Raw genomic sequence first — 113,834 nt, 5'->3', positions numbered from 1 at the left:
GCTGGTGCAGGCGGTGACGGAGTTTGGCGGCGGCTATTGGGTGCTGACGCCGATGCGAACCGACCGTGGCTTCGTCGTGCTGGTCAATCGTGGTTTCGTTCCCCAGGAGCGCAAGGCACAATTCGAACAGGAGAGCGGTGGCTTCGCTTCGTCGACCGTCATTGACGGGCTGTTGCGCATAAGCGAGCCCGGCGGCGGCTTCCTGCGCAACAACGATGCCGCGGGCAATCGCTGGTATTCGCGCGACGTCGCCGCCATCGCAATTGCGCGCGGCCTGACGGACGTCGCTCCCTATTTCGTCGATGCGGAGGCATCCGGCGGCTGGCCGCGTGGCGGCCTGACTGTCGTGACCTTCCGCAACAGCCACCTCGTCTATGCTTTGACCTGGTTCACGCTCGCTGCGATGCTCGCCGCAGCCTTGGCCGCGCCGATGATCGGTCGCCGCCGGCGGCGAGGACCGGCAAGATGAGCGTCCCGACACAAACGCTTCGCAACGACAAATCCTTCGCGGTATCCCTTGCGGGCAACGGCGGCACGGTTTGGGATACCGACGCGGCGAACAGGAAAAACCTGCTCCTGCTCATCCAGCTGCGTTGGCTGGCGGTGGCCGGTCAGGTACTCACCATTTTGGCAACGGAATACTGGTTCGACATCCCGCTGCCGCTGCCGGAGATGGCCGGCGTCGTGCTTTTCCTGGTCGGGTTGAACATCTTCAGTCTGCTTGCTTCGCGCGGCCGGCGCCCGATCAGCAATGCGCAGCTCTTCGTCGCGTTGATTTTCGACATGGCGGCGCTGACGATCCAACTTTACCTGAGCGGCGGTGCCTCGAACCCGTTCGTGTCCCTTTACCTGCTGCAGATCACGCTTGGCGCCGCACTGCTGACACCCTGGTCAACCTGGAGCCTGGTGGCCGCTGCTTCCGCCTGCTTCGTCTTCCTCACCTTCCAGTTCCAGCCGATCGCAATCCCGCATCACGGCGGCAGCGACCTGTTGGCCCTGCATATCAGGGGCATGTTCATCTGCTTCGTGCTGGCGGCCGGACTGATCGTCATCTTCATGACGCGCATCAACCGCAATCTGCGCGAACGCGACGCTTATCTCGCCGATCTGCGCCAGCACTCGGCCGAGGAGGATCACATCGTGCGCATGGGCCTGCTCGCCTCCGGCGCCGCGCATGAACTGGGCACGCCGCTATCGACCATCTCCGTCATCCTCTCCGACTGGCGCCAGATGCGCAGCGTCACCCGCAATCGCGAACTGGCCGGGGACGTCGCCGAAATGCAGGCGCAGATCGAGCGCTGCAAAAGCATCGTGTCGGGCATCCTCATGTCTTCGGGGCAGGCGCGGGGCGAAGGCACGATCCGCACCAGCATCCGCCATTTCATCGACGATCTTGTCCAGGAATGGCGCGGCAGCCGGCAGCCGCTCAATCTGGAGTATAGCAACGATTTCGAACCCGACGAGCAGATCGTCTCCGACACGGCGCTGAAGCAGGTCATCTTCAACGTGTTCGACAACGCCCAGGAAGCATCGCCCGATTGGGTCGGCGTCACTGCCGAGCGGCAGGACGAGAAACTGGTGATTGCCGTGCGCGACCGCGGGCCGGGTTTTGACGAAGGTATTCTGGCCGCGCTCGGCCAGCCCTATATGTCGAGCAAGGGACGGCCGGGTGGCGGCCTTGGCCTCTTCCTCGTCGTGAATGTGGTTCGAAAGCTGGGAGGCGACTTTTCGGCGCGTGACATGGAGCAGGGGGCCTGTGTTACGCTCTCGCTGCCGCTGGCGGCACTGACCGATGGAGATGATCATGAGGCCTGATCGATCCCTGTTTATCGTCGAGGACGACGCCACCTTCGCGAAGACGCTGAAACGCTCCTTCGAAAAGCGCGACTACGACGTCGTGGTCTGCCACGGCAGGGAAGAACTGCTCGGCGCCCTCGAAACAGCGGTTCCGGCATACGCCGTCGTCGATCTCAAGCTTGGCGCCGGCGGCTCCGGGCTGGAATGCGTCAAGCTGCTCAGCGCCCGCGATGCGTCGATGAGGATCGTCGTGCTGACCGGCTTTGCCAGCATCGCCACGGCGGTCGAGGCGATCAAGCTTGGCGCGTGCCATTACCTGGCCAAGCCCGCCAACACCGATGATATCGAAGCCGCCTTCGGCCGCGCCGAGGGCGATGTCTCGGTCTCGTTGAGCAGCCGTCCCACCTCGATCAAGAATCTCGAATGGGAGCGCATCCACGAAACGCTCGTCGAGACCGGCTTCAATATCTCCGAAACCGCGCGCCGCCTTGGCCTGCACCGGCGCACCCTGGCCCGCAAGCTCGAGAAGCGTGTGGTGAGATAGCCGGACCAGCCGTCGCCAAGTCGAGCGGGAACATTCAAAGCTTTCCTGAACGGCCTGGGATGCCTATCTGTGTGGGCAGACACCGGAACAGGCAACAGACTTGGCGCAACGATCGGGCAGTGCGGATCTTCCACTTCACGGCGGGCGCGTGCCGAAATGGCTGGGCGACCGCATGACGCGTCTTGGCGCGGTCATGTGCGAGGCGATCATCCATCATTATGGCCGCAAAGAATTGCTGCGGCGGCTGGCGCATCCGTTCTGGTTCCAGTCCTTCGGCGCCGTCATGGGCATGGACTGGCACTCGTCCGGCATCACGACCAGCGTCGTCGGCGCCTTGAAACGCGGTCTGACGCCGCTGTCGGGTGAACTCGGCATTCACGTCTGCGGCGGCCGTGGCGCGCACTCACGCAAAACCCCGCACGAGCTGGCCGCCATCGGCGAGCGCATCGGCTTCGACGGAGCGCGCCTGGCAACCGTCAGCCGGCTTGTCGCCAAGGTCGACAGCGCCGCCGTTCAGGATGGCTTCGACCTCTATCTGCACGGCTTCATCGTCACCGATGACGGCGACTGGGTGGTGGTGCAGCAAGGCATGAACGGCGACAGCAAGGTGGCGCGTCGATACCATTGGCTGTCCGAAGGTCTGAAGAGTTTCGTCGATCAGCCGCACGCCGCCATCGAGGGCACCAACCAGGGCGAGATCGTCAACCTGACCGACCACCGTGCCGAGGCCTCGCGCCAGGGACAGTTGGACCTGCTCCAAGACCTTGGGCCGGACCGTATCCTGCGGGAATTCGCTGCTTTGCATCCCAATACCGCTTCGGCTCCGGAGCAGCCGCTGCTGCCGCATCTGGTCATGCCGGCGCACCATGACGTCCGCGAAAGCGATGTCGTCATGCGTCGCCTGCACGGAAACATGGCGGCGGCCGCGGAGCGTGGCCCGGAGGATTTCTCCGAGCTTCTGCTGGTTCCCGGCGTGGGCGCGCGCACGGTGCGTGCACTGGCCCTCGTCGCCGAAGTGGTGCATGGCGCGCCGTGCCGTTTTTCCGATCCGGGCCGTTTCTCGCTCGCCCATGGCGGCAAGGACAGGCACCCGTTTCCGGTTCCGCTCAAGGTCTATGACGAGACGATCGGCGTGCTGAAGTCGGCCGTGCAAAAGGCCAGGCTTGGCCGTGAAGAGGAAATCGGTGCGTTGAAGCGGCTCGACGATCAGTCGCGGCAAGTCGAGCGATACGTCACCGGCCCCAGCCTGAAGGAAATCGTCGCCGGCGAATTCGACCAGTCGCATCTGCTTGGCGGTCGCAGTGTCTTTGGCTGGGAACCGGCGCCGGACCAAGCGCCCGCGGAGCTGAACAAGAAGGCGTGACGGGCCGACCGTGCTCCCGCATCATCATGCCACGCGACGGTACCTGTAATGGTCGCGGATGAATTCATTGAAGAAGCGGCCTTTCGAGGCAGCCTTCTTGAAAGCCGCATAGGTTGCCGGGGCAACGTCCGCATAGTCGTAGCGATGCCCGCTCGGCACGAACCAGACGGAGAGGGTTCTGGTGGCGGGATCGTATTGGGTGTTTCGGATCACGGTCGATGGCATGTTGGCACCTGACGGCTCAGCCAGATAAATCCGCCAGACATGGTCCGGTTCCTGCCGGTGCCACCACTGTCACGCACGGAAGAGCGGCTCGATATTGCCCTGCGGTCCAGCCTTCACCATCTACGTGGGATGTCGTCGCTCAAATTGAAAGCCACCGGCCACGCTCCGGCATTCCAGCATGATCTCTTTGGGGCTGCTGAGAATCTGCCCGAAGGTTTTGCCTACCAGCCCGGGTTGATCACGCCTCAGGAAGCGACGGAACTTGCGCGGCATCTTGAGGGACTGCCGTTCCAGGCGTTCGACTTCCATGGCCATCTTGCAAACCGGCGTGTCGTCGGGTTTGGCCTGCGCTACGATTACGACCGGCGCGAAGTCGTCGAGGCGGCGCCGATCCCTGACTTCCTGCTGCCTGTGCGCGAGAAGGTCGCTGCCTTTGCGCGCCGGCCCGCCGAGGCCTTCGCTCAGGTGCTGATCAATGAATACCGGCCTGGTGCCGGTATCGGCTGGCATCGCGACAAGCCGTATTTCGAGGACGTCGCCGGCGTTTCGCTGCTGGCTGCCTGCAGCTTTAGGCTGCGGCGAAAGAGCGGTGATAAATGGGAGCGCCGGACCGTCGGCGTCGAGCCAAGGTCGGCTTATCTCATGACCGGCCCTTCACGCAGCGAATGGGAGCACAGCATCCCACCGCTTGCCGAGCACCGTTATTCGATTACCTTGCGGACATTGCGGCCTCAAAAGCCCTGAGCGTCCTGCTGGCGATGAAGGCCACGCCGATCTGGTCACTTCACGCCGATGCCGGCGGTCAGGCCGCCATCGATCTTGTAGTCGGCGCCGGTGCAGAAGCCGGCCTTGGACGAGCACAGGAAAGCGATGAGTTCCGCCACTTCCTCCGGCTCGCCGATGCGGCCAAGCGGATGGGCTGCGCCGAAGCGTCGGTAGGCCTCTTCGACATCGGCATCGCTGCCATTGTCGCCGCGTGCGGCCTTCTCCAGGATCGGCGTGCGGATCGAGCCCGGGCTGACCGAATTCACCCTTATGCCTGATGCCGCGTAGTCGAGCGCCAGCGAGCGGGTCAGCGTATGGATGGCGCCCTTGGTCGTGGCATAGGCGGCAACGTTCTGCTGACAGGCGAAGCCTTGCACCGAAGCGACGTTGACGATGGCGCCGCCACCGCGCTTGATCATTTCCGGAATGCCGAAATGCGCGGTCAGGTAGATCGAGCCGACATTGACCGTCATCGCCCGATTCCAGGTTTCCCAGTCCGTCGTTGTCGCGGTTCCGTAGGGATGGACCGCGGCGGAATTGACGATGACGTCGATGCCGCCGAATTTCGCGACGCCGGCCGCGACCGCGTCGCGAACCTGATCGGAAACGGAGACGTCGACCGTTTGCACCAGCGCGTCCGCTCCGGCTTTGGCAAGGCTTTCCTGCATGGCGGTGTTGGCGGCCTGGTCGATGCCGCAAGCGATGATCGCAGCACCCCCCTGCGCAAGCCGTCTTGCGGTGGCGAGCGCGATGCCGGTCGTCCCCGTCACCAATGCCACCTTGCCGTCGAAATCCTTCATCGCGGGAGCTCCTTCATGCGCTATCGAAAGACCGGGTTCTGAGTTTGACACTCATCGTAGTCAAACAATAGGTTGCCGGTCTCTCGCAACAAGGAAAGCGGCGATGGAACAGTGCTGGCGCTGGTATGGTCCGGATGATCCGGTGACACTCGATCATGTCAGACAGGCTGGCGCCACCGGCGTGGTTTCAGCACTTCACCACATCTACGATGGCAGGGCCTGGCCAGAAGCCGATGTGCTCGAGCGCAAGCGGATCATCGAGGCCGCCGGCCTGACATGGTCGGTCGTCGAAAGCATCCCGGTCCATAATTCCTTCAAGATCGGCACGCCGGAACGCGAGCGCTATGCCGGCTACTATCGCGACAGCATCCGTACGCTCGCCAGGGCCGGCATCAAGACGATCTGCTACAATTTCATGCCGGTGGTGGACTGGACGCGCACCGACCTCATGTATCGCCTGCCGACAACCGGCTACGCCTTGCGCTTCGATGCCATCGATTTTGCCGCCTATGATCTTTTCGTGCTGCAACGCAAGAACGGCGCCGCCAGCTATACGCCGGCACGCATCGCCGAGGCCGAGAAGCGATTGACGGCGCTGACATCGAAGCAGGTCGACCAGATCGAGCGCAACCTCATCGCCGGCCTGCCGGCAACCGAGCGCAAGTATGACCGTGACAGTTTCCGCGAGGCTTTGGCGGAATACGATGGGATCGGGCCAAAGGAATTGCGCGACAATCTCGCCTGGTTCCTGCGCGAGATTATTCCGGTGGCGGAAGAGGAGGGGGTGCGCATGTGCATCCATCCCGACGATCCGCCCTTTTCGCTCTATGGCTTGCCGCGCGTCGTTTCGACCGCGCAGGATGCGCGTTTCATCCTTGAAGCCGTCGACAGCGCGGCCAATGGCCTGACCTTCTGCACCGGCTCCTACGGCACGCGCGCCGACAACGACATTGTCGCCATGGTCAAGGAATTCGCCGGCCGCATCCATTTCGTCCATCTGCGCAACATCACCATCGAGGAGGACGGCTCGTTTTACGAAGCCGAGCATCTCGAGGGCGGCACCGACATGGCGCATGTCATCCTGGCTCTGATGCAGGAGGAGGCACGCCGCCGCGAGGAAGGCCGCGCCGACTGGCGCATCCCGATGCGGCCGGACCACGGCCACCTGCTCGCCGACGACATCGGCAAGAAGAAGATCAATCCCGGCTACTCGCTGATTGGCCGGCTGAAAGGCCTCGCCGAACTGCGTGGCATCATGCGCGCCGTGGAGCAGTTCGGGCTGGCCTGACGCTTAGTGCAGGTGCCTGAGCTTGTGGGGATTGCGCACCACACAGATGGCCGCGATCTTCCCGTCCTCGATGTCGAGTGCGGTGGTCTGTAGTCCGCTGAGGGCGGCCCACCAGGGGTGAGGGCGGTTGGGCGCGCCCAGCGCCGGTCTGATCGCGATCATCATCAGCTTGCCCATGCGACGGAAAAATTGTTCGTCACGGCCGCAACGAAGGGCTGATCGTTTCTTTCCCGGCAATCTGAAGTCGATGAGACTTGCGCGCGTCGGCTTCGGTCGCGAAAAAGTGCCCGCATGTTCAATCGGCTGGGTTTTCCGGGCGGAGATTTCAAGCAACGCCCTGAACGCACCAGGAAGGAGCCTGATATGCCCAGAATAGTGCCTGTGCTCGATCTGAGCCGTCTTGAGCAAGGCGCGTCGGAACGCTGGACATTTCTGGCGGACTTGCGCTCCGCTTCGCGCGACATCGGCTTTTTCTATCTGGCTGGACATGGCATCTCCTGGGCGGAGATCAGCGAGGTGCTCACCGCGTCGCACCAGTTCTTTGCCTTGCCGGAGGCCGACAAGCTTGCAATCGAGATGGTCAAGTCCTCGCAGTTCCGCGGCTACACCCGCGCCGGTGGCGAACTGACCAAGGGCAAGGAGGACTGGCGCGAACAGCTCGACATCGGCGTCGAGCGCCAGCCCATCGCACAAGGGCCGGGAGTTCCCGCCTGGACGCGGCTGCAGGGCCCGAATCAGTGGCCCGCGGCGCTGCCGGATCTCAAGCCGGCGCTGCTTGCCTGGCAGCGCAAGGTGACGAGCGTGGCGATCCGGCTGCTGAAGGCCTTCGCGCTGTCGCTCGATCAGCCCGAGGATGCGTTCGACCCGATCTACAGCGCAGAGCCCAACCATCGCATGAAGATCGTGCGCTACCCCGGTCGCGACGCGACCGGCGGCGACCAGGGTGTCGGCGCGCACAAGGATGGCGGTTTCCTCACCCTGCTGCTCCAGGATGACAACAAGGGGCTGCAAGTCGACTATGACGGTACCTGGGTGGATGTGGACCCCATTCCCGGCACGCTCGTCGTCAACATCGGCGAATTGCTCGAACTCGCCTCGAATGGCTTTTTGCGCGCAACCGTACATCGTGTGGTGACGCCGGCCGCCGGCGTCGAGCGCATTTCGGTGCCGTTCTTCTTCAGCGCAAGGCTCGATGCGACGATACCGCTGCTTGGCCTTTCCGAGGAATTGGCGGCGCAGGCGCGCGGACCCGCCAGCGATCCCGACAATCCGCTGTTTCGCGATGTCGGAACCAATGTGCTGAAAAGCCGGCTGCGCTCGCATCCCGACGTCGCGCGGCGCCATTATGCCGATCTGCTCGAAAGGGAAAGCCGGGTTGGCTGAGCCTTGGGTTGGAAAAGACAGGATTTTTGCCATCCTAGCTGATTTTTAGAAAATCATTCGTCGTATCTGGTCGAGAATCGGTTCAAAAGAGAAAAATCCGTTCGGTGTTTTCCTCCCATTTCGCCGAGCGGTGTTCCCCTCTGAAGGTTTTGACCTTCTTTTTGGCCGGGCCGTTTTCGCGCCCGGCCTTTTTCTTGGCTTGCGCGTTGCCGTCGCCGTGCCGATCCGGCAAGTTTCAAAACAGCTCATTCGCCAGCCATCGACCGCAGTCCCGTGGAAAGAAGGAGAAGTCTCATGACATCCAATGTCGCCGTTATCGCCGGTGCGGGCTCCGGCCTGAGCGCCTCGCTGGCGCGCCTTCTCGCGAAGGAAGGGTTCAGCGTCGTTCTGGCCGCCCGCAACATCGAGAAACTCGGTGCCTTGCAGGCTGAGACCGGTGCCCAGGCCGTGGCAACGGATGTCTCCGATGCCACGTCGGTCGAGCGTCTGTTCGACGTCGCCGACAAGGCCGGCACGCTTTCGCTGGTGGTTTTCAACGCCAGCGGCCGCGCTCGTGGGCCGATAGCCGAGCTCGAGCCCGAGGCGGTCCGGCAGGCTTTGCTGGTTGGCGCCTATGGCGGGTTCCTGGTCGGCCAGCAGGCGGCCCGACGGCTGGTGGCTCTGGGCTCGGGTTCGATCCTCTTCACCGGAGCGACGGCAAGCGTCAAGGGGTTCGCCGGCTCGGCCGGTTTTGCGATGCCGAAATTCGGCTTGCGCGGGCTGGCGCAGTCCATGGCTCGTGAACTGGCGCCGAAGAACGTCCACGTCGCGCATTTCATCATCGACGGCGGCATCGCTTCGGCCGCGTCCGTACAGGAGTCTGGGCCGCCGGATCGCCGTTTGTCACCGGATGCGATCGCCGAAGCCTATCTTTCCATCCACCGCCAGCATCGCAGCGCCTGGACCTGGGAAATGGAGCTCAGGCCCTGGGTCGAAACCTTCTGATGGGTGCGCAGGGGTGCGACTTTGGTGCAAGCTGTGGGCACCGTTGGGAGGAGTCGACATTGGATGAGGATATCACTATATACCGGCGGCTTCGCTGGCTCGCGCCTAGAAGCGAAACGTCAAAGGCGGCTGTAGAGACAGCCATTGAGATTACTAAACGGACTGAAAGCCGTAAAAGGTAGAAGCAATTGTTCGGAGCGGGCCAGATCCCGCCAACGGTACAGTCCTTCAGAATCAGAAAATGTTTTTCACCCCTCTATTTCCTTCAGCTCTGTGGACCCTGGGCGGCATTGACTTGCCGGGTGGCCGCGACTCGGCTGGAATGGGAGAATGCATCCTTTGCGGGATGCCGACGTTTATGATTACCAACCGGCTTTGCCGCCAGGGAACAGCAGTATGAGTGAACACGCGATCGAGTTCTTGCGGGGATGGATCGGCGAAAAGGTCCATTGCCAGTCCCAGGCCAGGATCGACAAGCAGGCCGAGACATTGGCCAAGGAATGCGCTGCCAAGGCGGCAGAGGTCGGCATCCCGCTGGAGGACATCCAGGAAGAAGTCGGCGATATCCAGGAACTCATCGCGTCCCGGCTCGAGGAAGCCGCCGAAGCCGACGAGCACCAGCAGGCCTCGAGCAAGGCTGCGGAATAGATTTTAACAGCCACTCGGTCTGAATGCGCGGGCCCTTCGGCCCGCGTTTCTGTCTCAGCCGAACTTTTCTTTCAACCACGCCTTCGGCAGCGCCGGCACGAAATTGCCGTCGCGACCGGTCATGTCGTCATTGGCGATCAGGGCGTTGAGGATCGATTCCTCTATTGCCTGGATCACGGCATCGAAAAACGGATCGATGTCTGTGTCGGGAATGAAATCGGCATTGGCGATCCGGCCTGACGGCGCCAGTGCGGCGGCAGGATTGGCTGTCGAGAAGGCGAGAAAGATGTCGCCCGAACTGTGGTAGCCGAAGCCGCCGGTCATGGCGACGCCGAGCGGCACGCGGCGCGCCAGCCGCTTCATCTGGTGCGGCAGGAATGGCGCATCGGTGGCGACAACGGCGATGATCGAACCCTTTTCGGCGCGCGGCGTGCCTTCGCGGATCGCCGGCTCCGCGAGTTCGAGCCCGGCGCGCAGGCCACGAAGGGCAAAATTGCGCCGCTTGCCGAAATTCGACTGCACGAACGCGCCGACCGTGTAGGAATTTCCCTGCCACCCAACGATGCGCGACGCCGTGCCCGAGCCGGCCTTGAAGCCGAAGGTGATCATGCCGGTGCCGCCGCCGACGCTGCCTTCCTCGATTGGGCCGCTGGCGGCACCGTCAAGTGCCTGGGCCACGTGCTCGAAGGTCAAATGGTGGCCGTTGATGTCGTTGAGAAACCCGTCATAGGTCTCCGCTGCCACCGGCAGGCCCCAGCCGCTGTCGAGCGCGGCCGGCAACACGCGTTGCATCCAGCGCAGCGTGCCGTCGCGCGAAACACCGCAGGAATGCGTGTTGGTAATCGTGATCGGGAAGTTGAAAGCGCCGGTTTCCTCGACGATGTGCGAGCCGGTCAGTTCGCCATTGCCGTTCTGGCTGAAAATACCGGCGAAGACCGGCGTGGCCAGCTCAGCAAGTGGCCTAGGCAGGATCGCGGTGACACCGGTGCGCACCGGTCCCTTGCCGACGACCAGCGCGCCGTCGCCTGATATCAGCGTCGCATAGCCGACCGTGACGCCGGGTACATCGGTGATAGCGTTAAACGAGCCCGGCGTTCCGTCAAAACCGATGCCGAAGCTTCGGGTGCGCGGTTTGCCCGACGGCGTTTTCAGGTGATGCGAACTATCGGTCATGGGGCGTCTCAGAATAGGGAGCCTTGGTTGCCGGGTTCCTTGGTCTTGGTCGCAGGCCTCGCAACCGGCTTCGGCCGCGCCGCACCACTGGTTGCGACCGCATCCGCCGTGCCGTCGGCGAACTCCAGTGAAAGCGCCATCCCCGATGCCACGTCAGCCGCCTGCTTGATGACGGCGCCGTCGGCATCCTTTACCAGCGCGAAGCCGCGCGCCAGGACGGCCTTGTGCGAAAGCGTGGTCAGCAGGCGCTCGGCCTGGCTCAACTGTCCGCGCAAGCGTTCGAGCCGCAGCGATATGACCCGATCCTGCCGCCTGGCGAGTGCCGCCAGTGTGTCGGCCTGCAGTTTCTGGCGGCGCGCGATCGGCGCCGGCGACAGCCGCGTCGCGGTGCGCGCAAAGCGTGCGCGGCGTTCGCGCACAATGGCAAAGAACGCCGCCCGTGCGCGAGCGAGATCGCGGCCGGTCAGCGTGCGCGCCTCGTTTATGCGCCGCGACAGCGTGGCCGGCGTCAGCCTTTGGCCGTGGAGACGAGCCCGCTTGCGATCGACGCTGACGGACAAGCCGCGGCCGAGCCTCGATGTCGCCTCGTCGAGCCGTCGGCGCGGCAGCGCCAGCAATTGATCGGGTGAGGGCAGTGCGCGCGCCGCAGCGCGGGCGGCCTGCCGCTTGCGTTCGAAATTGCGCAGCACCGCTGCCTTGAGCCGCGCGCCGAGGCTGGCAAGCGTCGCCTCGAGGTCGGCCTTCACCGGCACGGCGATTTCGGCCGCGCCCGTCGGTGTCGGCGCCCGCACATCGGCGACGAGGTCGATCAGCGTCCAGTCGGTTTCGTGGCCGACCGCCGAGATCACCGGAATGCCGGAGGCCGCAACGGCGCGGGCGAGCGCCTCGTCGTTGAAGCCCCACAAATCTTCGAGGCTGCCGCCGCCGCGCGCAACGATCAGCAGATCCGGGCGCTGGATAGCGCCGTCCCAGGCCAGTGCGTTAAAGCCGGTGACGGCGTTGGTCACTTCCACGCCCGACGTCTCGCCCTGCACGCGCACCGGCCAGACCAGCACATGCAGTGGAAAGCGGTCCTTGATGCGGTGGATGATATCGCGGATGACGGATCCGGTCGGCGAGGTGACGACACCGATGACGCGCGGCATGAAGGGCAGCCGGCGTTTGCGGCCGGCCTCGAAAAGCCCTTCCGCCTGCAACCGGCGCTTGCGCTCTTCAAGCAGCGCCATCAGCGCCCCGGCGCCGGCCGGCTCCAGATTGTCGATGACGATCTGGTAGTTGGACTTGCCGGGATAGGTGGTGAGCTTGCCGGTGGCGATCACCTCCATCCCTTCCTCGGGGCGGAATTTCAGCCGGCTCATCGTGCCTTTCCACACCACGGCGTCGAGCCGGGCGCGGTCGTCCTTCAGCGCAAAATAGGCATGGCCGGAGGAATGCGGCCCGCGATAGCCGGAGATTTCGCCGCGCACCCGCACATTGCCGAAGACGTCCTCGACCGTGCGCTTCAGCGCGCCGGAAATCTCGCTCACCGTGTATTCGGGGGCGTTGGTGCGTGATTCGGATGCTGTGTCGCTCATCGACCGATTGGGGGACGGTTGGGCTCCCGCGTCAAGGCGCCAGTGCCTGCGCAAGTGTTATAACGCGATCTTAAGGCTGGTTTGGTTGACTGGCGCCCAACGAAGCTGGCCAAGGACGCATGAGCGCACGCGCACATCGCAGCCCATTGACGTATCAGGTCACGCTGACCGTGCTGGCGCTTGCCGCTTTTGCACTGGTCATGGTCGTGGGCTTCGGCTTCTATGCCGCCGTGCAGGCGGACCGCGTTTCGTTGGAGCGACAAAAGATCTTCTTCGCCAACGGCTTGCAGGACCAGATCGCCGCCGTCGAGCGCGAGCAGGAAAGTGTCTCGGTCTGGGACGATTCCGTCACCAACGCCAAATCGGGCAATCAGGCGTGGATGGCCGAAAACCTCAGCGTCTGGATGTATTCCTACTACGGTCACAACCGGGTCTATGTGCTGGATGATGTCAACCGGCCGATCCATGCCATGCAGGAAGGCAAGGTGGTGCCGGCTTCCGTTTATGGTGCGGATGAGCCCGCGCTGCTGCCGACCATCGAGAAGCTGCGCCAACTGATCGCGCAACCACCGAAAGAGAACGCATCCGGCGGCCCGGCCAAAATGGTCGCCGAGGACCTGGTGTCGCTTGACGGGAAACCGGCCATACTCAGTGTCATGCCGCTTGTGCCGAGCTCGGACCGTGTCACCCAGGCACCCGGAAGCGAATATCTGCATGTCTCGGTGGAGTTCATCAACGCCGCCGTCATCGGCAAGATCGCCGAAAAATATCTGCTCGATGGCGCCCACCTGCTGCCTCTGTCGCAATCGGTCGGCTCGGCTGCCATTCCGCTGATGGATTCGCGCGGTGTCATTCTCGGCTATATCGGCTGGGATCAGGAGCGCCCCGGTCTGACACTGATACGCAAGGCCGGCCCGGCATTGATCGCCGGCATGCTGCTTGCCGCCGGTGCGCTGGTCTTTCTTTTGCGCCGCCTGCGACGGACATCGTTGGCGCTGCAGACAAGTCAGGCGGACGCCCAGTATCTCGCTTTTCACGATACGCTGACGGGGCTCCCCAACCGGGCACTTTTCGAGGATAGGCTGCGACGGGCCTTGCTCACGACCGGGCGCGATACCGCAAGGACGGCGCTGCTCTATCTCGACATCGATCGCTTCAAACACGTCAACGATACGCTCGGTCATCCCGCCGGTGACGAACTCGTGCGCCAGACAGCGGCCAGGCTGCAGAGGACGATCCGCGAAATCGATACGGTGGCGCGGCTCGGCGGCGACGAGTTCGCGATCATCCTGGTCGATATTCGCGACACCAGGGTAGCCGAGGATATTTCGGAACGGCTGCTGCGGAAATTGCAGGAGCCTTTCCGGCTGATGGACGACCAGGTCTTCGTCAGCGCCAGCATCGGCATAGCCTTGGCGTCGGGACCAAAAGTCGATGCCGACGATCTGCTGCGCAAGGCCGATATTGCGCTCTACGAGGCCAAGAAGAATGGCCGCGGCCGCTATCAGGTCTTTGCCGGTGACATGGACGACCTGTTGCTGCGCAAGCGCAAGGTCGAGAACGCGCTCCGCCGCGCCCTCCGTGGCGGGACCGAGATCAAGCTGGCCTATCAGCCGATCTTCGCCGCCGATGGCCGGGCGATCGTCGGGGTAGAGGCGCTGATCCGCTGGGCGCATGAGATCCATGGCGCCCTGCCGCCGCAACAGTTCATCGCCATTGCCGAGGAACGCGGCATGATCGGCGAGCTTGGCCAATGGGTGCTGCTCGAAGCCTGCCGTTTCGCAGCCGGCGCGCAATTGCCGTGGGTGGCCGTGAACGTCTCACCGCTGCAATTGGCGCGACGCCGGTTTTGCCGAGCAGGTCGCGTCGATCCTCGCCGAGACCGGCCTGCCGCCGACGCGATTGCAGCTCGAGATCACCGAAAGCGTGCTTCTGGAAAATAACGACACGACCAGGAGGGCTCTGGAGGCCTTGCGCCGATCGGGCGTTGGCGTGGTGCTCGATGATTTCGGCACCGGCTATTCATCATTGAATTATCTGCGCCGTCACCTCGTCGACAAGCTCAAGATCGACCGTTCCTTCGTGCGCCTTCTCGACCAAGACTCCAGCTCCGCCGCGATCGTCAAGGCGTTGATCGATCTGGCGATAGCGCTTGATGTCGAAGTCACCGCGGAAGGCGTCGAGACCGAGGATCAAAAGGCGCTGCTCGTCGGCATGGGCTGTCATCAGATGCAGGGTTACCTGCTGGCGCCGCCGCTCGAACCTGCCCAGTTGATGCTGTTGCCGGGCCTGTCGCCCATTCTGAGCGGACCAGCGTCGATCCGCGCGTAATTCTTCCTACCAGCTCGGCTACCAGCCCGGCAGGATCTGGTTCGGCCTGGTCCGCTTCATCTTGGCGAAGGCGAGGGCCGCGAAGTCGAATGATCCCGTCTCCTCGCCAAGCGGCACCGAGATGTTGTCCAGGCTTTCCGAGATGTGGCGGGCGAGCGCATCGACGATCTCCGGCCGCGAGGTCTGGCCGCGCATGATGCCGATGCGGCAGTCGGGCAGGGCGCCGAAGCCGTCGGCCTCGCCCAGCACCCGCATGCCGGGCCTGAGCGCGCATTCCGGCAGCACCGAGATCGCCAGGCCCGAAAGCACGGCCGCGGTGATGACGGTTGCCGAGAAACTGGTGAACAGAATGCGATAGTCGCGGTTCTGCTGGTCCAGCACATCGACGGCGGCGCGCCGCCAGATGCAGTTCGGCCGGCCAAAGGCCATCGGCAGCGTCACCTGTTCATGCGTCGCATGGTTGGCCGAGCTGACCCACAGCAACGGCTCGCGCCGTACCACTTCCGACTGGCCGCGCACATCATTGTGCGTCACCAGCGCCAGGTCGAGATTGCCACGCTTGATGTGCTCGACCAGCCCCGGCGTCGGCTCGCAGATGACGGTCAGTTCGACGCGCGGATTGGAGCGCGTGAAGCGTGCCATGATCTCCGGCAGGAAACGGTCGGCATAGTCGTCCGGCGTGCCGATGCGGATCGTGCCTTCCAGCCGTTGGTCGTCGAAGGCGGCGAGCGTCTCGCGGTTGAGGTAGAGCAGCCGCCTTGCATAGGAGAGCAGCTTGTCGCCTTCCTCGGTCAGTTTGTTGGTGCGCCCCTCCTTCTCGAACAGCGGCTTGCCGATCCGCTCCTCCAGCCGGCGCATCTGCATCGACACCGCCGACTGGGTGCGGTGCACCTCTTCGGCTGCCCGCGTGAAGCTGCCGGTATCGGCGATCGAGATGAAGGTTTGCAACTGATCGAGATCGAGCGGCGCTTTCATCGGTCCAATCCATCATTGATGTTGATGCTAAAGATTAGAAACATTCGTTGGATTAATCAATCGGGTGATGGCAAATTGGCATTGTCCACATGAAGGCATGTGAATTGGGACCGGAACGGCCGCTGTTGCCAGCGTCTGTTGCCTGGTTTCGTCCGTTCGAGTCTGAAGGAGACCGACAATGACCACGTTTGATTTCGCCACTGAGACCTCGCGCATTACCTCGCGTCCGGCCGTTGCGACGCGCGTGGCCAACACCGTCTCCAACGTCTACCGCGCCTGGAAAAATCGCCGCGCCTTCTATCGCCTTGGCGAGATGTCGGATGCCGAGCTCGCCGATATCGGCCTGACGCGCGCCGACCTGCATGTCGCCATCGACGTGCCGTTCGGCCGCGACCCGACGGTGATCTTGCGTCAGATTGCCAGCGATCGCGTCGAAACGATCGAGGATCTCGCTCGCCAGGTGGCCTGATTCAGTTTCGGTCCTGTTGAACCTTTTCAGGGTTCACCGCGACCAACGATTATGCAGGCTCCCCACTCCCTGCCGGTTCCCCGCCGGCCTGCCTGCACGCTGCCCGGTCCTCCCAAGGACCGGGCTTTTCTTTTGGAGCCGTGCGGCCCTGCCTACCGCCGGTCCATGTCCCGCTTGAACTGGTCGAAGATCGTTTCCACGCCCTTCTGGTAGTCGTCACGCTGCTGGGCGCCGGTCTCGAACATCTTGCCGAAAATATCGTCGAACGGATTCCTCGGCCTGCCGCTCGGATTGGCCTGCGGCTGTGGGGCCTGTGGCTGCTGGGGTGCCTGAGGTTGTTGCGGAGCGGACTGCCCACCCGGGATGCCGAAGCCTCCGCCCCCGCGCAGCATCTCTTCGAAGATTTTCCCAAGCGGATTGTCGCCGTATGGGCTCTGCGTCTGCGTCTGCGTCTGCTGCGGCTGCGGCTGCGGCTGCGTCCGGCCTTGCGGCTGTGGCGTACCGCCGCCGAACATGTCCTGCAGCACCTTGCCCAACGGGTTGTCGCCATAGGGATTGGGGCCCGGCTGCGGCGGGCTTTGCGGTTGCGGAGCGCCGCCGCCGAACATGTCCTGCAAGACCTTGCCAAGCGGGTTGTCCATTGGGGTCTGCGGCGCCTGGCGCTGTTGTGGCGCCGGCGCCTGCATGCCGCCTTGCCGCATCATCTGCTCGATGATCTCGCCCAGCGGATTGTTGCCGCCGCCGAAACCGCCGGCGGCCTGCATCTGACCTGTCGTCTGCTTGAACAGTCCGCCCATCACCATCGATGCGATCGCCGGCAGCATTTGCTGCAGGATCTGCTGGCTGACGCCGCTCGCTTGCGCTGCCTGGCTGGCCACGGCGCGCGACAGGTCCTTAGAGCCGAACAGATGTCCGAGAATGCCGTTGCCTTCGTCAACGCCTTGCGGCGAGAAGGCCCTGGTCGCGTCCTCGAAATATTTGGCGTGCTGGCCGCTTGCCATCGCCGTCATGAAGGCGCCGAGCCCGTAAGGATCGGCGGTGTTACGCTGCAAGCCTTGCGAAAAGGCTGGCAGCAGCGCGGCGACCGCAGCCTGTGTCTGCTGCATCGAAAGCCCGTACTGTTGGGCAAGCGTCTGCATGCCGTTGCCGTTCTGGGCCTGCGTCAGCATGTCGAACAAGGTAGGCATCGGCTTTCTCCTCCTGAATTCCTCGGTGGAGAGCCTAGTTCGTTTCAACATTCGATTGAAGCGGCTTTTGCCGCTCCCTAACGCGCGGGACTAATAGGCATATTCCATGAACACGGGCTCGATCGAACCGCCCCAGCGCGTGTGGTAAGCCGAAAGCATCTCCTCGGCGCTGGTCGTGCCGCGCGCAACCACTTCGTCCAAAGTGTTGAGGAACGAGGTTTCGTCATAGCCGTCGCGGTTCTTCTTGCCGCGGTTCTTCAGCCCCGTGCGCGAGATGGCCATGACGTCGCGTGCAATCTCGCGCAGCGTGGTGTTGCGGAACGGCGCGGCAATGCCGAGCTCCGGCACGGCGTTGCGCATGGCCAGCACTTCCTTGTAGGTCCAGCTCGAGGTCAACGCCTCGGCCGCATCGAGGGCTGCCTCGTCGTAGAGCAGCCCGACCCAGAAAGCCGGCAACGCGCAGATGCGCCGCCACGGGCCACCATCGGCGCCGCGCATTTCCAGGAACCGCTTCAGCCGCACATCGGGGAACAGCGTCGACAGATGGTTCGCCCAGTCGCCCATGGTCGGCAGCCCATCCGGCACTTCATTACGCGCCGCACCGGCCATGAACTGGCGGAAGGTGATGTGCGTCATGTCGTGATAGTGGCCGTCGCGAATGACGAAATACATCGGCACGTCGAGCGCCCATTCGACATAGTCGGCGAAACCGAAATCTGGTGAGAAGCAGAATTCGAGAAGGCCGGAGCGCTGGTTATCGGTGTCGCGCCAGATGTCGCCGCGCCAGCTTTGCAGTCCGTTCGGGTGGCTCTCGGTGAAAGGCGAATTGGCGAACAATGCCGTCGACAGCGGCTGCAGCTTCAGCGACACCTGCATCTTGCGGCGCATGTCGGCTTCGCTCTCGAAGTCGAGATTCACCTGGATCGTGCAGGTGCGGTACATCATGTCGAGGCCCTTGGTGCCGACCTTGGGCATGTAGCGGGTCATGATCTCATAGCGCGACTTCGGCATCTTCGGCGTTTCGGCCAGCGACCATTTCGGGCTGCCGCCGAGGCCAAGGAAGCGGATGCCCATCGGCTCGGCGATCTCGCGTACCTGCGCCAGATGCGCATTGCCCTCGCGGCAGGTCTGATGGATCGTCTCCAGCGGTGCGCCGGACAGCTCGAACTGACCGCCGGGCTCGAGCGAGATCGCGCCCTGGCCCGTCGGCTCGACCAGGCCGATGATGCGGCCGTCATCCATGATCGGATCCCAGCCGAGTTTGTGCTGCATGCCTTCGAGGATGGCGCGGATGCCGCGCTCGCCGCCATAGGGCACGGGCGCGTTGCCATCGACATAGAAGGGGAATTTCTCGTGCTCGGTGCCGATGCGCCATTTGTCGCGCGGTTTGTTGCCTTCGGCTAGGTGCTCAACGAGTTCGTCAAAGTCTTCAATTGGCCGGAAATCGGTCGTGTCGCGCGCCATGGTTCAGCCCTCAGAGGCGGTCGGGCGACCGCCGGCGGTAAATGGACGAAATGTCAGCAGCCGATCAAGCGAAAAATCCTGAGCCACAGGTCAAGAGGAATTGAATGCTACGATCGGGACCGCCTCTTGCAAGAAATGACCTCCTACCAGTCTCCGACAGTTGCCTGGATCACCGCAAGTGCCGCGACAGCCGCCGTATCGGCGCGCAGGATGCGTGGGCCGAGCGGAATGGCGGTCACGAAGGGCAGGGCGCGTAGCATCTTGCGTTCGTCGTCGGAAAAGCCGCCTTCCGGCCCAACCAACAGGCCCAGCTTCCTTTCCTTTAACGCCAGCAAGGCAGGCAACGGATTGTTGGTCGAGGCGTCCTCGTCGCAGAAGATCAGCCGACGGTCCTTGTCCCAACCGGTCAGCAGGCGTTCGAACTTTTCCGCCTCGCGCACGTCCGGCACCGCCAGTATGCCGCATTGTTCGGCGGCCTCGACGACATTGGCACGCAGCCGATCGATGGACGGCTTGGCCACCTGCGTGTGCTGGGTGATGACGGGCTGCAGGATGCCGGCGCCCATCTCGACCGCCTTCTGCATGAGATAGTCGAGCCGGCCCTGCTTCAGCGGCGCGAAACAATAGATGAGGTCGGGCAGCGGCGGCTGCGGCCGTTGCAGCATCAGCACTTTCAGCCGCACCGCTCTTTTCGTCTTCGCCGCCATGACCGCCGACCATTCGCCGTCGCGGCCATTGAACACCAGGATTTCGGCCCCTTCGCCAAGCCGCAGCACATGCAGCAGATAATGGCTCTGCTGCTGGCCGGCGTCGAACTCGATCTCCGGGCCGAGATCGTCAGGCACGAACAGGCGTTGCATCTTGTAATTGGCGCGCATGGCCGAGGAATGGGCGAGCCGGCCGCCGGCGTCAAGTCTCGGCGGATGGATGCCACACCGGACGAAAGCCATGATGCAGGACGTTGAGCGTCGTCTCGGGGGTCAGCAGTACAAGCGCCTTGTCTTCCAGTTGGCCAAGGTCGGCGGGTGGGCGATATCCGGCAAAGGACCATTGCAACGCCTTGCCGTGGCGCAAGGCATAGGCGTTGCCGCCAGTAGCGATCACCGCGCCGTCTGGCAGGTCGGCCAGATCGTCCATCGCCACAGCCGGACGTTTGCCACCGGAAGCCAGTCGCTCCTTGTGCAGCCTTTTGTCCACCATCGGCGCGCGCGGCTCGACGATGCCGAAGGCTTCGCCGAAGAGGCCGACAAAATCCTTGGCCCGTTCGCGCTGGCAGAAGAAGCAGGGGCGATGCCCTGCTGCCAGCGCCGTCACCTCGTCGAGGAAGAACAGCTCGGTCCAACCAGCCATGCCGCCGGCACGGTTTCGGCCCATCGGTTCGCGCCGCACATTGCGGAATTGGCACACGCAGATGATCCAGGCTTGCAGCGCCCAGCGTTTCCTGAGCAGCGTCTTGGTCGCGGGATCGTGGATAATGCCGCGATTGCCGGTGAACAGGCCACGCTCGGGCACGGCATGGATGGCGCCGAACGGATCGACCCGGTTCTGCAGTGGCATAGTTCTCTCCTAGGATACGCATCTTGGCTGCAATGCGGGCGGCATGATATCGCTCGTGGCGTCATTTTCATGTCAGCAGGGTTTGCGATGCGGGTGCTGGTGGTCCAGAACTACGACAATACCGGCCTCGGCCAGGTTGGTGCCGCGCTTGCCGAAGCCGGTGCCGATCTCGATCTGCGCCTCCCCTACAAGGGCGATCCGCTGCCCGACGATGCCACGGACCACGATGCCATGGTGGTGCTCGGTGGTGGTCAGAATGCGCTGGCCGACGATGAATATCCGTATTTCCCCGCGCTGCTCGAACTGACCCGCGACTTCGCCGGCAAGGATCGCGCCGTGCTCGGCATCTGCCTTGGCAGCCAGCTTGTCGCGCGCGCCTTCGGTGGCGAGAACCGCATTGGCGGCGCCAATGAGTTCGGCTGGCAAGGCGTGTCGCTGACGCCGGACGCCAAGGCCGATCCGGTGCTGGGCGCGCTGCCGGGAAGGTTCCCAATCTTCCAGTGGCACGACGACACCTTCGTGCTGCCGGAAAACGCCGTGAGGCTCGCCGGCAATGATGTCGCCGAAAACCAGGCGTTTCGTGTCGGCCGCGCCGTCTATGGCTTCCAGTTCCATTTCGAGGCCGACCGGCCGATGGTGAAGGACTGGAGCACCTCCTTTGCGCCGCTCATTGCCGCCCGCCATCCCGACTGGGCCGGCAAGCTCGATGGCGAAATGGCCCGCAACGGCCCTGACGCCGATGCCGCGGGCCTCGCCATTGCCCGTGCCTGGGTAGCCACAATCTAGGCGTTCGCGCCTCCGGACTCTGCCGCGTGACATAATTGGCACGCAGCCGTGAAACCGGTTGGGGAAAACCCTTTCATCCTTGGCTTGCGTCCGCCCGCCATCCTAGAAGGCGCGCGCTCTGCATTGGCTGTGCAACCGGGGTGAACCTTTTGTGTGACCCGTGCGACACACCGCCGATACAGAACGCGCTTAGAAGCGCGAAATCGTCGAAACTTTGAAGCGAATTCTCCGTTTCAACGCATTGGTAACCGCCTGGTGCACAGATGCAGCAAGCTCAACAAGCTCAACAAGAGATGACGTCCGTGAAAGCAGCGCTTCTGTCCTTTGCCATGTTGTCCGCCATCGTGCTGTGCGGTCTCGGTATCTATTCCGCCGATGCCGCCAACAACCACAACGCCGTCGACGGCTACGGCGTCACCGCCTCGCTTCGCTAAAAGCCGGCCCGCTCGCGAGGCATCCCTGCGACGCGGCTGGGCTCAAGCTTCCTTTATCGCCATTTCCAGGATGCGTTTGTCCGCCCCCTCGACGACGAGGGCGGTCAGCATGCCTGATTGCCAGGCAAGCGTGTCGACATTGACGCGGTTGGGCATCACTTCCGCCTTGGGGACGGGTGTGTGGCCATGCACCACGATCTTCGGCAACAGGCCGGTGTGATCGTGGAAAACGTCGCGGATCCAGATCAGGTCCTGCGGGTTCTGCTTGTCCAGCGGAATGCCTGGCCTGATGCCGGCATGGCAGAAGAAGAAATCGCCGAACGTTAACGAGAACGGCAGCGATCGCAGGAAGTCGACATGGCCTGGTGGCACTGCCTCGAGCAATGCCTGGTGGCCCCGTCTCATCGTCTCCATCTTGCCGAACCAACTGGCGTCGGCGGTCAGCGATACGCCATAGGACAGCGCCGTCTGGACGCCGCCATAGCGCATGAAAAGCCCTTCCGGGTCGGGGGTTCTCAGAAAATCGAGAAAGCCTATGTCATGGTTGCCGGCGAGCATCAGATGGCGCGGATCGCGTTCTCGGGCCTTGATCAGGAAATCGATGACACCTTTGGAGTCCGGCCCGCGGTCGACATAGTCGCCGAGGTGGATCACCCGCCAGTCGCGAGCCGGTTTCCATTCCAGCTCGCTCTCGATCCGCTGGTGCATGGCGGCCAGCAGGTCGAGCCGGCCATGCACGTCGCCTATCGCGTAAAGACGCACACCCTCCGGCCCATGCGCGTCGAGAAAATGGATGCCGGGTTCCGCCAACGCCTCGTGGTCTCCGTGGTCAGGCTGTCACCGGACCCTAACGCCGGAGCTGGTCCTTGCCCATGTCGGTGACCAGACGCTTTCCGCACAGCGCCAGCGTGATGTCCATCTCCTTTCGGATGATTTCCAACGCTTTGGTAACCCCTTCCTTGCCGAGCGCACCGAGGCCGTAGAGAAATGGCCGGCCGATATAAGTGCCCTTGGCGCCGAGGCAGAGCGCCTTCAGCACGTCCTGGCCGGAGCGGATGCCGCCGTCCATATGGACTTCGATCTTGTCGCCGACCGCGTCCGCGATCTCTTCCAGCGCCATGATGGAGGATGACGCGCCATCGAGCTGGCGCCCGCCATGGTTGGAAACCACGATCGCGTCGGCGCCGGTCTTGGCCGCCATCAGCGCATCTTCCTTGTCGAGGATGCCTTTCAGGATCAGCTTGCCGCCCCAGCGCTCCTTGATCCAGGCGACATCCTTCCACGACAGCTGCGGGTCGAACTGCTCCGTCGTCCAGGACGACAGCGAAGAGACGTCGCCGACACCCTTGGCGTGGCCGACGATGTTGCGGAAGGTGCGGCGCTTGGTGGCGGCTATACCCAGGCACCAGCGCGGCTTGCTGGCCAGGTCGATGATGTTGGCGAGCGTCATCTTGGGCGGCGCCGAAAGCCCGTTGCGCACGTCCTTGTGGCGCTGGCCGAGGATCTGCAGGTCGAGCGTCAGCACCAGCGCCGAGCATTTCGCCGCCTTCGCCCGATCGATCAGATCGAGCACGAAATCCTTGTCGCGCAGCACATAGAGCTGGAACCAGAACGGCTTCTTCGTCACCGAGGCGACATCCTCGATCGAGCAGATGCTCATCGTCGACAGGGTGAAAGGCACGCCGAACTCTTCCGCCGCCTGCGCCGCCAGCATCTCGCCATCGGCATGCTGCATGCCGGTCAGGCCGGTCGGCGCCAGCGCCACCGGCATCGACACTTTCTGACCGATCATGGTCGATTCCAGCGAGCGGTTGCTCATGTCGACCAGCACACGCTGGCGGAACTTGATCTTCTGGAAGTCTTCCTCGTTGGCCCGGTAGGTGCTCTCGGTCCAGGCGCCGGAATCGGCATAGTCGAAGAACATCTTGGGCACGCGCCGGCGGGCGAGGTCCTTGAGGTCTGCGATGGTGAGAATGTCGCTCATGATGGTCCCCGCTTGGATCGAATTGACTAAAGCATGATGCCGAAAAGTGTGAAGCGGTTTTCGGATGACATCATGTTCTATGAACGTCTGCGTGCCGGTTCGGTGTCGCAGGCTTCAGAGCGTTGCCGCAGCCTCAGCCGCGACACGCGTTGCCAGTCGCCGCTGCGCTCGGCCTCCGCCATCGACCGCTCGACATAGGTCATGTGGTCCATCGCCGCCTGGCGGGCGCCGGCCGGATCGCCGGCCTTGACCCCGGCATGGATTGCCTTGTGCTGCGCCAGCAGCGCCTCGCGCGCGCCGGGCACGGTGAAGACCAGCAGCCGGTTCTGGAACACGCCTTCCGACAAAAGCCGGTAGCAGGAGCGCAGCGTGTGCAAGAGCAGGATGTTGTGCGCGCATTCGCAGATCGCGTGATGGAATTCGACGTCGATTTCGGCCTCGTCGTCGAAATCGCCGGTGCGATGCGCCTCGTCCATGCGCGCCATGATGCGGTCGAGCAGCGCAAGGTCCTCTGGGGTGGCGCGCCGCGCCGCATATTCGGCGGCTATGCCTTCGATCTCGCGGCGGTATTCCAGATAATCGGTCACCGCCTTGCGATGCATCGAGATCAGGTCCGCCACCGGTTTGGTGAACAGCTGGCCGATAATGTCGGCGACATGGGTGCCGCCGCCGGCCTTGGTCGTCAGCAGCCCGCGCCCTTCCAGCGCCTTCAGCGCATCGCGCAGGATCGGCCGCGACACGTCGAACTGGCGCGCCAGCTCGCGCTCGCCCGGCAGCCGGTCGCCGGTGCGCAGCACGCCTTCGAGGATGAGGCTCTCTATCTGCTGCACCACCTCGTCGGCTGTGCGCGAATGCTCGATCCTGGAAAAAATGTCGCTCAACAGCTGTGCCTGGGAATTGAACCGGTGTCGCGCAGGATAAAGCCTGCGTCGCCAACTGGTCAAATTATTTATCCAATTGGTCGAAGCGGGTCGGTTTCGACGCTCGAAGCTATATCGTCTTCGGCTAAACTTTGCTGTTTGCGTCATCAGCCTATTGGCTCTAGAGGGACGCGAACGCCAAAAGGTCAAGAGAACGAGGGTTCACAGAAACCCGGGGGACAAGCCGTGTCAGACGACCCGTCCAATCTCGAATTCCAGCCGCGCGCCAAGGGCAGCGTCATGGGTTTTCCCGCGCATGAGGGCCGGCCCGGGGCGCTGGGCGAGGTGCATGCAAGGCCGCATCCGCTGATCGAAAAGCCGCGCGTGCTGGTGCAACTCGCCTTCATGACCGAGGGCGGCTCCGGCGTCGACCATGCCGTGCTTTCCGAACTGTCACGGCGTCTCGGCATTGCCGCGCCCGACCGTCAGGCGCGCCATCACGCGATGAAGTGGGGCAAGGGCTCGCTGCGCTGGGAGCGGCATACGGAATTCTCGACCTATCTGTGGGAAGGGCCGCTTTCCGAAAGCGGCAGGACGCAGGAGGATACGCCCTTCGGCAACGGCTTTTCGCCGCCGGGCACCGTCATTTCGGGCATCCGGCTCGAGATCCGCCGATGGACACAGGCGAGCGAAAGGCTGATCGCCGGCTTCGACCCAACCAGCCTGTGCTACTCGCTGGTCGAGCGCGGCAATGCGGCCATCGTCACCGATTTCCGCCAGGATGGCGACGGCATGACCCGCATCCTGGTGCTCGACCGCGGCTTGACGCCGGCGCGCACCGGCGCGCTGTCGCAACGGCTGATCGACATCGAAACCTACCGCACGCTGGCCATGCTCGGCCTGCCGCTGGCGCTGACCTTGTCCGGGCGTGCCCGCCGCATCGAGGACAGGCTGGCCCAGACCACTCTGGAGATGAAGATCGCCGCGACCCGCGACAGCCAGACGTTGCTCGCCGACCTGACGGAACTGGCGGCCGAGTTGGAAGCAGACGCCGCCTCCAGCCTTTATCGCTTCGGCGCCAGCCGCGCCTATGACGGCATTGTCGTCGAACGACTGGAGGCGCTCGAGGAAGAGGCCGTGCCTGGCTACGACACCTGGGGCGGCTTCCTGCAGCGGCGCGTAGCCCCGGCCATGCGTACCTGCCGTTCGGTCGAGGAGCGCCAAGCCAATCTGTCGCGCAAGCTGACCCGCGCCACGACGCTGCTGCGCACCTGGGTCGATGTCGAGGTCGAGAAGCAGAACCGCGACCTGCTCGCCTCGATGAATAACCGCGCCCGCCTGCAACTGCGTCTGCAGCAGACCGTCGAAGGCCTCTCGGTCGCCGCCGTCTCCTACTATGTCGTCGGCCTCATCGGCTATGTCGCCAAAGGCGCCTCGATCTTCGGCCATGCCTTTGCGCCGGAGGTCGTCACCGCCGCCTCGGTGCCGGTCGCCATCCTGCTGGTCTGGTGGGCTGTGCGCCGCGTGCGCCGGATGCATTCCGAACCGGCGAAGCATCCCGGCGAATAGCGGCAGATTGCCGCTGCGGAAGCTTGTCCCGACCTTGATGCCGGAGGCCGCATCACCGCAGCGTTTGCAAAGAATGCGCCTCGCTGGTAAAAGATTTTGACCAGTCAAGCAAAATGGGGCTGCTGATGTCCGGCCTGGCCATGCCGAAACCAGACGACGCCACGCTGCGCCGGCGCGACGAGATCGTCGCCGACATGCGCATCATCGCGCCGGGCGAGGGCGTCGTCGACGCGACCAATCAGATGCGCGCCTTCGAGAGCGATGGGCTGACCGCCTATCGCCAGCTGCCGCTGGTGGTCGTGTTGCCCGAAACGGTGGCACAGGTTTCGCGTGTGCTGAAATACTGCAATGACCGCAACATCCGCGTCGTGCCGCGCGGCTCCGGCACCTCGCTGTCGGGCGGCGCGCTGCCGCTCGAGGACGCGGTGCTGCTGGTCATGAGCCGCTTCAACCGCATCCTGACGATCGACTTCCCCAATCGCATCGTCGTTGCCCAACCAGGCGTGACCAATCTCGGCATCACCACCGCCGTCGAGCAGGAGGGCTTTTATTACGCCCCCGATCCATCCTCCCAGATCGCCTGCTCGATCGGCGGCAACGTCGCTGAGAATTCCGGCGGCGTGCACTGCCTGAAATACGGCCTCACCGCCAACAATGTGCTCGGCATCGAGATGGTGCTGATGAACGGCGAGGTGGTGCGGCTGGGCGGCAGCCATCTCGACGCCGAAGGCTACGACCTGCTTGGCGTCATGACCGGTTCGGAAGGCCTGCTAGGCGTCGTCACCGAGGTCACGGTCCGCATCCTGAAGAAACCGGAGACGGCGCGTGCGCTGCTGATCGGCTTCCCGACCAGCGAGCAGGGCGGCCAATGCGTTGCCGACATCATCGGCGCCGGCATCATTCCGGGCGGCATGGAAATGATGGACCGCCCGGCGATCCACGCGGCCGAAGATTTCGTCCATGCCGGCTATCCCCTCGATGTCGAGGCGCTGCTGATCGTCGAACTCGACGGGCCGGGCGTCGAGGTCGACCATTTGATCGGTCTGGTCGAGGCGATCGCCTACAAGAACGGCTCGACCACCTGTCGCATCTCGCAGTCCGAGCAGGAGCGGCTGAGCTTCTGGGCCGGCCGCAAGGCAGCCTTCCCGGCAGTCGGCCGCATCTCGCCCGACTATTACTGCATGGACGGCACCATCCCGCGCAAGGAACTGCCGCGCGTGCTGGCCGGCATGCGCGAGCTGTCGGAAAAATACGGGCTCGGCGTCGCCAATGTCTTCCACGCCGGCGACGGCAATCTGCACCCGCTGATCCTCTACGATGCCAATGTGCCTGGTGAACTCGACAAGGCCGAAAGTTTCGGCGCCGACATATTGCGGCTCTGCGTCAAGGTCGGCGGCGTGCTGACAGGCGAACACGGAGTGGGGGTCGAGAAGCGCGACCTGATGCCGGAAATGTTCAACCAGGTCGATCTCGACCAGCAGATGCGCGTCAAATGCGCCTTTGATCCCAACCATCTGCTCAATCCGGGCAAGGTTTTTCCGCAACTGCGCCGCTGTGCGGAGCTTGGGCGCATGCATGTGCACCGGGGGCAGGTGGCGTTTCCGGATATTCCGAGGTTTTGAAGATGGCCTATCAGAACGGGGGTTCCTCGCCCCCGCAAAGCGGGGGAGAGGAACTAGGATAGGCCATGACCACCTTCACCCCAACTACCTCCGATGAAGTCCTCTCCTCCGTAGCCTGGGCCGTGGCGGAAGAGTCACCACTCGAAATTCTCGGTCACGGCTCCAAGCGCGGCATTGGCCGTCCGCTGCAGACGGAACACACGCTCGACCTGTCGAAACTCACCGGCGTCACCCTTTATGAACCCGCCGAGCTGGTGCTGTCGGCAAAAGCCGGCACGCCGCTGGCCGAGATCGAGAAGCTGCTGGCGGAAAACGACCAGCAACTGGCGTTCGAGCCGATGGATTATGGCCCGCTGTTCGGCGGCGAGCCCGGCAAAGGCACGATCGGTGGCGTGCTTGGCGCCAACCTCTCCGGTCCGCGCCGCCTCAAGGCAGGTGCTGCGCGCGATCATATCCTCGGCATCAATGTCGTCTCCGGCCGGGGCGAGGCCTTCAAATCCGGTGGCCGCGTGGTCAAGAACGTCACCGGCTACGACATGTCGAAGCTGATGGCTAACAGCTGGGGCTCGCTGGCCGTTTTCACCGACGTCACCTTCAAGGTGCTGCCGTCAGCCGAAACCGAAGTCACGCTCGCCATCCGTGGCTTGCTCGACGATGCGGCCGCAGCCGCCATGGCCTTGGCGCTCGGCTCGAGTGCTGAAGTGTCGAGCGCTGCCCATCTGCCGGAGCGCATCGCCGCGCGTGTCGCCGGCGGCGCCCTCGGCAGCGATGCGGCCACGCTACTCCGCGTCGAAGGTTTTGGTCCGTCCGTCGCCTATCGCATCGCCGCGCTGAAGACCTTGCTCCGCAATGCCGGCCCGCTGGAGGAAATCTCAGGCGAGGCCTCGCAGCTCATCTGGCGCGATGTGCGCGATGTCAGGCCCTTCGCCGACGGCAGCGAAAAGCCGGTCTGGCGCGTGTCGATGACGCCTGCCCAGGGCCATCAGATGGTTCTGACACTGCGTATGCAAGCCGCCGTCAGCGCGTTCTATGATTGGCAGGGTGGGCTGGTGTGGCTGCGCATGGAAGAGGGTGGCCCTGAAGCTGCTTTGCTGCGCGGGTTGCTGCGCAAACATGGCGGCGGGCATGCGACGCTGGTGCGCGCCGCACCCGCCCATCGCGCCGCTTTGCCTGTCTTCGAGCCGCAGGCGCCGGCGCTGGCCGCGCTCAGCCAGCGGCTGAAGCAGGAATTCGACCCGAAGAACATCCTCAATCCCGGCCGCATGGCCTAGGACATCAGCGATGCAGACCAATTTCTCATCCGCCCAGCTTGCCGATCCGCATGTCGCGGAATCGGAAAAGATCCTGCGCAAATGCGTGCATTGCGGCTTCTGCACCGCCACCTGCCCGACCTATGTGACATTGGGCAACGAATTGGATTCGCCCCGCGGGCGCATCTACCTGATCAAGGACATGCTGGAAAACGGCCGCCCGGCCGACAAGGAGATCGTCACCCATATCGACCGCTGCCTGTCGTGCCTCGCCTGCATGACGACCTGCCCGTCGGGCGTCAACTACATGCATCTGGTCGACCACGCGCGTGCCCATATCCAGGAAACCTACAGACGGCCGCTGCTCGACCGCCTGACCCGCGCCATGCTGGCTTTCGTGCTGCCCTTTCCCTCGCGCTTTCGCGCCGCACTCAAACTGGCGAAACTGGGCAAGCCGTTCATCGGCGTCTTCGAAAAAGTCCCGGCCCTAAAACCGCTCGGCGCCATGCTCAAGCTCGCGCCGGCCTCGATCCCGGCAGCCTCGCCGATGGCCACGCCGGGCGTCCATGTCGGGCAGGGGGTAAAAAAGGGCCGGGTCGCCATCCTCACCGGCTGCGCGCAATCGGTGCTTGATCCCGCCATCAACGACACGACGATCTCACTGCTCACACGCCTCGGCGTCGAGGTGGTGGTACCGCCGGGCGAGGGCTGCTGCGGCGCATTGGTCCATCATATGGGGCGGGAGCAGGCAGCCCTTGCCTCGGCGAGACAAAATGTCGACGCCTGGACGCGCGCCATCGATCAGGGCGGGCTCGATGCCATCATCATCACCGCGTCCGGCTGTGGCACGACGATCAAGGATTATGGCTTCATGCTGCGGCTCGATCCGGCCTATGCCGACAAGGCCGCGCGCGTCTCGGCGCTGGCCAAGGACATCACCGAATATCTGGCCGCTTTCGACATGCCCGAGCCGGTGCGCAAGCCCGGCACCATCGTTGCCTATCACTCGGCATGTTCCATGCAGCACGGCCAGAAGATCACGCGCCAGCCGAAGGAACTGCTGGCCAAAGCCGGCTTCATCGTGCGCGAGCCGCGCGAGGGCCATCTGTGCTGCGGTTCGGCCGGCACCTACAACATTCTGCAGCCCGAAATTTCGGCAAAACTGCGCGACCGCAAGGTGAAAAACATCGAGGCGACGGGCGCTTCGATCGTCGCCACCGGCAACATCGGCTGCATCACGCAGATCGCGTCCGCCGCGAAGCTGCCCGTGGTGCACACGATCAAGCTGCTGGACTGGGCGTATGGTGGACCGAAGCCGGAAGGCGTCTCCGAGGGCAACCTGATAGCGGCTGAGTAGCGTGGCGTTGCCGCTGTCAGAGTTACGGCAATCCCCCTCATCTGGCCGGTTCGCGGCCACCTTCTCCCCGCTGGGGAGAAGGTGGAAGCGCTGGCGCTCGTAGTCTCCTCTCCCCCTCGGGGAGAGGTCAGCCGAGCGAAGCGGAGGCTGGGTGAGGGGCCTTGGCGCGGCCCTATCTTATTCCGCCGCGAGCCTGTCCGCCGTGCCATAAGTCGCCTCATAGAGCGCGCGCTGGCGGCTGAGCGCCACCATCGTGTTGCGCAGCAGGATCGCCACCGTGATCGGACCGACGCCGCCCGGCACCGGCGTGATCCACGAGGCGACCTCGCGCACGCTTTCAGTGTCGACATCGCCGACGATGCGGCTCGTGCCGTCCGGGCCGATCTCCGAATTGATGCCGATGTCGATGACGGCGGCACCGGGCTTGACCATGTCGGCCTTGATCAGCCGTGGCTTGCCGACGGCAACGAATAGCGCGTCGGCACGGCGCGCATGGGCTGCGACCGATCGCGTCATGTGATGGCAGACCGTCACCGTCGCGCCTTCGCTCATCAACAGGAAGGCGATCGGCTTGCCGACGATTTCCGAATGGCCGACGATGACGACTTCCAGCCCCTTGAGATCGAGCCCGGTCTCCTTGAGCAGTTCGACCGAGGCGGCCGCCGTGCAGGGCGCCAGATCGAGCTGGTTGTAGACGATGTTGCCGATCGAGGCCGGGTGCATGCCTTCGACATCCTTGAGCGGATGCACGGCCGCCTGCAGCGTCCTGATCGGGATATGCCCAGGCACCGGCCGCTGGATGATGATGCCGGTGACACGCGGATCGGCGTTCAGGCCATGGATGGCCGCCTCCAGTTCACCTGACGTGATGGTGGCGGGGAAACGCCGTTCCTCGAAATCGATGCCGGCAAGCTGAGCCTTGGCGCGCTGGTTGCGCACATAGACGTCGACCGCATCGGTGTCGCCGACGGTGATCGAGATCAGCTTGGGCGAAAAACCCTCGGCTTTGGCAATTGCCGCATCCTCGCGCACGGCGGCGATGATGCGCTGGGCTACCGGGCCGCCCTTGAGATAGCGGCTGTCGTCGGACAGGGACATGGGGGTGGACTCTTTTTCTTGCGTTGGCGCCGACATAGCAAAAGACCGTCGAAAATGGCAGCACGAAAGCGAACCGCCATGCCTTTTGCGCGACGCAACGACGCGGGGCCATGTCGCAGGCACTGGACGCCGATCAAAAAAGAAGGGCAGCGCGGTTTCCCGTGCTGCCCTTCTTGACCGACCGCATCCCCATACGGCCCGTCCCCCGTTATTCCTTCCGACCTCGGGAAACGATGTGTTTCCCGATCAGGTGATTCGCGAAAACTATATCACCTCGACCGTGGTTCCGACATTGACCCGTTCATAGAGGTCGACCACGTCTTCGTTGCGCATGCGGATGCAGCCTGACGACACCGCGCCGCCGATCGTCCAGGGCTGGTTGGTGCCGTGGATACGATATTCGGTGGTGCCGATGTAGAGCGCGCGGGCGCCGAGCGGGTTCTCCATGCCGCCGGCCAGATAGGTCGGCAGATAGCGGCCCTTGGCGGCCTCGCGCTTGATCATCTCCGCCGGCGGACGCCAGTCCGGCCACTCGCGCTTGTTGGTGATCTTGTGGGTGCCCGACCACTCGAAGCCGGGCTTGCCGGTGCCGACGCCATAGCGCCGTGCCTTGCCGTTCTTCTCGATGAGAAAGAGGAAATTCTGCGTCGTGTCGATGACGATCGTGCCCGGCTTCTGCGGGCCGTCATAGGCGACTTCCTGCGGAAGGTAGATCGGGTTGATCTGCGGGCGCATGACCATGCGCTTGGCCGGCGCCTGTACGGCCGCCGTCTGCACGCGGTCCGGCTGCGCCGGTTGCGCATAGCGCAGGCGCGGCTGCTGCACGACTTGGCGATTCTGCCGTACGATGCCGGGCGCATTGCCAAGCTGCAGCACCCAGGGGGCGGAAAGGTCGGGGCTCACCATCACCGGCGGCCTGTCGGCATAACGGTCGCCAGCGGCGGAAGGTGTGACGCCGGCAAACACTGCCACGGCGCCGAGCACGGAAAACAAAACTCTCTTCATCGGGAACGCACCTTGATCGTCTTGATACAACCGGGTGGAAACGACGCCCGGTTCAGCGATCATTGGCGTGCAAGCAGCAACCGAAACATGAATCGGAATGCGTAAAATGCGGAAGTGTCAGTAAACCTTTTGGTGTGGTTACCGCCGGGTTCAGGAATCTGGTAAAGCCACAGTAAATGCAGCGCAAAAGCGCGTTAACGGATGGATTTTTGCGAATGAGCAATGAAAACACCGGCCTGCTTGCCGGTCCCGACGGTGTCGCGCGCTGCTTCTGGCACGGCAACCTGCCCGACTATCTACACTATCATGATCATGAATGGGGCCGGCCGGTGGCCGACGACCGCAGGCTGTTCGAAAAGATCTGCCTCGAAGGGTTTCAGTCGGGACTGTCGTGGCTGACCATTTTGCGCAAGCGCGAGAATTTTCGCGAGGCCTTCGCCGGCTTCGACTTCGACAAGGTCGCCGCTTTCACCGACAAGGATATCGAGCGCCTGCTCGGCAATGCCGGCATCATCCGTCATCGCGGCAAGATCGTCTCGACCATCAACAACGCCAAACGCGCGCGCGAAATGGTCGATGAGTTCGGCTCGCTCGCCGCCTGGTTCTGGAGGTTCGAACCCGGCAAGGACGAGAGGCCCAGGATCGTCGACCTCGCGCATCTGCGCGCCAACCCGACGACGGCGGTTTCGACCCGGATTTCGAAGGAATTGAAGAAGCGCGGCTGGAGTTTTGTCGGCCCGACCACGGTCTACGCCTTTATGCAGGCCATGGGCCTGGTCAACGACCATCTCGAGGGCTGTGTCTGCCGCAAGCAGGTCGAGAAGGAGAGGAAGGCTTTCAAACGACCGAAATAGGGCTCATTTCTCGAACCGTCCCTTGTGTCCGCTGCCATTGATGTCCCACACCAGGCTGCGGCCGGAAATGGTCAGCACCAGTCCGCCAAGACCGCTGTCGTCGGGCATGTGGTCCGTTGATGCCGAACTGCGGCCGGCCGGAATGACCTCGACGGTCGATCCCTTCTTCACCCAGCAGCCCTTGCCGTACTGGTCGTTGGCGCCGTAGGCCAGCATGAACTCGAAGCTGCCGTCTTTCCTGAGCAGCAGTTCGGAGCCGACCTCCATGACGCCACGCGATAGTAGTGCCCGGCAAGGCCGGCTTCGCCCGCCTTGCAGCCGCCGGCACTGGCCGGATTGGCTAACCCGAGTAAAAATGCGCAGCCAAGCGCATATGCGTAGCCACTCGCATGCTCAATCCCCCGATCAAGAAAATATGGAAAGAAGTTTCAGGTGCCGTTGACGCTGGCCAGGAACAGTCCGGCGACGATCGCCGCCACCGTGGCCACGGTCGGATAAATCACCAGCAGGCCGGTCACCAGCGCATCGCGCAGGGAAGACCCCTTGCCGGTGTCTTCAGGTACATCGAACGGTCCGGCAGCCTGGCCAACCATTTTCGGCGCATGGGTGCCGGCCGGACGCAGGCGTGCTGGCAACGCGCCGGCATCGCTGTTGGCATGGAATTTCACTGCGCTGGTCATGTCCCGAACCCCTTCATATCCTGCGCTATATCGGTTGCGATTGTGTCGGCACGATGCCGTGCTGATGGCGGGATTGTTTCATTTTCGGCGCGTTTCTGTTTCAAGGTGGTTCGACTCCTCCTGTTCTCACCGGGCATGGTGCGAGGTGCCGACCCTTGCCGCTCCCGGCTGCATCGGTTAGGAAACGCGCGCTGCGGAATGGGAAATTTCCTATCCACGCAGCGCCACGAAACACCGGGTGCTCATCTCATGGCCGACAAATCGGAAAAGACGAAAGCGCGGCTGCCGCGCGGTTTTGCCGACCGCAGCGCCGAGGACATCCGCGCCGTCGAGAAGATGATGACGACGATCCGCTCGGTCTATGAGCTTTATGGTTTCGAACCGGCCGACCAGCCGTTGATCGAATACACCGATGCGCTGGGAAAATTCCTGCCCGACCAGGACCGGCCGAACGAAGGCGTGTTCTCCTTCCAGGACGATGACGAGCAGTGGCTGTCGCTGCGCTACGACCTGACCGCGCCGACGGCGCGCTTTGTCGCCGAGAATTACGAGCGCCTGCCGAAACCCTATCGCAGCTACCGCTCCGGCTGGGTGTTCCGCAACGAGAAGCCCGGCCCCGGCCGCTTCCGCCAGTTCATGCAGTTCGACGCCGACACGATCGGCACGCCGGGCGTCGCCGCCGACGCCGAAATGGCGATGATGATGGCCGACGTCATGGAAGCGCTCGGCATCAAGCGCGGCGACTACGTCATCCGCGTCAACAACCGCAAGGTGCTGGACGGCGTGTTGGAAGCAATCGGTCTTGGCGGCGAGGAGAACGCCGGACGCCGGCTGACGGTGCTGCGCGCGATCGACAAGCTGGACAAGCTCGGGGCGGAAGGCGTGAGGCTTCTTCTTGGGCCGGGGCGCTGGGATGGCGGCAAGGAAGGCGAGGGCGACTTCGCCAAGGGCGCTGGGTTGAACAATGGGCAAGCCGAGGCCGTTCTTCAAGCAACTGCGAGAACTATACAGGCCGGCCAGGATTCCAGCGTCAATTCGAACGCGACCTACCAGGAAGGCGTCAGCGAATTGGCGACAATCGAAGCCCTGGTCCGGGCGGCGGGATACGGTGAAGATCGCATCGCCATGGACCGCTCGGTGGTGCGTGGTCTCGAATATTACACCGGCCCCGTCCTTGAGGCCGAACTGCTGGCGGAAATCCCCAATGAGGATGGCCAGATCGTGCGCTTCGGCTCGGTCGGCGGCGGCGGTCGCTATGACGGTCTGGTCTCGCGCTTCCGTAGCGAGCCGGTGCCGGCGACGGGTTTCTCCATCGGCGTCAGCAGGTTGATGACGGCGCTGAAGAACCTCGGCAAGCTTGACAGCACTGATGTGATCGCGCCGGTCGTCGTGCTGGTGATGGACAAGGACACCGATAGCCTCGGCCGCTACCAGAAAATGGTCGGCAAACTGCGCGCCGCCGGCATCCGGTCCGAAATGTATCTCGGCGGCGCCGGCATGAAGGCGCAGCTCAAATATGCCGACCGGCGAAACTGCCCGGTCGCAATCATCCAGGGCGGTGACGAGCGCGCCAAGGGCGAGCTGCAGATCAAGGACCTGATCGAAGGCGCGCGCATGTCGGCGGAAATCACCGACAACGCCGAATGGCGCGCCGCGCGCCCAGCGCAGGTGACGGTGGCGGAAAGCGAATTGGTTGCCGAGGTGAAGAAGATCCTGGCGGCGCAGGCTGCTGATCGCGCGAAATAAGAGCTCGGCCAGTGACCTCCCGCTACCCCGCCATCGCAGCCGACATCACTGGCCTCTTCGCTACCCGCAACACGCTCGCGGTCGAGGTCGCCATCCTGCAGCCGGCGGACCCGTTCCTCGACATGGCCGGCGAGGATTTGCGCCGCCGCATCTTCCTCACCGAAAGCGAGACCGGGCAGACACTCTGCCTGCGGCCGGAATTCACCATTCCGGTCTGTCTCGACCACATAAGTTCGCAGGCCGGCACGCCGCGCCGTTATTCCTATCTCGGCGAGGTGTTTCGCCAGCGCCGCGAAGGCGGCAACGAATTCTTCCAGGCCGGTATCGAGGATCTCGGCGACCGCGATACGGCTGAAGCCGATGCCCGCTCCGTGGCCGACGCGCATGCGCTGCTGTCGCTGGTGCTGCCGGGCCAGGCGCTGGCGGTTACCCTTGGCGACCAGGGCATCTTCGAAGCAGTGCTGGCGGCGCTTGGCCTGCCGCGCGGCTGGCGCATGCGGCTGGCGCGTGCCTTCGGCTCGGCGCCCATGTTGCAGGCGGCACTTGCGGACCTCGCCAACCCACCGCGCAACGGCCAGCTTGCCGGCGAGGTTGCGGCGCTTGTCCTCGATGGTGATCTTGAAGGTCTTTCCGCCCACATCGCCGGCGGCATGGAGGAGGCCGGCCTGTCGGCATCCGGCGGGCGCTCGCCCACAGACATCGCGCGGCGATTGATCGAGAAAGCCGAATTGCGCAGCGTACGGCTGTCCAACGAGGCCTTCGCGGCGTTGAAGAATTTCCTGGCGATCGACGTGCCGCTCGATGGCGCGACGCAGGCGCTGGAGAGCTTCGCCGCTGGAGCCGGGCTTTCCCTGGGCGCCGCACTGGAAAAATTCGCGGCCCGCGCCATGGCGATCGGGGCGCATGGCTTGCCGGCCGGAAAAATCCGCTACGACGCCGCCTTCGGCCGTCCGCTCGATTACTACACGGGTGTGGTCTTTGAAATCGCGGTGCAGGATGGCGAGCGTCCCCTGGCCGGCGGCGGCCGCTACGACCGGCTGCTGACGCTGCTTGGCGCCAAGACCGCCATTCCCGGCGTCGGTTTTTCCGTCTGGCTCGACCGCATCGAAGCGTTGCGGGAGACGGCACCATGATCACGCTGGCGATCCCGTCGAAAGGCCGGCTGAAAGAACAGGCGCTGGAAGTGCTGGCCAAAGCCGGCCTCGCCATCAGCCTGCCCGGCGACGAGCGCAAATATCACGCCCGCGTCGAGGGGCTGGATAATGTCGAGGTCGCCTTCCTGTCGGCTTCGGAAATATCGGGCGAGATCGGCCAGGGCGCGGTCGATCTCGGCATCACCGGCGAGGACCTGGTCCGGGAAAACCTCGCCGACTGGGAAGCCCGCGCCGAAATTGTTGCCCGTCTCGGCTTCGGCCACGCCGATGTTGTGGTGGCGGTGCCCGAAATCTGGCTCGATGTCGACACCATGGCCGATCTCGACGACGTCGCCGCCGATTTCCGCCAGCGCCATGGCAGGCGGCTGCGCATCGCCACCAAATACTGGCGGCTGACGCAGCAATTCTTTTCGCAAAAGCACGGCATCCAGGTCTATCGCATTGTCGAGAGCTTGGGTGCCACCGAAGGCGCGCCGGCGGCGGGACTTGCCGACGTCATCGTCGACATCACCAGCACCGGCTCGACGCTGCGCGCCAACCACCTCAAGGTGCTGGGTGATGGCGTTGTGCTGAAGTCGCAGGGCTGTCTGGTGGCGTCGAAGAAAGCTCGCCCCGCAGGCGACGAAGCCATCTTGCGCGACATTGTCAAGAAGATGAGCGCCCTCCCTCTTCCATGAGGGGAGGGTGCCTCGCGAAGCGAGGCGGGTGGGGTCGTCCCACGTCGAGCACTGCCGCAAGGACCCCATCCGTCCATCCGCCGTTCGGCGGCTGTCCACCCTCCCCTCGAGGGGGAGGGATCGACCATCGACAGGATTTCCACTGCCTCGCCGGGCTGATAGACTCGGGCGCGCCTGGGAGGAAACAGCGATGCCGGTCAATCTCGACGAGCTGAAGAACGCCACAAATCTGCGCGGCCGCGGCGCGCGCGCCGGCAGCGTCTTTATCGCACCCGTCGATGGCCGGGCGCATGTGTCGGGCGAGCGCAAGGTGCCGTTGCTCGACAAGACAATCCCTGCACTGTTCTCCGACACCGCCAGCAAATACGCCACCCAAGATGCCGCCGTCTTCGTCGGTCAGGACAAGCGCTTCACCTGGAGCGAACTGTCGGACACGGTGGATGCGCTGGCCGCCGGCTTCCTGGCGCTGGGCCTTGAAAAAGGTGACCGCGTCGGCATCTGGTCGCCCAACCGCTGGGAGTGGCTGGTGACGCAATTCGCCACCGCCCGCATCGGCCTGATCCTGGTCAACATCAACCCGGCCTACCGGCTGACCGAACTCGACTATGCGCTGAACAAGGTCGGCTGCAAGGCGCTCGTCACCGCGGCCAGCTTCAAGACCTCGGACTATCTCGGCATGATCGAGACGCTGGCGCCGGAGATCACGAAGGCCGTGCCCGGCAAGCTCAAGGCGCAAAAATTGCCTGATCTGAAGATCGTCATCCGCATGGGCGAGGACAATTCGCCAGGCATGTTCAATTTCGCCGACGTGCTGGCCATGGCCGGCCGCGATGAGCATGACAGCCTCGACCGCATTTCCGAGGGGCTGAAGCCGAACGACGCGATCAACATCCAGTTCACCTCGGGCACGACGGGCGCGCCGAAAGGCGCGACGCTGACGCACCATAACATCGTCAACAACGGCAATTTCGTCACCTCGGCGATCAAGCTTACCGTCGACGACCGGCTCTGCATCCCGGTGCCGCTCTATCACTGCTTCGGCATGTCGATGGGCACGATGGGCTGCGTGTCGAAGGGCGCGACCATGGTTTTCCCGGGCGAGGGCTTCGACCCCGGTGCGACGCTGAAAGCCGTGGCGCAGGAGCGCTGCACCGGCCTCTACGGCGTGCCGACCATGTTCGTCGGCACGCTCGATCATGCCGATTTCGCGACCTTCGACCTTTCCAGCCTGCGCACCGGCATCATGGCCGGCTCGCCATGCCCGATCGAGGTGATGAAGAAAGTGGTATCGCTGATGCACATGTCGGAGGTGACCATCGCCTACGGCATGACCGAGACCAGCCCGGTGTCCTTCCAGAGCGGCGTCGACGATCCCCTGGAAAAGCGCGTCTCTACCGTGGGCCGCGTGCACCCGCATGTCGAGGTCAAGGCCATCGATGCCGACGGCGCCACCGTTGCGGTCGGCGCGCCGGGCGAACTCTGCACACGCGGCTATTCGGTGATGAAGGGCTATTGGGACGACGAGGAGAAGACCCGCGAGGCGATCGACAGCGACGGCTGGATGCACACCGGCGACCTCGCCACCATCGATGGCGAGGGCTATTGCAACATCGTCGGTCGGGTCAAGGACATGGTCATCCGCGGCGGCGAGAACGTCTATCCCAGGGAGGTCGAGGAGTTCCTCTACCGCCATCCCAAGGTCAGGGAGGTGCAGGTGTTCGGCATTCCCGACGCCAAATATGGCGAGGAGCTGTGCGCCTGGATCGTGCTCAAGCCCAACCAGATCGCCACCGAGCAGGAGATCAAGAACTTCTGCGCCGGCCAGATCGCCCACTACAAGATCCCCCGCCACATCCGTTTCCGCACCGAATTGCCGATGACGGTGACCGGCAAGCCGCAGAAGTTTTTGATGCGGGAGGCGATGGTGGCAGAGCTGGGGCTGGTGGCGCAGAAGACGGCGTGAGGGGTGGGCGCCTCGATTTTGTCGTTGCGCTCAATAATGCCAAGGTCGCGCGACCTTGCGGCATCTTCAGGAGCCGCAGGTCGGTGTCCTTTGCCGGAATCGAACGCCGGGCGATGGGCTTGCCGGCTTTGCGATGACTCCCCACAGGCTTTCCGCAAGGTTCGCAGAAACACATGGGGGCTTGAATGACTGGTTTCGGACGATCGGCGATTTCCTACGCTATGCCCCTCGCTGCGCTGGTGATGGCTGTCGCGGTCAGAGCCAGCGGGCTGTCGGTGGACCAGGGTTCGCCGAGCACCAGGATCCTAGTCGGTGCACTGTCGTGTGCGATCATGTTTGTCACCATTTTCGTGGTGCTCGACCACGCCGAGGCGGTAGCTCGGCGGGTAGGGGAGCCGTACGGCACGCTGGTGCTGACGTTTGCCGTAACGGCAATCGAAGTGTCGATCATTGTTTCCATGATGCTGCATGGAGAGAACAACCCGACGCTGGCACGCGAGTCCGTCTTCTCGACGGTGATGATCACATCCACCGGCGTTGTCGGCATGTGTCTCGCGCTTGGCGGCTGGCGTCATCGCAAGCAGGCCATCGTGCGGCAAGGGACCAGTGCCTATCTGGCGGTTCTGGTCGCGCTGACCGTCATGACGCTTATTCTGCCGACCTACACCCAGACCACGGATCCCGGCACGTTTTCGGCAGCCCAACTTGGTTTCGTCAGCGTCCTTTCAGTGCTGCTCTATGCAAGCTTCGTGTTCGCGCAGACCGTCCGCCACCGGGAAGATTTCATCCAGGGACAACCACACGACGTTTCGGTGCGCACTGCCCCTCGCGAGAACATCTCCGCCAGCGCTCTGCTGCTGGTGGCCGGGCTGATCGGAATTGTCATGCTCGCCGAGCAGGTCGCGGCAAGCGTCGAAGATACGCTCGTTGCCTACCAGGTGACCCAGACTGACAGCATTGTCGGGGCAATGATCGCTGGGTTGGTGTTGATGCCGGAGGCCATTTCGGCGGTGCGTGCTTCACTCAACAACGAGCTGCAGCGCGGCTTGAATGTCGCGATGGGTTCGGCTTGCGCCACGATCGGCCTGACAATACCGGCAGTCGCAGTCGCCAGCCTGCTGACGGGGAGAGGACTGACCCTGGGGCTGCCGGCTGCTGATGCGGTCCTTTTGGTCTTGGCGCTTTTCATATGCAATGTAAGCTTCAGCACTGAAAGAACGACGTTCTTGACCGGAATGGTCCATCTTGTAGTATTTTTTACCTATATATTTCTGATATTTATACCATGAAAGCTTTGGTGCAAGCGAAGCGCCAAGGGAGACATCCTTCACTGCCTCAGACCCCGGATTTGAGGTGGTCGATGAAGGCGCGCAGCTTCGGCAGGATCTGGCGCTTGCCGGGATGATAGAGGAAGACGCCTGGCGTCGTCGCGGCGATATTGTCCAGCACCGGCTCGAGTTTTCGCTGGCCTATCGGACCTTCGGCGACGGGTCGAGGGATTTGCGCCAGCCCGATCCCACGCATCGCGGCCCCGAGCAGCGTAGGGTAGTCGTGCGCGATAAGCGGGCCTGAGACCATGGCCTCGATCGCCTCGTTGCCGTCGACGAACGTCCAGGGCGCAATGGCGCCGTTCGAACGGCGCAGGCGCAAGCAGGTATGATGGCGCAAGTCGTCGACACGCTCTGGGCGGCCATGGCGCTCGAGATAGTCAGGACTAGCGACGACAACGAATCGGAACGACGGGGTCAGCCGCACCGCGACCATGTCGGTGGCAATGAACTGGCCAAGACGAATGCCGGCATCGAAGCCGCCGGTCGCCAGATCGACCATCTCGTCGCTCGCGGCGATCTCCAGTTCGACTTCAGGATAGGCCTGGCAGAATGACGCAATCACCGGCTCTAGGATCAACGGCACTACGGCGCGGGGCACCGACAGGCGCAGTAGGCCGGTCGGCCGCTGGCCGATATCACGCGTAGCCTCGCCGGCGGCGACGATTTCCTCGAAGGCAGGGCCGGCACGGTCGAGGAACCGCTGACCGGCCTCGGTCAGGCCGACACTGCGCGTCGTGCGTACAAACAGCGCCGCGCCGATGCGGGCCTCCAGCGCGCGCACCGCCTGGCTCACGGCCGATGGCGTCACACCGAGATCGGCGGCGGCGCGGCGGAAGTTGCGGCGCCTGGCGACGGCCAGGAACACCTCGACGCCCTCCAGTGCCCCGTGCCGCACTGTGTAGCTGTGCTTCATAGGTTGTAGTGATTACAGCGGCTAGTCGAACTATGGAAGCGGGTTTAGGTAATCGCCTGAAGCAAGGGGCCGCGCGCCAGCTGCCGACAGGAGGCCAAATGCCTACGGAAATACTGTTCCAGACCCACCTCGTCCTAGGCTACGTCGCATGGCTGCTTTGCCTCAGCGCGTACATCTGGCCTTGGCTGATCTCGATGGAACGGCTCGCGGCGCAACGCGCCATCGCCACGCTGCACAGCTTCCGCTTCTTCGGGCTCGTCTTCATCCTTCCGGGCGTCGTCAGCCCCGATCTGCCCGCAAGCTTCGCCACCTTTGCCGCCTATGGCGACTTCGCAACCGGGGTGCTGGCCCTGCTGGCGCTGATCACGGTGCGGATACGCCAGCTCTTCTGGCCGTTCGTCGTCGCCTTCAATGTCGTCGGGACGGTCGAACTCATGGTCGACTATTACCACGCCATCCAGGCCGACCTTCCTGCCCATGCGGGGCTGCTGGGCGCGACCTACGCGATCCCGATCATCTACGTGCCGTTGCTGATGATCACGCACATCGCCGCATTCTATATTCTGGTACGACCGCACCAGAACGCGCCTCGCGCCATCACAGGTGATGCGACCGCTTCCTAGCTTATCTGGGAGCGTGAGATGATCGCCAGCCTGAAATCGCCGAGAACCCGCGAGTTACTGTAGCGGGTTCTGTGACGCCTGGTTTCACGCCGCCAGCACCGCCGCACCCAGCCCGCGTACAATCTTCGCCAGTTCCACGCACTCGCCATGCCTTGCATTATTCCGCCGCCAGGCAAGGCAGATCATGCGTTGCGGCATCGGTTCCTGGAACGGCACGATCTTCAGGTCGGGGATTGTGCCGGCAGGGCCTGTCGCCATTTCGGGGATCAGTGTGACGCCGAGCCCATGCGCCACCATTTGCAACAGCGTGGTCAGGCTGGTCGCGCCGTAGCTTGCCATCGCCACCGGCCGCACATTACCGCAGACGGCGAGCGCCTGTTCGCGCAGGCAATGGCCTTCCTCGAGCAGCATCAGCCTTTCCAGCGCCGGGCTTTCGGGCGGCACCGGTGGCGAGGCGAAGGCTGGATCGCCAGCCGGCACGGCGAGGAAGAACCGGTCGGAAAAAAGCGCCTCGGTGACCAGGCCGGGATGGTCGAGCGGAAGGGCTGCGATGAAGGCGTCGAGCTTTCGCGATGCGATATCCTCGACCAGGGCGGCGGTGACCGCCTCGCGCAGTTCGAGCTGCAAGGCGGGGAAATGTTTTTTCAGCTCGGGCAAAGCGCGCGGCAGAAGATAAGGCGCGACGGTTGGGATGATGCCCAGCCGGAAGCGCCCTTCCATGGCCGTGCGGCCGCGCCTCGCCGTCGTTTCGACATCGCGTATGTCGGCCAGGATCCGCTCGATGCGCGGCAACAGCGCTGATGCCTCGTCGGTCATGCGGACCGACTTGCCGCCACGCTCGAACAGCCGGCAGTTCAGCCGCTGCTCCATTTCAGCGATCTGCGAGGACAGCGCCGGCTGGCTGACACCGGCGAGTTTTGCGGCGCGCCCGAAATGCAGCGTCTGCGCCAGCGCGTCGAAATAGTGCATCTGGCGAACGGTCAAGCCTATCATGCGGTCAAGCCTTTCATAAGAAAATCCTATCGAACAGAACAGGAAAGGCAATTTGTTTTTATCGCGAATACGGCCTAGTCTGGAATCATTCCAAGACGGTGCGGCCACTGAGCCCTCCCCCAAATCTTGGCAAATATCAAAATTCGGCAAAATCGGAGACTGAAGATGGACGCGAAAACCGACGACAACAGCGCGGGCAAATGCCCTGTGGCGCATGGATCCGCCGGCCGGGCCAATCGCGACTGGTGGCCGAACCAGCTGAATGTCCAGATCCTGCACCAGCAATCGTCCCTGTCCGACCCGATGGGCGAGGCGTTCGACTATGCCGAGGAATTCAAGAGCCTCGACCTCGACGCCGTCATCAAGGACCTGCATGCGCTGATGACGGATTCGCAGGAATGGTGGCCGGCCGATTTCGGCCATTACGGACCGTTGTTCATCCGCATGGCTTGGCACAGCGCCGGCACCTACCGCATCGCCGACGGCCGCGGCGGCGCCGGGGCCGGCCAGCAGCGCTTCGCGCCGCTCAACAGCTGGCCGGACAACGTCAACCTCGACAAGGCCCGCCGGCTCTTGTGGCCGATCAAGCAGAAATATGGCCGCAAGATCTCCTGGGCCGACCTTATGATCCTGACCGGCAACGTCGCGCTGGAATCGATGGGCTTCAAGACCTTCGGCTTTGCCGGCGGCCGCGCCGATGTGTGGGAGCCCGAGCAGGACGTCTACTGGGGCCCTGAAGGCAAGTGGCTGGCCGACGAGCGCTACAGCGGCGATCGCGACCTGCAGAACCCCCTCGGCGCCGTGCAGATGGGTTTGATCTACGTGAACCCGGAAGGGCCGAACGGCAAGCCTGATCCGCTGGCCTCGGCGCGCGATATCAGGGACACTTTCGCCCGCATGGCCATGAACGACGAGGAAACCGTCGCTCTCATCGCTGGCGGCCACACATTCGGCAAAACCCACGGTGCCGGCGATGCCGCACTGGTCGGTGTGGAGCCGGAAGGCGCTGACATCGAGCAGCAGGGCCTCGGCTGGGCCAACAAGTTCGGCACCGGCAAGGGCGGCGACGCCATCGGCAGCGGCCTGGAAGTGACCTGGACGACGACGCCGACCAAGTGGAGCAACGACTTCTTCGACAATCTGTTCGGCTTCGATTGGGAACTGACCAAGAGCCCGGCCGGCGCGCATCAGTGGACGCCCAAGGGCGGTGCCGGCGCCGGCACCGTGCCCGATGCGCACAATCCGGCCAAGCGCCATGCGCCCGCAATGCTGACCAGCGATCTGGCCCTGCGCTTCGATCCCTCCTACGAGACGATCTCGCGGCGTTTCCATGAGAATCCGGATCAGTTCGCCGACGCCTTCGCCCGCGCCTGGTACAAGCTGACCCACCGCGACATGGGTCCGGTCGTGCGTTATCTCGGCCCGTTGGTGCCCAAGGAAGAACTGCCCTGGCAGGACATCATCCCGGCGGTCGATCATGTGCTGATCGACGAGCAGGACGCGGCGGCCCTCAAGGCAAGGATCCTGGCCTCCTGCCTGTCGGTGTCGCAACTGGTCTCGACGGCATGGGCATCGGCCTCGACCTTCCGTGGTTCCGACAAGCGCGGCGGCGCCAATGGCGCGCGCATCCGCCTCAGCCCGCAGAAGGACTGGGCGATCAACCAGCCGGCCCAACTTGCCAAGGTGCTCGACAAGCTCGAAGCGATCCAGAAGGACTTCAACGCCTCGCAGACCGGCAGCAAGAAGGTCTCGCTTGCCGACCTGATCGTTCTCGGCGGCAATGCGGCAATCGAGAAGGCCGCCGGCCATAGTGTCGAGGTTCCGTTCTGGCCGGGCCGCATGGACGCCTCGCAGGAGCAGACCGACATCCATTCCTTCGCGCCGCTGGAGCCGACCATTGACGGCTTCCGCAACTATGTCAGCGGCACGCAGCGCCAGACGGTAGAGGAGGCGCTGGTCGATCGTGCGCAGTTGCTGACGCTGACCGCGCCTGAGCTGACCGTTCTCGTCGGCGGCCTGCGCGTTCTCGGCGCCAATGCCGGGCAGTCGAAGCATGGCGTCTTCACCACGCAGCCGGAAACGCTGAGCAACGACTTCTTCGTCAACCTGCTCGACATGGGCACGGAGTGGAAGGCGACGTCTGATACCAAGGACGTGTTCGAAGGCCGCGACCGCAAGACCGGCGAAGTCAAGTGGACCGGCACCCGCGCCGACCTGATCTTCGGTTCGCACTCGCAGCTGCGTGCTCTCGCCGAAGTCTATGCGACAGCGGATGCCAAAGCGAAGTTCGCGAAAGACTTCGTCGTGGCCTGGACCAAGGTGATGAACGCCGACCGCTTCGACATCGCCGGCTGATCCGGGCAGGACTCTATCCAAAAAAAAGGCGCGGGCCGTGGCCCGCGCCCTTTTTCATTCAGGCTTTCGAGATCAATCCTTCTCGAAGATGCGCGCCTTGGCGACGACGCCGGCGATGGCGCCGCCGATCAGCGGCGCGACGATGAACAGCCAGAGCTGGCTGAGGGCGGCACCGCCGGTGAACAGCGCCGGGCCGATGGAACGGGCCGGATTGACCGAGGTGCCGGTGACCGGGATCATGGCGAAGTGTAGCCCCGCGAGCGTCAGGCCGATGACCAGGCCGGCAAACGCCGTCGAGTGCTTTTCAGCGGTAACACCGAGGATGACGGTGACGAAGGTGAAGGTGCCGATCAGCTCCCACAGGAAGGCCGAACTCATCCCCCATTTTGCCACGTCCCAGCCATTGGCGCCGAAGCCGGTGGTGTGTCCGCCGGTCTGGCCGGAAACGATGATCCACAGCGCCAGCGAGGCCAGGATGGCGCCGATGACCTGCGCGATCCAATAGGGGATGACGTCCTTGGCCGGCAGCCGGCCGGCGAGGAAGACGCCGAGCGTCACCGCCGGATTGAGATGCGCGCCGGAAATCGGTCCAACCGCATAGGCCGCCGCAATCAGGCCGATGCCGAACGCCAGGCCGATGGCTTCCTGGCCGAGCGGCAGATCGGCGAGGAAGCCGCCCGTCGCCACCGACGCCGTACCGATGAACACCAACAGAAATGTGCCCAAAACTTCCGCAAGATAAGTTTTCATTGCCCTCTCCTCGTAGCGATCCGCCGGTTCGCGTTTTCCGCGCCGCGAATCATGCTGTGAAGAGTATTCCCAACCAAAAAACTTGGAAAGCAGAGCGGTTGCGTCACAGGCCGTGCTTGCAGTCGCCAGTTGATAACATTAGAGACCTTGCATCTGTTGATCGATCTGCTGTTGCCGGCCAGGGATATTGACTGGTCGGGCGGATACGCGGGCCTCGGTCGGGATTGCCGTCGTGAGACGCGAGCGGGGTTCAATCCGGACGTAAAAGGCTCTAAGAGCAGGCGATAGATCATGATTTGATGGAATGATGAATGCGACTGGGCGGACGGCTGGCTGCGGCCATCGAAGTGCTGGAGGACATTGGCCGGCGTCACCGGCCGGTGGCCGATGCGCTGAAGGATTGGGGCCTGTCGCACCGCTTCGCCGGCGGCGGTGATCGTGCGGCGATCGGCAACATCGTCTACGACGCGTTGCGCCACAAGCGCTCCGCCGGCTGGCTGCTCGGCGACGACACGCCGCGCGCCATCGGCTTCGGCGCTTTGCTGCTCGAATGGGGCCAGACGGCGCAGTCGCTCAATGACGCGCTCGACGGTGACAAGTTCGCGCCGCCGCTGCTCAGCGCCGCCGAGCTGCAGACGATCGCCGGCCGCCGGCTTGCCGACGCGCCGTCCGCGGTGCGGGCCGACATACCCGATTGGTGCGAACCGCTTTTCGAACGGGCTTTTGGCGAGACATGGGTCGGCGAGGGCGCGGCGCTGGCGACCCGTCCGCCGCTCGACATCCGGGTCAACACGCTGCAGGCCGATCGCGCCAAGGTCCTCAAGGAGCTTGCCGACACCGGGGCGCAGGCCGCGCGGATCGCGCCGCTCGGCATCCGCATTCCGCCCATCGACGGTGACGGCAGGCACCCGAACGTGCAGTCCGAGCCGGCCTTCCAGAAAGGATGGTTCGAGGTCCAGGACGAGGGCTCGCAAATAGCGGCCGCGCTCGCCGGCGCCGAACCCGGCATGCAGGTGCTCGACTTCTGCGCCGGCGCCGGCGGCAAGACGCTGGCGCTGTCGGCTGCAATGGACAACCGCGGCCAGATCTTTGCCCATGATGCCGAAAAGGCGCGCCTTGCCCCGATCTTCGACCGCATCCGCCGCTCGGAAAACCGCAATGTGCAGGTCGTCACCAAGCAGGCTGAACTCAGCCCCCTCGCCAATCATATGGACATCGTGCTGGTCGACGCACCCTGCACCGGCAGCGGCACCTGGCGGCGCCGTCCCGATGCCAAATGGCGGCTGACGCAAAGACAGCTCGATGCCCGCAAGGGCGAGCAATCGGCGATCCTCGATGCCGCCAAAGTGTATGTCAAACCCGGCGGCCTGCTGGTCTACATCACCTGTTCGGTGTTTGACGAAGAGAATGGCGAGCAGATCGCGGCGTTCCGCGAGCGGCACAAAGGCTTTGCCCCCGTCGATCACCGTGCGTTGTGGAACAATCGTTTTCCAGGTCACGAGGCAGCCGCGCGGATCGGCGCTGCCGGGGATATTTCGTTGTCGCCGGCATTGAGCGGGACTGACGGGTTTTACTTCTGCGCCATGCGCCGGACGAATTGACGCTGCCGTTGACAGCTGGCGACGGCGCCCCAGTTGCAGATGCGCGGCGTCGGGCCGCCACGGGTGGAATTCTTGCAAAGATATGTGTCGCTTCTGCTTTTCATTGTCCTGGTGCTGGGCGGCGGCCTGCTGATCGGTTACGCGACCTTGCCGGACGCCTGGTACGCATCGCTGGCCAAGCCGCCCTTCAATCCACCCAACTGGGTCTTTGGGCCTGCCTGGACACTGCTCTATGTGCTTATCTCCGTGGCCGGCTGGCGGACCTGGGTACGAGAACCCAAGGGAACCACGATGAAGGTCTGGGGCGCCCAGCTCGTCCTGAATTTCGCGTGGTCGCCAACCTTCTTCGGCGCCAAGATGATGGGACCTGCCTTGGTCGTCATTGTGCTTCTTCTCGCGATCATCCTGCTGTTCATCGCCAGCGCCTGGAACCGCGACCGGCTGTCCGGCTCGCTGTTTGTGCCTTACGCGGCCTGGGTGGCGTTCGCCACTCTGCTCAACGCCTCGCTTCTGTGGTTGAACTAGGACGCTCGCATTGTCGTTTGCTGCAGTGCAGCAAAAGCATTTGCCTGCCGCTCCTGCCTCTGCGATAAGCTTTCCCGGCAAACGTGAAGGCATCAGCGATGGCAGCAAAGATCGTACCGGCCCCGGACTATGAGGATCGCGTCAGGGCATCCTTCGCCCGCCAGCAGGCGATGGCGACGATCGGCGCCGAACTGACACTGGTGACGCCCGGCATCATCGAGATCGAGATGCCCTATTCGGCCGCCCTGACCCAGCAGCACGGCTTTCTCCACGCTGGCGTTATTTCAACCGCTCTCGACTCGGCCTGCGGTTACGCGGCATTCTCGCTGATGCCGGAATATTCCGGCGTGCTGACCATCGAGTTCAAGGTCAACCTCCTGGCGCCGGGCAGGGGCGAACGTTTCCTGTTCCGTGGCTCGGTGACCAAGCCCGGCCGCACCATCATCGTCGCCGACGGCCAGGCCTATGCCTTCGCCGCCGACGGCGAGGCCAAGCTGATCGCCACCATGACGGGGACCATGATGACAGTGGTTGGCCGCGACGGGATTGCTGGGTGAGGAGCTGTCCGCGTAGCGGACGAAAAGCCCCAGAATGGGCTTTTCGAGCGACGAACGCCCGGAGCCATAGCGAAGGGCCGGGCACAGGTGAGGGCACGTCACCCCTCTTGTCTCCAGCGTAGGTAGTATGGGCAGGAAGAGTAGATCATGACCGGAAACACTACCCGAATTGGGGGCAAGGATGTCCTCTTCGTCATGGCTGCGCAGGCTGAATACGGGCCACATCTGCAAAAACTGTTAACGCCGCTGATGACGGGCGTCGGCCCTGTCGAAGCCGGTGTCCGCCTTGGCGCCGAACTCTCCTGGTTGAAATCCGAAAAGGCCTTGCCGGACCTCGTCGTATCGCTCGGCTCAGCCGGCAGCCGGACCCTGGAACAGACCGAAATCTATCAGGCCGTCTCCGTCAGTTATCGCGACATCGATGCCTCGCCGCTGGGTTTCGAGAAAGGCGCGACACCGTTTCTCGACCTGCCGGTGACCGTGCCGCTGCCGTTCCGGATTCCTGAAATCAAGGAAGCCACGCTGTCGACCGGCGGCGCCATCATTACCGGTACCGCCTATGACACGATCGCGGCCGACATGGTCGATATGGAAACCTTCGCCTGCCTGCGTGCCTGCCAGCTGTTCGATGTACCCTTGATCGGGCTGCGCGGCATTTCCGACGGCGCTGCAGATCTCAGGCATGTCAGCGACTGGACCGAATATCTGCACGTCATCGACGAGAAGCTGGCGGACGCGGTCACGCGCCTCGAACAGTCGATCGGGTCGGGCGCAATCGATTTTAGGGCTGCTGACGCGGCAGGTTCTTAGCGTTGCCGAACAGCACCCCGATCATCCTGAAACGAACGGCGTTGTCGCGGTTGACGTAGGTGACGGATCCCGGTTCATGGTCCAGGGTCCAGCGCCCTGTCACACCCGTGTCCCAGTCCGTGACATAGCCATCATCGAGCATCCTCCAGCGCCCGCTGCGCGCCTCACCATCATCGAGCAGCATGTGTGCGGCGCCTTCGTTCTCGAAATAGACGTAAGCCTCCTTGCCGTTTCGCTCCAGCACATGGGTCGTACCTGGAATGAGGATTGCAAGACTTTCCTTTTGCAGTGCCGTCATGTTGTTCTCCTGAGTAAATTCGGCGATTGCCTCGGCCACGGTCGCCACGTAAGGTGAGCGCATAGTCAAGTTGCTTGACTATCTAAAGGGTGAATTGAATTTGGTCAAGGAGCTTGACGAAAAAATCGAAGCCCTGCCCGATCACGTCGGCTGGCGGTTATGGCAGGCAAGCCGCGCCTGGCAGGCCGAATTCGCCGCCGCGATGCGCACCGCCGGCCACGGCTGGTTCACCGAAGCGCGCGCAGGGCTGCTGGGGCATATCCCCCGCGGCGGCATTCGTCAGGCGGCGCTGATCGAGCGCTCGGCAATCTCCAAGCAGGCGGTCCAACAATTGCTCGACGGGCTGGAGGCGGAGGGCGTGGTGCAGCGTCTGCCCGATCCGCGGGACGGGCGCGGCAAGCTTGTCGGCTACACGCGCAAGGGTCTGGATGCCTTGCGTGACGGCGACCGCATCAAGCTCCAGATCGAGCATGGCTACGTCGAACGCATCGGCCAGCAGCGGTTCGCGGCGCTAATGGATGCATTGCGCACGCTCGATGCCGAGCAGGCGGACGCCAGTGATAAAAAGGCCGGCGTTCAGTGAACGGCGCGGCTTTGTAACCCATTGCGTCGACTCATTTCTTTCTCTAAACGCTCGCCATGAAAACAGCCAATCATCCCGACACCGTCCTGATTGTCGATTTCGGCAGCCAGTTTACGCAGCTCATCGCCCGCCGCATCCGTGAGGCCGGCGTGTTTTCCGAGATCGTGCCGTTCCAGTCGGCAGAAGCCGCGTTCAAGCGCATCAATCCGAAAGCCGTCATCCTCTCGGGCGGCCCGGCTTCTACGTCTGATATAGGCAGCCCGCGCGCGCCGCAGATCGTCTTCGATGCCGGCGTGCCGGTGCTTGGCATCTGCTATGGCCAGATGGCCATGTGCGTGCAGATGGGCGGTGTCGCCGAGAGCTCCAACCATCGCGAATTCGGCCGCGCCTTCGTCGAGATCGAGAAGGACAGTCCGCTCTTCGAGGGCTTGTGGGCCACCGGCCAGCGCCATCAGGTCTGGATGAGCCATGGCGACCGCGTCATCGCTTTGCCGCCCGGTTTTCAGGTTTTTGGCAAGTCTGAAAGCTCGCCCTTCGCCATCTTCGGCAATGTCGAGCGCAAGATGTACGGCATCATGTTCCACCCGGAAGTGGTGCACACGCCGGACGGCGCCAGGCTGCTCAGGAACTTCGTCCACAACATCGCCGGCATCGAAGGCGATTGGACGATGCGCGCCTACCGCGAACACGCCGTCGAGGCGATCCGTAAACAGGTCGGCAAGGGCAAGGTCATCTGCGCGCTGTCGGGCGGCGTGGATTCTTCGGTCGCCGCGCTCTTGATCCATGAGGCGGTCGGCGACCAGCTGACCTGCATCCTTGTCGACCATGGCCTGATGCGCAAGGACGAGGCTGCGGGTGTGGTGGCGATGTTCCGTCAGCACTACAATCTGCCGTTGATCCTGGTCGATGCCTCGGAAAAATTCATCTCGGCGCTGGAAGGCGAGGTTGACCCCGAGAAGAAGCGCAAGACCATCGGCCGGCTGTTCATCGAAGTGTTCGAAGAAGAGGCCAAAAAACTCGGCGGCGCCGATTTCTTGGCGCAAGGCACGCTTTACCCCGATGTTATCGAGAGCGTCTCCTTCACCGGCGGCCCGTCGGTGACCATCAAGTCGCACCACAATGTCGGCGGCCTGCCTGCGCGCATGAACATGCAACTGGTCGAGCCGTTGCGTGAACTGTTCAAGGACGAGGTGAGGGCACTCGGCAAGGAACTCGGCCTGCCCGAAAGCTTCATCGGCCGCCATCCGTTCCCGGGACCGGGTCTCGCCATACGCTGCCCGGGCGGCATCACCCGCGAGAAGCTCGAGATCCTGCGCGAGGCCGACGCCATCTATCTCGACGAGATCCGCAAGGCCGGCCTCTACGACGCCATCTGGCAGGCCTTCGCCGTGCTGCTGCCCGTGCAAACCGTCGGCGTGATGGGCGACGGCCGCACCTACGAATTCGTCTGCGCGCTGCGCGCCGTGACCTCGGTCGACGGCATGACGGCCGACTTCTACCACTACGACATGGCCTTCCTGGGTGCCGCCGCCACGCGCATCATAAACGAGGTCCGCGGCATCAACCGCGTCGTCTACGACGTGACATCGAAGCCGCCTGGTACGATCGAGTGGGAATGATTCAGGCCCACTCAGACGTCGCCGAGAATACCTCAATCTGCGACGTAACATACTGAAAATAAAAATAAATCCATCCAGGGACAATCAGCTGCAATCGGCACGCAGAGATTGGCTTTGACGGACCGCTTGACGGACCTTCCGCATATTGCCCACCCGATTTTTTCTGAGTACCGTCAGAGTCAATGAGGCTCGTGACGGTACTTTTTTATGCATAAGGCGTTGAAAAGAAAGGGTATTTCCGGTCACGAAGCCTCGAAATTGTACTGACGGTACTTTTCAAGAGGCAATGGGTATGCTGACGGACGCCGCCCTTAAGGCGCTGAAACCAAAACAGAAAATCTACAAGATTGCAGACCGTGACGGCATGTATATCAGGGTCATGCCCAGTGGCGCGATCTCGTTTCGGCTGGATTACAGGCTCAACGGGCGTCGCGAGACGGTCTATCTCGGCAGGTATGGGCGGGACGGAATCTCGCTCGCCTTGGCTCGAGAGAAGTGCCTTGACGCGAAGCGCGCTGTTCGCGAGGGACGATCGCCGGCCATCGAGAAGCAGCGCGCGAAGCGCCGCCTGAAAGAGGCTAAGAGTTTTGGCGAGTTCGGGGAGAAGTGGCTCACAGCCGCGCCGATGGCCGACAGCACGCGCGCCATGCGGCGCTCCATCTTCGAGCGAGAGCTTCTTCCGGTCTGGCGCAATCGCCTCCTGACGGAGATCACTCCGGACGATCTACGAGCCCACTGTGGCAGCATCGTCGAACGTGGTGCTCCTGCGACCGCTATCCACGTAAGAGACATCTTGAAGCAGATTTACGGCTTTGCGATCCTGCACGGGGAGAAGGTGGCCAACCCGGCCGCTGAAGTTGGGCCCGCATCGATTGCTACGTTCGTGCCAAAGGACCGTTCGCTTTCGCCTTCAGAGATTCGCGTGATGCTGAAGCAGCTCGAGCACATCGCCACACTTCCCACGATCCGCTTGGGAATGCGGCTTTACCTGCTCACGATGGTGCGAAAGAGCGAGCTGCAGGACGCGGTTTGGGACGAGGTCGATTTCGAGAATGCGGTCTGGACGATCCCGAAAGAACGCATGAAGCGATCGAAGGCGCATAACGTCTACCTGTCACGCCAGGTGCTCGACATCATGATTGCGCTGAAGACCTGTGCAGGAAATTCCAGATACCTTCTTCCATCGCGGTACGATGCGGATGCACCGATGTCGCGCGCCACCTTTAACCGCGTCACCTACGCGGTCGTCGAGCGGGCGAAGGCCGAGGGGCTGCCTCTGGAGCCGTTTACGGTTCATGACCTGCGGCGAACGGGCTCGACGCTGTTGAATGAACTTGGTTTCAACAGCGATTGGATTGAGAAATGCCTGGCGCACGAGGACGGGCGCTCGTCGCGTGGTGTTTACAACAAGGCCGAATATGAGGTGCAACGCCGCCACATGATGCAGGAATGGTCGGATATCGTCGATGCCTGGGTCGGCGGCAAGAAATATGGGCCGACACTGATCCCGCCGTCGCTGCCGATCTTGGAGTCTGATCCGGCCCTTTGATTCCACACAAGGGTTGTATGGCGCATCACGCACGTTCTGGCCCGAGGTTCGCCGAGTTCGTTGTTCCTGCTACGCATTAATATGAAACTCTGTGGCGCCGGTATTATAGCTGGACGATAATATGGTGAGGCGGTTCGGGACTCACTACTGCCAGGCATTAGTAAGCCACTTTTTGTGATTCCTATTAACGCTTGACGTTAATAACGTGTGCCAATATGATTCTTGATAACGTTTTACGATAATAAGAGGATGCCGATGGCTTTCGAAGGACGGAGCGGGCGATATGTCCGACAGCCTGCCGGCTATCGCGCTTTTATACCTTCGCCGTTGCCACCTCAGCCGCCTCTGGCGATTGATGCCGAACTTCAAAGTCTCCTCTCAAGAGCGGATCGGGCTCTAGGACGGCTTGATGGATCCATACAGACCCTTCCCAATCCCGATTTGTTTGTGATGATGTATGTTAGAAAGGAAGCCGTTCTATCCAGCCAAATCGAAGGAACTCAGGCATCCATAAATGATCTTTTGAAAGCAGAGGCGGAAATCTACGATCAACAAATGCCAAAAGATGTTGATGAGGTCGTCAATTATATATCTGCGATGAATCATGGGATCAGCCGGCTCGACGAACTGCCTCTGTCGGTTCGCTTGATCACGGAAATTCACGAAAAACTCCTTCATGGTGTTCGCGGACATAAGCTTCAACCGGGAGAGCTTCGCCGAAGTCAGAATTGGATCGGCCCAGGCGGAAGCAACCTAAATTCCGCTAGTTTTGTCCCACCTCCTCACGAGGAAGCTGCGTTAGCATTGAGCGACCTTGAAAAATTTCTTCACGCTGATGACCATATCCCGCCGCTCATAAAGATTGGCCTGAGCCATGCGCAGTTTGAAATGATCCACCCGTTTCTTGACGGTAATGGGCGGGTGGGAAGGCTCCTCATCGCATTCTTTCTGTTTGAAAGACGCCTGTTGATGAAACCCGTCCTCTACCTCTCACACTATTTCAAGCAACACCGGCAGGAGTATTACGATCGTCTTCAGAGCACCCGCGTTGATGGAGACTGGGAAGGATGGATCAGGTTCTTTCTTAAAGGGGTCGGTGACGTAGCCGAACAGGCGACTGAAACCGCTAGAGAGATCGTCAGTCTCAGAGAGGGCCACAGATCGATAATATCCGATAAATTTGGCAACTCAGCAGGAAAAGCCAACAAGGTTTTGGAGCACTTATACCGGCGACCCACTGTAAGCATAAACAATGTCCGAGACGTTCTTGGGATCAGTTTCCCAAATGCAAGCGCCCTTGTCGATAAATTTGTCGATACGGAGATTTTGGTCGAAATCACGGGGCAAGCTCGCAACAGGCGCTTCTTTTATTCGCCTTACATCAGTCTGTTCTCTAACCTATGAACGACCTCGGAATACGTATTTCCGCCCGCCCAGTGGGTGACAGCGAAATGCTACCGGCGGATGCCGCCTAAACGTGCTGTCTCTTAGGTGTCCGCCAACGCCTATCACGCCACCTATGGCGTTCTTCAGCCTGATCGGCATTTCTTCACGTCGGGATTTGGTCCGTGGACGGACGCTCAGCGACTGGCGTCCGTCCACGGACCATCTTCCCTGGCTCGCACCAGGACCTTCGGCTGCACTCCGGCGACCCCACATCGTACACGAAAGTCGAACCACGTTTGCCGGATCTGCCCAGGCCGCCGACTGGCTTGTGCTACCTACCCAAACGCGCAGCATCATCTTCCTCCATGATGTCTTCGAGTGTCGGGCGCTTGTTGTTGAAGGTCATCAGCCGGAAATCGAGCCCTACAATGTTCATGAGCGTGAGCAGGCGTTTGAAACCCATGTCGGATACCCTGCCATTCTCAAGCGCCTCGATCCTCGCCCGGCTGACCCCGGAAAGCTCGGCGAGTTTTTCCCGTGCCAGCTTTCGCTGCTTTCTGGCATTCTTGATCTCATTGCCAAGATCGTTCAGGTCGATCATTTTCGCCTCACAAATTAGCTTTTCTAGCTTTTGTGAGGAGAATAGCTTATATAATGGCTGTTTTCGAGGGTCCGATAACCGTGACATCAGACGGCATCATGCCGATCATAAGCAGCAAGCTCCGAACGCTTTTTGCTCCTGATCATCATCGCCATCATGCCGCCGGCGTGATCGTGCCGACGTGACCATCAGTGATCTTCGGCGGGGTGGATGGTTATCACAGATGTCCCGAATCTCGGGTTAGCAGCTTTCGACGTTCGCGACCGCTCAATCTGGTTTATGGACGCCTACCTGAGGCCTGAACCGGTTGTTGGCGCGACCTGCCCAGTGGACCTTGCGGCGCCATGCGTCCGCCGCAGCGGCACATTGTGTCCAAACTGATTGATCATCGACACTGTACCGTGGCGATCGTCCCCCTATGCCTACGGTATTTGTGCCCGATCTCGCGCTCTGACAGGAGAGGTTTTCCGTAAACGCACATCAGGAGGACTCGCTCGGGGGATCGGAACTGCCCTGCGAGCCTGCAGCCAGGCTTCTACTTCGGCCAGATCCCAAACCACGCACCGAGGGGTGAGAGCGAAGCGTCGTGGAAATTGCCCGCGTTGTTCCATTTCATAGATTGTGCTGTCGGCAAGAGGTACGATTTCGCGCAGTTCCTTGCGGCGGATCGTCCGCTTTGTTGCACTTTTCCCGGGACCAGTCATAGCCCCATTCCTCCATCGCTAAGCAGACGATTGAAGCTGATGGTCTTCAGGGAAGGAAATGGCGAAAGCCGGCAAGCGTATGCTGGGCGGTCATTTCGTAAATATCGGCCGGTGAGGGTTAGATGTGGCCGGGATCGACCACATGCGTCATGCGCGGCGGATTGCTTCCTGCTCTGCGGTCACGTTAGCGAGCAAAGTTTCATATGGCGCCCTTCGCCGGGAGCGGTCGGTCCCGCATCCGAGCGCCGGAAAAACCGGCAAGGAATAGAATGGTGAAAGTCCATTTCAGTGAAGGAGTAGCAATCCACATTGGCTCCGAGCCGTGCGCCGACGCCCGCGAGGTCGTCGGTGAAGCGTCGGTAGGATAAGGCACAGGCCAGCCATTGAGCCGGGTAAGGGACCTAATCTCGAGTGCCGACGGCGTGGATGCTCCGGAAGGCAACATGGTAGGGCGCGTTATTGCGAGTGCCCGACCAACTCGGCGTGGTCGTAGAACCTGGCATGTGCGGAAATTCCTTGTTCGGGAACCGGGAGATCTCACGATTGACCAAGGTGGTAACACCTTCCTTGGTCCGTATCGGGAAAGCGAAAGCACGAGCCGATGATGAACGATCGTGAGAAGTCAGACGTTGCCGTAGTAGCTATGAAGCTGACGAACAAGGCCGGGGAACCGGCTGCGGAGTCGGTGGAGCCAAGGGCAACGACCAAGGGAAATGCGGATCAGCAAACCACGCGCCGGGCACAGGACCGGGAAAGCGTGTCACATGCGCTGGACCGCATACGGCAAGTCGCAAGACTTAGGAAGCAGGAGAGGTTCACCAGCCTCTTTCACCATCTCAATCTAGAAACGTTGAGGACGGCATTCTACGCTCTACGGCGTGATGCAGCCCCCGGCGTCGATGGGCTGACATGGCGAGCCTACGAAGCGGACCTTGATCACCTGATCGAGAATCTGCGCGATAGGCTCCAAAGAGGTGCATACCGGGCAAGCCCCGCACGGCGGCAGTACATACCAAAGCCGGACGGACGCCAACGCCCGCTCGCAATCGCCGCCCTTGAGGACAAAATTGTCCAAAGAGCGACGGTCGCGGTGCTGAACGCGATCTACGAGGAAGACTTCCTCGGGTTCTCGTATGGTTTCCGGCCCGGACGCGGCCAGCACGATGCGCTGGACGCACTCGCGGTCGGGATCGAAAAGCGAAAGGTGAACTTCATACTGGACGCTGATATCCAGCAGTTCATCGACCGGGTCAGTCAGGAATGGCTGGTCAGGTTCCTGAACCATCGGATCGGCGACCAGCGCGTCATCCGTCTCATCCAGAAGTGGCTGAAGGCGGGCGTTTTGGAAGAAGGGATCGTCACGACGTCTGAACAGGGAACGGGTCAGGGATCGGTGGCTTCGCCACTGCTCGCGAACCTCTACCTGCACTACGTCTTCGACCTTTGGGCTAACCGCTGGCGACAGCGGTCAGCCACGGGCAACATGATCATCGTGCGCTACGCGGACGACATCGTGGTGGGCTTCGAACGAGAAGCTGACGCACACCGTTTCCAGATCGAGATGCGAGAACGGTTGGAGAAGTTCTCTCTGTCATTGCACCCCGAGAAAACGCGCCTGCTAATGTTTGGCCGCTACGCGGCCAGTCGTCGTCGGGAACGTGGTCTTGGAAAACCGGAAACCTTCGACTTTCTCGGCTTTACCCATATCTGCGGCAAATCTCTGCGGGGAGACTTCATGCTTCTGCGGAAGTCCCGCCGCGACCGTATGAGGGCGAAGCTCCGGGAGATCAAGGACCGGCTGCGATGGTTGAGAAACCGGCCAATTCGCGAACAAGCGAAATGGCTCAGGCAGGTCGTGCGCGGATACTATGAGTATCACGCGGTGCCCGCCAACCTGCGATCGCTTCGGGCATTCGGGAGCATGTCATCTTCCTGTGGAAGCTGGCTCTGAGACACCGTGGCCAGATGGACACGACGTCAACGTCCCGAGTGGAAAAGCTCGCAGCGCGGTGGCTTCCGAAACCAAGAATCCTGCATCCCTGGCCGGCAATCCGCTTCGCCGTCAAACACCCAAGGTAGGAGCCGTATGCGGGAATTCTGCACGTACGGATCTGTGCGGGGGGCGCTCAGCAATGAGCGTCCCTACCGCGATCGCCTCACGGCGGCGCTATACTGATGCTCCTTCGGCCGCCCTGTTGAACCGGTCTCAGGGCCACGAACCTGCTCCAGCACCGAACTGACTTATTCCCGCTGACGGACATTTCGGTGCTTCCGCCTTGTACGCCCTTTTTCACATTGGTCGGGAGAGCAGGAGCTCTCCCGCCGGGGAGTCAGAGGGGGGGCGGGTTTTTCGCGACGGGTTGAAAGCGGAAGGAGAGGCCTTCGGCGCCCGTCGCGGAGAACCGCAATGTCTGTCCGGACCAATCGAACTCATCCTGTCGCCGATCGGTCGAATCTCTACGACGAGATCACCGGCAAGATAATTGCCGAGCTGGAAGCGGGTTGTTTTCCTTGGGTTCAGCCATAGGCTGCTCCGCAGCAAAGGCCTCGCTCTGCCAAAGCAGAACCTTCGCCAGCCCGTCGAGAAGGGAGGCGATCGATTTCGCATGGGGGCCGCAGACGGATCTCGCCGGCCCGCTAGTTGCCGGCATTCAGGGCCTTCTCGATCTCTCCGGCAGAGACCAGAACATCATCAAAGCTCGGTGCCGCCCCGAAAATCATGGCGGTCGTGTTGGCATAGTCGCGGCCGAGCGCATCGACCATCTTGTTCGTCGGCTCGATCGCGAAGCTCCCGGGGACGGCGGAGGCCAGGTCGAAGTCCAGGCGATCGAAGAACATGCGGGCATGCCGTACGCAATCGGCGCCGAGATCGAGGTCGGCAAGCGCAGCCTTGCCGGTGTCTGATTGCACAAGGCAATGCAGGTCGTAATAGTGGCGCGACACCCGCTGGCCCTCCTGTCGCAGTCCCCCGCGCCGCTCAAACCAGCGGCGCAACCCGTGAGCAATGACCACCTTGTCCCAGAACGTCCGCGCCGCCTCGATCGTCGTCACCTCTGGCACCACCAGATCGATCCCCGCGGCCTCATCGGCGACATAGGGGGTGATTCTCAGCGGCCGGTGGGGATCGAGCGCCGATTTCGCGCCCGACTCAAGACGTATGGCCGGTCGAACATACGCCCCGTCGCGCGGCTCCACCTCCGGGTACCATAGCAGCAGGGTCTGCCGGTCGGGATCGGCGTCATCGACCTCCATGCGCCCCGCCCCATTGGTGACATCCGCCAATTGCGCGGCGAGGAACGCGTTGAGCGGGCCGGTGATATAGGCGCGGCATGCGTCTCGAATGGCGTCGAGTTTGGCGCGGCGCTTTTTATTGGACAGCGCCTCGAGATCTTCGACTGAGGCCGGCTCCTCGAGGTCGTCGCGGAACACGGTAACGTCGATGTCCTCGGAAAAGCGCTTGATGAGGTCATAGCCTTTCGACAGCGAGGTGCCGCCCTTGAAGAGCAGCCGCGGCTCGCCCGCCGGCCGCTCATGATAGAGCGCATTGAGCGTCCAGCAGACCCAGAAGTCCTTTTCCACATTGCCCACCGGAGCGCCGATGCGATTGGCCGTGGCGAGGAACAGGTCGAGCCTGTCGCGTGGTGGCGCGGCAATGATTTGGCCGTAAGCGTCAGTGCTCATCGCTTGCCTGGGCCGTAGCATCGGGCACGAGCAGCTCGCGCAAGAACTCCTGCATCCAGATCGGCATCGCCGAAAGCCCGGCGCGAAGGTCCTCGCGGATGGCATCACCATGCTTCGCATCTGCAAGAAGGCGGCGCAATTGCGTGCGGATGCGTTCTCGTTCGCTCTCCTGGGCGAGCATGTCCTGCACCCAATGCAGGGCTTGGACGACCCGCATCCCCGGCCGGCCAGACCAATAGAGGCGGCTTGGCGCCGCGTACTTGAAGTGGATTTCCTGGGTGCCCAGCTTGATCGGTTTCAATCGCGCATCGACTAGCACCTCGATCTTTGCCGGCACGGCCGTGGTCAGGCCCAAATCGTTGGCTGCTGTCATGCCATCGATGACGGCGCGCGCGTTGTCGCGCCGGGTCACAGCGCGGATCACGGCCCGATAGTCGGGCACTGTCACTCGGCCGGTCAAGCTGTTCGTCCGCGGTTGGTCGTAGAGACCACGATCGATCCGGCGCAACTCCTGGGCAGCAGCCAGCCGCTGCAGCGTCTTGTCGACCGCCGCACGTGCGCCGAGATCAGCGAAGTCGCCTGGCGTCCACACCTCGTCGGGCTTGGACAGGATTCGCGCAAGCACGCGCGTGCGAGTGTCGGTATCGGGTGCAACCGTGATCATGTCCGAAATATGCCACAAGCTTCGGACATCAGCAAGCCTCATAGTCCGAAGAATGCTACAAATTTCGGACAGTCACTCAAGGCCACGCACTCCTGCCCATGTGTGCGGCGATCGAGCTGGGCTCCATACTGCGGCCAAGATGGGCTGCGAGATCACTCGAAATGGACATCAGGTGGTGCGTGGCGAGCACTGGGCGACCATCGCCTCGCTCATAGAAACCGCGAAGCTCAACGGCGTCGACCCGTACGCTTACCTCGCTGACGTCATCGCCCGCATCGTTGCCGGCCATCCACAAAGCCAGCTCGACGACCTGCTGCCCTGGGCCTACACCCTGCGCCACTCAAGGCCGTGGCCTAAAAACAGCGGTTACGCCTATCGGGGGACATCGGAGGTTCGACATTCCGTGCAAGTTGCATCAATGCCCGATGGAAGTCTAAAGAAATTGAGTAATTGGCGGCTCGACCCCTGATGACTACTGGCCCTTGAAGCGATACTTCTCTGCAGGGATCCTCTCTATGAGGATAGCAGTCAAAGACGTTCTTGATCCCAAGGCCGCGCTCCAAGTTCCAAGCAAGTCACGCGTGTGTGGCGGGTTTTCGCGGTCCGCTCCTTCGGAAAGCGCAGCAACAGCGTGAAGCTTACCTTCTTTCGGTCGACGGTCGCGCCCGTGACAGGGCTGAATGCTGGCGGATCGAAATTGTGCAGGAAGGTTCTCGTCATACCGCCAGCGCCCGCTTGAGATCGTCATGCTCGAAAGCGCTGGCCATGCGGCTGATCTCTGCCGATCGAGCGCCGACCGCCTTGGCTGTATCGCGCCAAGTCGCGGTCACGGTCGCGACCTCTTTGATAATCGCGCGCGCCTGCGGCAGGGTGAGCGCGAAAAACTCGGACGCCGCCTCCAGCAGATCGAGCGAACAGGTGCCCTCGTTGAGATCGATGTTCGTGGTCAGCACCCGCGCCTTGAGATCGGTCGGAACGGGATTTAGGTCGTATGCCGGCGAGAGAGACCACCCCGCCTTTCCCAGCCACAGGAAACCGTGATTGCGGAGGTGGTCGTCGACATTGGAAATCAGCACATTGAAGACGACACGCCGGTAGAGGGAGTGGGCGTCCGTCTTCCCCCGGGCGCCATGTTCGGCAAGGGCGTCGACGATCTCCGGGTAGCTGCCCCGCTCGCCGTCCTTCGCGCCCATCATCGCCATCGCCGACAGGAACGGGATACGGATCGCACCATCACGGTCGAAGCGTCGCGACAGCATGACCGCCTTACCGGCGACATCGATCAGCTCGTGTTGGGGAGTGGCGATACCAGCCTGTCCTGCCAGCTGCAGTGCGATCTCTTCCCAGGTCTCCATGCTGTAGTCGTCAATCTCCTTCGGAAACTTGGCGATGGAGAGATGGCCATGTTGGTCGATGACCGACGCCTTCGGACGCGCACCGCCAAGGGAGGAGCCTGGGGCAAAGATGAGCTGCAGGTCTTCATCCGTTTCCTCATCCCGGAGGATCCGTTCGGTGATCTGGAGCAGCCGGCCAAGCTCGATCAGGGCAGGAACGCCCGCACGGATCGGCGCTTGGAAAGTCTCTTCGCCGACCCAGCGGAAGCGGAGTGCGCCAAGCCGGGTCTCGTCGGCGACACCGAGCAGGTAGTCGCTTTCTACAAGCGTGCGAACCGCGCGGCCTTCCCGGTCGGCGAGACGGCGTTCGGCGCGCTGCATGAGACGCCGGCCCCAGGTATCCGGCGCTGAGTCACCGATAGAGCCGAAAGTTGCAAGACCGGCAGGAGGGGCGAAGGCGCCGCGGGTCAGAGCAAGAGCTGGCTCGAGCGAGAAGCGGTCCGGGTCCTCAAGCCATGCGCCGTCATACTCGAAGAGGATGGTCTCGGTGCCCCGGACGCGATTGCTCCTCGCCAGTCCGATCGGGCGTGTGCGGCCGTCCAAATCGATATGGATCTCGAAGTCAGCCATCGCGGGACGATCCCGTTGGCCGCTTGAGGTGGACATGCTTGGGTAGGTCGGCGCTGGCGAGCGCTTGACCGACGCGGTCGTTGCTGATGTCGGCGACCTGGCTCAGGCCGTCGAGGAGGCCGAGCGCCTGCAGGACGCCCGCATAAATGCCGACGCTGACGTTGGTGTCCCCGGCTTCGACCCTTTGCAGCGTCGAGCGAGACGTGAAGGCGCGCTCGGCTACGACCGCCATCGGCAGCCGTCGGCGTCGACGGGCATCATGGATGTCCGCCCCAAGCTTGCGCAGCGCGCGCCGCACCGCAGCAGGAGGGTTGTGTGGAGTTGGAATTTTGACACCTTCGTACTACAGATCGACCAAGTATGTAGCACGAAGATTACAATTTTGCTAGACCCTTGAGGGCCTTATCTTAGTAGAGAACGAAGGTTCGATCTTACCGCTCTCGTGACGGCATCGACCGGGACCCTCCGGACGTCGGCGATCGCGGCGACCGTCGTTTTCACGTCCGCGGGCTCACTGGGACGACCGTCCAACCTGAGTGAAGGGGCCGTCTGTCTCCGTCAGTATCCGATCGATTCCGGAGACAGGTCATTCGTCGGATCTCACCGCAGTGAGTTGTTGGCAGACCTCGGCAGGAGGCATTGGCGCGCGCTTCCGCACCTGGATGAACTCGATGCGGGGTTGAAGGAGCTCGAGGGCTAGTAGGTTATGATGTCGTTTCGTGAAGCCCAGGCGGTCGAAGACCTAGCGGACCTTCTCTACGATTTTCTCCCCGGAAGCGGAAACAACAAAACCGCGTTTCCGCTTGCCGCTGCGCAAGCTGGTGTTGGCGATCTGTGGGTCGCAGGCAGCAAGCCGAGCGCTTCATCCAGACGGCGATGCGCGAAAGGGCTTATGCCATCGCCTATCCGACTTCAGATCACCGCGCCGCAGAGTTGCCGGTCTGGCTGCATCGCTACAATTGGCACCGTCCCCACGGGAGCCTAAAGTCCAAAACACCTATCAGTCGCCTCGCTCTAACCGAGGACAACCTGTTGAGGCTCCACACCTAGCCCACGAGGACGGGCGCTCATCGAGAGGTGTCTACAACAAGGCAGAATATGAAGTTCAACGCCGCCATATGGTGCAGGAATGGTCCGACATCGTGGATGCCTGGGTCGATGGCAAGAAGTTCGTCCCCAGGCTCATCCCGCCATCGATGCCGATCCTGGCGCCCGATCCGGCGCTTTAACTGGACGAGCCCCGTGCCGGCTGAATGCTAGGAGAATTGGCCTTGAACGACGGCTGGAAGCCTGCGGTGGAGTCTGCAGCACTTCAATCTAAACAGCTTAAATGTTGGCTATTATATTCTATTTGCCGTGAAAAAGCTGATATTCTAGTCGTTTTTCGCTGATGTTTCGTCTAAAGCCCCCATCAGGTGGATCGTCTTCCCCTCGCAAAGGGAGCACACTCCAGCCTGCCATTCCCTGAGCATCTTTGCGCCGACCTCAGGGGAGCGGCATTCTTCAAAATAGGCCTTCACCCTTCCGGAAACGTCTGAGAGCGCGTCGCAGGTCTGCTCTACGATCTCCGCTACGCGCCCCGGTCGCAGGTTCGCGCGGGTGCCGCCCAAACGGTCAAGCCTCTTTCGGTCGGGCCACGCGGTGGAACCGTCGAGGGTGAGCGCCATTGCATCGTTCTTGATATAGGCCCTTGTCGTGATGAGGTCATACACGGGAGCCAGCCGCACCGGACTGTCCGCGTCTTTGTAAACGACGCCGAAATTCTTCAGGTGTGCGTCGCCATTACGGATGCCGCAGTTAATCACAAACAGGCGGAAGGCGACTTCCAATGACCCTACGGCATGTTCGGGAGAGACGAACTCTTTGATTCGCTTGAAGAGCTTTGTTTCGTACCCTCCGTTGTACTTGTCCTTGCTGGTTACGCCGTTCAGCACACAGAAGTCCTCATATCCGGAGTACGAGCCGTCGGTCAGGTCGAATCTCTCGACCACGAGAGCCATACCATCCTCGGATAGCCGGAAGTCCGGCACCTCGAGACCAACTTCCCGAGCTGCCATAAGGCAGAAGAACTCGTTTGCAGCCAATTCGGGATACTCGTCGGGATCCCACATTTTGACGATGTGGGTAGCTCCGCGGACGCTTAATGACTGGCGTTCGTCCGACGAACCATCCTCCCTGGCTCTGACCAGGACCTTCGGCTGCACTCCAGCGACCCCTGAATGGACTGCGTATGTTTCCAGGAGCTCGTTATAGAGATCACCTGCCCGACGGGCGCGCAGCAGGTCGTCAATGCTTCGGAAAGGGACATCCTCCACCAGTTCCTCGTCCATGCCAGTGAAGCGGATACGGCCGATCTGCGAGCGGCCGACAACGGCGAGCAGGTCGATGTCGTCGAAGTGGCCTAAGGCCTTCGCGAAGGCCGCCCTGATCTTCGCTTCAAGTACCCCCTCAGGAAGGTTCATGTCGAAAATGGGAAGGAGCCCGAACTCCGAATTCCATGATTCGGTCCGCTTGGGCATTGTGAGCGACACCGCGTCGCGGCCGTCGGTCTTCACATCGTACACGAAAGTCGAGCCACGCTTGCCGGATCTGTCCAGGACGCCGACTGGCTGGCTACCTACCCACACGCGCAGCATCGTCTTCCTCCATGATGTCTTCCAGTGTCGGGCGCCTGTTGTTGAACGTCGTCAGCCGGAAATCGAGCCCTACAATGTTCATGAGCGTGAGCACGCCTTTGAAACCCATGTCGGATACCCTGCCGTTCTCAAGCGCCTCGATCCTCGCCCGACTGAGCCCGGAAAGTTCGGCGAGCTTTTCCCGTGTGAGCTTGCGCTGCTTTCTGGCATTCTTGATCTCATTGCCAAGATCGTTCAGGTCGATCATTTCGCCTCACAAATTAGCCGTTTCGAGCTATTGCAAAGAAAATAGCTTATATAGTGGCTGTTTTCAAGGGTGTGATGACGGTGGCTTCAGACGGCATCATGCCGATCATAAGCAGCAAGCCGAACACGCTTTTGCTCCTGATCATCATCGCCATCATCATCGCCATCATCATCGCCATGATCATCGGCTTCATGCCGCCGGCGTGATCGTGCCGACATGACCATCGCTGATCTTCGGCAGGATGGATGGTCACCACAGATGTGCCGGATGTCGGGTTAGCGGCTTTCGACGTTCGCGGCCGCTCAACCTGGTTTCATGGACGCCTACCTGAAGTCCAAACCGGGTGTTGGCGCGACTTGCCCAGTGGGCTTTGAGGCGCCATGCGGCCGCCGCAGCGGCAAATGTGCCCGAACGGATTGATCATCGACACCGCACCGTGGCGATCGTCCCCCTATGCTTACGGTATTTGTGCCCGATCTCGCGCTCTGACAGGAGAGGTTTTCCGTAAACGCACATCAGGAGGATTCGCTCGGGGGATCGGAACTGCCCTGCGAGCTTGCAGCCAGGCTTCTACTTCGGCCAGATCCCAAACCACGCACCGAGGGGTGAGAGCGAAGCGTCGAGGAAATTGCCCGCGTTGTTCCATTTCATAAATCGTACTGTCTGCAAGCGGCACCATTTCGCGCAACTGATGCCTGCGGATTGTACGCTTCAGTGCTTCTTCATTCGATCGCGTCATCTCGTACTCCTGAGCAGTGGTCCGAAATTGAAGGCGATTGTATCCGATCGGAAAAGAGCCCCAGCTCGGACGTCGTATAATCGGCGGTTTCGACCTGTGAAAGGGACAGGGGCGCCTACGCCCATGGTTCGACTGAATTGGAAGAACGACTGCCTCTTCGCCGGTCGGGGATTGGTAGCGGAGAGCGATACCGTCTTTCCCCCCACTCGGAGACTATGCGATATTTTCTACAGTGTCGGGCGTGATGGGCCTGCCTCGGTGCTGCAAAGACCGGTATGGAACGGGAGAGTCGGTGCAAACGGCAGCGTTGCGCCTCATCGCTGTCGAATGGTTCAATTTTGCTGTTGGCCAAAATCGGCCATCCTCCGACGTTGGTGAATGCGGTCTCCTGACCACCCGACAGGCGTGACGGCGTAGCTGGTAGATGGGACGCCGTCTGCCTGCTGACTAGAGCCCCCAGTCCAAGGGTGCATCCACCCTACACCTTCGCATCGCGTGACAGATGCTTCCGTTCGATAGTTTGCGCCGGCACCTCCGATGCATTGTCTGGGCGAAACAGCCGATGCGCCGCCCCTGGGGCTCGGTCAGACACATCAACCCTGAAACGCGAACGAGGAGTTTCGTCATGAAGATTGTAGTGATTGGTGGCACCGGGCTGATCGGCTCGAAGACAGTCGAGCGGCTCCGTAAGAAGGGCCATGACGTGCTCGCTGCATCGCCGAATGGCGGTGTCAATACGATCACCGGCGAGGGCCTCGCCGGCGCACTCGCGGGAGCGCAAGTCGTCATCGACCTGGCGAATTCGCCGTCCTTCGAGGACAAGGCCGTTCTGGAGTTCTTCGAGACCTCCGGTCAGAACTTGCTCGCAGCAGAGAAGGCGGCGGGCGTGAAGCACCATGTCGCGCTTTCGATCGTGGGGGCCGAGCGCCTGCCTGACAGTGGCTACATGCGCGCCAAGATGGCCCAGGAAAGGCTTATCCGAGGCTCCGGCATCCCCTACACGATCGTCCACTCCACCCAGTTTTTCGAGTTTCTAGGCGGTATCGCTCAATCAGGAACCGTCGGGGACGTCACCACAGTTTCGAGTGCCTATTTTCAACCAATCGCGTCAGATGACGTCTCCGATATCATGACCGATGTCGCGCTCTCGCCGCCGGCCAACGGCGTTGTTGAGATCGCAGGTCCGGAGCCGATCCGCATGAGCGAGCTGGTCGCGCGGTTCCTGAAGGCCACGAACGATCCGCGCAAAGTCAACGCGGATCCCCGCGCGCGATATTTCGGCACGGAGCTCGACGACCGCTCGCTCGTTCCGACCGATCATCCGCGCATCGGTAAGACGCGCTTCGAAGACTGGTTCAGCCACGCCCCGCTCCAGCACCACTGATTGTACGGCTTGCGCTCGCACGGCTCCATGTGAGTCATAATTAAAAAGAAAGTAAGTGGAGCAAATGAAATCCCTTTCCGCTGGATCAAGCGGCTGGCGGGCAATAAGCCCAGGGAGAATATGATGGTATATCATATAAAAGAGCAAGCAGACGGCAATGGTTACGTCGGATTTTATGTCTACAATGATGAAAAATACATTGCCGGCCCGTGGGTAGAAGACTGGGAGGCGACACATTACATCGAAACGTTGACTCAAGGCCGCTACATGGCCGGGGCCGACAGGACGACCGTCATGCGCGGTCGCAGAAGTGACGGCACACTGGTACTACGCGACGATTCTGAGCAGCAACCCCGCGATGCCGGGGACGTCCGAAGAGATCCGGCCGGCTGCGCATCGCGCCGCGACGTTTTGTTGGGCGCCTTCACCGTCACGGTTGCGGCCGGCCTTGTACAAGGCGCGCCTGCACGGGCGGAGGAAAGCCAAAACCTTCAATCTGCCGGGGCAAGCACAGGAGCAAAAGACATGAGCATGGTTACCGCCGCCGACGGCACGGGAATCTTCTACAAGGATTGGGGCCCAAAGGATGCCCAGCCGATCGTCTTCCACCACGGGTGGCCTCTAAGCGGCGACGATTGGGACGCACAGATGCTCTATTTTCTCGGCGAGGGCTACCGCGTCATCGCCCATGACCGGCGCGGTCATGGCCGCTCGGCGCAGATTAGCGAAGGTCACGACATGGACCACTATGCAGCCGATGCTGCCGCAGTGGTCGAGCATCTCGACTTGAGAGAGGCGATTCACATCGGTCACTCCACTGGCGGCGGCGAGGCTACCCACTATGTCGCGCGGCATGGCCAGCGTCAGGGTCGCGTGGCGAAGCTCGTGCTTATCAGCGCCGTGCCGCCGATAGTGGTGAAGACGGCTACCAATCCGGGTGGATTGCCAATCGAAGTTTTTGACGGCTTGCGCAAGGCGCTCGCCGGTAATCGGCCGCAGTTCTATCTCGATTTCGCAAGCGGTCCCTTTTACGGATTCAATCGGCCGGGCGCTGCGCCAATTCCAGGTGTCATCGAGAACTGGTGGCGGCAAGCGATGATGGGCGGCGCCAAGGCGCAGTATGACGGCGTCAAGGCCTTTTCGGAGACCGACTTCACTGAAGACCTCAAGGCCATCGACGTGCCCACACTTGTGATGCACGGCGACGACGACCAGATCGTTCCGATCCATGACTCGGCGCTGTTGTCCGCAAAGATCCTCAAGCGCGGGACACTCAAGGTCTACGAGAAATTCCCGCACGGCATGTGCACGACCGAGGCCGACACAGTGAACCCTGACCTGCTCGCCTTCATCAGGTCATAGGCTCGCGCCGCCTCCCCCCGGCAAGAGCCCGATCGCCGGCCGGCCCTCCCATCGGCCGGCGATCCCCCATCACAACCAGGAGCCAAGACAATGATCAGGACTGCACTCTTCATCGCTGCTGTTGCAGCCATCTCCGCAACCGGCGCATTGGCCGACGATTCGCACGGTCCTAAGGCCACGCTGGTCTACGATCACCCGCTACCCAACGTTCCAGGCAAGAGCATCAAGGGCGTGCTTGTCGAATACGAGCCCGGCGGCAGTTCCCAGGCGCACACTCACGCAAAATCGGCATTCATCTATGCCACGGTCCTCGAAGGAGCAATCAACACGCAGGTCAATCACGGTCCGATAAAGACTTATCGGGCCGGCGAAAACTTTTCCGAGTTTCCGGGTGATCATCACACGTTCGAGGAGAATGCCAGCAAGACGGAACGCGCGCGCATGCTTGCCGTATTCATTGTCGACACGAACGACACCAACCTGACGACACCCGAAAAGTGAGCTCGACAGAAGGACAGGCGATCTCTCGGAGGACTTTGATGCAAATCGAACAACTCAACGCGATGACGAAGGCTCGCCTGATGGTGATCGACGCCAACGCGGCGGTGCAAGCCGCCGCGCTTTCGCTTTCGAGGCCCGGTATTGGCCTTGTCGTCGTATGCGACGACAACGGAGCGGCCGCTGGCGTGCTCAGCAAATCCGACCTTATCCGCCACCTTACCAGCCCGAAATCGCCGGCGCCGCCGGCCTCGGCCCTCATGACCAGCCCAATCGTGTCATGCAGCCCGCTGGATGATCTGCACACTGTTTACCAGGCCATGGCTTCGCGAAGCCTGCAGAACCTCCCAGTGCTTGACGTCGGCGCAAAGCCTCTTGGCATATTGGACATACGCGATGCAATGAGAGCTCTTTTCCGTGCGGAAGAGGTCCAGGAGCAAATGCTCTTCAACTATGTCACCGGTGTCGGATATCGCTAGCTGGATCGCCGCGCTGTATTCACCACTTAGCCTCGGCGAGATGGCCGTCAGCCGCGCGTCGGCGGGGCGAACCGACGTTTTGACGGGCCGAGCCTGTCCTGCTGTGGCCGTGGCGTCTGCCTGTTATCTTGAACATAATTGCTCAAACGCAAAGCTATTCATTGCAGCAATTCGTGCGGATGAGAATAATGCGCTCTTAAGTGCTTCCGATCTCGTAAATATATATAAATAAAGCATGATCGATAGCGGTTTGTTTGCGTGTACTATACCTTGAGGCAGATGTTCTTTGTCGGCCAACATTCAAAATGTACGTCGAGCCGTGTCAACCGGACGAGACAGGGATGACGAATGCAGGGGTTTTTCCGGTTTCTCTCTGCAGCCAACGAAGAGGCAGGCGAGCGTCTTACCTGTCCGGCTTCCGATTTTTGAGCGTAGGGCCATTCCGCTCTCGCGCGAAGCACCATGAACGCCAGGATGAATGAGATGTCCGAGATGCCCGCGACCACCAGTTTCTCCAACGCACCCGAGGCGGCCGTGCCTCGGCAGCCGGCGGCCTTCGTCGAGCAAGCCGCTCGGCCCTCGGCCGAACAGTCAGGCCTCTTGCCGGTTTCCACGGAGGCTACTCCCGATGGCATCATCGCGCCGGTGTCCAGGCGCCGTCGCTTCAAGCGCATCGCATTTGCGACAGCCCTTCTGGCCAGCGCAACTGCGGGAGGTTATTGGGGCTACGGTTACTGGACCGCAGGCCAGTATCTGGAGTCTACCGACGACGCCTATTTGAAGGCCGACTACACGACGGTCGCGCCGAAGGTCTCGGGCTACATTGCCGCTGTGCTGGTGCATGACAACCAGACTGTCGAGACCGGGCAGGTTCTCGCCCGCATCGACGACCGCGACTTCCGTGCCGCGCTCGCCCAGGCGGATGCCTCGGTTAAGGCTTCCGTGGCGGCCGTCCACAATCTCGACGCGCAGATCGCGCTCCAGCAGTCACTGATCTTGCAGGCAAGGGCGACGGTCGCCGCAACGCAGGCCTCGCTGACATTCGCCAGCGCTGACGCCGACCGCTATGCGACGCTGGCAAGGAGCGGCACCGGCACTGCCCAGAAAGCCGAAGCAAGCCGCGCCCAGGCCGATCAACTCATCGCCGGGTTGCAGCGCGACCAGGCTTCCCTAGCCGCCGCACAGGCTAAGATCGACGTACTCGCCACCGAGCGCGACAGTGCCGTTGCCCAAACGGATCGCGCCGAGGCAGCTTCCGAGCAGGCCCGACTGAACCTTTCCTATGCCACAATCGCGGCTCCGGTCGACGGCACGGTCGGCGCACGCACGCTCAGGGTTGGACAGTATGTGGCATCAGGCACGCAGCTGATGGCTGTGGTGCCGCTGGATGCCGTCTATGTCGTCGCCAACTTCAAGGAGACGCAGCTCGCTCATGTGCGTCCCGGGCAGCCGGTGCGCGTCACCGTCGACGGCTTCCCTGGCGTCGAATTGACCGGTCACGTCGACAGCCTGTCGCCGGCGAGCGGCCTGGAATTCGCGTTGCTGCCGCCCGACAACGCGACCGGCAACTTCACCAAGATCGTGCAGCGTATCCCGGTGAGGATCGCCATCGACGATCACAAGCTCGGCGGGCTGCTCAGGTCCGGCATGTCCGTCGAACCGACCGTCAACACCAAAGCGACCGTGCTGGCGGATGGTCGTTCCACAGTTTCGCGATGATTGACACTGGCGCCATTCTTCCCAGCGCTCGAGGAGTTGCAGCAATGACAACCGCCGTCTCCTCGCTTCCCACTTCCGCCGGCGCCACCCAGAACGCGGCCGGGGCCGCCGGTGCCGCCAATTCGCCGCGCGTATGGGTGGCGGTGGTCGGCTCTGCTCTCGGTGCATTCATGGCCGTGCTCAACATCCAGATCGTCAATGCGTCGCTGGCGGACATCCAGGGGGCGATTGGCGCTGGCATCGACGACGGCGGCTGGATCTCGACGTCCTACCTCATAGCGGAGATTGTGGTGATCCCGCTGACCGGCTGGCTGTCCCAGGTCTTCTCGCTGCGCATCTATCTGATCACCAACGCGGTGCTGTTCCTCGCCTTCTCGGTCGCCTGCGCCTTCGCCGCCAATCTAGGTCAGATGATCATCCTAAGAGCGATCCAGGGTTTCACCGGAGGCGTGCTCATCCCGCTCGCCTTCACCATTGTCATCACGCTGTTGCCGAAAGCCAAGCAGCCGATCGGCCTGGCAATGTTCGCACTATCGGCGACGTTCGCGCCAGCGATAGGCCCGACCATCGGCGGCTATCTCACCGAGAATTGGGGCTGGCAGTATATCTTCTACGTCAACCTGGTACCCGGCGCGCTCATGGTCGGCATGCTGTGGTTTTCGCTCGATCGCCAGCCGATGCGGCTTGGCCTGCTCGCCAAAGGCGACTGGCCGGGCATCGTCACCATGGCCATAGGGCTTGCCGCCCTGCAGACCGTGCTCGAGGAAGGCAACAAGGACGACTGGTTCGGCTCGCCCCTCATCGCGCGGCTGACGATCGTCGCGGCCGCGTCGCTGACCCTGTTCGTCTGGATCGAGTTGGCTTCGGATCATCCGCTGCTGAACCTCAGGCTGCTGGTTCGCCGCAACTTCGGCTTCGGTGTCCTCGCGAACTTCCTGCTCGGTACCGCGCTCTACGGCTCGGTCTTCATCGTGCCTGTCTATCTCGGCCGCATTCAGGGCTACAATGCCGAGCAGATCGGCATGGTGCTTGCCTGGACCGGCCTGCCGCAACTCCTCCTGATCCCGCTGGTGCCTGGCCTTATGCAGCGCTTCGACATCCGTCTCATCATTGCGGTCGGCTTTGCCTTGTTTGCCGCCTCTAATTTCATGAACATCCATATGAGCGCAGCATATGCCAGCGACCAGCTGTTCTTGCCGAACATCGTACGCGCCATCGGGCAGGCCCTTATACTGGCGCCGCTTTCGGCGATCGCCACATCAGGCATCGAGAATGAGAATGCCGGCTCGGCCTCAGCGCTATTCAACATGACCCGCAACCTCGGCGGCGCCGTCGGCATCGCGCTGCTCCAGACCTTCCTTACCAAGCGCGAGCAGTACCATTCGAACGTGCTGGTTCAGTCGGTGTCGGTGTTTGAGGAGGCAACCCGCGTCCGCGTCACGCGGCTCACTGCCTACTTCCTCTCGCACGGCATCAACGACCAGGCATTTGCCGCTCAAAAAGCGATAGTTGCGATCGCCCTAAGGGTCCGTCAGCAGGCCTTTGTCATGGCCTTCAACGACACCTTCTTCCTGCTTGGCGTCAGCTTGACGATCGCGTTGGCGGCCGTCCTGTTGCTGAAGAACCCTGGTCATATAGCAGCCGGGGGTGCCCACTAACCTACTGTGCGGAGCAGCCGGGAACGCCACCGGACATCAATTCGCTGGTTCGAGCTCCAGGGCCAGTAGGCGCAACGCATGGATTTCCATAGGATGCGGCTTTGGCATGGCCGCACTAGGATGCAGTGTGAATTCGCGAGCCCAGATAGGTGCTGCGCCAAGCGCTGATGATTCTCACGCCGCCCTTGTCAGGCAGGAGGAGCCGATGATGCGCGTCTGGTCCCACCGTCCTGGATACTTACATCTAGGACTATTTTTCGCGGCATACGTGTTGGGCTGCGGATTTGCGCAGTTGCTCGCAATCGTGCCTGGAACGGGCATTTCAGTCTGGCCTCCGAGTGGACTCTTTATTGCCACGCTTGTCCTTTCCTCCAGACGCAGCTGGCCATGGTGGGTGGTGGCAGGCTGTCTGGCCGAAATGTTCAGCAATCTCGTTTGGTTCCACAGCCCGTGGCCTGCTGCCTTGCTGATTTATGTCGGCAACGCTCTTGAAGCGACTTGTGGCGCCTGGCTCGTGAACCGGAGCAGCAAGCGGCCAGGCGAACTAGAAACCCTGGAGGAAGTGCTCGCATTCGTCCTGCTGGCCGCAGGAATTGCGCCACTCGTCAGCGCGACGGTAGGAAGCGCCACGCTAGCCTGGTTTGGAATGCAGTTGCAAACCTTCACGGGGGCTTGGCCTCTATGGTGGATCGGGGACGCCACCGGTGTGTTGATCGTAGCGCCGCTGGCGCTGGTTGTGTTTCAGAACTGGAGACGCGGGACCCACCTCTCGGCCGCGCGATGGGCGGAGGTTTGCGTCCTAGGATTGATCTTTCTGGGTATCGCCGCCCTTTCCTTGAGCGGTTACCTCCCATTCGCTTACATCATCATGCCGCCTCTTCTTTGGGCTGCGGTGCGCTTCGAGTTCAAGGGCGCTGCCGTTGCCTTGACCCTCCTTGCCCTGATCACAGCATTCTTCACGGTATTCGGCGCTGGCGAATTTGCCGGGGGTCCGGACGCCCTGAAGCACAAACAGATCATGTTGCAGCTTTTCCTGGGGATCTCGGCATTTTCAGCGCTCATCGTCGCCGCCATATCCCGACAGCACCAGGTGGCGCTGCTCACATTGCATCAAAGCGTGGAGGCATTGCGCGACCGCGAGCGCGAGCTTTCGCAGCTGGTGGACATGGTTCCGAGCCATGTTTGGCGATTGATGCCAGACGGAGAGCCGACCTTCTTCAACAAGCGGATGGTTGATTTCCTCGGCCTGAATATCGCGGATTTGGGCAAGCCCGGAATGAGCAACCTCGAAGCGGTCATAGGAACAGTCCATCCAGACGATGCCGCGGGCTTCAGGAATTCGCTGCATCGCTCACTCGACACCGGCGAGAGCTTCGCGATGCGATATCGCCTGCGCCGCGTCGACGGCGCCTACCACTGGATGTCGAGCCGGGCCGACCCGATGCGGGATCAGGCCGGGCGCATCGTCCAGTGGTACGGTCTGTGCCATGACATAGACGATCAAATGCACGCCGAAGAGGCGCTGCGGCGAAGCGAGCGGCAGCTCCAGGAGATGGTCGATGCAGTGCCGGTCCGCATCTGGAGCGCGACGCCGGCTGGCGGGATGGTTTACTTCAACAAGCGATACCAGGACCATTTCCGCTCCGTAATCCCGAACTTTGAAACTCTCGACAACCCGCGTATCGAAAAATTGCTGCAGGAACTGGTTCATCCAGAAGATGCTCCCGAGGTGCAGCAAACGTTGCGGAATTGCTTCGACACTGGCGGCGGCTCCGCGATGCGGTTTCGTTGGCGCGAAAAGGATGGCGCCTATCGCTGGGCGGAGTGCAAGGTGGAGCCTCGGCGTGATGAAGCCGGAGCCGTTGTGCAATGGTACGGAGTTTCTCTCGACATCGATGATGAGGTGCGCGCGCAAGCGGCGCTACGTGATCGGGAGCGCGAGCTCTCGCAGCTCGTGGACATGGTCCCGGTTCAAATAAGGCGTATGAAACCCGACGGCGAGCCGACCTTCTTCAACAAGCGCTTGCTAGACTTTTTCGGTCTGGACGACATAGCGGTTTTGGACAAGCCGGGCATTAGCCGGCTGTCCGCAATCATACAGACCCTCGTCCACCCCGATGATTCAGCCGGCCTGCTGGAGACCGCCCGCCACTCTTTCGCCACCGGTGAGCCCTTCGCCGTGAAATATCGTATGCGCCGTGCGGACGGTGCATATCGGTGGGTTGATGGCCGCGGGGAACCGCTGCGAGATCAAAGCGGAGCGATTGTGCAATGGTACGTAGTTTCCCTCGACATCGATGATGAGATGCGTGCGCAGGAGGCATTGCGCGATAACGAGCGTGAGCTTTCGCAGCTTGTGGACATGGTTCCGAGCCACGTTTGGCGGCTGAGCCCCGACGGCGAGCCGGTATTTTTCAACAAACAGATGGTTGATTTCCTCGGGCTGAAAGTTGCGGACACGGACAGGCCGGGCGTGAGCCGGCTACAGGCCCTTATAGAGACCGTTCATGCGGACGATGCGCCACGGTTCAAAGAGACCATTCATCATAGCCTTGCCACAGGCGAAAGCTTTGCCATGCAATATCGGCTGCGCGGTGCCGGCGGCATTTACCGTTGGATGTCGGGCCGCGCCGAGCCGATGCGAGACGACAGCGGCCGTATTGTCAAATGGTTCGGCCTCTCTCACGACATCGACGATCAGATGCGCCTTCATCGCGAGATCGAGGAGCGAGAAGCCAAGATAAGGCGGCTTGTCGATTCAGATATCATTGGGATCGTCATCTGGGATTTGGACGGAACGCTTATCGAAGCCAATGACGCGTTTCTCCGCATGGTCCAGTACGATCGCGATGAACTGAAAGCCGGGCTTGATTGGCTCGCGATGACGCCTCCGGAATGGCGAGAGGTGCACGGCCGGGAGGAAGCTGAAGAGCTTATGGCGACGGGCAAGATGCAGGCCCGCGAGAAGGAGTACTTCAGGAAGGATGGCAGTCGGGTGCCTGTCCTCATTGGTGGCGCATTTTTTGAGGGTCAGACCAAGCAAGGAGTCGCCTACATTCTCGATTTGACCGAGCTCAAGCGTGCGGAAGCGGCGTTGCGGGTCCGCGAGCGCGAGCTGCAACAGCTTGTCGACGCCCTGCCGGTGCATGTCTGGAGCTGGACGCCCGACGGCAGGCTGGCCTACCTCAACAAACGATCTTTGGAGGAACTCGGTCTCTCCGGCGCGAACTTCGAGGAATGCGCCAGGGTGGCGCAACAGCTGATTCATCCCGAAGATGCGCCTGAGGTGCTGCGTACGTCCCTCAGTTGCCTCAAAACCGGCGATTCCTTCATGATGCGATATCGCCGGCGCTGGAAAGACGGCAGCTATCGCTGGATGGAGGGGCGTTGCGAGCCTCTGCGTGATCACGATGGAACCATCGTGCAGTGGTACCAGGTTTCCATCGATATCGACGGTCAGATGCACGCGCAGGAGGCCCTGCTTGAGAGAGAGCGCTTCCTTTGGCAACTCGTGGAAACGTTGCCGGCGATGATCGATTGCGCCGCACCGGACGGCGAGCCGGTTTATCGGAGCCAGCAACTGCGCGAATTCCTCGGATATGAGCTTGAAACACTGGACGGGACAGGAAAGTCCCGTTTGGCCGGCACGCTCGACGCCGGCGTTCATCCCGACGACGTCGAGGGAGTGAAAGCAAAATACGCCCATTCGCTCGCTACCGGGGAACCTTATGCGCGAAGGCATCGTCTGCGGCGTTTCGACGGCGAATATCGCTGGGTCGAGACACGCGCCGCACCGATGCGCGACGCCGAAGGCGCCATTGTGCAGTGGAATGTGATCTGCCTGGACATCGATGGTGAGGTTCTCATGCAGGAACAACTGCGTCTGGCCCAGGAGAATCTCGCACGTCAGAGTCAGGCCGCCAGCCTGGCCGAGCTCTGCGCGTCCATCGCCCATGAGGTTAACCAGCCACTGGCTGCCGTGGTGGCGAACTCACACGCCTGCCAGCGCTGGCTTAACGCTGAACCGCCAAATCTTGAACGAGCACAGAAGACCGTGGAACGCGTCATCCGCGACGCCAATGCAGCGGCAGATGTCGTTGGTCACATCCGAGCCTTGTTCAAGCAATCCATGGGGTCAAACGCATCCACGGCGCTCTCTGACGTCATTGCCGAAGCGCATGACCTCATGGCCGAGGAGGCGACGCGGCGGCGCGTCAGCTTGAGCATTGATGTTGAAAACAATCTTCCGCCTGTCGCGCTTGGGCGCGTCCAGATCCAGCAGGTCCTGGTCAATCTCATGCGTAATGGCATGGAGGCAATGGACTCGGTTGCCACAGATAGAGTTCTCCGGATGCGTGTGCGCCGGATGACGGATGTGGTCCAGACCGAAATCAGCGACCGTGGGTCAGGTATCGAGTTTCCCGATAAGATATTCCAGCCGTTCTTCACGACGAAAGAGCAGGGGATGGGAATGGGCCTCGCGATCTGCCGGTCGATCGTCGAGTCCCACGGCGGGCGGTTGTGGGCAGAAGCGAACGAACCGAGAGGGGCGAAATTCGTCTTCACATTGCCAATTGAAACGAAAGCGGCGTCGTGACGCCAACCGACCTCGCGGTCTCGCGTTGAATCACACACGTATCCAAGAGCGGCTCAGCCTTGGAGTGGGGCGGTCAGTTGCGTACGGCCGTACTGTTGGGGGACATTTCTCTCAGGTGCGAAGCCGTCATGCGCACAGAGGAATTTGCGCAACGCACCCGCCGCCAGGTCGCAATAGAATGCATGGATTTCCATGAGGTGCGGTCGCGGCGCGTTGGGACTAAGCTAGTGGGGTGAGTGCATCAGTCCCGATTCAACTGCTGAGAGCAAATGCTGTACGAAGCGCCAACAATCCCCAGATGGGAGGTCTGCGCTATGACGACAGGTGATCATATTGTCTTCGTGGTGGACGACGATGCACGCATTCGGGAGGCTCTCAGCGAACTGCTTGCCTCATATGGTATGCATGCCGTCGCCTTCGGATCGGCTGGTGACTATGTCAGCGCGGACAAGCCAGACGTGCCGGCCTGCCTCATCCTTGATGTCGAGTTGCCGGATATCAACGGCCTCGATCTGCAGAAGCAGATTGCGGAAGGAGAGCATCCGCCGATCGTGTTCATAACAGGACATGGCGACATTCCGTCATCCGTCCGGGCAATCAAGGACGGTGCAGTGGATTTCCTCACCAAGCCTTTCAGTGACTCCGATCTCATGACTGCAATCCTGGTGGCGATCGCCCGGGATCGGGAGATCAGATCGGAACGTGCCGAGCTTGGTGCGTTGAGGCAGCGCTATCTGGCGCTCACGCCGCGCGAACGTGACGTGCTGCCGCTGGTGGTGAGTGGCCTGCTTAACAAGCAAGCCGCTGCCGAGCTGGGGATAAGCGAGGTCACTTTGCAAATCCATAGAAGGAACGTCATGCAAAAGATGATGGCGGCGTCGCTTGCCGATCTCGTGCGTATCGCGGAGCGGCTGGAAATACCGATAACCCACTCGCGCCGGGCAAGAGGGGAGTGAGCGTGAGTAAGCATAAACCTATAGTGGCGGTTGTCGACGACGATCCAAGACTGCTCGAATCAATGGAGGAACTCCTCGAGTCCGCAGGCTATGCGGCCCGCAGTTTCTCTTCGGCGCGACAATTGTTGATCAGTGGACTATCGGGGCTGGACGTTCTGATTACCGACATCGGGATGCCTGGCATGGACGGCTTTGAACTTCGCGACCTGGTGAACAGGGCGCGTCCGGAACTGCCTGTTTTCCTGATCACAGGACGCCACGAGATAGCCGATCAAGACCGCGCGAAGGGGATCAGTGGGTTTTTCCGGAAGCCCTTCGATGCACAAGCCCTGCTTGCGGCCGTCGGCGAGACTTTGCGCAACCATGACAAGGAGGATGGATATGAGAGTTGACCAGCCGCTCTTGCGGAGATCGGCGCCGTTTGTGCAGCGGAAAGATGAGGCGGAGCAACCGCTCGTCATTATTGTCGATGATGATGCATCGGTCCGGGAGGCACTATCGGAATTGATCCTGTCGGCGGGTTTCCGGCCGATTTCCTTCGCTTCGACCTACGAATTGCTTGATGCTGATGTGTTGGACAGCCCAGGTTGCCTGATCGTCGACGTGCGGATGCCAGGAGCGAGCGGACTCGATCTTCAACACCACCTGGCCCAAACCGGAAATCCCAAGCCATTGATCTTCCTGACCGGCCATGGAGATATTCCGATGAGCGTCCAGGCGATGAAGGCCGGCGCCGTGGACTTTCTGACCAAGCCGGTACGGGACCAAACGCTGCTCGATGCGGTAATTGCTGGCGTTGCGGCGGATGCCGCACGCAGGGCGCAAGCAGTAGTCGTCAAGCGCAACATCGAACGCCGCGAGACCCTTACGCCGCGCGAGCGCGAGGTTTTGCGTGAAGTGGCGCGCGGGCGGGTCAATAAGCAGATCGCTTTCGACCTCGGCATCAGTGAGGTAACGGTCAAGCTGCACCGAGGCAATGTCATGCGCAAGATGGAGGCCGCTTCCATTGGCGAGTTGATCCGGGCATGGGAAACGCTACCCTTGCCGATGCGAGAAGATGGCGCGACCTAGGCTCAGGACCTATTAAATCGCTTGCGGGGATATTGATCAGTTGATTCAATGGCGGCGCAAGGAGACGCTGCCATGGGTGATTTAATCTGGTTGTCGGAAGCGCAGATGCGCCGCATCGAGCCATATTTTCCGCTGTCCCATGGGGTGCCTCGTGTCGATGATCGTCGGGTCATCAGTGGGATCATCTTCGTGATCAGGAACGGCTTGCGGTGGCGCGACGCGCCAGCGGAGTACGGCCCACCAAAAACGATCTACAATCGCTTCATTCGCTGGAGCAGGCTGGGCGTGTTCAACAAGATTTTCGCGGCACTCGCGGCGAAGGGCGGGAAGCCCGACCATCTGATGATCGATGCGACCCACCTGAAAGCCCACCGGACTGCAGCAAGTCTGCTCAAAAAGGGGATGTTCCCCGACGTATCGGACGTACCAAAGGCGGCCTGAACTCGAAGCTACATGCCGTCTGCGACGGCAAAGGCAGACCGCTGGTGATGCTGCTGAGCGAGGGCCAGATGAGCGACTACAAAGGCGCTGCCCTCATGATCGACGCTTTGCCCAGGGCCAAAGCCTTGCTCGCAGACAGGGGCTATGACGCCGACTGGTTCCGCGCCGCTCTCGCAGAGCGCAAGATCACCGCCTGCATCCCGTCAAAGGTCAACCGAAAGGTGACGATCCCCCACGACATCGCACTCTATCGCCAGCGTCACAAGATTGAGAATATGTTCGGCAGGCTCAAGGATTGGCGGCGCATCCACACCCGCTATGACCGCTGTGCGCACACCTTCATGTCTGCAATCTGCATCGCAGCCACCGTCATCTTCTGGCTCAATCAATGAGTCCTGAGCCTAGCATTACTTTGGCATTTTTTTGGTTCTGGGAGCGTTTGAGGATTCCCAAGAGCGGTTTTGCGTGATTCATGAGAGGTCGGCTGTTGGAGGGGCCGGCCATGAACAGGGATTGGCAAGTCGATCTGGAGCAGTGGCTTGAGCCGTTCGTCTCGGCGTTGAGGCACAAGACGCGTGCGCGGATGTGTCCGGCCTATATTGCTGGGCTGATTGGCCTTGGGGATCGCAAGAGCATCCAACCGATGGCGGCGCGCGACGCAGGCGTCAACTATGACCAGCTGCACCACTTCATCGCGAGCGGCGTGTGGGATGCTGGGCCGCTGGAGAAGGTGCTACTTGCGGAGGCCGACAGACAAGTTGGCGGGAACGATGCATGGCTGATCGTGGACGACACAGCGCTCCCCAAGAAGGGGCGCCACTCGGTCGGCGTCGCGCCGCAATATGCCTCGGCGCTTGGTAAGAACGCCAACTGCCAGACGCTGGTGTCGCTGACGCTGGCCTCTAGCGAAGTGCCGGTCATGGTGGGACTGCGGCTGTTTCTGCCCGAGAGCTGGACTTCCGATCCCGCCCGGCTCGACCGTGCCGGTGTGCCCGAGGACCATCGTGCCTACAGGACCAAGCCCGAAATCGCGCTGGCCGAGATCGACCGGGCTCGCGCAGCCGGCCTACGCTTTGGCTGCGTGCTCGCCGATGCCGGATATGGCTTGAGCGCCCCCTTCCGGCAGGCGCTCACCGAGCGCGGCCTTACCTGGGCCGTCGGCATCCCGTTCAAGCAGAAGGTCTATCCCGCCGACGTGGCAATGATCTTTCCCGTTGCCGGACGCGGCCGTCCGCGCCAGCGGCATATCCCCGATGTGAAGTCGATGACCGCGAAGGCGATGCTGGAGACAGCCCCATGGCGCGCGGTCAGTTGGCGGCGTGGCACCAAAGGCCGCCTCTCGGCGCGCTTCGCCGCTGTCCGTGTCCGGGTTGCAGATGGCCCACCCCAGCGCATCCGCGACATGGGCGCTCAGCATCTGCCCGGCGAGGAGGTCTGGGTGATCGGCGAGCACCGCTCGACCGGCGAGCGCAAATACTACCTCTCCAACTTGCCCGCCGACACCCCGCTCAAGCAGATCGCAGGCGCCATCAAGGCGCGCTGGGTCTGCGAACAGGCGCATCAGCAGCTCAAGGAGGAACTTGGCCTCGACCACTTCGAAGGGCGCTCATGGACCGGCCTGCACCGGCACGCGCTGATGACGATGATCGCCTACGCCTTCCTGCAATCTCGCCGCCTCAAACAAGCGGGAGGGGGAAAAAAGAATCGTTGGCCCGCCGCCCCAACCGAGCCTACCCGCCGTCAGGCAAGCCATCCTCACCGCGCTAGCGCAGCCGCCCCCAATCCGTTGTCCCCACTGCCGCAGAGCCCTCTCCGCTAACAATCTGCCAAAGTAGTGCTAGCATTACTTTGGCATTTTTTTGGTTCTGGGAGCGTTTGAGGATTCCCAAGAGCGGTTTTGCGTGATTCATGAGAGGTCGGCTGTTGGAGGGGCCGGCCATGAACAGGGATTGGCAAGTCGATCTGGAGCGGTGGCTTGAGCCGTTCGTCTCGGCGTTGAGGCACAAGACGCGTGCTCGGATGTGTCCGGCCTATATTGCTGGGCTGATTGGCCTTGGGGATCGCAAGAGCATCCAACCGATGGCGGCGCGCGACGCAGGCGTCAACTATGACCAGCTGCACCACTTCATCGCGAGCGGCGTGTGGGATGCTGGGCCGCTGGAGAAGGTGCTACTTGCGGAGGCCGACAGACAAGTTGGCGGGAACGATGCATGGCTGATCGTGGACGACACAGCGCTCCCCAAGAAGGGGCGCCACTCGGTCGGCGTCGCGCCGCAATATGCCTCGGCGCTTGGTAAGAACGCCAACTGCCAGACGCTGGTGTCGCTGACGCTGGCCTCTAGCGAAGTGCCGGTCATGGTGGGACTGCGGCTGTTTCTGCCCGAGAGCTGGACTTCCGATCCCGCCCGGCTCGACCGTGCCGGTGTGCCCGAGGACCATCGTGCCTACAGGACCAAGCCCGAAATCGCGCTGGCCGAGATCGACCGGGCTCGCGCAGCCGGCCTACGCTTTGGCTGCGTGCTCGCCGATGCCGGATATGGCTTGAGCGCCCCCTTCCGGCAGGCGCTCACCGAGCGCGGCCTTACCTGGGCCGTCGGCATCCCGTTCAAGCAGAAGGTCTATCCCGCCGACGTGGCAATGATCTTTCCCGTTGCCGGACGCGGCCGTCCGCGCCAGCGGCATATCCCCGATGTGAAGTCGATGACCGCGAAGGCGATGCTGGAGACAGCCCCATGGCGCGCGGTCAGTTGGCGGCGTGGCACCAAAGGCCGCCTCTCGGCGCGCTTCGCCGCTGTCCGTGTCCGGGTTGCAGATGGCCCACCCCAGCGCATCCGCGACATGGGCGCTCAGCATCTGCCCGGCGAGGAGGTCTGGGTGATCGGCGAGCACCGCTCGACCGGCGAGCGCAAATACTACCTCTCCAACTTGCCCGCCGACACCCCGCTCAAGCAGATCGCAGGCGCCATCAAGGCGCGCTGGGTCTGCGAACAGGCGCATCAGCAGCTCAAGGAGGAACTTGGCCTCGACCACTTCGAAGGGCGCTCATGGACCGGCCTGCACCGGCACGCGCTGATGACGATGATCGCCTACGCCTTCCTGCAATCTCGCCGCCTCAAACAAGCGGGAGGGGGAAAAAAGAATCGTTGGCCCGCCGCCCCAACCGAGCCTACCCGCCGTCAGGCAAGCCATCCTCACCGCGCTAGCGCAGCCGCCCCCAATCCGTTGTCCCCACTGCCGCAGAGCCCTCTCCGCTAACAATCTGCCAAAGTAGTGCTAGATACTTGGTACGAGCCTATTCAATCCTCGACACAAAACGATTGCCATATCTTCGGACGAATGGTTGATCGGCCGGAACGTGCTGCAGCCTTGCCGGCACCGTCGCGGCACTGCCAGTGATCCTTGTGTATTCCAGCCATCCTGGTGGAGGCTCCGCGGCAGGTGTGAGTGCCGATGCCGACCATCGGAACCGGCGCCTGGAGCCATAGGTCTCGCTCAATTTGGCTGCACAATTTTCACCGCTGTCGGGCTTGGTCCGCGAGCATTGCGGTTGTCCGAAACGGAGCCCTATCGGCATGGTCTACTCACCGTGAAGACCTGCCGACAGGCTTGTCCATCCTGAACCTTGGCATTGCATGAGAGATCCTTGCGTAGAATAGGTTCGCAGCCCAGATCAGTGCATCCTCCTTGAGCCATCACGAGCGTCGAGCTTCGATCGCGTCTTCACCTTCCATTTCGCGAATCCGATCGCGTGGGCCGAGGTCGTAATGGCTAGCTGGATTTTCAATGGCCACGTCACGGATGGATACGATGAATAGGGATGGACTCTTCTCCGTTGGCTCTCCCAATTTCTGGGGCCATACGATAACCGTCCTTGGCAACCTTTCGCGTATATTGAATCGCATCTCGGGCGGTCCACGAGGGCAGACGTTGTGCGCTCGCATTGCTGAACGACGGCCCGACTGCTTGTTCTGTCAGCTTATGTCCTTGATTGTGGAACCCGACCACTGCGCCATCGAACTCGCTTGCTGGGTCAAGCGCCGGGACGGCTAGGGCGGTCTGACGGCGGACGATCCGTGAAGCCATGATCGCTGATGAATGAAGTACCACGCCGAGTGGGCTGTCAGCGCACGCGCGCAGGTCCTATTGATGGGCGGTGGGCAGCCAGGTGGCGGGCAGCACCCTATGCTCAGGCATAGGGTAACCAGTGCCGAGGACTCTATAGACCCGGACAGACCGGCAGTAGTACCGTCTGAACGGTACACCGCCTGGTTACTCCAGGAGGTGGCGATCAACGATCGAAAAACTTCATTGGGATGGGCGAACACCGAGTTCACCTGAACCAGAGATGGCCTTTCTGGCCACTGCATCGATTGTGGGCGGCCTTGCTGCAGCCGCTGAGAGGATCAGGCCTGACCGGAATATACATGCAGGGACGCGCTCACCCAACAGAACGATCCGGCAAGCGCAGCTTCTGTCTGCGGATCCTGCCGCTCTTGATTGGTTTGCTGATTTCCGTAGCGCCGGCCTACGCCGATGGAGCGCTCCGCATACCCTACGTGGCCGATATAGGCTCGTTTGACCCGGACAACGGCTTTGAGACCGGAGCGATAAGCGCAATCGACAACGTCTACCAGGGTCTAGTCCAATACGAGCCCGGTTCGACCAAGATCGTTGGCTTGCTCGCCAGGAGTTGGGACATTTCGGACGATGGCCTGACCTACACCTTCCATTTGGTCGAAGGTGCCAAGTTCCACGATGGCACGCCCTTCAATGCGGCGGCGGTCATAAAGTCGTTCGAGCGGCGCCGCGATCATCGAATGATCCTGAGTTACTTCCTGGCCAACGTGAAGGACATGAAGGCGCCCGACGATTCGACGGTCGTTCTCACCCTGGGCCATTCCCAGCCTTCGTTCCTCGATGCCCTTTCCAGCCCATGGGGGCCCAAGGTCATCAGTCCGTCAGCGCTCGCCGACCATGATAGCGGCGATTCCGCGACGACTTGGCTCAATGAGCATGCGGTCGGCACAGGTCCATTCAAACTGGCTGAATTCAAACGCGGACAGCGCTATGTGCTCGAACGCAACGACGCCTATTGGGGGAACAGACCGTTCTTCCAGCAGATCCAGATTTCGGTCGTTCCCGATATCAGCCAGCAGATACTTCAATTGCAGGCGGGTACGATCGATGCCGTGCCGATCAATTATCCGTTCGCGCAACTAACCAGCCTGCCGGGGACTTTGGAGATCACCACCGCCCCGAGCATGATACCGTACGATCTGTTCGTTAAGCCGAACTCGCCGCTTGATGACGCGGAGATCCGCAAGGCCGTTCTGACAGCGATGAACCCGGCGCTTTGGGTCAAGGATGCCTTTGGCGAGTTCGCAAGCCTGTCGAGGTCGGTATATCCGAACGTGATGCTCGATCCGGTGAATCCGATCCGGTTCCCGACCGACTTTGAGGCGGCGAAAGCCGCAATCGCCAAACATGGCGCGGTCCATTTGGTCATTGGCCTCCATAGCGCGGCCCCGAGCTACGCCCGCATCGCCGACCTGATGATCGCGCAACTGGCATTGATCGGCGTAAAGGCAACGGCTTACGTGCTGCCCTCCGGTGCTGCTTATGCGTTGAAGGGCGACCCCAGCCCTCCCGACTTGCTGCTGACGATCGCAGGCCCGGACGCCGCTCATCCGGAGAACCAGGCCAAGGTCTTTTTTACAAAGGACGCGCCCCTCAACTTTTTTGGCCGGGTGCTGCGGGAAGCCGATGCCATCGTAAACCAGGCTGGGCAGTTGACGGATGTCAAAGAGCGCAACGCTCTCTACGAGAGAGCGGGGCAGATGTATTTCGATGCCGGCATCGTCATCCCGCTGGTCAATGTCAACGATGTGGTGGTCCACGCCAAGGGTCTGAAGGACCTTGGACTCCGCCCTGTGAACCCGCCCGGCAACATCGACTTCGCTACCGTTCGTTGGGGGCCCTGAACGTCGGCCATCCGGTTAGTTCTCAAAGGTCAGGCTCGCACCGCAGATGGTCAAGCACTCGCACCGAATGTCCAGTTCCGTGACCGAGCCTGTCCTCGCCGTCAAAGACCTTTCAGTCGTTCTCAGCCGTGAAGGCCGGCCTTCCCGTGTCATCGATGGCATCACTTTCGACATGTTTCCTGGCGAGGTCGTCGCACTGGTCGGGGAAAGTGGTTCCGGAAAGACGAGCATCGGGCTGACCCTTCAGGGGCTGCTGCCGAGGGAATTCCAGCCGCGGGTTGAGGGCTCGATCCGACTTTCCGGAATCGAACTCGTCGGCGCGGGAAGCCGCACGTGGCGGTCGGCCCGCCGCCGCCTCGTCCGCGCCATCCCGCAAGATCCGATGGGCGCGCTTAACCCCACGATGACGATCCGTCACCAGATGCGGGAATCCAACGGGGGATCAATCGAGGACTGGCTCAGCCGAACCGGCCTGCCTGACCCGGGCCGCATCGCCGATGCGCTTCCACATCGCCTGTCGGGTGGGCAGCGTCAGCGAGTGCTTATTGCCATGGCGATGATGGCGAGACCGAAACTGCTCATCGCCGATGAACCCACCACTGCGCTCGACGTCACCGTGCAGGCGCAAATCCTCGACCTGTTGCGCGATCTCACCCGCGACCAGCAGACCGCAATTCTGTTCGTTACGCATGATCTAACCGTGGCGGCCTCACTGGCCGACCGCGTCCTGATTCTCTACGCCGGACGCATCGTTGAAATGGGTCGCATGCAGGACGTGGCCCGCAATGCCGCGCATCCCTATTCAATCGGCCTGCTCGCCGCCCGATACGATCTGGACTCCGATCGGCGGCGGCCGCTGCTCACACTTCCGTCCGAGCACATGCCGTCCACAAATGTGGCGAGCGCCTGCGCCTACGCGCCACGTTGCCCGATCGCCCAGCCTGATTGCACGGCAGTCCGGCCCCCGTTGGCGGCTGCTTCCGTCCACGGCGGCGCAGTTGCTTGCCTTCACCAGGAACAAGCCCCTTTTGTCTCAGCGCAGCGCGTCGACGCGAAGCCATGGCCGGCTCCGGCGATACAGGAAACCGCCGCCTTGAGACTACACAACGTCAGTAAGACATATCCGACAGGCAACCGCTCGTTTTGGGGGCGTCAATCGCAGCCCGTTCTCAGGTCTGTCAGCCTCACAATCAAGCTTGGCGAGTGCGTGGCCCTGGTGGGCGAGAGTGGTGCCGGCAAGTCTACCCTTCTAAGGATTGCCGCCGGACTCATGGTGCCCGAGAGCGGCACCGTTACCCGCTTCGACAAGCTTCCTCCGCAAGTCGTGTTTCAAGACCCCGTCGCGGCGTTGACGCCGTGGCTGACGATCGGCGAGCAGATCGGCGAGCGCCTGCGGGGCGTTTCGCTGGACAGTGACTACGGCCGCCGTCGCGTGGGAGAGGCAATCAAGCTAGTCGGCCTCGATCCGGTCCTGATGGACGCGCTGCCGGCCGAGATGTCGGTCGGGCAATGCCAGCGCGCCGTTTTGGCTCGCGCGGTAATCGTCCCCCCGAGGCTTCTGCTCTGCGATGAGCCAATCAGCGCCATGGACGTGTCGCTGGCGGCCACCACCTTGAACCTCCTGAGTGATCTTCGCCGGCGGCTCGACATGGCGATGCTGTTCGTGACCCACGATCTGGCGGCCGCCAGGATCATCGCCGACCGTATCGCGGTGCTGAAGGGCGGCGAGTTGGTCGAGGTTGCCGATCCAGATGCCATCGTTGCCGCACCACAGTCCGCCTACACACGGTCTCTCATTGCAGCAATGCCTAGCCCACAAGCAGGAGGCGGACGATGACCGGCAGGTCAAGCTGGGACGCGCCGCCGGCGCGGCCTCGTTTCAACTGGCGCGATTTCTTCCGACGTGCCGGCTGGCTTGAAAGCGCTGGCATTATCGGTGTGCCTGTCGTCACCCTCGTGGCCGCGCTGGCGCCGTGGATCACGCCGTTCGACCCACAACTGCGTGTCGCCGCGGCCTACCTGCCGCCCTCGGCCGGACATTGGTTCGGCACCGACGAGATCGGCCGCGACCTGTTCTCGCGGGTCATCCTCGGCGTTCAGTACACCTGGCTGTCGGGGCTCGCCATCATCGCTTTCACTCTCACTGTGGGCTCCCTGGTCGGACTGATTTCGGGCCTGATGGGCGACAAGGTCGATCTGGTCATAGGGCGGATCGTCGACTTGTTCATCGTCCTTCCATCAACGCTGATCGCGCTCGCTTTCGTGGCTGCAGTTGGCCCCGGGCTTGTCAACACGGTGATCGCGCTCGCCATTTTCTGGTGGCCCTGGTACGCGCGCATATCCCGCGATGAAATTCGTCGTCTCAAGGCCCGTCCTCACGTTGAGGCAGCGCGCATGGCCGGGGTACGCGGTCCGCGTCTGCTGCTGCGTTACTTGTTGCCGGGAGTGTTGCCGGCCTTGCTCATCGGAGCGTCACTGGACGTCGCCAACGTCATCATGACGCTGTCGCTGATGTCGTTCCTTGGCCTTGGACTGCCTGCACCAGCGCCTGAACTCGGAGCAATGACGTCGCGCACGCTCGACAGTCTGACTGTCCATTGGTGGCTGCCAATCCTCCCGGCTGCGATCATCTTTCTTCTGTGCCTTCTCGCCAACCTTGCAGGTGACGGAATTCGCGCCGCGCTAAGGGGGGTGTAGATGCTGACATATCTCGCCAAAAGCATCGTCGGTGCCATCGTCGTTCTCCTCATGATGAGCTTCATCGTGTTCGGGCTGCAAAGCGTGATCCCGGCCGACCCAGCGCGAGCCATTGCCGGACCGAACGCTCCGCCGGAAACGGTCGAGGCAGTGCGCAAGGAACTCGGCCTGGATGACCCGGCTGTCATTCAGTATGGGCGCTTTCTATCGCGCCTCGCCCATGCGGATCTTGGGACGTCGGTAAGGACACGTCGGCCGGTATCTGACGACATACGGCAATATCTTCCCGCCACACTGGAACTGGGACTGGCGTCGATCGCTTTGGGTGTGGCGCTTGCGCTCCTCATGGCAGTGCTTCAGTTTCTGATACCGGGTTCGGGCGGCATAAGGCTCGTTATGGTGGGCGCGGGCTCCACGCCGATCTTCCTGTCGGCCTTGCTTCTCAGCTACTTTTTCTGGTTCCGATTCGATTGGCTTCCCGGCGCGGGTAGGCTTGGGTACCGCGACTTCGCGGGTCCTACGGGATTGAATGTCATTGATGGAATACTGCTCGGCCGCCCCGAGGTCAGCTTCGACGCGCTACGACACCTGCTCTTGCCAGCGCTTGCTTTGGCGCTGCCTATCGGCATCGCGGTTGGTCGAAGCCTGAACGGCGCACTGCACGAAGTTATGAGTGAGCCTTATGTTCGGACGGCACGTGGCAAGGGTCTCAGCGAGACAAAGGTGCTCTTGCGCCACGGTTTGCGCAATGCCGCCACGGCCCCACTATCCATGCTCGGCCTGCAAGTCCGCCTTCTCTTCGGCAATTTGCTTATCGTCGAGCGCGTTTTCGGATGGCCGGGCCTTGGTCTTTACACGGTCCAGGCTCTTGCCAGCGCCGATCTTCCGGCGGTGCTGGGCGTCGCCATCATCTTCGGAATACTGTACATTCTGGTCAACACGCTCATCGAGATCGGGCAATCGATGGCCGACCCGCGGATCAACCTCTGACGAGCTCACTCAGGCGCTTACTGTCGCGGCAGTATCTTGCTCGAGTCGGCGGTGCGGACAGGGAGGCTGAAGGCTATGGATGCCCCTCCTGTCTCGACATTTTCCGCCCAAATTCGTCCGCGGTGAGCCTCGACAATCGAGCGGCAGATCGCCAGGCCCATTCCCATTCCATCTGGCTTGGTCGTGTAAAACGCGTCGAAGATTCGTTCCGGATTGCTAAGCCCATGACCGCGATCTCGCACCTCGACTTCGACTGTTGCGTCATTCTGATGCCGCGACACGATCCGCAAGCTTCGCACGTCGATGCCGACGTCTTGCATTGCTTCGATACCGTTGCGCACGAGGTTCAGGACGACCTGCTCCATCTGCACGTGATCGGCTATTGTCGCTGGAAGACCAGGATCGAGGTGGAGGTCAAGTTCGACGTTGGCCGATGCCAGCCTATCACTCAGAAGATCACACACTTCGCCGATCACTGCGTTCAGATCGATCGCGTGCGGCTCGCTTTCGGCCTTGCTGAACAGCGCCCGGATGCGGCCGATCACCTGCGCTGCCGCGTCGGCGTTTCTGATGATCTTCTGGGCGACGCGGCTGGCGTGATTGAAGTTAGGCGGGTCGGCACTCAGCCACCTCTGGAATGCGCCGGCGTTGGCCACGACCGCCTGGAGCGGCTGGTTGAGTTCGTGCGCAATGGACACCGACAGCTCGGACAGGCTGGCGGCGCGCAGGGCGCGCGCGAGCCGCTCGTCTGCCAGACGCAGGGATTCCTGAGCGCGGACCTCGTCGTCGATGTCGAAGTTGACGCCATACCAGCGCAGGATCGTACCGTCTTCGTCGCGAAGCGGTTCGAAGCGCGAATCGATCCAGCGATATTCGCCGTCCTTCCGGCACAGCCGACCTTTGTGCTGAAGCGGCTCTCCGCGGGCAAACGACTTCTGGAAGACGGCCTTGACGCTCGCCCTGTCGTCTGGATGGAACAACTCCACATGAGAGGCGAATTGCCGTGTGCCTCGCGGTTCTTCCTGGACGGGGTCGATGCCCGACCAGTCGACGAACCGTTTGTTGAAATAGTACGGCAATCCAGCCGGCGTCATCAGCCATATCATGGTGGGAACCGTATCGACCAACAGCCTGAGTTCCCTCTCGCTCTTACGCAGCGCGGCTTCCGCTTTGCGCCCGTCGTCTATGTCCTCGGTATGGCCGTACCAGCCGACGATCCGCCCCCGCTCATCGTGCGAGGCAACACCCGTATCGCGAAACCACCGATAGGTGCCATCGAAGCGCCGCAAACGCTTTTCCGCGATCATCGGCTCGCCCGTATTCAGGCTGTGGCGCCACTGCGCCATGCTCGTCTCTGCATCGTCGGGATGGACAAATCTCCGCCACCAGGAAAAGTCGTCGGCATCCATGACCTCGCGCATTTCTTCGGCTGTGACCCCAATGTACTTGAGGGCAGCCGGATTGAGGAACCGAAGGCGTCCGTCCGGATAGGCCGACCAGCCGAGGCCGGGGGTGTGAGCGATACCCGCCCCGGGGCCCTGGTAAGCCCGGTCGTAAAAGCTAATGGTCCTGAAGATCTTCACCACCAGCCATACTGCAAAAGCCCCGAATACAAACGCGGCGAACCGGGCGGAACTCCTTTCCGTCCCGTAAAGCGGCGACAGCAACATAACCGCCGACATCAAGCTTGTGGCTGCGACGGCCACCAATCCGGCCCTCCAGCCCAGGCAGATGCACACGATTGCAACCACGACCAGCAGGCCAGATGGGTCGCGGGTCAACAGCGTAACCAAGAGGCACGCAATACTTATACCCGCAGCCACGGCACGACGTTGCTGCGATGAGGTTAGTTCCATCTGAGACCCTCTGGATGCCGCTTCCGCTGTCCAACCTGTCGTCGCGGCCCCGTTTACTCAGTTCGCAAAGTGCCCTCTTGCCCCCGATTCCGCGACTGGCTTCCCTGCGGCGGAAGCTATCCTCAACCGGCACTGGATATCGGCTGGAAGTGACTGGCAGACGTTGAACAGATGAGAGACGGATCGCGCGTTCATCTTTTTCATCATGTTGCTCCGATGGAGCTTCACGGTGATTTCGCTGATACCAAGACCGAAAGCGATCTCCTTATTCATCGCGCCGGAGACCACAAAACTAAGAACCTCCCGCTCGCGTGGCGTAAGCGTCTCGTAAAGGGCCGAGTTCTTTTGGGCCACGGCTGAGGCCGCTCTTCGAGCGATGTCGGTCGCAATGGCCGTCGACACGGCGTCCAGGAACGTTTGGTCGCGCACCGGTTTGGTGAGGAAATCCAGCGCGCCCGCCTTCATGGCTTCGACGCTCATGGCAATGTCGCCATGACCCGTCAGGAAGATGATTGGCGTCCTTACGTCTTTGGCTGCAAGGAGCTGCTGGAGATCGATCCCGCTCAGACCTGGCATTCGCACATCGAGAACGATACAGCCCGGACGGCTTGGAAGCTTCGCGCTTAGCACGTCCTGGGCTGAGGAAAACGATATAGACTCGATCCCAACTGATCTGAGCAACTCCTGCAAGGAGTCGCGGACCTCCGCATCATCGTCGACCAGAATTGCAATGGGGCTGTCTGCAGTTGCTGAAGTTGCCACGCCCATAATCCTCTCTCGGGGCGATCTGGACACGAATTGACCGTGTTCGGTTGACTATTATCAGCCGCACGTCCGTCACACGTCAACTGAACTGCACTTGCACTGCCTTGAGAAAACTCGACTCGGGCACCCCGATGGTCGGAGATAGAGCCCGATAGCACCTTCCCTCGATATCTGACGTACCGGAAGGATTGAGGGCGGCGCAACACGACAATGGGTGACTAGGGCCTGGTGATTTGATTAGGCACTCTAGACTTGAGTATAGGCTGCTCCCGTTTCGGTTCGAACGCGTACGCTTTGCTGAAGGGCTGAAGCGGAGCCGCGTCGGCACCGTTGGAGGCGTCACGGCAGGAAGCAAGCCGATAACATGCTGCGCCGTGACGACCTCCGGCAGTCGGCGTTAGTTGGTGCTCGAATGAGCCTGTGCCCGGCGACTTGCCATCAGCTGCAGGGTAGCGAATACCGCTACGCAAAGTCCGATCAGGACATGCGTCCACATCGGGCCCTGCGCCGATCCGAAGCCGAGCGCAAACGGAGCCGCCACCGCCCAGCATCCTAAAATGAGGTTGGACCATTCCGCCCAGTCCCCGTAGCGATAGAGGGCCACGGCGGAACCGCACACGATCAGCGCGCCGACGACCCCGGCGTTCCAAGCCGCGGCAGGCAGCCCGGCGAATGTGATAGCGGCGAAGGCTAAGCCTGCGCCGAGTATCAGGTTGGTCCATTCCAACCCCTTGCTCGGTACTTCACTTCTCATCTTCATCTCCTATGTCAGCCGCGCCACGGGGGGTGGCCGGTGCAAGGAGAGTGGGCCTGTCCGACATATCGGCCAATTCTACACAGGCACCGATCCCTCGATGCTAACGTCTAGGATGGTTCGGGCACGGTGGTGGTGGAACATACCGAAGCGCTTGGGTCACAGCGTGATCGCGGACTTACGAGCAACAATCTCCGATCCACGGCTTCCAGGCAGCCGAAGACGCGGTTGCCCTTTCTATTCGCGATAGCCGGCCTCGAGGTTCTCGAAGGTCAGGCCGTCATCGGCATCGTCGCCGGACTCGATGCGCATTTCCTTGTCATGCCGCACATCGGTTTCGCTCAGCGCGATGCGGAAATCGGCGACGCGCATCAGCGTGGCGCGCCAGTCGGCGATGCTGCCGATATTGTTGATGAACCAGCGCAGAGACGAATGCACTTGATTGAAGGCGCCGACCGCCATCATCATTCCGCCAAAGCTCATATCGCCTGAAAAATAAACCGGCGACGCGACCAGGATCGGCGCCACGACGGTGATCCAGCCATAGGTTTCGGTGATCCAGGACAGGTTTATCTGAGCTGTATAGATGCGCCGCATTGTGGCCAGCATCGTGTCGAGGTCGAGCTCCAGACGCCGCCTGGCATCGGCTTCGCCGTGGCCGAGCGCAATGGCATCAGCGTTCTCGCTGACGTGCACGATCGAAGAACGCAGTTCTGCTTCGCGGGCGTAGCGATCGCCGTCAAGGTCTATAAGCGGGCGCCCGACCAACCAGCTCAACCACGATCCGATGCCGGCATAGAGGAACGCAGCCCAGACCATGTAGCCCGGTATGGCCAGCGACCAGCCGTTGATGTGGAAGACGAAGCCCGAAGATAATTCCCACAGCACACCGACGAAAGACACGAGCAGGATGAGCGACTGCAAGAGCCCGACACCGAGGTCGGTCGATAGGTCGGACAGATGCGCGGCATCCTGCTGCATGCGCTGGTCGGGATTGACGCCGATGGCGCCGGCATTGGCCAGCCGGAAGGCGCGCGCCGGCCGCATCCACTGATCGATCAGGTCCAGCGTCAGCGCCTCGCGCAGCTTCAGCCGGGTCATCTGGTTGAGCCAGGTCTGGCCGATATTGAGCACCAGCAGCCCGCCGGCGATCATCGCAAAGACGAGAAGCTGATGCAGGAAAGCCGCCATGTCGCGGCGTGCCAGAGCATCGTAGAAGGGCTGGTTCCAGCTGTTGAGCAGCACCTGTCCGACCGAGGTCGCGACAATGACCGCCACGATGCCAACCGACGTCCAGGTGAGCCAGTTGCGAACCGGCGACGCCTTCAAACCCAGTTTGATCGTCTCCAGTTGGTCGCGCAGGCGGCTAGCCTCGACCGCTTCGGCCTTCTCGGCACCTGACCTATCATCCGCCCGGTCAGCCATGCGTGAAATCCATGCTTGCGAGGCGGTCATATAAACGCCGGCACCGCATAGCGGGCTCGGCATGCGAACCTGTCTCGATCGGCCATACGTCGCGGTCATCACGCCGACAGAATTGGGAACGAGCTTCGCCGGTTGAGACGTCGGAAGGACAGGGGCCTCTCGCCCCGGCCCTCAAAATTTCGGCCGTCGGGTTAGTGACCCCAGATGCCCTGGCCGCATTCCCAGTTGGGAACAATCGGCCTGCGCACGGCATGCGCCACGCCGTCATGCTTGTCTGCCTTGCAGGTCGATCCGGTATTAACGGCATCGGTGGCGGTCGCGGGCAAACGCGGATCAGCGCCCGATCCGTAGTGGTCGCTTCCGGCAATGGCGCCTCCCACTGAAGCGAGGAGAGCGGCGGTAACAAGAATCATTTTCATCTTGGTGACTTCGTGTTGATCTTTGATGGCATTCATCCCAGTAGAGATACGGGCGCAGCACCTGCGATGCGATCAGACCAGTAGCCGGGATGACCTATACAAGGGCATGGTGCCGCGCAGGTCGAAAGCCAGGGGATGCTGGCGATTTCAAGAGATTTGGGTGCCCGTGCATCGGCTCCATGCCTGGGAACCGAACGCCACCGCCAGGGCTGCATCCAGCAGCCCGACCTAAATGCGATAGCCCAGCCCCGTCGCTTGCGATCTTGACTGTCTAGCCAGCCGATCCTGCACTTTGGCATCATATGGCAGACCCCTTCGCACAATAGGCTCGGCGGGTCGGTTCGGCGCACTCTCTCGCACAATGCCGACAGAGAGCGGGGGAATGGAATGTCACGCCTGGAGCTGAAGGAGGATGTCTTCGACAGTCCGGCAGCCCGTCCACCAGATGGCCGCCCCAGACAGATGTCTACCGCCGGCATCGTTCATGACCTTGGCAATCTTATCCAAGTCGCCTCATCGGCTTTGAATCATCTGGCCCGTGACCCCAACGTCTCGGCGGCTCCCGCTCTTGGACCCGTAATTGCTGGCGCCAAAACGGCATTGGAACGAGCCGGCGGCTTGGTCAGGCAGACCATCGGCGCAGCCGGAGGGATCTGCTCGGACATCCACCAGACGAACGTGGGCGACTGCCTAGCGGAGATCGAGAGCCTCATTCGAAGCGCTTGGGATGCCACTATCCGTCTTGAGGTCACGGTCGGACCCGACCTGCCTTTGATAAGATGCGATCGGATCGGGTTGCAAAATGCGGTTCTGAACCTTCTGTTCAATGCGCGGGACGCGATGCCTGGCGGCGGTCTGATCTCGGTTGACGTCGCCCTTGTCCCGGAACGGTCTACAGACGGTCAGGTCGATATTCGTGTCGAGGACAATGGAATTGGGATGAGCCGCGAAACCATGGTCCGCGCATTTGACCCCTTCTTCACCACGAAAGGCGAAGGCCTCGGCGGCGTCGGCTTGCCGATGGTGAAGAGCTTTGCCGAGGAGGCGGGCGGAAATGTCACTGTGCAGAGTACGCTGGGGGCTGGCACAACCGTGACTTTGCGATTGCCGGCAATACGATAGGCAAACGACATCTCAGATGAATATCCCATACTCTGACAGGCCCGATGCTATGTCGCCAACGCCAAACGTCCATGCAGAGGTCGTTGAAAACATTCGACTGCGTCGTTTCGAGCTGCCGATAACCGGCGAAATAATGGCCGCCGCCTATTACCAGGTCGAGAGCGGGAAGGTGGTTCTGGTCCACACCGAAGTTCCGTCGGATTTTTCCGGGCAGGGCGTCGCATCGCGATTGGCGCAAGGGACATTTACTCTACTCCGCAAAACTGGTCGCAAGGCAATCTTGAGGTGTCCATTCATGAGCTGGTTTTTCGAAAAGCATCCAGATTATGCCGATGTCGTCGACAAATAATTGCGGACACGCATCGTCGATGCTCGAACAAGGACCAGCGGTAAAATGAATGACGAGCACAATTTATATAGGTTCATCACTGCTCAGAATCAGTCTAGGACGACGCGCTAAGTATTATACGCCAAGAGATGATGTTCACTCCATTTTTTAATCATCTTCCCGAGGTTGCGATGCAGGTCAATCAACACTGCGTCTGATCTCTATGCTATGGCAGCGCGCGCTTACCTCCCGGATTTCGTACCGTTGGCCGTTGTCGAGAGTGGATTGGGGGCCCGCAAGGCCTGTCAGCTTCGATTTTCATGCATCTCTGAAACTGTTCCACAAGGCCAGTAACGACGGGCGCCTGCCCGGCCAAGGCACGATGAATGAACTCAATCGGGCCTCATAACCCCCCGCCCGCGCGACCCCTTGTCCTGGGATGCGGCGCCGAGCAGTCCAAGTTCAGTCGCTGGACCCGTTGGGCTGATAGGGGCGAAGTCAAACATGGCGCGAGTCGGCGAGCGGCCCGCCACCAAAAAGCATCAGTCGCGCTGCGTGGAAGGCAGGCGCCTGAAGCACAACTTCGACGCTGGGCGTCAGCACGATCAGTGCGCCCTCTCCGAATGTCCCCGACTGACCGACAACCCTAACCTCGCCGGCGACCACATAGATCGCACGATCACGATGTTCAGATTTCAACTGATATCGCGCGCTGCCCGTGAGCACAATTTCGGCAAGGATCGTCTCTGAAAAGACCTTGACCGGCGAGATCAGCCCATCAGAAGATCCAGCGATCAAGTTGAATTGAACACCGTCTGCGCAGATCCTGGGTATTTCAGGTGAGGCAAAGTGCGCGAGGTCGGCGGCGACGTCCTCGTGTTGGAAGGGCAGGGCCATCCAAGCTTGAAAGGCGAGAAGATTACTCCCCGACGCTTTGAATTCTGTCGACGGTCGCGGGACGATTCCAGACCCGGTCGTCATCCAGCTAACATCGCCGGGAAGGATGGTCTGCATTCTGCCGAGAGTGTCCCGGAGAACGATTTCTCCGTCTACCAGATAGGTCAAGACAGCAAGGCCGGCATGGGCGGGTGGCCCTATGTCGAAGCCCTGGCCCGCATCGAACTCTTCGGGACCAAAATGGTAGAATTGAATGAAGGGTCCGACCGTGCGCCGATTCAGGAATGGCAATACACGCCGCATCTTGAATCCATCTGACTGGCGAAGGGCCATTGGCAGGATGACGGTGTCAATGCCAGCGATGCTTCTTTGCTGGTTAGTCATGGCTATCTGCCTTTGAGCGGGCCGCTTTCTTTTCCAGGACGGCTTCGGTGATCGAATGTGGTAAGGGCTTCGGCGTTTCGATCAGCCCAAGCAACGGCATCACGATCAGGAAGAAAGCGAAATAGTAGAACGTCGCCAACTGGGACATCGTGACATAGAGGCCTTCGGCCGGCTGTGAGCCGAGCCAGCCGAGAAAGAGCGCGTTGGCCACGAACATCCAGAAGAATACCCGGTACCATGGCCGATAGACTGCCGAGCGCACCTTGGAGCTGTCGAGCCATGGCACCAGGAACAGTACGGCGATTGAGCTGAACATCGCCAGCACGCCGCCGAGTTTGGAATCTATCGGTCCCACATTGAAGGTGATGGCGCGCAGGATTGCGTAGAACGGCAGGAAGTACCATTCCGGCACGATATGCGCCGGCGTCTTCAGCGGGTTTGCGGCCGTGTAGTTGTCCGGATGGCCAAGAAAATTCGGCAGAAAGAACACGAAATAAGCAAAGAAAAACAAGAACACGATAATGCCGACTGCGTCCTTGACGGTGGCGTAGGGCGTAAAGTCGACGACATCGGTTTTCGACTTTACTTCGATGCCGGTAGGATTGTTCTGGCCGACGACGTGAAGCGCCCAGATGTGCAGGGTTACCACTCCGACAAGTAAGAATGGCAAGAGGTAGTGAAGCGCAAAGAAGCGGTTCAGCGTCGCGTTGCTGACACCGAAACCGCCGAGCAGCAGCTGCTGGATCCAGTCGCCGACCACCGGAATGGCACTGAAGAAGCTGGTGATGACAGTGGCGCCCCAAAAGCTCATCTGACCCCACGGCAGCACATAGCCGATGAAGGCTGTCGCCATCATCACTAGCAAGTTGGTGCAGCCGAGCACCCAGAGAAACTCGCGCGGCGATTTGTAGGAACCGTAATAGAGCCCACGGCAGATGTGGATGTAGACGGCGATGAAGAAGAATGATGCACCGTTCGCGTGCAGGGAGCGAAGCAGCCAGCCCGAATTCACATCGCGCGTGATGGTCTCGACCGAATTGAAGGCCAGCCCCGTGTCGGGAGCATAGTGCATCGCCAGCACGACACCGCTTATGATCTGCGACGCCAGCATGATAGTGAGAATGCCGCCGAACGTATACGCGTAGTTCAGGTTGCGTGGGACGGGATAGACGATGAACGAAGTATGCACCAGCCGTGGCAGTGGCAGGCGTGTGTCGAACCAGCGGCCGATACCGGTCTGGGGCTTGTAGGTGGAACGTCCCTCGCTCATTGAACTGTCCTTTCCCTCAGTCGATACGAATCTTGGTATCGGAAATGAATTGGAACACCGGGATCGCCATGTTCTCCGGCGCCGGACCTTTGCGAATGCGTCCTGCGGCGTCGTATTGCGAGCCATGACAGGGACAAAGCCAGCCGCCGAGATCGCCGTCTTGGCCGAGCGGGACACATCCAAGGTGAGTACAGACCTGAACCATCACGAGCCACGCTTCCTTGCCGGGCGTCGCGCGGTTGGCATCCGTGGCTGGGGCGTCCGCGGGCAGATTGGCGTTGCGGGCAATCATATCCTTGAGGATAGAAAGACCGACCGCCTCGCTGTCTTCAATTTCCTGCCTGGTGCGGTGGCGCACGACGACCGGCTTGCCGCGCCATTGCACGACCATCGACGTTCCGGGCATCAGCGAAGAGACGTCGACTTCGACCGAAGCAAATGCCTCCGCAGGCGACGCTAGTTCGGCGGGCGATCTTTCGGGTTTGCAAGGATTGGTCATGATGACGGTCCCTGTTGCTGGAAAAGCTGCTTCATCGCGCCGGCGGCAATCGAGCAGACAAGACTGCGGCCGTTGTCATTCCTTTGCTCGAGTCGGACCATGCAGGCCGAGGCGGGATGTGAGCCATCGTGCCGATGGCATGTGCGTCCGATACTTTCGTTTATGATTTCCTGAGCGAACGGTTGGCCTGACAACCGAGAGCGCCGTGCCGCGATAGGAAGTTCTGGGCTCTTCCAGCGACCATTCCTCATGGCAGGCTTAGCGCGTGCGGCAATCAAAGGACAATTGTCTCGGCGCGCTCATACCTCGGCATAGGCATGCCTAGCTATCGGCGTCGTAGCCGTCTTTCCTGCCAAGTGGGAGTGTTCCGGTGCGCTATCCGGGATGACCGGCGCCAGGTGGTCGAACGGGCTCTGCCCCGCCATTTGCGAACGTCATCTGCATTCAGACGAGATAAGAATCGTGAAACTCTACTATAGCCCTTTCGCCTGCAGTTTGGCTGACCACATCGCGCTTCAGGAGGCCGGCGCTTCCTTCGAGCGCGAGACGGTAGACCTCGAGATGAAACAAACGGCGTCTGGGCGCGATTTCCTCACGGTCTCGGCAAAGGGCTATGTTCCGGCCCTGGTGTTGGATAGCGGCGAAACGCTGACCGAGAACATCGCCGTTCTCGACTGGATCGCATCGCAGTACCCGGCACTGGCTGTAGCGGGACCATTGGGCCGCACACGCATGCTGGAAGTGCTGAGCTACATTTCCAGCGAGATCCACCGAAGCTTCAAGCCCATGTGGCATCCCGGCGGTGATGCCGAGAAGGCCAAAGCCAGAACGACGTTGGCGGCACAGTTCGAGCTGGTCGCTGACGGGCTTAAGACAGACTATCTGTTTGGCGATCAACTTAGCGTTGCCGACTGCTATCTGTTCGTAATGCTGCTTTGGGCGGCGCGGTTCCATATTCCCGTTCCCGCCTCTTTGGAGGCTTTGCGCACCCGAATGGGTGCTCGGCCGGCGGTACGGATCGCCATGACAGACGAGGGTCTCGTTTAACATCGCCGAGCGAGCCGGAATTCAACGAGGAGAGCATGCCATGTTGGCATTGTTGCGGGCACTTCACCCAATCACAGCCAGGCGCGGCGATGGACTGCGCCCCGAATTTCTGCAGAGACAAATCGAGGATGTGCTGAACCTGAATTTGCCGGACGATCAACCGGTGCCGGCTAGCCTGGTTGAGGAAGAGCACACGAAAACCATGACTGCGATGCTTTCAAGTTCGAGATAGCCGGAGCGCTCCCGCCGATACGTTCCTCGGCCCGCACGATTAACGACGGTCGCCCTGCCGCAATGCAGGCGCTGCTGCCACGGCGATTGTCGAGCCCGGTTTGGAGCGCCTCGCGGCACCTCGGGTGCCAGATCGTATCGGGACTGAGACACTCACGTCCTGCGCTCGTCAGATCTTGCCGTTCGACGGATTTATCGACGTGCGAGCATTCATTAAGTTTAACGCTGGCAAGGAGACGCGACATGAAAATTGTGGTCATTGGCGGCTCACATTACATCAGAGCGAGCACCGTCAAGAAATTGCAGCGCAACGGCCACGAGGTGGAAGTGGCGTCCACACTCCCTCGTGTCAAAACCTACATTACGGACTATCGCGATGCTGGCTACGCTGGCCAACATCTCAGGCGTCTGCTCCTGCATTTGGCGTCGCTCGTTCATGAGCTGTGGCGCCAGGGACGCGTGTGGCGCGGCAAGCTTGGCATTCGGGTCGAAGGCCATGATCCCAAAGCGATGTAGATCGCAAGCGGACGACGCGCCCTCATTTGCGATCCGCAACTCTTCTCCCGGGCATCATGTCAGAAGCTCCAGCCAGATCTTCAATTTCCGGTATAAATCCGCCGATCACTTCTTCGCTGTCTTCAAGACCTACTACGGCCCGACGAACCGTGCCTTTGCGGCTCTCGATGCCGATGGGCAAGTCGCGCTGAAAACGGACATATTCGAGCTTCTGGACCGCATGAATCGGGGCGGAAGAGGCACGCTCATCGTGCCAAGCGAATACCTCGAAGCCGTCATCACGAAGCGCTGACGATCAAAGAGACGTTGTCTCATCACCCTCCGCGAGGCCGTAACCAGCCTCGCGGAACGCTGGCGGCATGGCGCATGGAGTTCAGAAAATCTGGAGTCAGGAAAATGAACGTTCAAACTGCAATCCCTCGCGCCAGCACAGTGCGAAAGTCTTTCCTGCACTGCAGCTGCAAATGGGTGACAACCTCCGCGTTTGCCGGACGCGGAGATCCATGAGCGGGATGCTGGCCACTTTGCGTTGGACGCGCATGATGCCCGGTTCGGTGACCTTGTGCTGGATTCTTCGGCCAGAATGATCTCTCCGACACACTGGCGCACCGCGAGTAGAGGCTAGCCAGGCCACGCCGGAGCGCTAGCCGGATCGATGTGGCATCAAGGGTATTATCCCAACCTTGTCCTTACTCCTTACTCCGCCGCTTTGATGATCAGATCAGCGACCTCTTTCGGAAAGGACAGCATCGCGACGTGGCTCGAGGGGACTTCGATCGCCGTGGCCTTGGCCGCCTTTACCTGGTCCCTTTCCATTTGCGGCGGAATGATCAAATCTTTCGTCGCAACGACCATGAAGGTCGGCTTCTCGCGCCACGCGGGCTGGCCCACCGGTGCGGTGAGGGTCCTCATGTGGAACGGTCCTTGCGTGGCCGCCACGACCGCCTGTTCCTCGGGCGATAGGTCAGGTGCGAAATATTTCTTTATACCCTCATCGGTGATCGTCAGGTAGCCGTCTGGGTCCTTGACGAACGCGCTCAGGCTTTCCGGATCCGGATATTTCGAAGTGGCGGTCTTCAGCGACTCGCCTTTGTCTGGTGCATAAGCGGCGACATACACAAGTGATTTGACCTTTTCGTCGTTACCCGCTTCCGTGATGACGACGCCAGCCCAAGAATGGCCGACCAGGACAACGGGGCCTTCCGCATTGCGGATCGCCCGCTTGGTGGCGGTGACGTCGTCCTCCAGCGAGTCGAGCGGGTTCTGGACTGCAACCACCTTGAGGCCAGCCTTCTCGAGACGCGGAATGACTTTCTGCCAGGACGACCCGTCCGCAAAGGCGCCGTGGACCAGGACTACGGTCCTGGCTTTCAATGCGGCGCCCGAAGCCGGCAGGCCGATCGCGGCTATCGCGGTCAGAAAGACACTCAACCCGATGATGCCATTGAACAATTTCATAGCTGCGTTCCTTCGTTAACGTGGATATTGATGTTGCACGTCGCGGTGCTCGGCGCGAACCCATCGCCACATCCTTAAGCGGATGATCTTTCGAGTGCTCGGCAGCATGCGCCGGCATGGCGGAAATGTCTGCTTCTTGTACAGAAGAAAGCCCGGCAAAAAGCGGCTTTTACGTAGTTCCGATGCTCTCCGGTCAAGTTGTCATTAGTACAAGTTTGATGCGGGGATCAATCAGGAAGCCGATGTCTCCAAAGCCGCAAAGAAGACCGGCCTTTCGACCCCCAATTATCCCAAATCTAAAGAGACGCCGCCGCATTGGCGATGAATTCTGCGACGACATCGGGTTGAGAGAGCATCGGCACATGCGAGCTTTTCAGCAGGCGGGTCTCGGCACCCATTCGGCTGGCAGAATCGCGTTCGACACTTGGAGGAATGGTCTGGTCTTCTGACGCGACGATGTACCAGTTTGGCTTGGAGCGCCATGCCGCCTTGGTAATTTTGTCGCCGAAGCACCTGACGGCCAGCGGGCCTTGCGTCGCGTACACGATGTCGGCCTCGTCCGTCGGGAGATCCTGCACGAAGTGCTTACGAACCCCTTCGAGGGTCAATGCGACATAGCCATCGCCATACGGCTTGATTTCGGCCGCGCCCGGCGCGGGCGTATAGTCCTTCCACCAATCAGCGAACGACTGACCGCTATCTGGCGCCCCAGCTGCGACATAGACAAGGCCCTTGACCTGAGGATGGTTGCCGGCTTCCGTAATGACCGCGCCACCCCAGGAGTGGCCGGCCAGGAGAACCGGTCCGTCCTGCATCTCAATGACTCGGTGAGCCGCTTTAACATCGTCGGCCAACGAGCTAAGAGGATTTTGAACGGCGACTGCCTTCAGCCCACGCCTCGTAAGCAACGGAATGACCTTTGCCCAGCAAGAGCCATCGGCAAATGCACCATGCACAAGAACGATGGTTTTGACTGCCATGATACTACTCCTTCATGTTGAGCTTTGTTTCAATTCATGCAGCGCCACCTCGTTCAGCGCATAGGTGTCCTCGGAATGCGGCTCGGGCGCGTGGCCCCGGAATCACTGCCACGACCTGTGGCATCACCCCGCCTGGACATCTCAAAAAATCATACAATTGGGTGCGCATCAGCACATGTGCTTTGTGTGCTGTCTTTTATTCGCCGGGTGCTGAATTAGGGGATGGAACCTTGGTTTCGTCGTCCCGCGCCGCAGTGACGAGAAAGGAGATCGGATTTGAGCAATTGGGCCTGACTCAGTATCAGTTACGGGCGCGATTGCGATATTGGCCCGGCGTGATGCCCGTCGACCGCCGGAATGAACGGACAAAATTCGACTCTGAGGAAAACCCACAGTCGTTGGCTACGTCGGCAATCGAGTGCCCTGCGATCAAAAGCGATTTTGAGAGCTCAAGCCGCAACCGGCCTATGAAGCGGCTAGGCGATTGCCCTGTTGCGATTTTGAACATGCGCGAAAAATGGAACCGGCTCAAGGACGCCGCGGCGGCGAGTTCCTCTACCGTGATCTCTTTGGTCAGATTTGCATGAATATAGTCGATAGTGCGTTGCATGCGCCGTGCGTCTAGACCTTTTGATGCACGCGAGCTTCTGAAAGGATTGACGGCTGAAATCGAATAATTGTTGAGTAGCCGGATTGCGAGAAGGTCAGCCAGCGTCTCAACCAGAAGGTCGCCACAAGATGTTTCGAACTGCAATTCGGCGAGGATTGCCTCAGCGATGTTGGCGATAAGTGGATCCTCAAAGCCTGCATGATTTCTCACTGCCGATGGATGAAAATCCCTTGAAGTGTGTTTGGCGAGGGCCACGAACACGGTGGACGATAGGTAGATATGCAGCATCTCATCGATGGGCCTGGAGACGTGGGTGAAATCCTCGTGTACACCCATAGGAGACAACCCGATCGTCCCCGGAACGCCTTCGATGTGCTGCCGGATGTCTCCGGATTTGCGCGTTACGATGGATGGGCCTCGGATCAGAATCGAAACTTGTGTGAAGGCAGCAATATAGGGCGGTATTTCTCCGGGTGAGTGAGACCGCAACTCTGCCATCAATCCCCGCCAGCGCCTGTCCGCAGAGGATATAAGAACCCGGCCCGTGTACCTTTCGGAGTCGTGACGCATTACGTGCATGGCGTGAATTCCGGCAAAACGCATTTACGCCAACCCGAAGGCTGCCCAAGTTTGGCGGCGCCCTTGCGATTTGCATCGTAGCCGAATCCGCTTTAGCTCAGCAAGAGATGCATACCCTCAAAGCGGCTTGAGCGGTAAGATCGGCCGCCTCTCAATGACTCCGTTGCGGTTTATCCGTCAGTGCGCAACGTTTCGAACAGAACACGCGCTTCTCGCCTTCGTCGATCCAGTTCTCCAGAAGGCTGGGTGTTGATTTCCACTGAGAAGTGACCCGGCATTTCCACCGAGAAGTGACCCGCCTGTCATGTATGTTTCGGTTCGGGGTTTACGGTCAAGGTTCTGGCTTTCTCCTTCGCTTTTTTGGGCTCGTGTGCGGAGCTGTTTTTGAATCGGAAGCTATCGTTTCCGGTTTCCAGGATGTGGCAATGATGGGTCAGCCGGTCGAGTAGCGCGGTTGTCATCTTGGCATCGCCGAAGACGCTGGCCCATTCGCTGAAGCTGAGGTTGGTGGTGATAATGACGCTTGTGCGTTCGTATAGCTTGCTCAGCAGATGGAAGAGCAATGCTCCACCTGATGCACTGAACGGCAGATAGCCAAGTTCGTCCAGGACGACGAGATCAGAATGGACGAGGCGATTGGCGATCTGGCCGGACCTTCCCTGTGCCTTCTCCTGTTCCAGCGCATTGACCAACTCGACAGTCGAGAAGAAGCGAACCCGTTTGTGATGATGCTCGATGGCCTGCACGCCGAGAGCGGTCGCAATATGGGTTTTGCCTGTTCCAGGGCCGCCGACGAGCACGATGTTGTTGGCTTCGTCGACGAACTCGCAACGATGAAGTTGCCGCACCAGTGCCTCGTTTACCTCGCTGCTGGCGAAGTCAAAGCCGTTGAGATCACGATAGGCTGGAAAGCGAGCTATCTTGAGCTGATAGGCTGTCGACCTGACCTCGCGTTCTGCCGTCTCGGCCTTCAGCAGTTGCGACAGGATGGGAATGGCGGCTTCAAACGCCGGCGCTCCCTGTTCGGTGAGTTCGCCTACAGCTTGCGCCATACCGTGCATCTTCAGGCTCCTGAGCATGATGACGATTGCGCCACTGGCAGGATTATGACGCATGGCGCACCTCCAAGGCCTTTCTCAAAGCATCGTAGCGTTCGACATTGGCCTTCGGCTCGTTGGTAAGCGTCAAAGCCTGAGGAGCGTCGATGGTGGGGGGTGTGAGGGATTTGCCATCGACCAGGCGATGAAGCAGATTCAGCACATGGGTCTTGGTGGGAACACCGCCCTGCAATGCCATCTCCACGGCGGAGAGCACCGCCTGCTCGTCGTGCTGAAGGACAAGTGCCAGGATGTCGACCATCTCGCGATCGCCGCCGGGCTTCTTGAGCAAATGCTGCTGCAAAGATCTGAATGCATCGGGAAGTTCGGCAAAAGGTGCTCCGTTGCGAAGGGCGCCTGGTTTGCGCTGAACAACAGCCAGATAGTGCCGCCAGTCATAGACCGTCTGTCCTGGCCGATCATGTGAGCGATCGATGATGCGGCGATGCTCACAGATGATCAAACCTTCCGCGGCAACCACGACACGATCTGGATAGACCCGCAGGCTCACGGGCCGGTTGGCAAAGGACGCCGGCACGCTGTAGCGGTTGCGCTCCAGATGTATAAGGCAGGTCGGAGACACCCGCTTGGTGTATTCGACAAACCCATCGAAGGACCGTGATGTCGGCATCAGAGACTGGACTTCTTCGGTCCAGACGTCATTGATGGTCCCCCTCATTCGCCCATGTGGCGTCTGCTGCCACAACACCCTGCAACGCTGCTCAAGCCAGTCGTTCAGGGCATCCAGCGAGGGAAAGCGTGGAATGGGCTGCCAAAGCCGGTGACGTGCGTCCTGAACATTCTTCTCGACTTGTCCTTTCTCCCAACCCGATGCGGGATTGCAGAACTCGGGTTCGAACAGATAGTGGCTGGCCATTGCCATGAAGCGGACATTGACGTCGCGCTCCTTGCTTCGTCCGACCCTGTCGACCGCCGTCTTCATGTTGTCGTAGATGCCGCGCCGGGGAATGCCGCCAAACACACGGAAAGCGTGATTGTGCGCGTCAAACAGCATCTCGTGCGTCTGCAGCAGGTAAGCCCGAACAATGAAGGCACGGCTGTAGCTCAGCTGAGGAACGTTCTGCCACTTAAGGGTTTTTGGTGACAGCAGTATCCAATGACGACGAGACAAGGCCGTTAGGGACCGAAGCGCGGTCTGATAAAATTAAAAAGTCCTCGCCGGCATTGTTAGATTGTATACTAGACCAGACGTAGATTGATTACGCCTCGGGCAGTCCACCGGGTCTCAAATACCTGCGGAGCGCGGCGTGCTTCATCTTCAGAATACGATCCTTGAAATGATCGCCAGGGGCGAGAGCCTTGAAGCGACAACCGCCCGCCTTTGTGACCAGATCGAGAGAGTGCTGGGCGGAATCTGTTGCTCGGTCCTAAGTGTGGACCGCAGCGGGCTGCTGCATCCGGTCGCGGGTTCAGTTCTGCTCGCCGAGTTTTCGGCCCAGCTTGAGGGGCTGATGACAGGGCCGCTGGTCGGTTCGTGCGGTAGTTCGGCCTATCTCGTGCGAGCCGTCGCCACGGTCGATATTGCCACCGATCCGCGCTGGGCCGGATTCCGGGAGCCAGTCCTAGCTTTAGGGCTCAGAGCCTGCTGGTCAAGCCCGATTTGCGATACGGCCGGCAGGGTGCTCGGTACATTTGCGCTGTACTTTCCCGAAACGCGGGGACCCACCCCGCGCGAAGAGGAGGTCGTTGCCTCGTGTACTTTTCTCTGTGCAATAGCGTTGGAGAGACACCAAAGGGTCGTCGAGCGGGAGCGGGGGGCCTATATCGATGCGCTCACCAGTTTGCCCAACCGGGCCAGTTTGGACATAGCCATGGAGCGGTTGTCCTGTGCACAGCCAGGTGCCTGGGCGTTGCTGCTGGTCGACCTTGACAATCTGAAGACCATCAATGACACCTTCGGCCATGCGGCCGGCGATGCCTTACTGCAGGTCGTAGCAGCCCGTCTTGGCGATAGCGTCGCGCCAGATCGCGTGTTCCGCATGGGCGGCGACGAGTTCGCTGTGATCCTCCAGCAGGGGGGTGCCTCCACATCCATTGAGACTGCGGCGCTGCATGTTCTCGACGTCCTGGCCGTGCCTGCGTCATGCGACGGACACATGATCCTGCCCCGGGCGACCATCGGCGGGGCGGTGCTGGCGGCGGATGACGCTGAGGCCAAAAGGGTTCTGCAACATGCTGATTTTGCACTTTACCACGCCAAGGAGACTTCGGCAGGCGGCTTTGTGCTGTATTGGCCGGGGATCGGCAGCGCCATCAAGACCCGTATCGAAGTGACCCGGGATGTCGACTTGGCGCTGCGCGAAGGCCGGATCGACGCGTTCTATCAACCGATCCTGCGTCTTGACACCCGTGCGATCGTCGGCATGGAGGCGCTTTGCCGCCTTCGCAAGCCAGACGGGGAGATTGTTCCGGCCGCCGCTTTTCACCAGGCGACCTCCGATGTCAGCGTCGCCTCCCAGCTTACGGAACGGATGATGGCGATCGTCGCTGCTGACGCGCGCTCGTGGCTGGATCAGGGCATCCCGCTGCAGCATATCGGCATCAATATTTCTTCAGCTGATTTTCACAGCGGGACCCTCTACGGGCGTCTCGAAGCCGCGTTCGGCCGAGAGAACGTTCCGTTGAAGCATATCATTCTGGAGGTCACGGAGTCGGTTTATCTTGGTCAGCGCGATCCCATCGTGGCTCGAGAGATCAAGGCGCTGCGGGCCTATGGCCTGCGCGTGGCGCTCGACGATTTTGGAACGGGCTTCGCCTCGCTCACGCATCTGCTTACGATGCCTGTCGACGTCATCAAGGTCGACAAGTCCTTCATCGACCGTCTTGGACAAGGAGACCCGAGCCTTGCGATCGTCGAGGGCTTGGTTGATATCGCGCGCAAGCTCGACATCCGGGTCGTTGCCGAAGGGATCGAAAGCGAGCTTCAGGCGGGAATGCTCTTGGACATTGGCTGCGCGCTTGGTCAGGGATATCTGTTCTCGCAAGCAGTGTCGCGCCAGATCGCAACCGGACTTCTTGTGCGTTTTGGGCAGACCGTCGGCGAACGGACGGAGCCGCGGTTTCCGTTTTCGCGATTAAACTGAATGTCCTTAATGGCCTGATCGCTCGCAGATTGAGCGCGGGGCAGCCCATCCGCGGTACAGGCACGCTGCGAATCTCGATTGACGTGATCAAATATGCTTATGGGAGCTGGCTGGGCTGATAGCTTTGCCGTGCGGGGGATGTGCGTCGAGTTGCGACCCAACTACCGAACTTGTGGCAGCAAGTCCTCGAATACGGCCGCGCGGTCCGCCCGGATGCTTTCGAAGGAACTCCGCCTCGTACACCGCACCACTTATACCAACGGTCTTGGCTGCTGACTCTTTTGTGATTTTGGCCGATTTGCGCGCCGTGATTCCCTATTGCCGAAGGAGATTCGGCGATGGGATCAGCGGTGAAGTTGCGGACGAACTTTTCGGCGGGGGAGCTTCGCCGTCTTGCCCGGAACTCAAAGGATGTGCGCCAGAGCAGCCGGCTGTTGTCGATCGCAGCGGTTCTGGACGGCATGAGCCGGGCCGATGCGGCCCGGATCGGCGGGATGGATCGCCAGACGCTACGCGACTGGGTGCATCGGTTCAACACGGCCGGCCCCGATGGTCTTGTGGACCAATGGGCGCCGGGACCAGCGTCCCGGCTGTCGCATGAGCAGCAGGCCGAACTGGCCGCGTTTGTGGAGAAGGGCCCGGATCGTGCCGTCGATGGCGTCGTTCGCTGGCGGCGGATCGACCTGAAGAAAGCCATCAAGGACCGCTTCGGCATTGATTATGACGCGCGCTATGTCGGGAAGCTGCTGCACAAGCTCGGCTTCTCCCACATGAGTGTGCGACCGCGTCATCCGGCGCAGGATGCCCATATCATCGAGGAATTCAAAAAAACTGGCCTCGCACGCTGAAGGCGCATCTTTGCGACTTGCCGCCGCGCACGAAGGTGGAGATCTGGTTCCAGGACGAAGCAAGGATCGGCCAGAAGAACGGGATTGTACGGCAGTGGGCCAGACGCGGCACGCGGCCGCGACAGCCGGCCGACCAGCGCTACAAGAGCGCCTACCTGTTCGGCGCCATCTGCCCAGCACGTGGTACCGGGGCGGCTCTCGCACTGCCGTTTGCCGATACCGAGGCCATGCAACTCCATATCAACGAGATCAGCCGCCATGTCGAAAAGGGCGCCCATGCCGTACTCGTCATGGATCGCGCCGGATGGCACACCACCGCAAACCTCAGCATACCGGACAACATCACCCCGATCTTCCTGCCGTCGCGCGCGCCGGAGCTGAACCCGGTCGAGAACGTCTGGCAGTATATGCGCCAGAACTGGCTCTCCAACCGTGTCTTCGACAGCTATGACGATATCATCGATGCGGCCTGCGACGCCTGGCAGAAACTCCTCGCAGATTCCGAGACCATCACATCAATCGGGATGCGCCAATGGGCCCATGTCGGTCAAACCCCATGACTCTTGGTAAGGCGCGCTGGGTCTGCGAACAGGCGCATCAGCAGCTCAAGGAGGAACTTGGCCTCGACCACTTCGAAGGGCGCTCATGGACCGGCCTGCACCGGCACGCGCTGATGACGATGATCGCCTACGCCTTCCTGCAATCTCGCCGCCTCAAACAAGCGGGAGGGGGAAAAAAGAATCGTTGGCCCGCCGCCCCAACCGAGCCTACCCGCCGTCAGGCAAGCCATCCTCACCGCGCTAGCGCAGCCGCCCCCAATCCGTTGTCCCCACTGCCGCAGAGCCCTCTCCGCTAACAATCTGCCAAAGTAGTGCTAGGTGACGTCCGCCTTCAACGGCCGCACCATACACACAACAATCGAATCGTATGGCCATCTACTGTAATTGATTGTGAAAAGTGCGGCGCGGTCGTTGCAGACGTTAATGGCGCGGACGTAACGGATTTCGCCATCCTTGATCCCCGAGTACCTCGTCCATTTCGCAGTGACGCGCCGATAGCTCAGCTGCCGCCAGCCTTTTCGCCCTCCAACATCCGATGTTCGATCTCTGAGCTAAAGCTGGCCTTGCCGAGCCTTGCACCCCAGACGGCAAGGAACGCGTTTCCTGGCCCTGAAAGGCTGCACCCTGATCCTGATGCTGTGTCAGCACAAAACCAAGCTGGCGGACTCCGAAGGGCTGCAAGGGCGACCAGTCGCCTGTTCAGCCGCGCGGAGTGATGTGAGTGCTTCCGCACAATCTTCCGCTATCAGCCGCCCCGCCAAAAACTCCCGGATTTGATAGATCATGGTCGCCGCCGCTTCGAATCATCGATTAGGGAATCTCAACTTTAAATTAGATATTAGAAAGGTCTGATATAAAGCGGAAGCCTTCTTTCAAGGAAAGCCCTCCCGTGAAGAACCCGCGAAGCCCTGCCTGTCGTTATTAGCACACAGCCGAATGTCGGGCTGTCGAAGCAACGCAACAGGAGAGTGTCATGAATTCTTTCGTGAGGACCTTCGCCAGGGCTCTGGCTAGCAGTGCATTCGTTATTGCAATCTCTCTTCCCGTGAACGCAGGCGGAATTGGCGTTGGGGCTGGCGCATCCATCGGTGGAAGCGGCGGCGTAAATGCTGGCGTTGGTGCATCGGCCGGTGGATCAGGCGGTGTCGGGGTCGGCGCAGGAGCGTCGGTCGGTGGAAGCGGCGGCGTTAATGCCGGAGCCGGCGCCAATGTCGGCGGCGCTAGCGGCGTCAGCGCTGTGCTCGGCGCCTCGGTCGGCGGCGCCAACGGCATCAATGCCGGGGCTGGAGCCAACCTGGGCGGCACAGGTGGCATCACGGCTGGCTTGGGCGCCGATGTTGGCGGCACCAGTGGTGTTGGTGTCGGCGTTGGAGTTGGCGTGGGGGGTGTAACGACCCCAAGCAATCCGTCCAATCCCAGCACTTCCGTTCACCACTTGCCGAGCGTCGTGGCCGATATGTCGGACAGTCAGGTCGCTCGGATGAAAAAGCGCTGCGCCGATGTTCTTGCCAACTCCGGCAGCTACGACGGGGACCTCCGCCAACTCTGTCTCCTGATCGCGCGCCGTTAAAGCATACGCCAACTCAAAGGCCCGCCGGCTCGGGCCGGCGGGCTTTTTCATTTGCTCGGGCGCGGCGTTGGGAATTCGAGGATCCTGGCGTTAGGCTCCGGCTCCAGCGGCTCATGCCCCTAGTACTTCGTGCCAGAAGACCTGGCGTAGGTCACGCTGGTCGACCTTCTGGCCGCAGTTCGGGCAGTTGTAGAAATGCTGTCTCTCGATCCTTACCAAGTGTCCTGATCAGATCCCTCAACTGGTCGAGCGGGATGCCGTTTTCCACGGCAAAAACCGCTTCCTCGTGAACATCGACGACTTCGCGCTTTGGCTGTTGTTTGATCATGGCCCCACCCCTGGTTGCGAACAATTTAGCGCAATATTTCGTCGACTGCGGGTCGGACAAAGGCGGCCCGACAGTCCGTTGGGGTATGTTCGACTGACCGCCGGGCCTAGCCGGCTTGGGGCTTGTTGGGGGCAAGCCGGCTGATTCGACCCTAATATTAGCAACTCCGCAACAGAACCCTGTTCGGAAGTTTTCCCCGGTAATGGCCCATTTGGGGACGGCGTTGCTGGCACGGCTTTTGCATCGACAGCGTGCCGGTTGATCCCGGCCCTGATCGCGTACTCTCATCAGGTTGTAGGCTCGCCGGGCTTGAGGTTGTTGGGTCTTCGTCCGGCGAGCTTGCCGTCCTAGAGGCGAAAGCCCCGACGCTTGGGTCGAAGCCCCGGGGCCTTTGGTCATGTACGAACTACATGGCATGTCCGTTTATGAACGTGCCCTAATATGCTCACCAATCCGTAAATTCGGCACGCAACCTGAAGCTGGTGGTAGGCGAGGCTGGGGCAGGATTATATTCCTTCGTTGCGGCGACCCTTCAATGAAATCGCCATGCCTCAAAAGACTCTCGCCGACACCCTTGCCGCCCGCGAAACCGTCTACGTCAACTGCGGGCACCCGATGTGCTGCAAATCGACGAAGCTCGACATTCAGGCGCTGATCGA

Annotated in this window: 105 protein-coding genes and 7 pseudogenes (2 of these 112 running past the window's edge); 66 read left to right on the top strand and 46 right to left on the bottom strand. The window is 61.5% G+C overall.

Translation table 11 applies throughout. The features are described 5' to 3' along the window. The 4 genes from HGP13_RS32270 to HGP13_RS32255 form a co-directional block, all read left to right on the top strand. Positions 1–469, top strand: partial view of an SURF1 family protein gene (locus HGP13_RS32270; protein WP_210266336.1) — the 3' portion only. 344 nt of this gene lie to the left of the window's left edge; the window shows 469 of its 813 coding nt (coding positions 345–813); its start codon lies off the left edge, out of view; it ends in the stop codon at positions 467–469. Next, positions 466–1,815, top strand: coding sequence for an ATP-binding protein (locus tag HGP13_RS32265; protein ID WP_172233635.1), 1,350 nt, complete (start codon positions 466–468; stop codon positions 1,813–1,815). The genes HGP13_RS32270 and HGP13_RS32265 overlap by 4 nt, the downstream gene beginning before the upstream one ends. After that, positions 1,805–2,341 (top strand): response regulator transcription factor, encoded by a 537-nt coding sequence (locus HGP13_RS32260; RefSeq protein ID WP_172233633.1) that lies wholly within the window; start codon positions 1,805–1,807, stop codon positions 2,339–2,341. Before HGP13_RS32265 ends, HGP13_RS32260 begins: the two co-directional genes overlap by 11 nt. Positions 2,342–2,441: 100 nt before the next feature. Further along, on the top strand, positions 2,442–3,704 hold the full coding sequence (locus HGP13_RS32255) for a DUF763 domain-containing protein (RefSeq protein ID WP_172233631.1): 1,263 nt from the start codon (positions 2,442–2,444) through the stop codon (positions 3,702–3,704). 24 nt (positions 3,705–3,728) lie between these two features. Here HGP13_RS32255 and HGP13_RS32250 read toward each other — a convergent pair whose 3' ends face one another. Further along, positions 3,729–3,929, bottom strand: coding sequence for a KTSC domain-containing protein (locus HGP13_RS32250; protein ID WP_172233628.1), 201 nt, complete (start codon positions 3,927–3,929; stop codon positions 3,729–3,731). Between the two features lie 129 nt (positions 3,930–4,058). On the opposite strand from HGP13_RS32250, the gene HGP13_RS32245 reads away from it, so the two are divergent. Continuing rightward, positions 4,059–4,673, top strand: a complete 615-nt coding sequence (locus HGP13_RS32245; protein ID WP_172233625.1) for an alpha-ketoglutarate-dependent dioxygenase AlkB — start codon at positions 4,059–4,061, stop codon at positions 4,671–4,673. A 35-nt stretch (positions 4,674–4,708) separates the two neighbouring features. On the opposite strand, the gene HGP13_RS32240 is transcribed toward HGP13_RS32245, so the two are convergent. Next, positions 4,709–5,494, bottom strand: a complete 786-nt coding sequence (locus HGP13_RS32240; RefSeq protein WP_172233622.1) for an SDR family oxidoreductase — start codon at positions 5,492–5,494, stop codon at positions 4,709–4,711. Positions 5,495–5,597: 103 nt separating this feature from the next. Here HGP13_RS32240 and uxuA point away from each other — a divergent pair, with 103 nt between their 5' ends. Continuing rightward, positions 5,598–6,782: a mannonate dehydratase gene (gene uxuA / locus HGP13_RS32235; RefSeq protein WP_172233619.1), complete on the top strand. Its 1,185-nt coding sequence runs from the start codon at positions 5,598–5,600 to the stop codon at positions 6,780–6,782. A 3-nt stretch (positions 6,783–6,785) separates the two neighbouring features. On the opposite strand, the pseudogene HGP13_RS32230 reads toward uxuA, so the two are convergent. Continuing rightward, positions 6,786–6,875 (bottom strand): annotated as a pseudogene (locus HGP13_RS32230) (RNA polymerase sigma factor SigJ); the annotation flags it as partial. A 270-nt stretch (positions 6,876–7,145) separates the two neighbouring features. On the opposite strand from HGP13_RS32230, the gene HGP13_RS32225 reads away from it, so the two are divergent. Further along, on the top strand, positions 7,146–8,165 hold the full coding sequence (locus HGP13_RS32225; protein WP_172233616.1) for an isopenicillin N synthase family oxygenase: 1,020 nt from the start codon (positions 7,146–7,148) through the stop codon (positions 8,163–8,165). 82 nt (positions 8,166–8,247) lie between these two features. Here the strand turns inward: HGP13_RS32225 and HGP13_RS32220 are convergent, their stop codons facing one another. Next, positions 8,248–8,397, bottom strand: coding sequence for a hypothetical protein (locus HGP13_RS32220; protein ID WP_172233613.1), 150 nt, complete (start codon positions 8,395–8,397; stop codon positions 8,248–8,250). Between the two features lie 62 nt (positions 8,398–8,459). On the opposite strand from HGP13_RS32220, the gene HGP13_RS32215 reads away from it, so the two are divergent. Together HGP13_RS32215 and HGP13_RS32210 are read left to right on the top strand one after the other, a co-directional pair. Then, a complete protein-coding gene (locus tag HGP13_RS32215) occupies positions 8,460–9,149 on the top strand; it encodes an SDR family NAD(P)-dependent oxidoreductase (protein ID WP_172233610.1) in 690 nt (229 codons plus the stop codon). A 396-nt stretch (positions 9,150–9,545) separates the two neighbouring features. Next, complete coding sequence (locus HGP13_RS32210) at positions 9,546–9,797, top strand: DUF768 domain-containing protein (protein WP_172233607.1); 252 nt, start codon at positions 9,546–9,548, stop codon at positions 9,795–9,797. 54 nt (positions 9,798–9,851) lie between these two features. On the opposite strand, the gene HGP13_RS32205 is transcribed toward HGP13_RS32210, so the two are convergent. After that, a complete protein-coding gene (locus tag HGP13_RS32205; RefSeq protein WP_172233605.1) occupies positions 9,852–10,970 on the bottom strand; it encodes a P1 family peptidase in 1,119 nt (372 codons plus the stop codon). A gap of 8 nt (positions 10,971–10,978) precedes the next feature. Continuing rightward, positions 10,979–12,544 carry an exodeoxyribonuclease VII large subunit gene (gene xseA, locus HGP13_RS32200; protein WP_172233603.1) on the bottom strand — a complete coding sequence of 522 codons (1,566 nt, stop codon included), beginning with the start codon at positions 12,542–12,544 and terminating at the stop codon, positions 10,979–10,981. 119 nt (positions 12,545–12,663) lie between these two features. Between xseA and HGP13_RS32195 the strand changes: the two genes are divergently transcribed. Together HGP13_RS32195 and HGP13_RS38185 are read left to right on the top strand one after the other, a co-directional pair. Then, positions 12,664–14,487, top strand: a complete 1,824-nt coding sequence (locus tag HGP13_RS32195) for a bifunctional diguanylate cyclase/phosphodiesterase (RefSeq protein ID WP_246707195.1) — start codon at positions 12,664–12,666, stop codon at positions 14,485–14,487. After that, on the top strand, positions 14,414–14,875 hold the full coding sequence (locus tag HGP13_RS38185; protein ID WP_348648972.1) for an EAL domain-containing protein: 462 nt from the start codon (positions 14,414–14,416) through the stop codon (positions 14,873–14,875). Before HGP13_RS32195 ends, HGP13_RS38185 begins: the two co-directional genes overlap by 74 nt. An 18-nt stretch (positions 14,876–14,893) precedes the next feature. On the opposite strand, the gene HGP13_RS32190 is transcribed toward HGP13_RS38185, so the two are convergent. Beyond that, positions 14,894–15,850 carry a LysR substrate-binding domain-containing protein gene (locus HGP13_RS32190; RefSeq protein ID WP_172233601.1) on the bottom strand — a complete coding sequence of 319 codons (957 nt, stop codon included), beginning with the start codon at positions 15,848–15,850 and terminating at the stop codon, positions 14,894–14,896. Between the two features lie 178 nt (positions 15,851–16,028). Between HGP13_RS32190 and HGP13_RS32185 the strand changes: the two genes are divergently transcribed. Next, a complete protein-coding gene (locus HGP13_RS32185; RefSeq protein ID WP_172233599.1) occupies positions 16,029–16,319 on the top strand; it encodes a DUF1127 domain-containing protein in 291 nt (96 codons plus the stop codon). 152 nt (positions 16,320–16,471) lie between these two features. On the opposite strand, the gene HGP13_RS32180 is transcribed toward HGP13_RS32185, so the two are convergent. The 4 genes from HGP13_RS32180 to HGP13_RS32165 all read right to left on the bottom strand — a co-directional run bounded on the left by HGP13_RS32180 (position 16,472) and on the right by HGP13_RS32165 (position 20,527). After that, positions 16,472–17,506 (bottom strand): DUF937 domain-containing protein, encoded by a 1,035-nt coding sequence (locus HGP13_RS32180; RefSeq protein WP_172233597.1) that lies wholly within the window; start codon positions 17,504–17,506, stop codon positions 16,472–16,474. A gap of 90 nt (positions 17,507–17,596) precedes the next feature. Beyond that, positions 17,597–18,970, bottom strand: coding sequence for a glutamate--cysteine ligase (locus tag HGP13_RS32175; protein ID WP_172233595.1), 1,374 nt, complete (start codon positions 18,968–18,970; stop codon positions 17,597–17,599). A gap of 143 nt (positions 18,971–19,113) precedes the next feature. Further along, positions 19,114–19,848 (bottom strand): 16S rRNA (uracil(1498)-N(3))-methyltransferase, encoded by a 735-nt coding sequence (locus HGP13_RS32170; RefSeq protein ID WP_172234949.1) that lies wholly within the window; start codon positions 19,846–19,848, stop codon positions 19,114–19,116. Between the two features lie 31 nt (positions 19,849–19,879). Beyond that, positions 19,880–20,527 (bottom strand): hypothetical protein, encoded by a 648-nt coding sequence (locus tag HGP13_RS32165; RefSeq protein ID WP_172233593.1) that lies wholly within the window; start codon positions 20,525–20,527, stop codon positions 19,880–19,882. 87 nt (positions 20,528–20,614) lie between these two features. On the opposite strand from HGP13_RS32165, the gene HGP13_RS32160 reads away from it, so the two are divergent. Together HGP13_RS32160 and HGP13_RS38670 are read left to right on the top strand one after the other, a co-directional pair. Continuing rightward, positions 20,615–21,313 carry a type 1 glutamine amidotransferase gene (locus HGP13_RS32160; RefSeq protein WP_172234950.1) on the top strand — a complete coding sequence of 233 codons (699 nt, stop codon included), beginning with the start codon at positions 20,615–20,617 and terminating at the stop codon, positions 21,311–21,313. A gap of 302 nt (positions 21,314–21,615) precedes the next feature. Continuing rightward, a complete protein-coding gene (locus HGP13_RS38670) occupies positions 21,616–21,747 on the top strand; it encodes a hypothetical protein (protein WP_257784452.1) in 132 nt (43 codons plus the stop codon). A 42-nt stretch (positions 21,748–21,789) separates the two neighbouring features. Here HGP13_RS38670 and HGP13_RS32155 read toward each other — a convergent pair whose 3' ends face one another. The 3 genes from HGP13_RS32155 to HGP13_RS32145 all read right to left on the bottom strand — a co-directional run bounded on the left by HGP13_RS32155 (position 21,790) and on the right by HGP13_RS32145 (position 24,612). Continuing rightward, positions 21,790–22,557, bottom strand: a complete 768-nt coding sequence (locus HGP13_RS32155; RefSeq protein WP_172233591.1) for a metallophosphoesterase — start codon at positions 22,555–22,557, stop codon at positions 21,790–21,792. A gap of 37 nt (positions 22,558–22,594) precedes the next feature. Continuing rightward, a complete protein-coding gene (locus HGP13_RS32150) occupies positions 22,595–23,731 on the bottom strand; it encodes an alpha-hydroxy acid oxidase (RefSeq protein WP_172233589.1) in 1,137 nt (378 codons plus the stop codon). Between the two features lie 77 nt (positions 23,732–23,808). Then, complete coding sequence (locus HGP13_RS32145; protein WP_172233586.1) at positions 23,809–24,612, bottom strand: FCD domain-containing protein; 804 nt, start codon at positions 24,610–24,612, stop codon at positions 23,809–23,811. Between the two features lie 225 nt (positions 24,613–24,837). On the opposite strand from HGP13_RS32145, the gene HGP13_RS32140 reads away from it, so the two are divergent. From HGP13_RS32140 to glcF, 4 genes are all read left to right on the top strand, one after another. Continuing rightward, a complete protein-coding gene (locus tag HGP13_RS32140) occupies positions 24,838–26,160 on the top strand; it encodes a DUF3422 family protein (RefSeq protein WP_172233583.1) in 1,323 nt (440 codons plus the stop codon). A 125-nt stretch (positions 26,161–26,285) separates the two neighbouring features. Next, positions 26,286–27,782, top strand: a complete 1,497-nt coding sequence (locus tag HGP13_RS32135; RefSeq protein ID WP_172233580.1) for an FAD-linked oxidase C-terminal domain-containing protein — start codon at positions 26,286–26,288, stop codon at positions 27,780–27,782. Between the two features lie 65 nt (positions 27,783–27,847). After that, positions 27,848–29,053: an FAD-binding protein gene (locus HGP13_RS32130; protein ID WP_172233577.1), complete on the top strand. Its 1,206-nt coding sequence runs from the start codon at positions 27,848–27,850 to the stop codon at positions 29,051–29,053. Between the two features lie 10 nt (positions 29,054–29,063). Further along, on the top strand, positions 29,064–30,389 hold the full coding sequence (glcF, locus tag HGP13_RS32125; protein ID WP_172233574.1) for a glycolate oxidase subunit GlcF: 1,326 nt from the start codon (positions 29,064–29,066) through the stop codon (positions 30,387–30,389). Positions 30,390–30,566: 177 nt separating this feature from the next. Here the strand turns inward: glcF and HGP13_RS32120 are convergent, their stop codons facing one another. Together HGP13_RS32120 and HGP13_RS32115 are read right to left on the bottom strand one after the other, a co-directional pair. Next, positions 30,567–31,487, bottom strand: coding sequence for a bifunctional 5,10-methylenetetrahydrofolate dehydrogenase/5,10-methenyltetrahydrofolate cyclohydrolase (locus HGP13_RS32120; protein WP_172233571.1), 921 nt, complete (start codon positions 31,485–31,487; stop codon positions 30,567–30,569). Between the two features lie 264 nt (positions 31,488–31,751). After that, the gene (locus tag HGP13_RS32115) at positions 31,752–32,492 is read right to left on the bottom strand and encodes a L,D-transpeptidase (protein ID WP_172233568.1); all 741 of its coding nucleotides are present in this window, start codon (positions 32,490–32,492) and stop codon (positions 31,752–31,754) included. 215 nt (positions 32,493–32,707) lie between these two features. Between HGP13_RS32115 and HGP13_RS32110 the strand changes: the two genes are divergently transcribed. Continuing rightward, the gene (locus tag HGP13_RS32110) at positions 32,708–33,346 is read left to right on the top strand and encodes a DNA-3-methyladenine glycosylase I (RefSeq protein ID WP_172233565.1); all 639 of its coding nucleotides are present in this window, start codon (positions 32,708–32,710) and stop codon (positions 33,344–33,346) included. Between the two features lie 3 nt (positions 33,347–33,349). On the opposite strand, the gene HGP13_RS32105 is transcribed toward HGP13_RS32110, so the two are convergent. Next, complete coding sequence (locus HGP13_RS32105; RefSeq protein WP_246707194.1) at positions 33,350–33,613, bottom strand: hypothetical protein; 264 nt, start codon at positions 33,611–33,613, stop codon at positions 33,350–33,352. 161 nt (positions 33,614–33,774) lie between these two features. Further along, positions 33,775–34,026 carry a hypothetical protein gene (locus HGP13_RS32100; protein WP_172233562.1) on the bottom strand — a complete coding sequence of 84 codons (252 nt, stop codon included), beginning with the start codon at positions 34,024–34,026 and terminating at the stop codon, positions 33,775–33,777. Between the two features lie 249 nt (positions 34,027–34,275). Here HGP13_RS32100 and hisS point away from each other — a divergent pair, with 249 nt between their 5' ends. The 5 genes from hisS (at position 34,276) to HGP13_RS32075 (ending at position 40,855) form a co-directional block, all read left to right on the top strand. Then, on the top strand, positions 34,276–35,772 hold the full coding sequence (gene hisS / locus HGP13_RS32095) for a histidine--tRNA ligase (RefSeq protein ID WP_172233559.1): 1,497 nt from the start codon (positions 34,276–34,278) through the stop codon (positions 35,770–35,772). An 11-nt stretch (positions 35,773–35,783) separates the two neighbouring features. Further along, positions 35,784–36,905, top strand: coding sequence for an ATP phosphoribosyltransferase regulatory subunit (locus HGP13_RS32090; protein WP_172233556.1), 1,122 nt, complete (start codon positions 35,784–35,786; stop codon positions 36,903–36,905). Continuing rightward, a complete protein-coding gene (gene hisG / locus HGP13_RS32085; RefSeq protein ID WP_172233553.1) occupies positions 36,902–37,603 on the top strand; it encodes an ATP phosphoribosyltransferase in 702 nt (233 codons plus the stop codon). Before HGP13_RS32090 ends, hisG begins: the two co-directional genes overlap by 4 nt. A 190-nt stretch (positions 37,604–37,793) precedes the next feature. Then, positions 37,794–39,566 (top strand): AMP-binding protein, encoded by a 1,773-nt coding sequence (locus tag HGP13_RS32080; protein ID WP_172233550.1) that lies wholly within the window; start codon positions 37,794–37,796, stop codon positions 39,564–39,566. 185 nt (positions 39,567–39,751) lie between these two features. Next, entirely contained in the window at positions 39,752–40,855 is a 1,104-nt protein-coding gene (locus HGP13_RS32075; protein ID WP_172233547.1) for a calcium:proton antiporter, read from the top strand. A gap of 46 nt (positions 40,856–40,901) precedes the next feature. Here HGP13_RS32075 and HGP13_RS32070 read toward each other — a convergent pair whose 3' ends face one another. Further along, positions 40,902–41,810, bottom strand: a complete 909-nt coding sequence (locus tag HGP13_RS32070) for a LysR family transcriptional regulator (protein ID WP_172233544.1) — start codon at positions 41,808–41,810, stop codon at positions 40,902–40,904. A 98-nt stretch (positions 41,811–41,908) separates the two neighbouring features. On the opposite strand from HGP13_RS32070, the gene HGP13_RS32065 reads away from it, so the two are divergent. Beyond that, complete coding sequence (locus HGP13_RS32065) at positions 41,909–42,433, top strand: hypothetical protein (RefSeq protein ID WP_172233541.1); 525 nt, start codon at positions 41,909–41,911, stop codon at positions 42,431–42,433. 84 nt (positions 42,434–42,517) lie between these two features. Here HGP13_RS32065 and HGP13_RS32060 read toward each other — a convergent pair whose 3' ends face one another. Further along, a complete protein-coding gene (locus HGP13_RS32060; RefSeq protein WP_172233538.1) occupies positions 42,518–43,426 on the bottom strand; it encodes a hydrogen peroxide-inducible genes activator in 909 nt (302 codons plus the stop codon). 165 nt (positions 43,427–43,591) lie between these two features. On the opposite strand from HGP13_RS32060, the gene katG reads away from it, so the two are divergent. Next, positions 43,592–45,781, top strand: coding sequence for a catalase/peroxidase HPI (gene katG, locus HGP13_RS32055; protein WP_172233535.1), 2,190 nt, complete (start codon positions 43,592–43,594; stop codon positions 45,779–45,781). 72 nt (positions 45,782–45,853) lie between these two features. Here the strand turns inward: katG and HGP13_RS32050 are convergent, their stop codons facing one another. After that, positions 45,854–46,531, bottom strand: a complete 678-nt coding sequence (locus tag HGP13_RS32050; protein ID WP_112562434.1) for an MIP family channel protein — start codon at positions 46,529–46,531, stop codon at positions 45,854–45,856. A 311-nt stretch (positions 46,532–46,842) separates the two neighbouring features. Here HGP13_RS32050 and HGP13_RS32045 point away from each other — a divergent pair, with 311 nt between their 5' ends. The 4 genes from HGP13_RS32045 to HGP13_RS32030 all read left to right on the top strand — a co-directional run bounded on the left by HGP13_RS32045 (position 46,843) and on the right by HGP13_RS32030 (position 50,024). After that, positions 46,843–48,132, top strand: a complete 1,290-nt coding sequence (locus HGP13_RS32045) for an RsmB/NOP family class I SAM-dependent RNA methyltransferase (RefSeq protein WP_172233532.1) — start codon at positions 46,843–46,845, stop codon at positions 48,130–48,132. Positions 48,133–48,171: 39 nt separating this feature from the next. Beyond that, positions 48,172–48,657 carry a TspO/MBR family protein gene (locus HGP13_RS32040; RefSeq protein ID WP_172234948.1) on the top strand — a complete coding sequence of 162 codons (486 nt, stop codon included), beginning with the start codon at positions 48,172–48,174 and terminating at the stop codon, positions 48,655–48,657. Positions 48,658–48,755: 98 nt separating this feature from the next. Next, positions 48,756–49,214 (top strand): PaaI family thioesterase, encoded by a 459-nt coding sequence (locus HGP13_RS32035; protein ID WP_172233529.1) that lies wholly within the window; start codon positions 48,756–48,758, stop codon positions 49,212–49,214. A gap of 147 nt (positions 49,215–49,361) precedes the next feature. Next, positions 49,362–50,024: a 5'-methylthioadenosine/S-adenosylhomocysteine nucleosidase gene (locus tag HGP13_RS32030; protein ID WP_172233526.1), complete on the top strand. Its 663-nt coding sequence runs from the start codon at positions 49,362–49,364 to the stop codon at positions 50,022–50,024. Here the strand turns inward: HGP13_RS32030 and HGP13_RS32025 are convergent. Continuing rightward, on the bottom strand, positions 49,996–50,322 hold the full coding sequence (locus HGP13_RS32025; protein ID WP_172233523.1) for a hypothetical protein: 327 nt from the start codon (positions 50,320–50,322) through the stop codon (positions 49,996–49,998). The genes HGP13_RS32030 and HGP13_RS32025 overlap by 29 nt on opposite strands. A gap of 70 nt (positions 50,323–50,392) precedes the next feature. On the opposite strand from HGP13_RS32025, the gene HGP13_RS32020 reads away from it, so the two are divergent. The 4 genes from HGP13_RS32020 (at position 50,393) to HGP13_RS32005 (ending at position 55,477) form a co-directional block, all read left to right on the top strand. Next, positions 50,393–50,905: a MarR family winged helix-turn-helix transcriptional regulator gene (locus tag HGP13_RS32020; RefSeq protein WP_246707193.1), complete on the top strand. Its 513-nt coding sequence runs from the start codon at positions 50,393–50,395 to the stop codon at positions 50,903–50,905. 56 nt (positions 50,906–50,961) lie between these two features. Further along, the gene (gene guaA / locus HGP13_RS32015) at positions 50,962–52,524 is read left to right on the top strand and encodes a glutamine-hydrolyzing GMP synthase (protein ID WP_172233520.1); all 1,563 of its coding nucleotides are present in this window, start codon (positions 50,962–50,964) and stop codon (positions 52,522–52,524) included. Between the two features lie 292 nt (positions 52,525–52,816). Then, a complete protein-coding gene (locus HGP13_RS32010; protein WP_172233517.1) occupies positions 52,817–54,073 on the top strand; it encodes a site-specific integrase in 1,257 nt (418 codons plus the stop codon). 255 nt (positions 54,074–54,328) lie between these two features. After that, the gene (locus tag HGP13_RS32005; RefSeq protein ID WP_172233514.1) at positions 54,329–55,477 is read left to right on the top strand and encodes a Fic family protein; all 1,149 of its coding nucleotides are present in this window, start codon (positions 54,329–54,331) and stop codon (positions 55,475–55,477) included. A 313-nt stretch (positions 55,478–55,790) separates the two neighbouring features. On the opposite strand, the gene HGP13_RS32000 is transcribed toward HGP13_RS32005, so the two are convergent. After that, a complete protein-coding gene (locus HGP13_RS32000; protein WP_172233511.1) occupies positions 55,791–56,060 on the bottom strand; it encodes a helix-turn-helix domain-containing protein in 270 nt (89 codons plus the stop codon). 422 nt (positions 56,061–56,482) lie between these two features. Further along, positions 56,483–56,764, bottom strand: coding sequence for an AlpA family phage regulatory protein (locus HGP13_RS31995; protein ID WP_172233508.1), 282 nt, complete (start codon positions 56,762–56,764; stop codon positions 56,483–56,485). Between the two features lie 601 nt (positions 56,765–57,365). Between HGP13_RS31995 and ltrA the strand changes: the two genes are divergently transcribed. Beyond that, positions 57,366–58,715, top strand: a complete 1,350-nt coding sequence (gene ltrA / locus HGP13_RS31990) for a group II intron reverse transcriptase/maturase (protein WP_348648952.1) — start codon at positions 57,366–57,368, stop codon at positions 58,713–58,715. A gap of 686 nt (positions 58,716–59,401) precedes the next feature. Here ltrA and HGP13_RS31985 read toward each other — a convergent pair. Both HGP13_RS31985 and HGP13_RS31980 read right to left on the bottom strand, forming a co-directional pair. Then, entirely contained in the window at positions 59,402–60,445 is a 1,044-nt protein-coding gene (locus tag HGP13_RS31985) for a nucleotidyl transferase AbiEii/AbiGii toxin family protein (protein ID WP_172233505.1), read from the bottom strand. Continuing rightward, positions 60,435–61,109 carry a DUF6088 family protein gene (locus HGP13_RS31980; RefSeq protein WP_172233502.1) on the bottom strand — a complete coding sequence of 225 codons (675 nt, stop codon included), beginning with the start codon at positions 61,107–61,109 and terminating at the stop codon, positions 60,435–60,437. The genes HGP13_RS31985 and HGP13_RS31980 overlap by 11 nt, the downstream gene beginning before the upstream one ends. A gap of 181 nt (positions 61,110–61,290) precedes the next feature. On the opposite strand from HGP13_RS31980, the pseudogene HGP13_RS31975 reads away from it, so the two are divergent. Beyond that, positions 61,291–61,440, top strand: a pseudogene (locus HGP13_RS31975) (transposase domain-containing protein); the annotation flags it as partial. A 385-nt stretch (positions 61,441–61,825) separates the two neighbouring features. Here the strand turns inward: HGP13_RS31975 and HGP13_RS31970 are convergent. Then, positions 61,826–63,073 (bottom strand): HipA domain-containing protein, encoded by a 1,248-nt coding sequence (locus HGP13_RS31970; protein WP_172233499.1) that lies wholly within the window; start codon positions 63,071–63,073, stop codon positions 61,826–61,828. After that, entirely contained in the window at positions 63,066–63,401 is a 336-nt protein-coding gene (locus HGP13_RS31965) for a helix-turn-helix transcriptional regulator (RefSeq protein ID WP_172234946.1), read from the bottom strand. The genes HGP13_RS31970 and HGP13_RS31965 overlap by 8 nt, the downstream gene beginning before the upstream one ends. 500 nt (positions 63,402–63,901) lie before the next feature. Between HGP13_RS31965 and HGP13_RS31960 the strand changes: the two are divergent. Further along, positions 63,902–64,123: pseudogene (locus HGP13_RS31960) on the top strand (integrase core domain-containing protein); the annotation flags it as partial. Next, positions 64,120–64,302 (top strand): annotated as a pseudogene (locus HGP13_RS38180) (integrase); the annotation flags it as partial. The pseudogenes HGP13_RS31960 and HGP13_RS38180, both read left to right, overlap by 4 nt. A gap of 144 nt (positions 64,303–64,446) precedes the next feature. Here HGP13_RS38180 and HGP13_RS31955 read toward each other — a convergent pair. Continuing rightward, on the bottom strand, positions 64,447–65,709 hold the full coding sequence (locus HGP13_RS31955; RefSeq protein WP_172233496.1) for a type II toxin-antitoxin system HipA family toxin: 1,263 nt from the start codon (positions 65,707–65,709) through the stop codon (positions 64,447–64,449). Further along, a complete protein-coding gene (locus HGP13_RS31950) occupies positions 65,687–65,956 on the bottom strand; it encodes a helix-turn-helix transcriptional regulator (protein ID WP_172233493.1) in 270 nt (89 codons plus the stop codon). The genes HGP13_RS31955 and HGP13_RS31950 overlap by 23 nt, the downstream gene beginning before the upstream one ends. Positions 65,957–66,009: 53 nt before the next feature. Between HGP13_RS31950 and HGP13_RS31945 the strand changes: the two genes are divergently transcribed. Continuing rightward, positions 66,010–66,162, top strand: a complete 153-nt coding sequence (locus HGP13_RS31945; RefSeq protein WP_172233490.1) for a hypothetical protein — start codon at positions 66,010–66,012, stop codon at positions 66,160–66,162. 251 nt (positions 66,163–66,413) lie between these two features. Here the strand turns inward: HGP13_RS31945 and HGP13_RS31940 are convergent, their stop codons facing one another. After that, positions 66,414–66,695, bottom strand: a complete 282-nt coding sequence (locus tag HGP13_RS31940) for an AlpA family phage regulatory protein (RefSeq protein ID WP_172233487.1) — start codon at positions 66,693–66,695, stop codon at positions 66,414–66,416. 625 nt (positions 66,696–67,320) lie between these two features. On the opposite strand from HGP13_RS31940, the gene HGP13_RS31935 reads away from it, so the two are divergent. The 17 genes from HGP13_RS31935 (at position 67,321) to HGP13_RS31845 (ending at position 90,528) form a co-directional block, all read left to right on the top strand. Further along, entirely contained in the window at positions 67,321–68,079 is a 759-nt protein-coding gene (locus tag HGP13_RS31935) for an SDR family oxidoreductase (RefSeq protein WP_172234945.1), read from the top strand. 525 nt (positions 68,080–68,604) lie between these two features. Further along, positions 68,605–69,441, top strand: coding sequence for an alpha/beta hydrolase (locus HGP13_RS31930; RefSeq protein ID WP_172234944.1), 837 nt, complete (start codon positions 68,605–68,607; stop codon positions 69,439–69,441). Positions 69,442–69,531: 90 nt separating this feature from the next. Next, positions 69,532–69,942, top strand: a complete 411-nt coding sequence (locus HGP13_RS31925; protein ID WP_172233484.1) for a cupin domain-containing protein — start codon at positions 69,532–69,534, stop codon at positions 69,940–69,942. Between the two features lie 38 nt (positions 69,943–69,980). Continuing rightward, positions 69,981–70,418, top strand: coding sequence for a CBS domain-containing protein (locus tag HGP13_RS31920; protein ID WP_172234943.1), 438 nt, complete (start codon positions 69,981–69,983; stop codon positions 70,416–70,418). A 483-nt stretch (positions 70,419–70,901) separates the two neighbouring features. Beyond that, positions 70,902–72,137 (top strand): HlyD family secretion protein, encoded by a 1,236-nt coding sequence (locus HGP13_RS31915; protein WP_172233481.1) that lies wholly within the window; start codon positions 70,902–70,904, stop codon positions 72,135–72,137. A gap of 44 nt (positions 72,138–72,181) precedes the next feature. Next, positions 72,182–73,795 carry an MDR family MFS transporter gene (locus tag HGP13_RS31910; protein WP_172233478.1) on the top strand — a complete coding sequence of 538 codons (1,614 nt, stop codon included), beginning with the start codon at positions 72,182–72,184 and terminating at the stop codon, positions 73,793–73,795. 205 nt (positions 73,796–74,000) lie between these two features. Beyond that, positions 74,001–78,392, top strand: a complete 4,392-nt coding sequence (locus HGP13_RS38175; RefSeq protein ID WP_246707192.1) for a PAS domain-containing protein — start codon at positions 74,001–74,003, stop codon at positions 78,390–78,392. A 314-nt stretch (positions 78,393–78,706) separates the two neighbouring features. After that, a complete protein-coding gene (locus HGP13_RS31890) occupies positions 78,707–79,348 on the top strand; it encodes a response regulator (protein ID WP_172233475.1) in 642 nt (213 codons plus the stop codon). A 2-nt stretch (positions 79,349–79,350) separates the two neighbouring features. Next, entirely contained in the window at positions 79,351–79,740 is a 390-nt protein-coding gene (locus HGP13_RS31885) for a response regulator (protein ID WP_172233472.1), read from the top strand. Further along, positions 79,730–80,419: a response regulator transcription factor gene (locus HGP13_RS31880; protein ID WP_172233469.1), complete on the top strand. Its 690-nt coding sequence runs from the start codon at positions 79,730–79,732 to the stop codon at positions 80,417–80,419. Before HGP13_RS31885 ends, HGP13_RS31880 begins: the two co-directional genes overlap by 11 nt. 72 nt (positions 80,420–80,491) lie before the next feature. Then, positions 80,492–81,252 (top strand): IS5 family transposase gene (locus tag HGP13_RS31875; protein ID WP_172225988.1). Its coding sequence is split into 2 segments (ribosomal slippage): positions 80,492–80,825 and positions 80,825–81,252, totalling 762 coding nucleotides; the frame shifts between segments, so codons are not numbered across the junction. A 110-nt stretch (positions 81,253–81,362) separates the two neighbouring features. Further along, on the top strand, positions 81,363–82,679 hold the full coding sequence (locus HGP13_RS31870) for an IS701 family transposase (RefSeq protein WP_172221580.1): 1,317 nt from the start codon (positions 81,363–81,365) through the stop codon (positions 82,677–82,679). Between the two features lie 119 nt (positions 82,680–82,798). Beyond that, positions 82,799–84,115 (top strand): IS701 family transposase, encoded by a 1,317-nt coding sequence (locus HGP13_RS31865; RefSeq protein WP_172233098.1) that lies wholly within the window; start codon positions 82,799–82,801, stop codon positions 84,113–84,115. Between the two features lie 1,169 nt (positions 84,116–85,284). Next, the gene (locus HGP13_RS31860; RefSeq protein ID WP_172233466.1) at positions 85,285–86,841 is read left to right on the top strand and encodes an ABC transporter substrate-binding protein; all 1,557 of its coding nucleotides are present in this window, start codon (positions 85,285–85,287) and stop codon (positions 86,839–86,841) included. Positions 86,842–86,908: 67 nt separating this feature from the next. Beyond that, positions 86,909–88,678, top strand: coding sequence for an ABC transporter ATP-binding protein (locus tag HGP13_RS31855; protein ID WP_246707191.1), 1,770 nt, complete (start codon positions 86,909–86,911; stop codon positions 88,676–88,678). Continuing rightward, positions 88,675–89,538 carry an ABC transporter permease gene (locus HGP13_RS31850; protein ID WP_172233461.1) on the top strand — a complete coding sequence of 288 codons (864 nt, stop codon included), beginning with the start codon at positions 88,675–88,677 and terminating at the stop codon, positions 89,536–89,538. Before HGP13_RS31855 ends, HGP13_RS31850 begins: the two co-directional genes overlap by 4 nt. Next, on the top strand, positions 89,539–90,528 hold the full coding sequence (locus tag HGP13_RS31845; RefSeq protein WP_172233459.1) for an ABC transporter permease: 990 nt from the start codon (positions 89,539–89,541) through the stop codon (positions 90,526–90,528). It abuts the gene before it with no gap. Positions 90,529–90,545: 17 nt separating this feature from the next. Here the strand turns inward: HGP13_RS31845 and HGP13_RS31840 are convergent, their stop codons facing one another. The 5 genes and pseudogenes from HGP13_RS31840 to HGP13_RS31820 form a co-directional block, all read right to left on the bottom strand. Continuing rightward, a complete protein-coding gene (locus HGP13_RS31840; protein ID WP_246707190.1) occupies positions 90,546–92,309 on the bottom strand; it encodes a PAS domain-containing protein in 1,764 nt (587 codons plus the stop codon). 132 nt (positions 92,310–92,441) lie between these two features. Further along, positions 92,442–93,152: a response regulator transcription factor gene (locus tag HGP13_RS31835; protein WP_172233455.1), complete on the bottom strand. Its 711-nt coding sequence runs from the start codon at positions 93,150–93,152 to the stop codon at positions 92,442–92,444. 394 nt (positions 93,153–93,546) lie between these two features. Further along, entirely contained in the window at positions 93,547–93,909 is a 363-nt protein-coding gene (locus HGP13_RS31830) for an SPW repeat protein (protein WP_246707189.1), read from the bottom strand. Positions 93,910–94,158: 249 nt separating this feature from the next. Continuing rightward, positions 94,159–95,328 (bottom strand): annotated as a pseudogene (locus HGP13_RS31825) (ABC transporter ATP-binding protein/permease); the annotation flags it as partial. A gap of 191 nt (positions 95,329–95,519) precedes the next feature. Continuing rightward, on the bottom strand, positions 95,520–95,747 hold the full coding sequence (locus tag HGP13_RS31820; protein WP_172219771.1) for a DUF680 domain-containing protein: 228 nt from the start codon (positions 95,745–95,747) through the stop codon (positions 95,520–95,522). A 387-nt stretch (positions 95,748–96,134) separates the two neighbouring features. On the opposite strand from HGP13_RS31820, the gene HGP13_RS31815 reads away from it, so the two are divergent. Together HGP13_RS31815 and HGP13_RS31810 are read left to right on the top strand one after the other, a co-directional pair. Then, on the top strand, positions 96,135–96,869 hold the full coding sequence (locus HGP13_RS31815; protein WP_172233453.1) for an ATP-binding protein: 735 nt from the start codon (positions 96,135–96,137) through the stop codon (positions 96,867–96,869). A 16-nt stretch (positions 96,870–96,885) separates the two neighbouring features. After that, positions 96,886–97,218 (top strand): GNAT family N-acetyltransferase, encoded by a 333-nt coding sequence (locus tag HGP13_RS31810; RefSeq protein WP_246707188.1) that lies wholly within the window; start codon positions 96,886–96,888, stop codon positions 97,216–97,218. Positions 97,219–97,695: 477 nt separating this feature from the next. Here HGP13_RS31810 and HGP13_RS31805 read toward each other — a convergent pair whose 3' ends face one another. From HGP13_RS31805 to petA, 3 genes are read right to left on the bottom strand one after another with little or no spacing between them, the layout of a single operon-like run. Beyond that, on the bottom strand, positions 97,696–98,478 hold the full coding sequence (locus HGP13_RS31805) for a pirin family protein (protein WP_172233451.1): 783 nt from the start codon (positions 98,476–98,478) through the stop codon (positions 97,696–97,698). Next, positions 98,471–99,748 (bottom strand): cytochrome b N-terminal domain-containing protein, encoded by a 1,278-nt coding sequence (locus tag HGP13_RS31800; RefSeq protein WP_172233449.1) that lies wholly within the window; start codon positions 99,746–99,748, stop codon positions 98,471–98,473. Before HGP13_RS31800 ends, HGP13_RS31805 begins: the two co-directional genes overlap by 8 nt. 16 nt (positions 99,749–99,764) lie before the next feature. Beyond that, positions 99,765–100,304: a ubiquinol-cytochrome c reductase iron-sulfur subunit gene (petA, locus tag HGP13_RS31795; RefSeq protein ID WP_281411008.1), complete on the bottom strand. Its 540-nt coding sequence runs from the start codon at positions 100,302–100,304 to the stop codon at positions 99,765–99,767. A 405-nt stretch (positions 100,305–100,709) separates the two neighbouring features. Between petA and HGP13_RS31790 the strand changes: the two genes are divergently transcribed. The 4 genes from HGP13_RS31790 to HGP13_RS31775 all read left to right on the top strand — a co-directional run bounded on the left by HGP13_RS31790 (position 100,710) and on the right by HGP13_RS31775 (position 102,333). Next, complete coding sequence (locus HGP13_RS31790; RefSeq protein ID WP_172233445.1) at positions 100,710–101,294, top strand: glutathione binding-like protein; 585 nt, start codon at positions 100,710–100,712, stop codon at positions 101,292–101,294. 40 nt (positions 101,295–101,334) lie between these two features. Continuing rightward, positions 101,335–101,526, top strand: coding sequence for a hypothetical protein (locus HGP13_RS31785; RefSeq protein WP_172233443.1), 192 nt, complete (start codon positions 101,335–101,337; stop codon positions 101,524–101,526). 242 nt (positions 101,527–101,768) lie between these two features. Then, positions 101,769–102,041, top strand: coding sequence for a hypothetical protein (locus HGP13_RS31780; RefSeq protein WP_172233440.1), 273 nt, complete (start codon positions 101,769–101,771; stop codon positions 102,039–102,041). Further along, positions 102,022–102,333 carry a hypothetical protein gene (locus tag HGP13_RS31775; protein ID WP_172233437.1) on the top strand — a complete coding sequence of 104 codons (312 nt, stop codon included), beginning with the start codon at positions 102,022–102,024 and terminating at the stop codon, positions 102,331–102,333. Before HGP13_RS31780 ends, HGP13_RS31775 begins: the two co-directional genes overlap by 20 nt. 404 nt (positions 102,334–102,737) lie before the next feature. Here HGP13_RS31775 and HGP13_RS31770 read toward each other — a convergent pair whose 3' ends face one another. From HGP13_RS31770 to istA, 5 genes and pseudogenes are all read right to left on the bottom strand, one after another. Continuing rightward, a complete protein-coding gene (locus HGP13_RS31770; protein WP_172233434.1) occupies positions 102,738–103,499 on the bottom strand; it encodes an alpha/beta hydrolase in 762 nt (253 codons plus the stop codon). Positions 103,500–103,795: 296 nt separating this feature from the next. After that, complete coding sequence (locus HGP13_RS31765; protein ID WP_172233431.1) at positions 103,796–104,479, bottom strand: alpha/beta hydrolase; 684 nt, start codon at positions 104,477–104,479, stop codon at positions 103,796–103,798. 301 nt (positions 104,480–104,780) lie between these two features. Continuing rightward, positions 104,781–105,587: an AraC family transcriptional regulator gene (locus HGP13_RS31760; RefSeq protein WP_172233428.1), complete on the bottom strand. Its 807-nt coding sequence runs from the start codon at positions 105,585–105,587 to the stop codon at positions 104,781–104,783. A 383-nt stretch (positions 105,588–105,970) separates the two neighbouring features. Continuing rightward, complete coding sequence (gene istB, locus HGP13_RS31755) at positions 105,971–106,783, bottom strand: IS21-like element helper ATPase IstB (protein ID WP_172221962.1); 813 nt, start codon at positions 106,781–106,783, stop codon at positions 105,971–105,973. Then, positions 106,773–107,837: pseudogene (istA, locus tag HGP13_RS31750) on the bottom strand (IS21 family transposase); the annotation flags it as partial. The gene istB and the pseudogene istA, both read right to left, overlap by 11 nt. A 196-nt stretch (positions 107,838–108,033) precedes the next feature. On the opposite strand from istA, the gene HGP13_RS31745 reads away from it, so the two are divergent. From HGP13_RS31745 to HGP13_RS31735, 3 genes and pseudogenes are all read left to right on the top strand, one after another. Then, complete coding sequence (locus tag HGP13_RS31745) at positions 108,034–109,869, top strand: EAL domain-containing protein (protein WP_246707187.1); 1,836 nt, start codon at positions 108,034–108,036, stop codon at positions 109,867–109,869. Positions 109,870–110,207: 338 nt separating this feature from the next. After that, positions 110,208–111,277, top strand: a protein-coding gene (locus HGP13_RS31740; RefSeq protein WP_172233425.1) for an IS630 family transposase whose coding sequence is annotated in 2 segments (ribosomal slippage) — positions 110,208–110,694 and positions 110,694–111,277 — 1,071 coding nt in all. Because the reading frame shifts where the segments join, the coding sequence is not laid out codon by codon here. Between the two features lie 8 nt (positions 111,278–111,285). Next, a pseudogene (locus HGP13_RS31735) lies at positions 111,286–111,573 on the top strand (IS701 family transposase); the annotation flags it as partial. A gap of 839 nt (positions 111,574–112,412) precedes the next feature. Here HGP13_RS31735 and HGP13_RS38835 read toward each other — a convergent pair. Both HGP13_RS38835 and HGP13_RS31725 read right to left on the bottom strand, forming a co-directional pair. Further along, positions 112,413–112,820 (bottom strand): hypothetical protein, encoded by a 408-nt coding sequence (locus HGP13_RS38835; protein WP_172233422.1) that lies wholly within the window; start codon positions 112,818–112,820, stop codon positions 112,413–112,415. Positions 112,821–112,998: 178 nt separating this feature from the next. Further along, positions 112,999–113,175, bottom strand: a complete 177-nt coding sequence (locus HGP13_RS31725; protein WP_172233419.1) for a hypothetical protein — start codon at positions 113,173–113,175, stop codon at positions 112,999–113,001. Between the two features lie 546 nt (positions 113,176–113,721). Here HGP13_RS31725 and HGP13_RS31720 point away from each other — a divergent pair. Next, positions 113,722–113,834, top strand: partial view of a hypothetical protein gene (locus tag HGP13_RS31720; RefSeq protein WP_172233416.1) — the beginning only. The gene runs 133 nt beyond the window's last position; the window shows 113 of its 246 coding nt (coding positions 1–113); it begins with the start codon at positions 113,722–113,724; the stop codon falls past the right edge of the window.

It is taken from the genome of Mesorhizobium sp. NZP2077, assembly GCF_013170805.1.
Classification (GTDB): Bacteria; Pseudomonadota; Alphaproteobacteria; order Rhizobiales; family Rhizobiaceae; genus Mesorhizobium.
This window is presented reverse-complemented; position numbering and strand designations above follow the sequence as displayed.

Coding starts and splice junctions, on each gene's coding strand:
- HGP13_RS32115 (WP_172233568.1), bottom strand. CDS start 32,492: ATGAAGAGAGTTTTGTTTTCCGTGCTCGGCGCCGTGGCAGTGTTTGCC.
- HGP13_RS31870 (WP_172221580.1), top strand. CDS start 81,363: ATGAACAGGGATTGGCAAGTCGATCTGGAGCAGTGGCTTGAGCCGTTC.
- HGP13_RS31880 (WP_172233469.1), top strand. CDS start 79,730: ATGAGAGTTGACCAGCCGCTCTTGCGGAGATCGGCGCCGTTTGTGCAG.
- HGP13_RS32060 (WP_172233538.1), bottom strand. CDS start 43,426: ATGATAGGCTTGACCGTTCGCCAGATGCACTATTTCGACGCGCTGGCG.
- HGP13_RS38175 (WP_246707192.1), top strand. CDS start 74,001: ATGATGCGCGTCTGGTCCCACCGTCCTGGATACTTACATCTAGGACTA.
- HGP13_RS32175 (WP_172233595.1), bottom strand. CDS start 18,970: ATGGCGCGCGACACGACCGATTTCCGGCCAATTGAAGACTTTGACGAA.
- glcF (WP_172233574.1), top strand. CDS start 29,064: ATGCAGACCAATTTCTCATCCGCCCAGCTTGCCGATCCGCATGTCGCG.
- HGP13_RS31775 (WP_172233437.1), top strand. CDS start 102,022: ATGATCCCAAAGCGATGTAGATCGCAAGCGGACGACGCGCCCTCATTT.
- HGP13_RS32240 (WP_172233622.1), bottom strand. CDS start 5,494: ATGAAGGATTTCGACGGCAAGGTGGCATTGGTGACGGGGACGACCGGC.
- HGP13_RS32205 (WP_172233605.1), bottom strand. CDS start 10,970: ATGACCGATAGTTCGCATCACCTGAAAACGCCGTCGGGCAAACCGCGC.
- istB (WP_172221962.1), bottom strand. CDS start 106,783: ATGCGTCATAATCCTGCCAGTGGCGCAATCGTCATCATGCTCAGGAGC.
- HGP13_RS32035 (WP_172233529.1), top strand. CDS start 48,756: ATGGCAGCAAAGATCGTACCGGCCCCGGACTATGAGGATCGCGTCAGG.
- HGP13_RS32135 (WP_172233580.1), top strand. CDS start 26,286: ATGTCCGGCCTGGCCATGCCGAAACCAGACGACGCCACGCTGCGCCGG.
- HGP13_RS32260 (WP_172233633.1), top strand. CDS start 1,805: ATGAGGCCTGATCGATCCCTGTTTATCGTCGAGGACGACGCCACCTTC.
- katG (WP_172233535.1), top strand. CDS start 43,592: ATGGACGCGAAAACCGACGACAACAGCGCGGGCAAATGCCCTGTGGCG.
- HGP13_RS32195 (WP_246707195.1), top strand. CDS start 12,664: ATGAGCGCACGCGCACATCGCAGCCCATTGACGTATCAGGTCACGCTG.
- HGP13_RS32185 (WP_172233599.1), top strand. CDS start 16,029: ATGACCACGTTTGATTTCGCCACTGAGACCTCGCGCATTACCTCGCGT.
- HGP13_RS31995 (WP_172233508.1), bottom strand. CDS start 56,764: ATGACTGGTCCCGGGAAAAGTGCAACAAAGCGGACGATCCGCCGCAAG.
- HGP13_RS31930 (WP_172234944.1), top strand. CDS start 68,605: ATGAGCATGGTTACCGCCGCCGACGGCACGGGAATCTTCTACAAGGAT.
- HGP13_RS31980 (WP_172233502.1), bottom strand. CDS start 61,109: ATGATCACGGTTGCACCCGATACCGACACTCGCACGCGCGTGCTTGCG.
- HGP13_RS32005 (WP_172233514.1), top strand. CDS start 54,329: ATGGCTTTCGAAGGACGGAGCGGGCGATATGTCCGACAGCCTGCCGGC.
- HGP13_RS31935 (WP_172234945.1), top strand. CDS start 67,321: ATGAAGATTGTAGTGATTGGTGGCACCGGGCTGATCGGCTCGAAGACA.
- HGP13_RS32130 (WP_172233577.1), top strand. CDS start 27,848: ATGACCACCTTCACCCCAACTACCTCCGATGAAGTCCTCTCCTCCGTA.
- HGP13_RS32040 (WP_172234948.1), top strand. CDS start 48,172: ATGCGCGGCGTCGGGCCGCCACGGGTGGAATTCTTGCAAAGATATGTG.
- HGP13_RS32215 (WP_172233610.1), top strand. CDS start 8,460: ATGACATCCAATGTCGCCGTTATCGCCGGTGCGGGCTCCGGCCTGAGC.
- HGP13_RS32160 (WP_172234950.1), top strand. CDS start 20,615: ATGCGGGTGCTGGTGGTCCAGAACTACGACAATACCGGCCTCGGCCAG.
- HGP13_RS32070 (WP_172233544.1), bottom strand. CDS start 41,810: ATGAAGCACAGCTACACAGTGCGGCACGGGGCACTGGAGGGCGTCGAG.
- HGP13_RS31815 (WP_172233453.1), top strand. CDS start 96,135: ATGTCACGCCTGGAGCTGAAGGAGGATGTCTTCGACAGTCCGGCAGCC.
- HGP13_RS31865 (WP_172233098.1), top strand. CDS start 82,799: ATGAACAGGGATTGGCAAGTCGATCTGGAGCGGTGGCTTGAGCCGTTC.
- HGP13_RS32180 (WP_172233597.1), bottom strand. CDS start 17,506: ATGCCTACCTTGTTCGACATGCTGACGCAGGCCCAGAACGGCAACGGC.
- HGP13_RS31855 (WP_246707191.1), top strand. CDS start 86,909: ATGTCCAGTTCCGTGACCGAGCCTGTCCTCGCCGTCAAAGACCTTTCA.
- HGP13_RS32150 (WP_172233589.1), bottom strand. CDS start 23,731: ATGAGCGACATTCTCACCATCGCAGACCTCAAGGACCTCGCCCGCCGG.
- HGP13_RS32000 (WP_172233511.1), bottom strand. CDS start 56,060: ATGATCGACCTGAACGATCTTGGCAATGAGATCAAGAATGCCAGAAAG.
- HGP13_RS31835 (WP_172233455.1), bottom strand. CDS start 93,152: ATGGGCGTGGCAACTTCAGCAACTGCAGACAGCCCCATTGCAATTCTG.
- ltrA (WP_348648952.1), top strand. CDS start 57,366: ATGATGAACGATCGTGAGAAGTCAGACGTTGCCGTAGTAGCTATGAAG.
- HGP13_RS32010 (WP_172233517.1), top strand. CDS start 52,817: ATGCTGACGGACGCCGCCCTTAAGGCGCTGAAACCAAAACAGAAAATC.
- HGP13_RS32165 (WP_172233593.1), bottom strand. CDS start 20,527: ATGCCACTGCAGAACCGGGTCGATCCGTTCGGCGCCATCCATGCCGTG.
- HGP13_RS32245 (WP_172233625.1), top strand. CDS start 4,059: ATGTCGTCGCTCAAATTGAAAGCCACCGGCCACGCTCCGGCATTCCAG.
- HGP13_RS31770 (WP_172233434.1), bottom strand. CDS start 103,499: ATGAAATTGTTCAATGGCATCATCGGGTTGAGTGTCTTTCTGACCGCG.
- HGP13_RS32100 (WP_172233562.1), bottom strand. CDS start 34,026: ATGACCAGCGCAGTGAAATTCCATGCCAACAGCGATGCCGGCGCGTTG.
- HGP13_RS31940 (WP_172233487.1), bottom strand. CDS start 66,695: ATGACGCGATCGAATGAAGAAGCACTGAAGCGTACAATCCGCAGGCAT.
- guaA (WP_172233520.1), top strand. CDS start 50,962: ATGAAAACAGCCAATCATCCCGACACCGTCCTGATTGTCGATTTCGGC.
- HGP13_RS32030 (WP_172233526.1), top strand. CDS start 49,362: ATGACCGGAAACACTACCCGAATTGGGGGCAAGGATGTCCTCTTCGTC.
- HGP13_RS31760 (WP_172233428.1), bottom strand. CDS start 105,587: ATGGCAGAGTTGCGGTCTCACTCACCCGGAGAAATACCGCCCTATATT.
- uxuA (WP_172233619.1), top strand. CDS start 5,598: ATGGAACAGTGCTGGCGCTGGTATGGTCCGGATGATCCGGTGACACTC.
- HGP13_RS31860 (WP_172233466.1), top strand. CDS start 85,285: ATGCAGGGACGCGCTCACCCAACAGAACGATCCGGCAAGCGCAGCTTC.
- HGP13_RS32080 (WP_172233550.1), top strand. CDS start 37,794: ATGCCGGTCAATCTCGACGAGCTGAAGAACGCCACAAATCTGCGCGGC.
- HGP13_RS31780 (WP_172233440.1), top strand. CDS start 101,769: ATGAAAATTGTGGTCATTGGCGGCTCACATTACATCAGAGCGAGCACC.
- HGP13_RS32210 (WP_172233607.1), top strand. CDS start 9,546: ATGAGTGAACACGCGATCGAGTTCTTGCGGGGATGGATCGGCGAAAAG.
- HGP13_RS32025 (WP_172233523.1), bottom strand. CDS start 50,322: ATGACGGCACTGCAAAAGGAAAGTCTTGCAATCCTCATTCCAGGTACG.
- HGP13_RS31910 (WP_172233478.1), top strand. CDS start 72,182: ATGACAACCGCCGTCTCCTCGCTTCCCACTTCCGCCGGCGCCACCCAG.
- HGP13_RS31785 (WP_172233443.1), top strand. CDS start 101,335: ATGTTGGCATTGTTGCGGGCACTTCACCCAATCACAGCCAGGCGCGGC.
- xseA (WP_172233603.1), bottom strand. CDS start 12,544: ATGAGCGACACAGCATCCGAATCACGCACCAACGCCCCCGAATACACG.
- HGP13_RS32110 (WP_172233565.1), top strand. CDS start 32,708: ATGAGCAATGAAAACACCGGCCTGCTTGCCGGTCCCGACGGTGTCGCG.
- HGP13_RS32190 (WP_172233601.1), bottom strand. CDS start 15,850: ATGAAAGCGCCGCTCGATCTCGATCAGTTGCAAACCTTCATCTCGATC.
- HGP13_RS31765 (WP_172233431.1), bottom strand. CDS start 104,479: ATGGCAGTCAAAACCATCGTTCTTGTGCATGGTGCATTTGCCGATGGC.
- HGP13_RS31985 (WP_172233505.1), bottom strand. CDS start 60,445: ATGAGCACTGACGCTTACGGCCAAATCATTGCCGCGCCACCACGCGAC.
- HGP13_RS31915 (WP_172233481.1), top strand. CDS start 70,902: ATGTCCGAGATGCCCGCGACCACCAGTTTCTCCAACGCACCCGAGGCG.
- HGP13_RS32105 (WP_246707194.1), bottom strand. CDS start 33,613: ATGGAGGTCGGCTCCGAACTGCTGCTCAGGAAAGACGGCAGCTTCGAG.
- HGP13_RS32050 (WP_112562434.1), bottom strand. CDS start 46,531: ATGAAAACTTATCTTGCGGAAGTTTTGGGCACATTTCTGTTGGTGTTC.
- HGP13_RS32065 (WP_172233541.1), top strand. CDS start 41,909: ATGCCTACGGAAATACTGTTCCAGACCCACCTCGTCCTAGGCTACGTC.
- HGP13_RS31970 (WP_172233499.1), bottom strand. CDS start 63,073: ATGGCTGACTTCGAGATCCATATCGATTTGGACGGCCGCACACGCCCG.
- HGP13_RS31800 (WP_172233449.1), bottom strand. CDS start 99,748: ATGAGCGAGGGACGTTCCACCTACAAGCCCCAGACCGGTATCGGCCGC.
- HGP13_RS31810 (WP_246707188.1), top strand. CDS start 96,886: ATGAATATCCCATACTCTGACAGGCCCGATGCTATGTCGCCAACGCCA.
- HGP13_RS32120 (WP_172233571.1), bottom strand. CDS start 31,487: ATGTCCCTGTCCGACGACAGCCGCTATCTCAAGGGCGGCCCGGTAGCC.
- HGP13_RS32225 (WP_172233616.1), top strand. CDS start 7,146: ATGCCCAGAATAGTGCCTGTGCTCGATCTGAGCCGTCTTGAGCAAGGC.
- HGP13_RS32075 (WP_172233547.1), top strand. CDS start 39,752: ATGACTGGTTTCGGACGATCGGCGATTTCCTACGCTATGCCCCTCGCT.
- HGP13_RS31925 (WP_172233484.1), top strand. CDS start 69,532: ATGATCAGGACTGCACTCTTCATCGCTGCTGTTGCAGCCATCTCCGCA.
- HGP13_RS31845 (WP_172233459.1), top strand. CDS start 89,539: ATGCTGACATATCTCGCCAAAAGCATCGTCGGTGCCATCGTCGTTCTC.
- hisG (WP_172233553.1), top strand. CDS start 36,902: ATGATCACGCTGGCGATCCCGTCGAAAGGCCGGCTGAAAGAACAGGCG.
- HGP13_RS31955 (WP_172233496.1), bottom strand. CDS start 65,709: ATGCTGCGCGTGTGGGTAGGTAGCCAGCCAGTCGGCGTCCTGGACAGA.
- HGP13_RS32045 (WP_172233532.1), top strand. CDS start 46,843: ATGCGACTGGGCGGACGGCTGGCTGCGGCCATCGAAGTGCTGGAGGAC.
- HGP13_RS31830 (WP_246707189.1), bottom strand. CDS start 93,909: ATGAAGATGAGAAGTGAAGTACCGAGCAAGGGGTTGGAATGGACCAAC.
- HGP13_RS31890 (WP_172233475.1), top strand. CDS start 78,707: ATGACGACAGGTGATCATATTGTCTTCGTGGTGGACGACGATGCACGC.
- hisS (WP_172233559.1), top strand. CDS start 34,276: ATGGCCGACAAATCGGAAAAGACGAAAGCGCGGCTGCCGCGCGGTTTT.
- HGP13_RS32265 (WP_172233635.1), top strand. CDS start 466: ATGAGCGTCCCGACACAAACGCTTCGCAACGACAAATCCTTCGCGGTA.
- HGP13_RS31850 (WP_172233461.1), top strand. CDS start 88,675: ATGACCGGCAGGTCAAGCTGGGACGCGCCGCCGGCGCGGCCTCGTTTC.
- HGP13_RS32250 (WP_172233628.1), bottom strand. CDS start 3,929: ATGCCATCGACCGTGATCCGAAACACCCAATACGATCCCGCCACCAGA.
- HGP13_RS31950 (WP_172233493.1), bottom strand. CDS start 65,956: ATGATCGACCTGAACGATCTTGGCAATGAGATCAAGAATGCCAGAAAG.
- HGP13_RS32170 (WP_172234949.1), bottom strand. CDS start 19,848: ATGCGCGCCAATTACAAGATGCAACGCCTGTTCGTGCCTGACGATCTC.
- HGP13_RS31725 (WP_172233419.1), bottom strand. CDS start 113,175: ATGATCAAACAACAGCCAAAGCGCGAAGTCGTCGATGTTCACGAGGAA.
- HGP13_RS31920 (WP_172234943.1), top strand. CDS start 69,981: ATGCAAATCGAACAACTCAACGCGATGACGAAGGCTCGCCTGATGGTG.
- HGP13_RS31820 (WP_172219771.1), bottom strand. CDS start 95,747: ATGAAAATGATTCTTGTTACCGCCGCTCTCCTCGCTTCAGTGGGAGGC.
- HGP13_RS31805 (WP_172233451.1), bottom strand. CDS start 98,478: ATGACTAACCAGCAAAGAAGCATCGCTGGCATTGACACCGTCATCCTG.